Annotated in this window: 104 protein-coding genes, 2 pseudogenes and 1 riboswitch (1 of these 107 running past the window's edge); of the genes and pseudogenes, 51 read left to right on the top strand and 55 right to left on the bottom strand. The window is 65.5% G+C overall.

Going from position 1 to position 115,343, the window contains the following annotated elements:
* Positions 1-3,950: the 5' portion of a non-ribosomal peptide synthetase gene (locus tag NA11_RS19670; RefSeq protein ID WP_069163393.1), read on the bottom strand. The gene continues 5,305 nt to the left of window position 1, outside the view; the window shows 3,950 of its 9,255 coding nt (coding positions 1-3,950); the start codon lies at positions 3,948-3,950; its stop codon lies off the left edge, out of view.
* A gap of 356 nt (positions 3,951-4,306) precedes the next feature.
* On the opposite strand from NA11_RS19670, the gene NA11_RS19665 reads away from it, so the two are divergent.
* From NA11_RS19665 to dpgD, 5 genes are all read left to right on the top strand, one after another.
* Positions 4,307-5,539 carry an aminotransferase-like domain-containing protein gene (locus NA11_RS19665; RefSeq protein ID WP_218023349.1) on the top strand — a complete coding sequence of 411 codons (1,233 nt, stop codon included), beginning with the start codon at positions 4,307-4,309 and terminating at the stop codon, positions 5,537-5,539.
* An 86-nt stretch (positions 5,540-5,625) separates the two neighbouring features.
* On the top strand, positions 5,626-6,753 hold the full coding sequence (gene dpgA / locus NA11_RS19660) for a 3,5-dihydroxyphenylacetyl-CoA synthase DpgA (RefSeq protein ID WP_141717710.1): 1,128 nt from the start codon (positions 5,626-5,628) through the stop codon (positions 6,751-6,753).
* Between the two features lie 31 nt (positions 6,754-6,784).
* Positions 6,785-7,480 carry an enoyl-CoA-hydratase DpgB gene (gene dpgB / locus NA11_RS19655; RefSeq protein WP_218023348.1) on the top strand — a complete coding sequence of 232 codons (696 nt, stop codon included), beginning with the start codon at positions 6,785-6,787 and terminating at the stop codon, positions 7,478-7,480.
* Entirely contained in the window at positions 7,477-8,793 is a 1,317-nt protein-coding gene (dpgC, locus tag NA11_RS19650) for a (3,5-dihydroxyphenyl)acetyl-CoA 1,2-dioxygenase DpgC (RefSeq protein WP_084654798.1), read from the top strand. The genes dpgB and dpgC overlap by 4 nt, the downstream gene beginning before the upstream one ends.
* 29 nt (positions 8,794-8,822) lie before the next feature.
* Entirely contained in the window at positions 8,823-9,626 is an 804-nt protein-coding gene (dpgD, locus tag NA11_RS19645) for an enoyl-CoA-hydratase DpgD (protein WP_069163390.1), read from the top strand.
* 43 nt (positions 9,627-9,669) lie between these two features.
* Here dpgD and NA11_RS19640 read toward each other — a convergent pair whose 3' ends face one another.
* The 5 genes from NA11_RS19640 to NA11_RS19620 form a co-directional block, all read right to left on the bottom strand.
* Positions 9,670-9,885, bottom strand: a complete 216-nt coding sequence (locus tag NA11_RS19640; RefSeq protein WP_218023347.1) for a response regulator transcription factor — start codon at positions 9,883-9,885, stop codon at positions 9,670-9,672.
* Between the two features lie 20 nt (positions 9,886-9,905).
* Entirely contained in the window at positions 9,906-11,429 is a 1,524-nt protein-coding gene (locus NA11_RS19635) for an MDR family MFS transporter (RefSeq protein ID WP_141717709.1), read from the bottom strand.
* A 75-nt stretch (positions 11,430-11,504) separates the two neighbouring features.
* A complete protein-coding gene (locus NA11_RS19630) occupies positions 11,505-12,425 on the bottom strand; it encodes an MBL fold metallo-hydrolase (RefSeq protein ID WP_069163387.1) in 921 nt (306 codons plus the stop codon).
* On the bottom strand, positions 12,422-13,417 hold the full coding sequence (locus NA11_RS19625; protein WP_069163386.1) for an ornithine cyclodeaminase family protein: 996 nt from the start codon (positions 13,415-13,417) through the stop codon (positions 12,422-12,424). The genes NA11_RS19630 and NA11_RS19625 overlap by 4 nt, the downstream gene beginning before the upstream one ends.
* 42 nt (positions 13,418-13,459) lie before the next feature.
* A complete protein-coding gene (locus tag NA11_RS19620) occupies positions 13,460-14,449 on the bottom strand; it encodes a 3-methyl-L-tyrosine peroxygenase-related protein (protein WP_069163385.1) in 990 nt (329 codons plus the stop codon).
* A 253-nt stretch (positions 14,450-14,702) separates the two neighbouring features.
* Here NA11_RS19620 and NA11_RS19615 point away from each other — a divergent pair, with 253 nt between their 5' ends.
* The 6 genes from NA11_RS19615 to NA11_RS19590 all read left to right on the top strand — a co-directional run bounded on the left by NA11_RS19615 (position 14,703) and on the right by NA11_RS19590 (position 23,885).
* Positions 14,703-15,569 carry an aspartyl/asparaginyl beta-hydroxylase domain-containing protein gene (locus tag NA11_RS19615; protein ID WP_218023346.1) on the top strand — a complete coding sequence of 289 codons (867 nt, stop codon included), beginning with the start codon at positions 14,703-14,705 and terminating at the stop codon, positions 15,567-15,569.
* A 7-nt stretch (positions 15,570-15,576) separates the two neighbouring features.
* A complete protein-coding gene (locus NA11_RS19610) occupies positions 15,577-16,023 on the top strand; it encodes a VOC family protein (protein ID WP_069163384.1) in 447 nt (148 codons plus the stop codon).
* Between the two features lie 44 nt (positions 16,024-16,067).
* Positions 16,068-16,946, top strand: coding sequence for an LLM class flavin-dependent oxidoreductase (locus NA11_RS19605; RefSeq protein ID WP_069163383.1), 879 nt, complete (start codon positions 16,068-16,070; stop codon positions 16,944-16,946).
* 76 nt (positions 16,947-17,022) lie between these two features.
* Positions 17,023-20,523: a carboxylic acid reductase gene (car, locus tag NA11_RS19600; protein WP_069163411.1), complete on the top strand. Its 3,501-nt coding sequence runs from the start codon at positions 17,023-17,025 to the stop codon at positions 20,521-20,523.
* A 339-nt stretch (positions 20,524-20,862) separates the two neighbouring features.
* The gene (locus NA11_RS19595) at positions 20,863-22,659 is read left to right on the top strand and encodes a non-ribosomal peptide synthetase (RefSeq protein ID WP_167837681.1); all 1,797 of its coding nucleotides are present in this window, start codon (positions 20,863-20,865) and stop codon (positions 22,657-22,659) included.
* A gap of 2 nt (positions 22,660-22,661) precedes the next feature.
* Positions 22,662-23,885, top strand: a complete 1,224-nt coding sequence (locus NA11_RS19590; RefSeq protein ID WP_069163381.1) for a cytochrome P450 — start codon at positions 22,662-22,664, stop codon at positions 23,883-23,885.
* A 155-nt stretch (positions 23,886-24,040) separates the two neighbouring features.
* On the opposite strand, the gene NA11_RS19585 is transcribed toward NA11_RS19590, so the two are convergent.
* From NA11_RS19585 to NA11_RS47205, 5 genes and pseudogenes are all read right to left on the bottom strand, one after another.
* A complete protein-coding gene (locus NA11_RS19585; RefSeq protein ID WP_141717708.1) occupies positions 24,041-24,391 on the bottom strand; it encodes a hypothetical protein in 351 nt (116 codons plus the stop codon).
* A 70-nt stretch (positions 24,392-24,461) separates the two neighbouring features.
* Positions 24,462-25,367 (bottom strand): cyclopropane mycolic acid synthase family methyltransferase, encoded by a 906-nt coding sequence (locus NA11_RS19580; protein ID WP_069163379.1) that lies wholly within the window; start codon positions 25,365-25,367, stop codon positions 24,462-24,464.
* A gap of 323 nt (positions 25,368-25,690) precedes the next feature.
* Positions 25,691-26,254: an O-antigen ligase family protein gene (locus NA11_RS19575; RefSeq protein ID WP_069163378.1), complete on the bottom strand. Its 564-nt coding sequence runs from the start codon at positions 26,252-26,254 to the stop codon at positions 25,691-25,693.
* Between the two features lie 288 nt (positions 26,255-26,542).
* Positions 26,543-26,995, bottom strand: coding sequence for a hypothetical protein (locus tag NA11_RS47210; protein WP_369691140.1), 453 nt, complete (start codon positions 26,993-26,995; stop codon positions 26,543-26,545).
* A gap of 64 nt (positions 26,996-27,059) precedes the next feature.
* A pseudogene (locus NA11_RS47205) lies at positions 27,060-27,740 on the bottom strand (beta-ketoacyl [acyl carrier protein] synthase domain-containing protein); the annotation flags it as partial.
* A 1,057-nt stretch (positions 27,741-28,797) separates the two neighbouring features.
* Between NA11_RS47205 and NA11_RS19565 the strand changes: the two are divergent.
* From NA11_RS19565 to arfB, 6 genes are all read left to right on the top strand, one after another.
* Entirely contained in the window at positions 28,798-29,217 is a 420-nt protein-coding gene (locus NA11_RS19565; RefSeq protein WP_174567701.1) for a TIGR03618 family F420-dependent PPOX class oxidoreductase, read from the top strand.
* 893 nt (positions 29,218-30,110) lie between these two features.
* Entirely contained in the window at positions 30,111-30,947 is an 837-nt protein-coding gene (locus NA11_RS19560) for an SDR family oxidoreductase (RefSeq protein ID WP_069163376.1), read from the top strand.
* A 93-nt stretch (positions 30,948-31,040) separates the two neighbouring features.
* On the top strand, positions 31,041-32,090 hold the full coding sequence (locus NA11_RS19555) for a 3-oxoacyl-ACP synthase III family protein (RefSeq protein WP_069163375.1): 1,050 nt from the start codon (positions 31,041-31,043) through the stop codon (positions 32,088-32,090).
* A 3-nt stretch (positions 32,091-32,093) separates the two neighbouring features.
* The gene (locus NA11_RS19550; protein WP_069163374.1) at positions 32,094-33,014 is read left to right on the top strand and encodes a beta-ketoacyl-[acyl-carrier-protein] synthase family protein; all 921 of its coding nucleotides are present in this window, start codon (positions 32,094-32,096) and stop codon (positions 33,012-33,014) included.
* 242 nt (positions 33,015-33,256) lie between these two features.
* On the top strand, positions 33,257-35,248 hold the full coding sequence (locus tag NA11_RS19545; protein WP_069163373.1) for a LuxR family transcriptional regulator: 1,992 nt from the start codon (positions 33,257-33,259) through the stop codon (positions 35,246-35,248).
* A 191-nt stretch (positions 35,249-35,439) separates the two neighbouring features.
* Positions 35,440-35,868 (top strand): alternative ribosome rescue aminoacyl-tRNA hydrolase ArfB, encoded by a 429-nt coding sequence (arfB, locus tag NA11_RS19540; protein WP_069163372.1) that lies wholly within the window; start codon positions 35,440-35,442, stop codon positions 35,866-35,868.
* 70 nt (positions 35,869-35,938) lie between these two features.
* On the opposite strand, the gene NA11_RS19535 is transcribed toward arfB, so the two are convergent.
* Both NA11_RS19535 and NA11_RS19530 read right to left on the bottom strand, forming a co-directional pair.
* Positions 35,939-37,966 (bottom strand): WD40 repeat domain-containing serine/threonine protein kinase, encoded by a 2,028-nt coding sequence (locus NA11_RS19535; RefSeq protein ID WP_141717707.1) that lies wholly within the window; start codon positions 37,964-37,966, stop codon positions 35,939-35,941.
* A 220-nt stretch (positions 37,967-38,186) separates the two neighbouring features.
* Entirely contained in the window at positions 38,187-38,822 is a 636-nt protein-coding gene (locus NA11_RS19530; RefSeq protein WP_069163370.1) for a LysE family translocator, read from the bottom strand.
* A gap of 189 nt (positions 38,823-39,011) precedes the next feature.
* Here NA11_RS19530 and NA11_RS19525 point away from each other — a divergent pair, with 189 nt between their 5' ends.
* The 3 genes from NA11_RS19525 (at position 39,012) to NA11_RS19515 (ending at position 41,215) form a co-directional block, all read left to right on the top strand.
* Complete coding sequence (locus tag NA11_RS19525) at positions 39,012-40,052, top strand: hypothetical protein (RefSeq protein WP_069163409.1); 1,041 nt, start codon at positions 39,012-39,014, stop codon at positions 40,050-40,052.
* Between the two features lie 277 nt (positions 40,053-40,329).
* Positions 40,330-40,551 (top strand): hypothetical protein, encoded by a 222-nt coding sequence (locus NA11_RS19520; protein ID WP_069163369.1) that lies wholly within the window; start codon positions 40,330-40,332, stop codon positions 40,549-40,551.
* Between the two features lie 97 nt (positions 40,552-40,648).
* Positions 40,649-41,215 (top strand): DUF6790 family protein, encoded by a 567-nt coding sequence (locus tag NA11_RS19515; RefSeq protein ID WP_069163368.1) that lies wholly within the window; start codon positions 40,649-40,651, stop codon positions 41,213-41,215.
* Positions 41,216-41,330: 115 nt separating this feature from the next.
* Here NA11_RS19515 and NA11_RS19510 read toward each other — a convergent pair whose 3' ends face one another.
* Positions 41,331-42,035 (bottom strand): cupin domain-containing protein, encoded by a 705-nt coding sequence (locus NA11_RS19510; RefSeq protein WP_069163408.1) that lies wholly within the window; start codon positions 42,033-42,035, stop codon positions 41,331-41,333.
* 220 nt (positions 42,036-42,255) lie between these two features.
* Positions 42,256-42,687, bottom strand: a complete 432-nt coding sequence (locus tag NA11_RS19505; protein WP_069163367.1) for a VOC family protein — start codon at positions 42,685-42,687, stop codon at positions 42,256-42,258.
* A 271-nt stretch (positions 42,688-42,958) separates the two neighbouring features.
* Here NA11_RS19505 and NA11_RS43980 point away from each other — a divergent pair, with 271 nt between their 5' ends.
* On the top strand, positions 42,959-43,912 hold the full coding sequence (locus NA11_RS43980; RefSeq protein ID WP_084654789.1) for an HIT family protein: 954 nt from the start codon (positions 42,959-42,961) through the stop codon (positions 43,910-43,912).
* 19 nt (positions 43,913-43,931) lie between these two features.
* Here the strand turns inward: NA11_RS43980 and NA11_RS19495 are convergent, their stop codons facing one another.
* The 5 genes from NA11_RS19495 to NA11_RS19475 all read right to left on the bottom strand — a co-directional run bounded on the left by NA11_RS19495 (position 43,932) and on the right by NA11_RS19475 (position 48,969).
* Positions 43,932-45,089 carry an epoxide hydrolase family protein gene (locus NA11_RS19495; RefSeq protein ID WP_069163366.1) on the bottom strand — a complete coding sequence of 386 codons (1,158 nt, stop codon included), beginning with the start codon at positions 45,087-45,089 and terminating at the stop codon, positions 43,932-43,934.
* Positions 45,090-45,228: 139 nt separating this feature from the next.
* Positions 45,229-45,912 carry a GAP family protein gene (locus NA11_RS19490; protein WP_069163365.1) on the bottom strand — a complete coding sequence of 228 codons (684 nt, stop codon included), beginning with the start codon at positions 45,910-45,912 and terminating at the stop codon, positions 45,229-45,231.
* 76 nt (positions 45,913-45,988) lie between these two features.
* A complete protein-coding gene (locus NA11_RS19485; protein WP_069163364.1) occupies positions 45,989-46,651 on the bottom strand; it encodes a hypothetical protein in 663 nt (220 codons plus the stop codon).
* A gap of 454 nt (positions 46,652-47,105) precedes the next feature.
* Positions 47,106-47,972, bottom strand: coding sequence for a sugar phosphate nucleotidyltransferase (locus NA11_RS19480; protein ID WP_084654786.1), 867 nt, complete (start codon positions 47,970-47,972; stop codon positions 47,106-47,108).
* A 430-nt stretch (positions 47,973-48,402) separates the two neighbouring features.
* Positions 48,403-48,969, bottom strand: coding sequence for a CGNR zinc finger domain-containing protein (locus NA11_RS19475; protein WP_245745979.1), 567 nt, complete (start codon positions 48,967-48,969; stop codon positions 48,403-48,405).
* 132 nt (positions 48,970-49,101) lie between these two features.
* Here NA11_RS19475 and NA11_RS19470 point away from each other — a divergent pair, with 132 nt between their 5' ends.
* Positions 49,102-50,016 (top strand): alpha/beta fold hydrolase, encoded by a 915-nt coding sequence (locus NA11_RS19470; protein ID WP_069163361.1) that lies wholly within the window; start codon positions 49,102-49,104, stop codon positions 50,014-50,016.
* Positions 50,017-50,207: 191 nt separating this feature from the next.
* On the opposite strand, the gene rocD is transcribed toward NA11_RS19470, so the two are convergent.
* The 3 genes from rocD to NA11_RS19460 all read right to left on the bottom strand — a co-directional run bounded on the left by rocD (position 50,208) and on the right by NA11_RS19460 (position 52,559).
* Positions 50,208-51,407 (bottom strand): ornithine--oxo-acid transaminase, encoded by a 1,200-nt coding sequence (rocD, locus tag NA11_RS19465; protein WP_069163360.1) that lies wholly within the window; start codon positions 51,405-51,407, stop codon positions 50,208-50,210.
* Between the two features lie 87 nt (positions 51,408-51,494).
* Positions 51,495-51,671 (bottom strand): hypothetical protein, encoded by a 177-nt coding sequence (locus NA11_RS45695; RefSeq protein ID WP_167837679.1) that lies wholly within the window; start codon positions 51,669-51,671, stop codon positions 51,495-51,497.
* Between the two features lie 18 nt (positions 51,672-51,689).
* Complete coding sequence (locus NA11_RS19460) at positions 51,690-52,559, bottom strand: TetR/AcrR family transcriptional regulator (RefSeq protein WP_069163359.1); 870 nt, start codon at positions 52,557-52,559, stop codon at positions 51,690-51,692.
* A gap of 87 nt (positions 52,560-52,646) precedes the next feature.
* Between NA11_RS19460 and NA11_RS19455 the strand changes: the two genes are divergently transcribed.
* From NA11_RS19455 to NA11_RS46675, 3 genes and pseudogenes are all read left to right on the top strand, one after another.
* On the top strand, positions 52,647-54,434 hold the full coding sequence (locus NA11_RS19455; protein WP_069163358.1) for a right-handed parallel beta-helix repeat-containing protein: 1,788 nt from the start codon (positions 52,647-52,649) through the stop codon (positions 54,432-54,434).
* A gap of 86 nt (positions 54,435-54,520) precedes the next feature.
* Positions 54,521-54,622, top strand: a pseudogene (locus NA11_RS47200) (NUDIX hydrolase); the annotation flags it as partial.
* A gap of 46 nt (positions 54,623-54,668) precedes the next feature.
* Entirely contained in the window at positions 54,669-54,989 is a 321-nt protein-coding gene (locus NA11_RS46675) for an NUDIX hydrolase (RefSeq protein WP_245745977.1), read from the top strand.
* A 104-nt stretch (positions 54,990-55,093) separates the two neighbouring features.
* Here the strand turns inward: NA11_RS46675 and NA11_RS19445 are convergent, their stop codons facing one another.
* On the bottom strand, positions 55,094-56,143 hold the full coding sequence (locus tag NA11_RS19445; protein ID WP_084654785.1) for a crotonase/enoyl-CoA hydratase family protein: 1,050 nt from the start codon (positions 56,141-56,143) through the stop codon (positions 55,094-55,096).
* Positions 56,144-56,272: 129 nt separating this feature from the next.
* On the opposite strand from NA11_RS19445, the gene NA11_RS19440 reads away from it, so the two are divergent.
* The 6 genes from NA11_RS19440 to hppD all read left to right on the top strand — a co-directional run bounded on the left by NA11_RS19440 (position 56,273) and on the right by hppD (position 63,749).
* Positions 56,273-56,875, top strand: a complete 603-nt coding sequence (locus tag NA11_RS19440; protein ID WP_069163357.1) for a TetR/AcrR family transcriptional regulator — start codon at positions 56,273-56,275, stop codon at positions 56,873-56,875.
* 280 nt (positions 56,876-57,155) lie between these two features.
* A complete protein-coding gene (locus tag NA11_RS19435) occupies positions 57,156-58,268 on the top strand; it encodes a GGDEF domain-containing protein (protein ID WP_167837678.1) in 1,113 nt (370 codons plus the stop codon).
* Positions 58,269-58,505: 237 nt separating this feature from the next.
* Complete coding sequence (shc, locus tag NA11_RS19430; protein WP_069163355.1) at positions 58,506-60,413, top strand: squalene--hopene cyclase; 1,908 nt, start codon at positions 58,506-58,508, stop codon at positions 60,411-60,413.
* Between the two features lie 6 nt (positions 60,414-60,419).
* Entirely contained in the window at positions 60,420-61,442 is a 1,023-nt protein-coding gene (locus NA11_RS19425; RefSeq protein ID WP_069163354.1) for a polyprenyl synthetase family protein, read from the top strand.
* 32 nt (positions 61,443-61,474) lie between these two features.
* Positions 61,475-62,566 carry a prenyltransferase gene (locus tag NA11_RS19420; RefSeq protein ID WP_069163353.1) on the top strand — a complete coding sequence of 364 codons (1,092 nt, stop codon included), beginning with the start codon at positions 61,475-61,477 and terminating at the stop codon, positions 62,564-62,566.
* Between the two features lie 31 nt (positions 62,567-62,597).
* Positions 62,598-63,749, top strand: coding sequence for a 4-hydroxyphenylpyruvate dioxygenase (hppD, locus tag NA11_RS19415; RefSeq protein ID WP_069163352.1), 1,152 nt, complete (start codon positions 62,598-62,600; stop codon positions 63,747-63,749).
* An 82-nt stretch (positions 63,750-63,831) separates the two neighbouring features.
* Here hppD and NA11_RS46155 read toward each other — a convergent pair whose 3' ends face one another.
* The gene (locus tag NA11_RS46155) at positions 63,832-64,284 is read right to left on the bottom strand and encodes a YceI family protein (protein WP_069163351.1); all 453 of its coding nucleotides are present in this window, start codon (positions 64,282-64,284) and stop codon (positions 63,832-63,834) included.
* A 187-nt stretch (positions 64,285-64,471) separates the two neighbouring features.
* Between NA11_RS46155 and NA11_RS46335 the strand changes: the two genes are divergently transcribed.
* From NA11_RS46335 to NA11_RS19395, 3 genes are all read left to right on the top strand, one after another.
* Positions 64,472-64,621, top strand: coding sequence for a hypothetical protein (locus NA11_RS46335; protein WP_218023344.1), 150 nt, complete (start codon positions 64,472-64,474; stop codon positions 64,619-64,621).
* A 766-nt stretch (positions 64,622-65,387) separates the two neighbouring features.
* Positions 65,388-66,359: a glycosyltransferase family 39 protein gene (locus NA11_RS19400; protein ID WP_141717705.1), complete on the top strand. Its 972-nt coding sequence runs from the start codon at positions 65,388-65,390 to the stop codon at positions 66,357-66,359.
* Positions 66,360-66,416: 57 nt separating this feature from the next.
* Positions 66,417-66,974, top strand: a complete 558-nt coding sequence (locus NA11_RS19395) for a hypothetical protein (protein ID WP_069163348.1) — start codon at positions 66,417-66,419, stop codon at positions 66,972-66,974.
* Positions 66,975-67,122: 148 nt separating this feature from the next.
* Here NA11_RS19395 and NA11_RS19390 read toward each other — a convergent pair whose 3' ends face one another.
* Together NA11_RS19390 and NA11_RS19385 are read right to left on the bottom strand one after the other, a co-directional pair.
* Positions 67,123-68,343 carry a cytochrome P450 family protein gene (locus NA11_RS19390; protein WP_218023343.1) on the bottom strand — a complete coding sequence of 407 codons (1,221 nt, stop codon included), beginning with the start codon at positions 68,341-68,343 and terminating at the stop codon, positions 67,123-67,125.
* Between the two features lie 268 nt (positions 68,344-68,611).
* Positions 68,612-69,481, bottom strand: a complete 870-nt coding sequence (locus NA11_RS19385; protein ID WP_069163347.1) for a nuclease — start codon at positions 69,479-69,481, stop codon at positions 68,612-68,614.
* Between the two features lie 327 nt (positions 69,482-69,808).
* On the opposite strand from NA11_RS19385, the gene NA11_RS19380 reads away from it, so the two are divergent.
* The 3 genes from NA11_RS19380 to NA11_RS19370 all read left to right on the top strand — a co-directional run bounded on the left by NA11_RS19380 (position 69,809) and on the right by NA11_RS19370 (position 73,138).
* Positions 69,809-70,942, top strand: coding sequence for a GGDEF domain-containing protein (locus NA11_RS19380; RefSeq protein WP_069163346.1), 1,134 nt, complete (start codon positions 69,809-69,811; stop codon positions 70,940-70,942).
* Between the two features lie 56 nt (positions 70,943-70,998).
* Positions 70,999-72,480 carry a xylulokinase gene (locus NA11_RS19375; protein WP_245745975.1) on the top strand — a complete coding sequence of 494 codons (1,482 nt, stop codon included), beginning with the start codon at positions 70,999-71,001 and terminating at the stop codon, positions 72,478-72,480.
* A gap of 271 nt (positions 72,481-72,751) precedes the next feature.
* The gene (locus tag NA11_RS19370) at positions 72,752-73,138 is read left to right on the top strand and encodes a hypothetical protein (protein WP_069163344.1); all 387 of its coding nucleotides are present in this window, start codon (positions 72,752-72,754) and stop codon (positions 73,136-73,138) included.
* Between the two features lie 17 nt (positions 73,139-73,155).
* Here the strand turns inward: NA11_RS19370 and NA11_RS44880 are convergent, their stop codons facing one another.
* The 4 genes from NA11_RS44880 to NA11_RS19355 form a co-directional block, all read right to left on the bottom strand.
* Positions 73,156-73,947 carry an alpha/beta hydrolase family protein gene (locus NA11_RS44880; protein WP_141717704.1) on the bottom strand — a complete coding sequence of 264 codons (792 nt, stop codon included), beginning with the start codon at positions 73,945-73,947 and terminating at the stop codon, positions 73,156-73,158.
* Between the two features lie 79 nt (positions 73,948-74,026).
* Complete coding sequence (locus NA11_RS47060) at positions 74,027-74,251, bottom strand: DinB family protein (protein ID WP_218023342.1); 225 nt, start codon at positions 74,249-74,251, stop codon at positions 74,027-74,029.
* A complete protein-coding gene (locus tag NA11_RS19360) occupies positions 74,245-74,802 on the bottom strand; it encodes a DinB family protein (RefSeq protein WP_218023341.1) in 558 nt (185 codons plus the stop codon). The genes NA11_RS47060 and NA11_RS19360 overlap by 7 nt, the downstream gene beginning before the upstream one ends.
* 87 nt (positions 74,803-74,889) lie before the next feature.
* A complete protein-coding gene (locus NA11_RS19355; RefSeq protein WP_218023340.1) occupies positions 74,890-75,894 on the bottom strand; it encodes a hypothetical protein in 1,005 nt (334 codons plus the stop codon).
* A 244-nt stretch (positions 75,895-76,138) separates the two neighbouring features.
* Here NA11_RS19355 and NA11_RS19350 point away from each other — a divergent pair, with 244 nt between their 5' ends.
* Together NA11_RS19350 and NA11_RS19345 are read left to right on the top strand one after the other, a co-directional pair.
* Positions 76,139-76,651 (top strand): hypothetical protein, encoded by a 513-nt coding sequence (locus NA11_RS19350; protein ID WP_141717703.1) that lies wholly within the window; start codon positions 76,139-76,141, stop codon positions 76,649-76,651.
* Between the two features lie 384 nt (positions 76,652-77,035).
* Positions 77,036-78,007 carry a magnesium and cobalt transport protein CorA gene (locus NA11_RS19345; RefSeq protein WP_167837677.1) on the top strand — a complete coding sequence of 324 codons (972 nt, stop codon included), beginning with the start codon at positions 77,036-77,038 and terminating at the stop codon, positions 78,005-78,007.
* Between the two features lie 286 nt (positions 78,008-78,293).
* On the opposite strand, the gene NA11_RS19340 is transcribed toward NA11_RS19345, so the two are convergent.
* Positions 78,294-79,358 (bottom strand): PQQ-dependent sugar dehydrogenase, encoded by a 1,065-nt coding sequence (locus tag NA11_RS19340; protein WP_245745973.1) that lies wholly within the window; start codon positions 79,356-79,358, stop codon positions 78,294-78,296.
* A gap of 263 nt (positions 79,359-79,621) precedes the next feature.
* On the opposite strand from NA11_RS19340, the gene pqqC reads away from it, so the two are divergent.
* The 9 genes from pqqC (at position 79,622) to NA11_RS19295 (ending at position 87,595) form a co-directional block, all read left to right on the top strand.
* Positions 79,622-80,347, top strand: a complete 726-nt coding sequence (gene pqqC / locus NA11_RS19335) for a pyrroloquinoline-quinone synthase PqqC (RefSeq protein WP_218023339.1) — start codon at positions 79,622-79,624, stop codon at positions 80,345-80,347.
* A complete protein-coding gene (gene pqqD, locus NA11_RS19330; protein WP_069163340.1) occupies positions 80,334-80,603 on the top strand; it encodes a pyrroloquinoline quinone biosynthesis peptide chaperone PqqD in 270 nt (89 codons plus the stop codon). Before pqqC ends, pqqD begins: the two co-directional genes overlap by 14 nt.
* Positions 80,596-81,684: a pyrroloquinoline quinone biosynthesis protein PqqE gene (pqqE, locus tag NA11_RS19325; protein ID WP_069163339.1), complete on the top strand. Its 1,089-nt coding sequence runs from the start codon at positions 80,596-80,598 to the stop codon at positions 81,682-81,684. The genes pqqD and pqqE overlap by 8 nt, the downstream gene beginning before the upstream one ends.
* A complete protein-coding gene (gene pqqB, locus NA11_RS19320) occupies positions 81,681-82,583 on the top strand; it encodes a pyrroloquinoline quinone biosynthesis protein PqqB (RefSeq protein WP_069163338.1) in 903 nt (300 codons plus the stop codon). Before pqqE ends, pqqB begins: the two co-directional genes overlap by 4 nt.
* 180 nt (positions 82,584-82,763) lie before the next feature.
* Positions 82,764-83,747 carry a LacI family DNA-binding transcriptional regulator gene (locus NA11_RS19315; RefSeq protein WP_069163337.1) on the top strand — a complete coding sequence of 328 codons (984 nt, stop codon included), beginning with the start codon at positions 82,764-82,766 and terminating at the stop codon, positions 83,745-83,747.
* A gap of 63 nt (positions 83,748-83,810) precedes the next feature.
* A complete protein-coding gene (locus NA11_RS19310; RefSeq protein WP_245745971.1) occupies positions 83,811-84,755 on the top strand; it encodes an ABC transporter substrate-binding protein in 945 nt (314 codons plus the stop codon).
* Positions 84,745-85,686 (top strand): amino acid ABC transporter permease, encoded by a 942-nt coding sequence (locus tag NA11_RS19305; protein ID WP_245745969.1) that lies wholly within the window; start codon positions 84,745-84,747, stop codon positions 85,684-85,686. Before NA11_RS19310 ends, NA11_RS19305 begins: the two co-directional genes overlap by 11 nt.
* Positions 85,683-86,462: an amino acid ABC transporter ATP-binding protein gene (locus NA11_RS19300; RefSeq protein ID WP_069163336.1), complete on the top strand. Its 780-nt coding sequence runs from the start codon at positions 85,683-85,685 to the stop codon at positions 86,460-86,462. Before NA11_RS19305 ends, NA11_RS19300 begins: the two co-directional genes overlap by 4 nt.
* Positions 86,459-87,595: an aminotransferase class V-fold PLP-dependent enzyme gene (locus NA11_RS19295; RefSeq protein WP_069163335.1), complete on the top strand. Its 1,137-nt coding sequence runs from the start codon at positions 86,459-86,461 to the stop codon at positions 87,593-87,595. Before NA11_RS19300 ends, NA11_RS19295 begins: the two co-directional genes overlap by 4 nt.
* 7 nt (positions 87,596-87,602) lie before the next feature.
* Here the strand turns inward: NA11_RS19295 and NA11_RS19290 are convergent, their stop codons facing one another.
* Entirely contained in the window at positions 87,603-88,004 is a 402-nt protein-coding gene (locus NA11_RS19290; RefSeq protein ID WP_069163334.1) for a glycine cleavage system protein H, read from the bottom strand.
* 179 nt (positions 88,005-88,183) lie between these two features.
* Positions 88,184-88,275, bottom strand: a riboswitch (glycine riboswitch).
* Positions 88,276-88,424: 149 nt separating this feature from the next.
* Positions 88,425-89,279 (bottom strand): arylamine N-acetyltransferase family protein, encoded by an 855-nt coding sequence (locus NA11_RS19285; protein ID WP_141717701.1) that lies wholly within the window; start codon positions 89,277-89,279, stop codon positions 88,425-88,427.
* Between the two features lie 248 nt (positions 89,280-89,527).
* Between NA11_RS19285 and NA11_RS19280 the strand changes: the two genes are divergently transcribed.
* A complete protein-coding gene (locus NA11_RS19280; RefSeq protein ID WP_069163332.1) occupies positions 89,528-89,920 on the top strand; it encodes a protealysin inhibitor emfourin in 393 nt (130 codons plus the stop codon).
* A gap of 34 nt (positions 89,921-89,954) precedes the next feature.
* On the opposite strand, the gene NA11_RS19275 is transcribed toward NA11_RS19280, so the two are convergent.
* The 9 genes from NA11_RS19275 to NA11_RS19235 form a co-directional block, all read right to left on the bottom strand.
* Positions 89,955-91,169, bottom strand: a complete 1,215-nt coding sequence (locus NA11_RS19275; protein WP_069163331.1) for a hypothetical protein — start codon at positions 91,167-91,169, stop codon at positions 89,955-89,957.
* 156 nt (positions 91,170-91,325) lie between these two features.
* A complete protein-coding gene (locus NA11_RS19270) occupies positions 91,326-92,849 on the bottom strand; it encodes an amino acid adenylation domain-containing protein (protein ID WP_167837676.1) in 1,524 nt (507 codons plus the stop codon).
* Positions 92,850-93,067: 218 nt separating this feature from the next.
* Positions 93,068-93,664, bottom strand: a complete 597-nt coding sequence (locus NA11_RS19265; RefSeq protein ID WP_069163329.1) for a DUF2867 domain-containing protein — start codon at positions 93,662-93,664, stop codon at positions 93,068-93,070.
* A 124-nt stretch (positions 93,665-93,788) separates the two neighbouring features.
* Positions 93,789-94,643 (bottom strand): class I SAM-dependent methyltransferase, encoded by an 855-nt coding sequence (locus NA11_RS19260; RefSeq protein WP_069163399.1) that lies wholly within the window; start codon positions 94,641-94,643, stop codon positions 93,789-93,791.
* Positions 94,644-94,669: 26 nt separating this feature from the next.
* Entirely contained in the window at positions 94,670-95,308 is a 639-nt protein-coding gene (gene phzG, locus NA11_RS19255; RefSeq protein WP_069163328.1) for a phenazine biosynthesis FMN-dependent oxidase PhzG, read from the bottom strand.
* A 29-nt stretch (positions 95,309-95,337) separates the two neighbouring features.
* Positions 95,338-96,174, bottom strand: coding sequence for a PhzF family phenazine biosynthesis protein (locus tag NA11_RS19250; RefSeq protein WP_069163327.1), 837 nt, complete (start codon positions 96,172-96,174; stop codon positions 95,338-95,340).
* Between the two features lie 72 nt (positions 96,175-96,246).
* A complete protein-coding gene (locus NA11_RS19245) occupies positions 96,247-98,109 on the bottom strand; it encodes an anthranilate synthase family protein (protein ID WP_069163326.1) in 1,863 nt (620 codons plus the stop codon).
* The gene (locus NA11_RS19240; protein WP_069163325.1) at positions 98,106-98,765 is read right to left on the bottom strand and encodes an isochorismatase family protein; all 660 of its coding nucleotides are present in this window, start codon (positions 98,763-98,765) and stop codon (positions 98,106-98,108) included. Before NA11_RS19240 ends, NA11_RS19245 begins: the two co-directional genes overlap by 4 nt.
* 38 nt (positions 98,766-98,803) lie before the next feature.
* The gene (locus tag NA11_RS19235) at positions 98,804-99,304 is read right to left on the bottom strand and encodes a PhzA/PhzB family protein (protein WP_084654777.1); all 501 of its coding nucleotides are present in this window, start codon (positions 99,302-99,304) and stop codon (positions 98,804-98,806) included.
* Between the two features lie 254 nt (positions 99,305-99,558).
* On the opposite strand from NA11_RS19235, the gene NA11_RS19230 reads away from it, so the two are divergent.
* Positions 99,559-100,803 (top strand): 3-deoxy-7-phosphoheptulonate synthase, encoded by a 1,245-nt coding sequence (locus tag NA11_RS19230; RefSeq protein WP_084654775.1) that lies wholly within the window; start codon positions 99,559-99,561, stop codon positions 100,801-100,803.
* 362 nt (positions 100,804-101,165) lie between these two features.
* The gene (locus NA11_RS19225) at positions 101,166-103,898 is read left to right on the top strand and encodes an ATP-binding protein (protein ID WP_069163324.1); all 2,733 of its coding nucleotides are present in this window, start codon (positions 101,166-101,168) and stop codon (positions 103,896-103,898) included.
* Here the strand turns inward: NA11_RS19225 and NA11_RS19220 are convergent.
* The 12 genes from NA11_RS19220 to NA11_RS19165 all read right to left on the bottom strand — a co-directional run.
* Complete coding sequence (locus NA11_RS19220; protein ID WP_069163323.1) at positions 103,882-104,835, bottom strand: ACP S-malonyltransferase; 954 nt, start codon at positions 104,833-104,835, stop codon at positions 103,882-103,884. The two genes, NA11_RS19225 and NA11_RS19220, sit on opposite strands and share 17 nt — an antisense overlap.
* Positions 104,832-106,052 (bottom strand): NAD(P)/FAD-dependent oxidoreductase, encoded by a 1,221-nt coding sequence (locus NA11_RS19215; RefSeq protein WP_069163322.1) that lies wholly within the window; start codon positions 106,050-106,052, stop codon positions 104,832-104,834. Before NA11_RS19215 ends, NA11_RS19220 begins: the two co-directional genes overlap by 4 nt.
* Positions 106,053-106,058: 6 nt before the next feature.
* Entirely contained in the window at positions 106,059-107,123 is a 1,065-nt protein-coding gene (locus tag NA11_RS19210) for an LLM class F420-dependent oxidoreductase (protein ID WP_141717700.1), read from the bottom strand.
* Complete coding sequence (gene fabG / locus NA11_RS19205; RefSeq protein WP_218023338.1) at positions 107,123-107,878, bottom strand: 3-oxoacyl-ACP reductase FabG; 756 nt, start codon at positions 107,876-107,878, stop codon at positions 107,123-107,125. Before fabG ends, NA11_RS19210 begins: the two co-directional genes overlap by 1 nt.
* Positions 107,875-108,141, bottom strand: a complete 267-nt coding sequence (locus NA11_RS19200) for an acyl carrier protein (RefSeq protein ID WP_069163321.1) — start codon at positions 108,139-108,141, stop codon at positions 107,875-107,877. Before NA11_RS19200 ends, fabG begins: the two co-directional genes overlap by 4 nt.
* Positions 108,142-108,161: 20 nt before the next feature.
* Positions 108,162-109,160: a beta-ketoacyl synthase N-terminal-like domain-containing protein gene (locus NA11_RS19195; protein WP_069163320.1), complete on the bottom strand. Its 999-nt coding sequence runs from the start codon at positions 109,158-109,160 to the stop codon at positions 108,162-108,164.
* Positions 109,157-110,359, bottom strand: coding sequence for a beta-ketoacyl synthase N-terminal-like domain-containing protein (locus tag NA11_RS19190; RefSeq protein WP_069163319.1), 1,203 nt, complete (start codon positions 110,357-110,359; stop codon positions 109,157-109,159). The genes NA11_RS19195 and NA11_RS19190 overlap by 4 nt, the downstream gene beginning before the upstream one ends.
* Positions 110,343-111,473 (bottom strand): beta-ketoacyl synthase N-terminal-like domain-containing protein, encoded by a 1,131-nt coding sequence (locus tag NA11_RS19185; RefSeq protein WP_069163318.1) that lies wholly within the window; start codon positions 111,471-111,473, stop codon positions 110,343-110,345. The genes NA11_RS19190 and NA11_RS19185 overlap by 17 nt, the downstream gene beginning before the upstream one ends.
* On the bottom strand, positions 111,470-112,600 hold the full coding sequence (locus NA11_RS19180; RefSeq protein WP_069163317.1) for a beta-ketoacyl synthase N-terminal-like domain-containing protein: 1,131 nt from the start codon (positions 112,598-112,600) through the stop codon (positions 111,470-111,472). The genes NA11_RS19185 and NA11_RS19180 overlap by 4 nt, the downstream gene beginning before the upstream one ends.
* 19 nt (positions 112,601-112,619) lie before the next feature.
* The gene (locus tag NA11_RS19175) at positions 112,620-114,176 is read right to left on the bottom strand and encodes an AMP-binding protein (protein ID WP_069163316.1); all 1,557 of its coding nucleotides are present in this window, start codon (positions 114,174-114,176) and stop codon (positions 112,620-112,622) included.
* Positions 114,173-114,418 carry an acyl carrier protein gene (locus NA11_RS46325; protein ID WP_218023336.1) on the bottom strand — a complete coding sequence of 82 codons (246 nt, stop codon included), beginning with the start codon at positions 114,416-114,418 and terminating at the stop codon, positions 114,173-114,175. Before NA11_RS46325 ends, NA11_RS19175 begins: the two co-directional genes overlap by 4 nt.
* A 147-nt stretch (positions 114,419-114,565) precedes the next feature.
* Positions 114,566-115,343, bottom strand: a 778-nt coding sequence (locus NA11_RS19165) for a MaoC/PaaZ C-terminal domain-containing protein (RefSeq protein ID WP_174567700.1), incomplete at its 5' end; no start/stop codon positions are given.

Below are 115,343 nucleotides of genomic sequence, written 5' to 3'. Positions count from 1 at the left end.
ATTACGTCGACGGAGCGCGGCATCATCAGGCCGACAACGGATTCGGGGCCGACACCGCGATCGATCAGATAACGGGCAAGTTGATTGGCCCGCGCGTTGAGCTGCGCGTACGTGAGCACCGTTTCGCCCATCTGCACGGCAGGCAGGTCCGGGGTGCGTCGCACCTGCGCCTCGAGCAGCTCGGGCAACGTCCGCTGCGGCACCCTCCGCTCAGTGTCGTTCCATTCCACCAGCATTCGGTGCCGTTCCGGCGCGGCGAGCACCTCGACGCCGCTGATCGGCACGCCGGAGTCGGCGGCGACTTGGGTGAGGTACCGCAGCAAGCGCTCACCGAGCACCCTGGCCCCATCAGAGGTGAACAGATCCGCTGCGTAGGTGAGGGTCAGATCCACACCGGCGGCGCGGCCGTCAGCGGTCCAACGCTGGATGAATCCGAAGAACAGATCGAATTTCGCCGCGTCGAGCGGGGTCTTCACCGGCGTGCACGGCAGACCGTCCAGGTGCAGAACCATCCCTTCGTCCACGACGAGTGCGATCTGGAACAGCGGGTGCCGGGACAGGGATCGGGTGGGCTGGAGGTGTTCGACGATCTTCTCGAACGGGAGGTCCTGGTGTTCGAAGGCCGCGAGGTCGGTGGTGCGCACCCGGGTGAGCAGCTCGTCGAACCCGGGGTCCCCGCTGGTGTCGGTGCGCAGGACCAGCGTGTTGACGAAGAACCCGACCAGGCCGGAGAGGGCATCGTCGGAGCGTCCAGCGACCAGCGTGCCCAACGGGATATCGGTGCCGCAGCCGAGCCGGGTGAGCAAGGCCGCCAGCGCGGCCTGAAAGACCATGAACAGCGTCACATTTCGGTGTTGCGCCAGCTTCAGCAGACTCTGGTGGACTTGCGCGTCCACGGTGAGGTCGACGCTGCCGCCCAGGTGGCTGACCTGTGCGGGGCGCGGGTGGTTGGTCGGCAAAGCCAGTTCGTCGGGCAAGCCGCGCAGGTGTTCTCGCCAGTAACCGAGCTGACGGGACAACACACTGTCCGGGTCGTGTTCGTCACCGAGCAGGTCTCGCTGCCAGAAGGTGTAGTCCACGTACTGCACGGGCAGCGGCGCCCAGTCCGGAGCGGCGCCGTCGAGCCTTGCCGCGTACGCCGACGACAGGTCCGCGCTCAGCGGATCCATCGACCAGCCGTCACCGGCGCTGTGGTGGACGACGAGCACGACCAGACTCTCGCCCGCAAAGCTCTGGATCACGTGCACGTACAACGGCGGATCGATGGCAAGGTCGAACAGGTGCGCGCAGGCGCGAACCACCACTGCGTCGGTCTCTTCGGGGGCGCACCGGGTGAACGAAACCGTTGCCGGTGTCTCCGCAGCGGGGATGATCCGTTGGAACGGTTCGCCGTCCAGCTCGACGTACACCGTCCGCAGTGCTTCGTGCCGCGCCATCACATCGGCGACCGCGGCTGTCAGGGCGTCTTCGTCCAGTTCGCCCGTAATCCGGGTGACCACTGGGATGTTGTACGTCGCACTGGGGCCCTCCAGCCGATCGAGGAACCACAACCGCCGCTGCGCAAAGGACACCGGGACCAGATCCGGGCGGGGCGAAACCGGGACCACCGCTGGACGTGCCAGACCGGTATCGCCGCTGAGGTGCCTGCTGAAACCGGCGACCGTGGGGTTGTCGAACAGCGCGCTGATACCGGCCTCGATGCCGAGCGAGGTGCGGACGCGGTTGAGCAACCGGATGGCGAGCAAGGAATCTCCGCCGAGCTCGAAAAAGCTGTCGTCGACACCGATTTCGGGCTCGCCGAGAACCTCGGCGAACAGGTCGCACAAGGTGTGTTCGCGGGCATTGCCGGGATCCCGGCGGTCCGCCCCTGCGGCGTACTCCGGCGCGGGCAGGGCCGCGCGGTCCAGTTTTCCGTTGGGGGTCAACGGAAAACGTTCCAGCACAACGAATGCGGAGGGCACCGAGTAATCCGGCAGCGTCTTCACCAGCCGCTCACGGACTTCCGCGATGTCGATGCTCGCCTTGTCGACGGCGGGCACCAGGTAGCCGACCAACCGCTTGTCGCCAGGCCGAGCCTCACGGACGATCACCGCGGCCTCGCGCACCGTGTCGACCGCCGCCAACGCCGCTTCGATCTCGGCGAGCTCGATGCGGAACCCGCGGATCTTGACCTGATCATCCACGCGCCCAAGGAAAGTCAGTGTGCCGTCGGACTCGCGTCGGACGAGATCGCCGGTGCGATACATCCGCGCACCAGGGCCGCCGAACGGATTCACGACGAACCGGGTGGCGGTGAGCTCAGGCCGGTTGACGTAACCCCGGGCCAGACCGGCTCCGGCGAGGTACAAGTCCCCCACCGTCCCGATCGGTACCGGTCGCAACCCATCGTCGAGCACGTATAGCCGCGTGTTGTCCAACGGCCTGCCCAGCGGCACACTGGTACCGATCTGATCGCCGTGCCGCCAAGGGGTTTGGGTGACGCACAACGTCATCTCGGTCGGACCGTAGGTGGTGCGCACCGTGATCTGCGGGCACTCCCGCAGGACTTCGACCACGGCATGCGGCGAGATGATGTCACCGCCGGTGGTCACCTCGGTGACCCCGCGCAAGCAGGTGACCAAGTCCTCGGCCACCACCCGGAACAGCCCCGCGGTCAAGCTGATTCGGGTGATCCCGTGGTTCTCGATGACTCTCGCCAATGCGCCCGCATCCATATCGGCGGGCGGCGCCAGCACGACCCGTCCACCGGCGAGCAGCGGTGCCCAGATCTCGTAGGTGGACGCGTCGAACGCGTGTGGTGAATGCAGCAACACCCGGTCGTCGGCATGCACCTCCCAGCACCGATCCCGCGCGAGGTCCACCACGTCTTGATGAGTCACGGCAATGCCTTTGGGCTCACCTGTCGATCCGGACGTGTACATGACGTAGGCGAGCTGACCGGGACGCAACACCGGCAGGTCCGTGCCGGTCTGCTCGGCCGCGGCCGACGGCGGGCCGGGTTCGACGACGATCACTCGTCGACCGACCGCCAGCTCATGGCTTCGCAGCGTCCGGTCCACCAGCAACACCGGACACGTGCTGTCGGCGAGCACGGCACGCATCCGCGCCACCGGATAGGCCGTCGGCAACGGCAGATAGGCACCGCCGGCCTTGAGCACCGCGACAATGGCAACGAGCAGTTCGACCGACCGCGGCATCAACAGCGGCACAGCCATTTCCGGTCGCACGCCCGCCGCAGTCAGGACGCAGGCGAGCCGGTGCGCACGGGCGTCCAACTCGGCATAGGTCAGACAGACCGTGCCGTACTCCACCGCGATCGCGTCCGGTGCGCACGCGACCCGCTCGCCGAAGGCAGTCATCAGATCGGCGGCCACCGCGGGCGTCGCGGAGTCGTTCCACTCCTCCAGTTGCTGCCGCTCTCGCGCGGAGAGCACGTCGACGCTGCCCAAGCCGATGCCAGGATCGATCACCACCTGTGCCAGCACCCGCTCCAGCCGTTCGCCGAGCGCGCGCACATCGGTGGCGGCGAACTCCTCCGGGCGGTAGTGCAGAGTGATCTCGGTGGGGGCGCCTGGCTGTACGACCACGATCAGCGGGTATCGCGACGGGTCCACCGACGATCCAGCTCGATGCCCGCGCAACGCGTCAACGACCTTGTCGAAGGACGACCAGGCCGACAGGTCCACCTCCACCGGCGTGACTTGGACCGTGTTCCCGCCGTGGCTCGAACCGGGTTCCACCGCGTCGTAGGCGATCCGACCCCGTCCCGTGACCTTGCCGAGCAGCATTCCCACGGCTGCTCGGATGACGAGATCCACCGAGGTGCCTGGCTGCTCGATCGTCAAATCTTGGGCACGGCGAATCGCAACCTTTTCCAGATCGGCGCACTCGATCTCGTCCGTGGAAAGCAGCAGCAGCGGAAGCAGTCGTTCGACTTGGGAATGGAACATATGTCAACCCGTCTGTTCTTCCGGCAATGACGACCAGGGACCCGCCAAAATAGCGCGCAGGTAAGGAGAGATGGATTCGACCTTAGGTCAGCGGTCCCACCCAGTGCATTGCCGTGTCCACAAGATGACAAATTCGGTGGCGCGCCCCAGGGGACACGACCCAACGAATGACATGTTCCTGCCATCCGGACACCCTCGTGGTTCTTGCGACCGCCCCCGCCCGGCCATAGCCTGGATCGGTACATCAGTGCACAAGACTGGCCGGGGGAAGGACCGCGATGGCAGCTATTCGGTCGAAGACGTCGTTGGAACTTCTCGCACTTCACGATTCCGCGAGTTTTCCAGGCGCGAATTCGATGAATTTCCTCAATGAGGTCGCGAATCATTTTCCGGACGCCATCTCGTTCGCCGCCGGACGACCCTTCGAGGGTTTCTTCGATATTCAGTCGGTGCACGGATATTTAGCGACCTATCGCGAGCACTTGCTGACAAATCCTGACTATGACGAGGCCACGGTACTTCGCACCTTGATGCAGTACGGGCGAACCAAGGGAATCATTCACGACCTCATCGCCGCGCATCTCGACATCGACGAGAACATCACGGTGGACCCGGAGTCGATCGTGGTCACGGTCGGCTGCCAGGAGGCCATGTTCCTCACCTTGCGCGCCCTCCGCAGAACTGCCGATGATGTCGTACTCGCCGTGCTGCCCGGTTACGTCGGGCTCGCCGGTGCCGCGCAACTCGCGGACATGACGGTCCTCGGGGTCAAGGACTCCACCGCCGGAATCGACCTCGACGACCTGCTACTCGTGCTCGATCGTGCCGAAGCCGCCGGGCAGAAACCCCGCGCCTGTTACGTGACGCCGGACTTCGCCAACCCGTCCGGAATCAGCTTCTCCCTGGAGACGCGCAACCAACTCTTACGCATTGCCGACGAACACGATTTTCTCATCCTGGAGGACAACCCGTACGGGATGTTCTATGGCGACAACGGCTATCTGCCCACCTTGAAGGCACTCGACCGCACCCAGCGAGTGGTGTATCTCGGCTCCTTCGCCAAGACGGGATTTCCCGGCGCCCGGGTCGGCTACGTCGTCGCCGACCAGCGGGTGCACACCGTCGGCGAGGCCACCGAGCTGCTCGCCGATCAACTCGCCAAAATCAAGAGCATGCTCACCGTGAACACCTCCCCGATCGCACAGGCCATTATCGGCGGAAAGCTGTTGCAGAACGGCGGCAGCCTGCGGCTGGCGAGCATCCGGGAAAGGCAGATCTATCAGAACAATCTCCACCAGATTCTCGCCGGTCTGGCGACCAGGTTTCCGCCAGGAACAGTCCCCTCGGTGTCGTGGAACACACCGACCGGCGGCTTCTTCTTGGTTCTGACGGTTCCGTTCGTAGTCGACGACGATCTGCTGACCATTTCCGCGCTCGAGCACGGCGTGTTGTGGACGCCCCTGCACTACTTCTACGGCGACGGCCAGGCCAGGAATCACCTCCGGCTTTCGTTCAGCCATCTCACCCCGGACGAGATCGAGACGGGATTGGACAGGCTCGCAGCCTTCGTCCGCAAGTACAGCGTCTGAGAAAGGAAGCCCATGTTCCCGGTAATTCGAGAAAAGCTGCCTCGACGAACCCGCAGCGCCCGCCGGTCTTGGGGATGGACCTACCGATGACGACGGGCCGACTGGCATATCGAGGGCTGCACACACGGTCGCCGGAACCAGTGGACGACAGCGCATTCGCGCGAATCGTCGGAGTCGGGACGGCGGTCCCCGACACCTCGTATTCGCAACAGAATATCCTCGATATTTTCCGGATATCGGACCCCAAGATCCGTTCGATATTCCTCAACAGCGCGATCGATCGGCGGTTTCTGACCCTGCCGCCGCAGCTCGAAGACGGCGCACGCGCAGCAGAGGCCCAAGGCGATCTGCTGAACAAGCACAAGGCCCATGGCATCGACATGGGCGCACGCGCCATACGCGCCTGCTTGAAAAGGGCCAATGCGGCGGTATCCGATATCGGATACCTGTGCTGCGTAACCTCCACGGGCTTCCTCACCCCGGGGTTCAGCGCACTGCTCATCCGCGAACTCGGGCTCGACCCCTACTGCGCCAGGCTCGACATCGTCGGCATGGGCTGCAACGCGGGACTCAACGGCCTCAACGCCGTCGCAGGCTGGGCACGGGCCCGTCCCGGACAACTCGCGGTCATGGTGTGCATCGAAACATGTTCGGCGGCCTATGTTTTCGACGGAACCCTGCGAACCTCGGTGGTCAACAGTCTGTTCGGGGACGGCGCGGCGGCCGCGGCCCTGGTGACGGACGACGACACCGGCCCGGTTCCCGCACACGACGTGCCCAAGGTCCTCGGGTTCGCCAGCGTCATCATCCCGGACTCGATCGACGCCATGCGCTACGACTGGGATCCCGCAGCGCACAAGTTCAGCTTCTTCCTCGACCCGGACGTGCCCTACGTGGTGGGCGCGCACTCCGAAGACGTCGTCGACCGGCTGCTGGCGGGAACCGGCTTGCGCCGCAGCGACATCGCCCACTGGCTGGTGCATTCGGGCGGCAAGAAGGTCATCGATTCGGTCCTGGTCAACCTGGGCCTGACTCGCCACGACCTGCGCCACACCACCGGTGTGCTGCGCGACTTCGGCAACCTGTCCAGCGGCTCGTTCCTGTTCTCCTATGAACGGTTGCTCGACGAGACGGTGGTGTGCCGCGGCGACTACGGGGTGCTGATGACCATGGGCCCGGGTTCGACGATCGAGACAGCCCTTGTTCGCTGGTAACGGCCAGGCCGAGCAGAAGAATGGAGACAAGGTGACCAGCACGGACACAGTTCCCGAGATCGACGCGGGACCGCGTCTGCGCATCGACGGCACTCGCCCCCTCTCCCCTGAGCTGGTGGCGGAGGTGCAGATGTTCACCGACCAAGCCGAGAGCTGGACCGGCGTCCCGGTCATTCATCTCTCCGGTGCGCCAAGTGCCGGCCCGGGCAAGATCGGAATCCAGCTGGTCAGCAAGTGGGAGCGCGTTCTGCGCCGCCTCGAACGGCTCGACACGCCCACCATCGCTGTCGCACAGGGCGATTGCGGCGGCGTGGCGCTGGAAACACTGCTGTGCACCGACTATCGGCTCGCGACCGGCGACCTGCGGCTGCTTGTCACGACCAGAACCGATGACGGCGCGACCTGGCCGGGAATGGGCCTGTATCGGCTGGCCAACCAGGTGGGCGTGGGACGAATACGTCGCGCGGTCTTGTTCGGCACCCCCATCTCGGTCGCCGAAGCCAAGGCGCTGAACCTGATCGACGAGATCGTCGAGGACCCCGCCGACGCGATCGCGGCAGCGGACACCCTGGTCGCCTCGCGCTCCGGAGCCGAACTCGCCATCGCACGCCAGTTGTTGTTCGACGCGACGACGACGAGTTTCGAGGAGGCCCTCGGCAGGCATCTCGCGGCCTGCGATCGCCGATTGCGTCGGGCGCGCAACGGCGACGGAATCGATCGACGATGAGGGCACCCGACGTGAACGCCGGCGCGGGCCTGAATTCGGCACGCCGGATGTTGACAGAGTTCACCGGCGAGGTCGACGAAGCCTTGGCAGTCCTGCCCGAGCCCGCGGACCGTTCGAACGAACAGCGCAGGCAGGCCGACGACGCCAAACGCGCTGCGGCGCTGGTGCGCAGGCAGTTCCTGCAGGCGCACGCGGACGCCGTGTACGACCAGCTCACCGACGGGCGGACGACCTCGCTGCGACTGGCGGAGTTGTCCGGCGCGACCGCGGTGGCGTTTCCCGGTCTGGTTCCCACCGAGGCGCAGCTGGCCGAAGAGCAAACCCGGACACAGGCCGGCAAGGAAGGCCGGGAGATCGACCAAGGGATCTTCTTCGGCCAGCTGCTGCGGAGCCCGACCGCCGGTGCGCATCTCATCGACGCCATGCTTCGGCCCACTCCCCGCGCCCGGCTCTTGCTCGACCGGTTCCGGCAGACGGGGGTCGCCGAGCTCGGATCGGTGCGGCTCGAACGTCGTTGCGGCGCGGCCTATGTGACGATGTGCCGCAACGACTGCCTCAACGCCGAGGACAACAGTCAGGTCGAGGACATGGAAACCGCGGTCGATCTCGCCTTGCTCGATCCAGCGGTGCGCGTAGGGGTGCTCCGGGGCGGCGAGATGAGTCATCCCCGCTACCGGGGCAGGCGGGTGTTCAGTTCCGGAATCAACCTGAAAAGCCTGCACGCCGGGCGCATTTCGTTCGTCGACTTCCTGCTGCGCCGCGAGCTGGGCTACCTCAGCAAGCTGTTGCGCGGTGTCCTGGCCGACGAGGCGCCGTGGCACGCGCCGATGATCGAGAAACCCTGGGTGGCCGCAGTGGACACCTTCGCCATCGGCGGCGGCGCCCAACTGCTGCTCGTGTTCGACCACGTCGTCGCGGGCGCAGGGAGCTATGTCAGCCTGCCTGCCGCGCAGGAGGGAATCATCCCCGGTGTCAGCGGTTTTCGGCTCACCCGGGCGGCCGGACCCCGAATTGCCCGCCAGGTCATTCTCAGCGGCCGCCGCATGTGGGCACAGGAACCGGACGCGCGGGTGTTCATCGACGAGGTCGTCGACGAGCGGGACATGGCGGCAGCCGTCGACCGCAGCATCGAACGTCTCGACGGCCCGGCCGTCGTCGCCAACCGGCGAATGCTGAACTTCGCCGAGGAGCCGCCGGACGCGTTTCGCCGCTATGTGGCGGAATTCGCTGTGCAGCAGGCCATTCGGCTCTACAGCGAGGACGTCATCAGCAAAGCCGACCGCTTCCGCGCACGCTCGCTGGCCGCAGGGTGACCCACGTTCCCGAAGGAGGTGCTCCGATCATGACGGACGGTACGCCCAGTGTCCGCTACGAGAAGAAGGATCGCGTCGCCTACATCACGCTCGACCGCCCTGCCGTGCTGAACGCGATGGACTTGCGGATGCACGACGAACTCGCCACCATCTGGGACGATTTCGAGCGCGACGACGACATCTGGGTCGGCGTCCTGACCGGTGCCGGCGACCGCGCCTTTTCCGCCGGGCAGGACCTGAAGGAACGGGCAGCGCTCGACCGAGCCGGGGCCCCGCCGACGAGCTTCGGCAGCCGCGGCCTGCCCGGCTGGCCCCGGCTCACCGAACGATTCGACCTGACCAAACCTCTGATCGCCCGCGTCAACGGCTACGCCATCGGCGGCGGCTTCGAGTTGGCTCTCGCCTGCGACATCATCGTCGCCGCCGAGCGTGCGATCTTCGCGCTGCCCGAGGCCAGGTTCGGCTTGATCCCCGGTGCGGGCGGCGCGTTCCGGTTGGCCCGGCAGTTACCGCTGAAGACGGCGCTGGGACATCTCCTGACCGGCCGCGAGCTGTCCGCCACCCGAGCACTGGAATTGGGCCTGGTCAACGAGGTCGTACCGGACCGCGAATTGGACGACTGCGTGCGGGGCTGGGTGGACGACATCCTGCGCTGTGCCCCGCTGTCGGTCCGAGCGATCAAAGAGGCCGTCATGCGATCGGCCGATGTTCCGCTCGAGCAAGCGTTCGGCGTCCAGTACCACTGGGAAGAGCGACGCACGCGAAGCCTCGACGCCGGCGAAGGCCCCCGCGCGTTCACCGAGAAACGCCGACCTGTCTGGTCAGGACGATGACACGCCCCGGATCCGATCGATGACGGTCAACGGTGTCGCCGGACTAACCGATGTCCACCAACCCCAGCTCCGCCGCCTTGATCCCGGCTTGGAAACGCGATTTGGCGTTCAGGGTTCGCAATATCCGGGCAACATAGCGCCGATAGGTGCGGACGGAGACATCCATCTCCCGCGCAGCGGTCTCGTCCTTGACCCCGCTGCACAATTGCGCCAACACCTGCGAGTCGACGCGATCCAAACTGATGCTGTCGACAGACACGAAAAGACCCTCCACTCTCATCACGCACTCCCGTTGTCCCGCCGCAGCGGTATCTCCCGCAACCGCAGCGCGATCACCACGCCGATGACCGCAACCATCGCCGCGGCGAGGAACACACCGTGCAGCGCCGTCCCTATCCCGTCGAGCAAGGTGTCACGCGAGCCCGGGGGCAGCGCGTCGATCTGGTCTCGGCTGATGCCGGTCCCGCTGTGGGCCAGCACGGACAACGGATCCGTGACCGGGGTGCGCAGCAGTGTCCGCGTCAGCACCGTGCTGAACACCGCCCCGAACACCGCCACCCCCAGCGCCTGCCCGACGGTCCGGCTGAACGCCCCGGTCGACACGGCAACCCCGGTGTCGGCCGGTTTCGCGGCGTTCAGCGCCGCGAGCTGCACCACCGAGCTCAGCATCGCGAGTCCTGTTCCGGCGACTGCCAATGCGGCGCCCTGCACCACATAGGGCAGGTCGGCATCCAGCACGGACAGACTGAAGGTGGCGACGGCGAGCAGGACCGTCCCGAGCACCGGGAACCGCCGGTAGCGCCCGGTGCGACTGATCGCCCGCCCGCACAGCGCCGATGTCACCGCCCAGGCGATCAAGAACGGTGTCATGTGCCATCCCGAGGTGGCGGGCGAGACACCGTCCACGGTCTGCTGGAACAGCGGCATGAACGTGGCGATGCCCTGCGTCGAGAAGCCGAGGACGAACGCCAAGAGGATCGAGACCCGGATCACGGGGTCGCCGAACAAGTGCGGCGGCACCAGCGGCTCGTCGACCCGCCGTTCGACGTACACCGCCGCGATCGCCAAAATCACCGTGGCGGCAATCGAACTCAGGACCGGGACGGACGTCCACGGGTACCTCGTCCCGCCCACGGTGACGAGGAGGATCAGCGAGCTGACCGCTCCCGACACCAGCACCGCACCCCACCAGTCGATGACCGGCGGCCGCTGGTCCTGATCGGGGACCCGCAGCTTCGCCGCGACCACCACCAAAGCGAATGCGCCGATCGGGATGTTGACATAGAAGACCCATCGCCAGTTCAGCGTCTCCGACAGCACACCACCGACCACCGGGCCCGACACCGAGGCCAGCGCGTACGCCGACTGCACGATTCCCTGATATCTGCCTTGGATCGCCGGCGGTACGACCGTGCCGATGACCGCCCACGAATTCACGATGATCCCGCCCGCGCCGATCCCCTGGAGCAGACGGAAGACCACGAGCTGCGGCATGGACTGGGCCAGCCCGCACAACATCGAACCCACCAGGAAAACTCCCAGCGCGATCAGGAACAGGCGCTTGCGTCCATAGAGATCACCGAGCTTTCCGTGCAGCGGCACCGAAACGCAGATCCCGAACATGTATGCCGTTGTCACCCAAGATAATTCGGTGAGTCCACCCAGTTCGACCACGATCGACGGCAAGGCCGTTTCGACGACGGTCTGGTCCATCGCCGCGACGAACATGGCCAGCGTCATACAGGAAAAGAGGAGGGCGACCTGCGGGTCCCAGCTCGGCCGTAGCCGTTCACGTTGACTCAATTACGTTCTCCTGCCGGCACATTCCTCGGGCGGGCCGCCCGCTGTCGAGTAGCCGGCGCCCCGGCCGCGCCACCCTCATGCATCGCAGGTGAGTCGCCGACCGTCGTTGTAGGCGACCATCTCCCGCAGCGCTGTCTCGCTGTCCAGACGGGCACCCCGTTCGACGCCGTTCAGCTCGGCGTAGGCGCGGTGCAGGTTGCCCACGATGCGCTCGGCATCCTGCAGCCCGGCGAACTCCCCCAGGTCGATCTCCCGAGCGGCTGCCAGCGGTGTCAGTCCCGCCTCTTGCCCCCGGCGCGCGGCCTCCTGCACGAACCGCAGGTATGCCAGGCTCTTCTCGATCGCCTCCGGCCCGCAGACAGCGCCGTGCCCGGCAACGATCGTTCGCGCGCCGAGCGGCCGGATGACCTGCTCGAGCACCTCGATCGTGCCGCTGATCGAACCCATCAGGGCGAACGGCGTGCCCCCGCTGAACACCAGATCCCCCACGAACAGCACGTCGCGCTCGGGGATGTGCACGATCGAGTCATTGCCGGTGTGCGCGGGTGTGCCGACATACCGCACGTCACAACGCAATTCATCGGACCAGAGGGTGATCCCGGTGGTGTAGGTCAGAAACGGCGGCGCCATCTCGAACCGGCCCCACTCCACATCGGTCCAGATGCCTCGATTTCTGGGGGCCCCGAAAGCGAGTACCCCGGCGCGGCAGTGCTCGTGGCCGACGATCGTCGCCCCGGGGAACAGGAAGTTGCCGAAGGTGTGGTCGCCGTGGTGATGGGTGTTGACCAGGGTATGGACCGCGTGCGGGGTCACCGCGGCGATCGCCGCGAGATAAGCCCGGGTGCGCCGCTCGGTGGCGCAGGAGTCGATGCTGATGACGCCGGAACCGCCGACGATGAACCCGGTGTTGTTGAGCATCCAGCCGCCGTCCGGCTGGATATACGCGTAGACGCCGTCCGCGACCTCGACGGTCTGCGGCGTGGACGCCGCGCTCATGCCGGTCGCCCGACCGGCACGGGCACCGATGACTTGACCGACACCACGTCCTCGATGCGCCGACCCAAGCCGAGCTCGGCCGCCTTCCGATAGGCGTAGGCGGCCACCGCGATGTCCTGCAGCGGCGAGCCCACCGACTTGTACATGGTGCGTTGCGGCGGCTCGTCGACCTGCCGACCGCACAGCTCGGCCAGGGTGATCACCTTGCCGGAGTCCAGGGTTCCCGCGTCGGCGGCGGCCATGGCGTCGCCGGACTCCTCCAGCGCCTGCATGCGATCCACCACGATCAGATCCGGGTACGCCCATACCGCAGCGTCCAGCTCGCGCTCCGCGGGCATCGTCGAACCGGTGGAGCTGATATGCGCGGTGGTGGCGGAGATCCAGTCCGCGAAGAAGGCAGGCCCGGCGCCCGCGGTGTTCGTCGCGACCATGATCAGGTCGGCCTCGTGCACCGCCGCCGCGCCCGAATCCACCGCGCGCACAGGGATACCCAACTCTCCGGCGAGGTCACGGGCCAGCAGTTGACGGCGCTCGGCGCGGGGACTGTAGATCGACATCCGGTCCACGGCGAGCAGCTGGCCGACGACCGCCGCCTGCATGCGCGCCTCGTGCCCGGAACCGATGATCCCGACCGCCGAAGCCTGCGGGACCAGCCGGACGGCGGCCAGCGCCGCGGTCGTAGCGGTGCGCAGCACGGTCAGGTAGTTGGCGTCTAGACAGGCCAGCGGCACGCCACTGTCGATGTCGAACAGATTGATCTGAAATCGCACCTCATTGCCGACGAAGTGAAACTCCTTGTACCCCACCACCCCGAACTCGGGCAGCGCCGCCGCCATCAGTCGCAACCATCCCGAGGCGAAGCAGAGATTCACCCGCTCGGTGATCGCCGCGGCACCCGTGTACTCGGCCCGGTGGGCCGTATCCAACGCCAGGAGCACCCCGGGCAGGTCCGCCGCGCGCCGCACGTCGTCAGCGGTCAGTAGCAACGTCATCGTGTTCCACCTTCAGATCGCGCAACGCATTTCGTCACGGTGTCATCCGCCATGGGCACGCAGTCCGCGGTGTTCGCCAGGCACCCGTGCTTGCGCCGTCAGCGAATCGAGGCGCGGCAGACGATTCCCCACGGCATGGCTCACGACCCGGAAGTTGATCTGCGGCAACCGCTCCGCACAGGCGACGACCTCAGCAGAGGACAGCTCTACCGTCCGTTGACCATCCACCAGGGACAGGCCGTTGCTCGCCACATCCTGCGAGATCGCGACAAGCCTGCGCGCCAACTGCGCCACGATGTCCTGGCGCGACACCTGCGCCCGCATGGTGAGGAAGTAGTTGTCGTAGAGCAGGCCGAGCAACCTCGTATCCTGCAGGCGGATGTCCCGTGCTCGTCCGGCCGATGCGGCGGCCCGCAGCAGCGACGGTCCATCAGGCACCAGCTTGGCCGCGACGCCTTCGTGTATCTCCTGGTAGAGCCGCACCGCGGTAGCCAGGTCGGCCGCCTCCCGCAGATACTCGGTTCCCGACGGCAGCCGTCCCCGGAAAACTTCCCGAACCGGCCGGTAGTCCGGCGCCCAGGCGCCGCTGAAACAACGATGCTGCAAATACATGCTCGGTCTGATCAGGCTCTGGTAGACCTGCCGCGGGCAAGAGCTGGTGTACAGCAGCATGGCGCAGTACCCGCGCACATAGTCCGTCAGCACTCGGCAGCCGATCGACGGCGGCGTCCGACCGGCGTCCATGTCGCGGAGCACCCCCGTCATCAGTCGCCAGATCACGAAGCTCACCTGGTGGCCCGTCAGCCAGCGGAACCAGAAGACCTCCTGCTCCGACTCGTCCCCGGCAACCATGTCCCCGTTGAGGATTCGCGCACCGACGTCCCGATAGTCGGCGTGCTCCCGCCCGGCAGGCAGATCATCGTCGGCCACCTCCGGGTTCGGCAGGGTCAACGGCTCGAGACCGTAGCGGACGCCGCCGAAGTACCACCCCGAGGTAGCGGGCAGATCGATCACTATCGCCTCGGTGGTCATCGATCACCACTCCGGAGTACGACGAGCGGGAACGGAGTTCGGTGTTTCCGCAGTCACATTCACGAGTACAGCGTGGGGCACCCGGATGCCTTGCCGACAGGGGTCGCATTCCCGGTGCGCCGGGAAGAATTCCCGATACCTCGAGGCACCACGTCCATTGTTTCCGGGTGACGCCCGGCGCTAGCGTCGACCGAGTCCCAGCGACGATCGATATCCGAGAATTCACGACCGGGATGAGTCAAAGGAGCAAGTGGTGCGTACGCAATTGATCGGAAAGATAGAATTCGACCAGGTGCGGCTCTCGGCGGACCTGGACCGCAGCCTCGAGGTCACCTACGCCGAACCGTACGACGAATTCGCCTGCGGTCGCCCGTGGAAGAGTGTCATGTTGATGGCGCCAGGCGGTGGGGCGGGCGGCGTGCTCGCCGACTTCGATCCGCGCAGGCCCAGCGCGTTCACGAAGGCCGGAGAGCATCTTCCGTACATCCAAGAGATCATCCGGGAAAATTTCGCAATGGAGCACGCGACCTTCGCCCGACTGGTCGCTCTCACCGACGGCGTCCTGGTCCCACATTGCGACTACGTCGAAATGTCCACGGACGTGGAGAAACAGCGCATCGCGCATCGCGTGCACATTGTGCTGTCGACCTCGGAGAGCGCCAAGTTCAACGAGACGGATTCCGTCTACCGGATGCGGGAGGGCGAGATCTGGGCCATCGACGTCACCCGCCCGCACAGCGCGGGCGTCATCGACAATACCCGCCGGGTACATCTGCTGGTTGACCTCGCCGATGTGGACGACGTGGCGGATCTCTTCAAGTTCGACGCCGACCTGTCGGGCAATTTCCCCGAGGCCAACATCTGTGATCGGCCCGCGCTGAGCGACGCCGAACGAGAGGGCATCCTCTCGATGTCCTCGATCATCGACGAAGAGAACTTCATGCAGGTCATGGGACTGGTTGTGCGAAAGCACTACCGCAACGACGGCGGCCCGGACTTCGTGTGGCGATCGATGAACGAGATCGCCGAGCGCAGCGGCAATTCTACGATCGTCAAGATGGTATCGGACCTCTACCGGCACACGAATATCGTGCGCATCGAAGGCGCACACCGGAAATGAGGCGAGGATGATCTCTTTTCATCACATCGCGATACAGACACGCGATCTGGACAATTGCCTGGCGTGGTACCGAGACTATTTCGGGGTCGAAGAGAAGTGGACCCTGGACAAGTTCTCGCCGCTGACGCTCAGCCGCCTGCCCGGGATAACCCGGCTGACCGAGGTGCGCATCGGCGATTTTCGCCTGCATTTGTTCGAGCGCGCCGACCTGGCTCCTGATCCGGTAGCCGAGAGGGCGGCACAGTTCCAACACGTTTGCGTAGCCACCGAATCGCCGCAAGAGCTGTCGGTTCGGCGTGACCGCTGGATCGAGGTCTTCGAATCGGAGAACTATGTCTTCGCCAGGCCGGACCACCCGACCGAGATCGTCATCGACGACGAGGGGATACAAAGCTTCTACCTGTTCGATGTGAACGGCTTGGAGTTCGAATTCACTTACACGCCGGTCGGTTGACGAACCCTCGGCTGTGAACCGGAACTATTCTGACAGGGGCCCGAATGCGCCACGGAGTTCTGATACTGCCCGATCGGCGTTGGTCCGAAGCGCAGGCGAAATGGGTACGTGCCGAGGAGCTCGGTTTCGCGCACGCCTGGGTATACGACCACCTCATGTGGCGGTGGCTCCGCGACAAGCCCTGGTTCGGCGCTGTTCCCACCTTGGCGGCGGCCGCCGCGGCCACCTCGAAGATCCGTCTCGGAACCATGGTCGCCAGCCCGACGTTTCGCCACCCGGTCACGTTCGCAAAAGATCTCATGGCGCTCGACGACATTTCCGACGGCCGCATCATCTGCGGATTCGGCGCGGGGAACGGCGCCTACGACGACATGGCGATGGGTGCCGACCCGTTCCCACCAGCTGAGAGAATGGCACGTTTCGCGGAGTTCGTTGAGCTCACCGACCTGTTGTTGAGTTCGACGGAGACGTCATATCGGGGTGCTCATTTTTCCGCACACGAGGTGTCCATGCACCCGGGCTGCGTCCAGCGGCCTCGCATCCCTTTCGCGCTGGCGGCAGCGGGGCAACGAAGCATGCGGTTGGCTGCGAAATATGCTGGTATCTGGGTGACTACGGGCACTGTCGGCAAACCCGAACCTCGGCCGTATGCGTTGTCACTTCCGCTGCTGCAAGCCCAGTCGTCGGCGCTGGACCAGGCCTGCGCCGACGCCGGGCGGGATCCGTCGACTCTGCGTCGCCTGGTGCTCGCCGGCGGGATGATCAGCGGCGTGCTGGAGTCGGCCGGCTCCTTCGCCGACGCGTCGGGAATGTTCGAGGAAATCGGCTTCACCGACCTCGTGATCCACTGGCCCCGTTCGGAATTCCCCTATCAGGGCAGCGAGAAGATCCTCGAGGAGATATCCCCGCATTTACAGAACTGAGTCAGGAAAGTCGTCCGACGGCCATCGGGGCTGGTACCTGGGTCTATCAGTGCTGCAACAAGGATGGGATGAAGCGGTGGGCAGCGATGCACGGAGACACAGAGTCGCACAACGGGTTTCACGGTTGTACGCGGACGATGTGCAGACCCGTCTGGCCCAGATCAGCGCAGCCGTGAGCGAGGCTGCGCAGCAGCCGGGCCTGACGGTCGGGCAAATCGTGGCGACGGTGTTTGCGGGCTACGCCGATCGACCCGCGCTCGGGGAGCGCGCGGTGGAGATCGTGATCGACGCCGTCACGGGCTGCCGCGCCGCGCGGATACTGCCGAGCTATCGCACCGTCACCTATGGCGAATTCGCCGCGCGGATCGCGGAAGTCGCGGCCGCCTGGCATTACGATCCGCTGCCGGTGCGCCCAGGCCACCGGGTGTGCGTGCTCGGCTTCGCCAGTATCGATTGCCTGACTCTCGACCTGGCCGCCACCCACCTCGGCGCTGTCGTGGTGCCGCTGCAGGCAGGGGCTCCGGCGAGCCAGCTGACGGCGATTCTCGCCGAGACCGAACCACGCGTCGTGGCAACGAGTCTGGCGCAACTACCGCTGGTGGTCGACGCGGTCCGCGCCGCCGACATGCCGGCGCCGCGCCTGGTGGTCTACGACTACCACTCCGACGATGACGCACAGCGCTGCACGTTCGAAGCGGCACGCGCGCGCCTGGCCGACGCGAACAGTCCCGTCACGACCGAATCGCTTGCGACACTGCGGGTCCGGGGCGCGGCGCTACCGGCCGTGCCCGCGTACACCGAGGCCGATGGCGATGATCTCGCGATGCTGATCTACACCTCCGGCAGCACCGGAACGCCCAAGGGCGCCATGCACACCCAACGTATACAGCGCGGAAAGTGGCTCAGCGGACTCGAAAACAGCGGCGACGCGGCGTTGGACGCGGCTGCGATAAGTCTGCATTACTTGCCGCTGAGCCACGTCTTCGGGCGAAGCACGCTGGTGGGCACGCTGGTCCGCGGCGGCACCGCCTATTTCGCTGCCCGCAGCGACATGTCGACACTGCTGGAGGATTTCGCGCTGGTCCGTCCCACGCGGGTGAACCTGGTGCCGCGCGTGTGCGACATGCTGTTCCAGCATTACCTCACCGAACTCGAACGCTCCGGAACCGACAGCGAAGCGGCGCGGGCGCACCTGCGCCGACGCGTCTTCGGCGGGCGTGTGGTCACTGCCTCCATCGCGGGCGCTCCGCTGACCTCCGAGATGCGCGAGTTCATGGAATCGCTGCTGGATGCCGAACTGCACGATTTGTACGGCTCGACCGAAGCCGGTCTGCTCACCGTTGACAACAAGGTGGAGCGGACCCAGGTCGCCGAATACAAGCTCGTCGACGTACCGGAGCTGGGCTACTTCACCAGCGACCGGCCCCACCCGCGCGGCGAGCTGCTGGTGAAGATGCGCAACCCCATGCCGGGGTACTTCCAGCGGCCCGAAGTCACCGCGGCGGTCTTCGACGACAGCTTCTACAAAACCGGCGACATCGTTGCCCGAATCGGGCCCGACGAACTGGTATACGTCGATCGTCGCAGTAACGTGCTCAAACTGTCGCAAGGCGAGTTCGTCACCGTGGCACGGCTGGAAGCGGTGTACGGCAAGGGCCCATGGATACGGCAGATATTCGTCTACGGCAACAGCGAGCGCGCATTCCTGCTCGCCGTCATCGTGCCCACCGCCGCAGCACTTACGACGTTCGACAGTGGCAACACACTGATGACGGCGCTGCGGAAGTCGCTGGCGCACACCGCCGCCGAAGCCGAGCTGAACCCCTACGAAATTCCGCGTGACTTCCTTGTCGAGACCGAGCCATTCAGCGTGGAGAACGGTCTGCTGTCCGGAGCAGGCAAGCTTCTCCGGCCGAAACTCCTTGCACGCTACCGAGATCGACTCGAAGAACGCTATGTCACGCTGACCGAGAGCCGGGCCGACGAGCTGCGTGCTCTGCGGGTGTCCGCCGCCGGACTGCCGGCGCTGGAGTCGGTCAGCCGGGCGGCCCGCGCGCTGCTCGGCGTAGCCGACTCCGAGCTGCGCCCGGACATGCGGTTCCTCGACCTGGGCGGCGACTCGCTGTCAGCACTGACCTTCGCCAACCTGCTCCGCGATGTGCTCGAAATCGAAGTCCCGGTTGGATTTATCACCAGCCCCACCACCGATCTGGCAGCCATCGCGCATTACATCGATTCCGCCCACACCCTGGATAGTGAGTGTCCGAGTTACGCAAGCGTGCACGGCGGCAGCGACCAAGTGCGGCCCGACGACCTCGCGCTGAATGTTTTCATCGACGCCAAGACCCTCACCACAGCAAAGGATTTGGCACGCGTCACGGGCGAACCTCGCACGGTTCTACTGACCGGCGCCAATGGGTATATAGGTCGTTTCCTCTGCCTGGAGTGGATGGAGCGTTTGCAGACCATAGGCGGCACCTTGATCTGCCTCCTTCGTGGTGTCGACTCCGAGCACGCGCGCCGCCGGCTCGACGAGGTCTTCGACACCGGCGACGCCGAGCTGCTACACCGTTACGGCGAACTCGCCGCCAGCACACTGGAAGTCATCACCGGCGATGTCAGCGCGCGCTACTTCGGTTTGGACGAATCGAAGTGGACCGACTTGGCACAGCGAGTCGACTTCGTCGTACATCCGGCTGCATTGGTCAACCACTTATTGCCTTACAGCCAACTATTCGGGCCGAACGTAGTCGGCACCGCGGAGATCATCCGGCTCGCCGTCACCGACCGGATCAAGCCCGTGGTCTACCTTTCCACCGTTGCCGTTGCCTCGGACATCGACCCCGAGCGGATGGCAGGGTCCGAAGGTGACGATATCCGTGACGTGAGCCCGGAGCGCACCTTATCCGACGCAGGCTATGCCAACGGCTATGGCAATAGTAAATGGGCGGGCGAGGTGTTGCTGCGGGAGGCACATGACCTTTGCGCACTGCCGGTCACTGTGTTCCGGTCGAACATGACCCTCGCGCACAGCCGGTACACCGGGCAGCTCAACCTGCCGGACGCGTTCACCAGACTCCTGTTCAGCCTGGTCGCAACCGGCATCGCCCCACGCTCGTTTTACGCCCCCGACGACGGGGGTCGCAGACCGCATTATGACGGCCTACCCGTCGACTTCACCGCCGCCGCGATCACCGCACTCGGTGGGACTGACGGCTTCCGCACCTACCACGTCGTGAACCCGCACGACGACGGTCGTTCGCTGGACCAATTCGTCGAGTGGCTGGTCGAGGCGGGCCATCCCATCCACCGAGTCGACGATTACCGCGAGTGGTTCGCCCGCTTCGGCACGGCCTTGCGCAGCCTGCCCGAGAAACAGCGGGCGCACTCGGTATTGCCTCTGCTGTCGTCCTACGGCCGTCCCGCCACGACGGTGTCCGGCAGCGCTCTACCCGCCACCGCTTTTCGGGACGCAGTTCACCGTGCCCGAGTCGACCCCAGTGGTGACATCCCGCACCTGGAACGTTCCTTGATCGACAAATATCTCTCCGACCTCCGACTACTCGGCCTGCTCTAGCCATGTTGTGGTGGTGGCGCCCTCTTCGGGCGGCTCGGCCGCCTGAAGCATCGTTGGTGGAACCTGTGCCCGAGCGACAGGGTTGTGTACCCGGTCCAGCCGGGAATTTTTCCCGGTATGGCTGGGGCGAGGTCCGATGTGCTCTCGACCCGGGTTCCCGACAATTGAAGACGTGCCGGACGACCTGCCCGGTACGACCGGGCAGGGATTGCAAGAGAACTATCTCGATCGGAGGCACGACAGCAGTGAAAGCTGTTCCCGCAAAAGGATCCATGCACTATCGGAAGCATGCCTCAACATTTCAGGCGGAGAGGTAGTGAATTGATTTCAGGAGATGATATGAATTATCGGGAACCAACCGAAGGCTCGAAGATCACCGAAAACAAGCCTGCCGCGATCGCACCTACAGATCTACTCACGTTGGTCAGCGGGACGGTAAACGATTACGGCGACAGGGTCGCCGTTTCGGACAGTCGGACAGCAATGACATATGCCGATCTCGATGCGAATGCGAAGCGTATCGCCACTCTCTTGACAGAAAACAGAGTCCGAACCGGAAGCAGGGTTGCAGTATCTGTCGGCCGACATCCGGAGATATTCCCGATCATTCTCGGAATATTGAAAGCCGGCTGCACATACGTGCCGATCGACCCGCTTCTCCCACGTAAACGCCGAGAGTACATGATCACACGTTCTGCTGCCGTCGCCGTGTTCACAGGCAGCGGAACCGGGGAGGATTACGTAGCGGATACGGTCGCAGTCTTGGACTACCGACAGGCGCTCGGGAAGCCCCTCCTGACACAAGATACCGACGTGCGACCCAATGATTTGGCTTGCATACTCTTCACCTCCGGTTCATCAGGCGAGCCGAAGCCCGTTATGCTTACTCACAATAACCTGGCGTCCTTCATCACAAACAGCGGACTGCCGAAAATTCGACCTGATGACACCATTGCCCACATTTCCAGCATTTCATTTGACGCATTTCAATACGAGATGTGGTCAGCGATGAAGTCGGGCGCCCAGATTGTCGTCATGGAGACGCTTTCGGAACTGCTGAATACGGATATCGCTCGCGAGTTGCGAACGCGAAACGTGTCCGTAATGCTTGTTCCGTCCATGGCTTTCAATCATATTATGAGCAGTGACGCAAGTACGTTTTCCAACCTGCGGATCCTATGCGTCGGTGGGGATGTAGTATCCCCCCGGGAATGTGGGAATCTCTTCGCGGGAGCCTTCGGCGGCGAGTTGTACAATCTGTACGGGCCAACTGAGGCTACGGTCGCATGCACATGTTACCGTGTCGAAATCTCAGACTCAGAGCTCAACGAAGTGCCGATCGGCTTTCCACTCAACGGCGTGACAATACGCATCCTTGACCATGAACTGAACGAGTGCACGACCGATGCCATCGGGCAGATCTATATCGGCGGCGATACCCTCTCTCCAGGATACTTTCGCGACGAGTCGCGCACAGCGGAGCGTTTCATCCGGGATCCATATGGATCAGGTGGACTTCTGTACGCGACGGGCGATCGAGGAAGTGTGGACAAGAGGGGTATCGTTCATTTTCGTGGGAGACTGGATAGTCAGGTGAAAATCCGAGGCTACCGAGTCGAACCCAGAGAGACTGAAACAGTCATCTTGCAGGTGCCGGGAGTGGACAGGTGTGCCACCATTGCGGTTGGTGAAGGTGCCGACAGACAACTTGTCGCATTTGTTGTCGGGCCGAATCGCCTGTCGATGGGTGATATCAGGCGCGAGGTGGAGAGCAGGCTTCCAGACTATATGGTGCCAGCGATGTTCGCGCGCCTGAGCGAATTTCCGATAACGCCGCACGGTAAACGAAATGATCACGCATTGAGCACCTTGGCGGCCGAGTACGTCGCTCGACGATCGAAGCAAGTTCCGCCAGTCAGCACTCTCGAAGTCGAGATCTTGCGCATATGGAAGGAGCTTCTGCCGGTAGAGCATATCGGCGTGACAGATGATTTCTATGACTTGGGCGGTAACTCACTTATCGCCTTCCGGGTCCAGCGTCGGGTGAACAAGGAGCTGGACGCCAAGATCGAACAGAGAGATGTCCTTACTTCACGCACCGTACGCGAACTCGCTACTATTGCGGCGAATTGCTGACGATGTCGAACACCGCAGATCTTATCGATCTCACTGATACTCGAATTTTCGAGAACAGGGCGCATTACGAAGTATTCAGCTATTTGCGGGAGAACTCGCCGATATTCTGGAACGAACCCAGACGCCATCAAGGGTTCTGGGCGGTAACTCGATATGACGACGTTTATGCGTGCTATGTCAACCATCAGGGACTCACGTCAACCGTCGGACCGATACTCGGCGGATCGTATGGGTCCGCCAATACGGACACGGCAGCAAACAAGATGCTCGTTGCGTCAGATCTGCCGCGACACCGAGTGCTTCGCAAACTAGTACGGATTACCACATCGGCCCCATATGTAGATCGTGCGCGGACGGAGACAAGAAATCTGTTGGCGGCGGCGCTTGACAAGGTCGAGCGCGAGGGAGGCGGTAGCGTCAGTGAAGATCTAAGCCTCTGCCTCCCGATGGGTGCACTGATGGCGATATTCGGAATCTCCTCTTCGCGAGCCAGGGAATTAATCGCCATGACGAGGTCGATGATCGGTATCGAGGACCCGTTCTATGGTGGATCGTTGAATGGTAATGAACTTCGATTGAGTTCAATTCACGCCGACATGCTCGGCTTCTTCGATGACGAGTTGGAGTATCGTCGTGATAATCCGAGTGATGATTTCATCACCTATCTACTGAACGCAAAGGTAGATGGGTACACTCTGACCGACGAGGAAATACTGTTCAATTGCATGAACCTTGCTGTAGGCGGTAACGAAACATCGTCGTATACCGCCAGTACGGGCGTGTTCTTGTTCTCGGAGCACAAGTCGGCGTATAACACGCTACTCGAGCGGCCGGAACTAATGGATGATGCAGTAAATGAAATTCTGCGATGGGCCTCCACGAATTGCTACGTACTTCGAAAATGTACCCGTGATTTCGAACTGAATGGTACCACCATCAAGAGGGGCGATCTGGTTACCTTGTGGAATGTGTCTGCCAATAGGGATCAGGAGGTGTTCCGCGACCCTGACGCATTCGACATCCTGCGTACGCCGAACAGGCATTTGGCGTACGGGCACGGAGTACATCGATGTGTCGGTGCGCCCCTAGCGGCGATGGAGCTTGATCTGTTCTTTCGTCAGCTAGTTGATCGAAAGTTGCGGCTCGAGGTCGATGGAGATGTGAGGTGGCTGCGTTCCAACTTCATCAACGGTCCGGCGATACTGAATGTTTCAGTGTGTCGGTGATGAAGCAAACACTGCGTGACGGAACCGATCACAGCCAAACCGGTCGCCCTCGAGATGGCGGCGATGCGCGACAGCGGGTATGGCGAGGCGACAAGCGCCCAGGGCAGGGAAATCGGAATGAGCACATCCTTGCCTCAGATGCCGTTCTCCAGGCGTCAGATCCAGGACTCGTCGAAGTCGGGATAGTATCGGTAAACCTCCAGGACAAGATCCAGCACTTCCCTGAACGCGCGCTCCCGGGCAACAACAGCCGGGTCGCCTTCTGCAAGACCCCCGCCTGCCGCGAAAGCGATGTTCACCTCGTCGCGAGCAGACCGGTAGATCGCGAGCAATGTCGCCTTGGCCTGCGCCTCCGCCGCCAGCCGTGTCCCGGCCGCGGCATCGTCCATTGCCACCTCGGCGGCCTGACGCAGCTCCGCACCGATTCGGGCGACCAGGAACGACTCGGCGGCGACGGTCAATGCCGCCGCTCGAGTCACGCCGGCTCGCCAATCCCGCGCAGTCATGGTCACGCTCCCTCTTCGCAAAGATTGGTTCCATCGGCTGTCCTCACCTGCTGTTCCGGATACCCGCTGCCTACGCGAATATTTGTGGACTGTTGCTCGGGGTATCGGCCGGAGTCTTTGAACAGGTGAACTGCATGACGTCTATGTGCCCAGCGCGGAAATGATGGGCACATCCGGTGAAATACCGAATGTAGGTATCGAACGTCTCCTCACCAACCAATGCAACGGCCTCACCTCTCTTCTCGTGCAGAGCGGCGGCCCATCGATCCAGCGTCTTCGCGTAGTGCAACCGCAGCGGATGGATGCGAGTGACATCGAAACCCGCCGACTCCGCATATTCACGAACGCCACGCGGAACAGGTCCCCACGGGAGCGGGAGCTGGCCACCAGGAAATATTGCCGTGCGGATGAAACGCATGAAGTCGATATCTTGTCTGGTAAGCGGTATGCCGTTCGCCCGCAGATGATTCAGCCCGTACCCAACGATCGTGTGCAGCAGCATGAGCCCATCCGCAGGCATCGCCCGATAGGCGAATTCGAAGAAATCTTCATAACGCTCCTGCCGGAAGTGCTCGAAGGCACCGATACTCACAATTCGATCGACTTGCCCGTTGAATTCTTCCCAGCCCTGTAGATACACCTCTCCATGCAGACCGTGCAACTTGCTTTGCACATAGTCGCACTGATTGCGGCTCAGCGTCAGACCGATAACGCGGATATCGTATTTTTGCAGCGCACGAAGCATTGTCGCGCCCCAGCCGCATCCGATGTCGAGCAACGTCATCCCTGGGCGCAGGTCGCATTTTTCCAGCGCGAGATCTATTTTTGCAAGTTGAGCCTGCTCCAGCGTATATCCGGTCTGCTTCCAATATGCGCAGCTATACGTACGAGTCGGGTCGAGAAACAACGCGAAGAACTCGTCGGAAAGGTCGTAGTGAGACTGAACTTCGGCATAGAACGGCGCGTGACGGCTCATCCAGGCAACCTCCAGGAAATTTCGACGCAGAACGTCTCGAATGTTGTGTAGTCGGGCCGGAACCCAGAACTCGCCCCGGCCGCCCTCGACAGCGGGCGGTCCGAGCGCATCAGGTTGAAGCAGGGCAAGCGTTGAGCCCACAGATGTCTTCACCACGGAGTCGCGACGGACAGCGCCCGAGATTGCCGACAACAAGTGTGATCTGAATCACATCGAGGCGGGGCAGCCGACCCGTCCATTGCCTGGGCGGCAACGACTACTACCCAGAAACGGTTACCTGGGTTTGGTCGCTCCGCCTACTTCGGCAGGAATCCGCGCGGGGCCTACTGACCGAAGTCGCGCTGCTCCGCACCGGCGGGGCGGCGCGGCAAACGCCACCTAGGATTCCTTTGACGCTCGCGCGGTGTGGGATACGAAGTGACAGTGACGCGGGGAAGTTCCATCGTCACGTCGAACATCGATGCCGCGCGCGGCCGCGGCGGAGGTTGCGGGCGGGTGCGCCGGACGATGAGGACGCCGAGGACTATCGCGGTCATGAAGGCAAGGCGCTGATTGTTGGAGGGGGTGTCGGCAAGGTTCATGATGACGAACCCGGCGAGGCCCGCCCCGGCGGCGGGAGCGGTGTGGGATCCGATTCGACTTGCCTCTACCGCGATCCAAGCTCCGATGATGGTTATGGCGACCGTCACGCACAGACCGGCCACCCCGGCCTCGATGGCGTAGTTCAGCCACAGGTTGTGGGCGTGCTGGTACGTTTCGGGTCCGGTGGTTCGCTCATTCAAATGCGCACCGGCCCGCCCTGGCCCTACGCCGAGCGGGTGCTCCCCCGCGATGCTGATGCCCGCGACCCACACGTCGGCGCGCGAGCCGACACCGCCGCGGGTCATGACGCCCACCGAGTGCGGGCCTGCGAATCGTTGCCGGTCGCGCGGTGGCTGTGCTGTGCCTCGCGCTCGTCGCATTGAACTGTGCGGTCAACATCCTGCCCGAACAGCCGATCGCCTGGCTGGTGACACCGACCCGGCTGGCGGTGGGGATCGGCCTGCTCGCGGTCTTGATTGCCGGAGAATCGAGATGGCGAACCGAGCTCGACCTCCCGCTGACCACCCTCCTCATCGCTTCGGCGGGTGCGAATTTCCTTGCGGGACAACAATGGGCGTCGTGGCGTGGCCTGGTCACGGTGGTGGCCGTCTATTACCTGGCGGTCGGGGTGAGTCGCGTGATCCCCGATCCGTGGCCCGCGACTGTGCTGCTCGCCATCGTCTGCGTGAGCATCGCGAGTGCGGTAGCCGTGGAGCAGATCGTGGAAGGCACCACGACGGGCTTCTGCCGCGGCGCGATCGACGCATCGAACGACACCTGTGGCGCAGGCCGAGCACGCCTGCTGCCGTGTCGGCGTGACCGATGTTCGACTTGACGGAGCCGAGCACGCACCGCTGGGGCAAGCCCGGCCCGAACGCCTCCGACAATGCGCGGACTTCGATCGCATCGCCGATCGTGGTGCCGGAGCCGTGCGCCTCGACATACCCGATCGTCCCGGGCTGACTCCGGCGAGCAGGTGTGCGGAGCGGATCGCGGCGACCTGTCCACGCTCGGTGCGGTGAAGCCCACCTTGTCGGAGCCGTCATTGCTGAGTGCCGACCCACGGATTACCGCATCGACGCGATCCCCGTCGGCGAGTGCGTCGGGCAGCCGCTTGAGCACGATGATTCCAGCCCCGTCGGCGCCGACCATTCCGTCCGCATCCGCGTCGAACGGCCGACAGCGACCGTCCGGTGACAGCAGGTCGTCGTCCTCCCCGGGACCTGCGGCGCCACGCAGCGTCACCCCGCCGGCCAGGGCCATCTCGCAGTCGCCAGCGAGCAACGCCTGGCATGCCAGATGAACAGCGACGAGCGAGGTGGAGCAGGCGGAATGCACAGTGACGGCTGGGCCGCGCAGGTTCAGTGTGTAGGCCAGTCGGCTGGTGAGGAAGTCCCGGCTGCCGGCGAGCCGGAGTTGTTCGTCCGTTGTCTCCGGGAACCGGTGCCGCTGCGAGCGCAGCACGGCGTAATGGTCCGTTTCACCACTCCCGGCATACACACCGATGGCACCCGGGTAGGTGTGGGGGTCGTAGCCAGCGTATTCCAGTGCCTCCCAAGCGCATTCGAGGAAAACTCGACTCTGCGGGTCGAGCAGCTCTGCATCCCGCGGCGCGATCCCGAAAAACGCGGCATCGAACCTTTCGGTGTCGGCGACTACCCCGTACGTGCGTCGGGAGTCGAGGCGGGTGGTCAAATCACGGCCGGCGACGAGCGCGGCCCGGAATTCGTCGAGGTTCGCGACGCCGGGTATCCGGGCAGCCATTCCGATGACCGCCACGGCGGTCTGCATGTCCTCGTCGGCCGTCGCAGCGGTCACTCTTTCCGCCCGACCGAACGTACGAATCCTCCGCCGCCCATTCTCCGCCAATCACTGTGGTGCATTCGGCAACGGCAAACCTCGGATCCATGAGATGTCAAGGCAGCGTTGTCTTTTCGAGAATTCTCATCGCGTCGAGTGAACAAGAGGTTAAAGCGTTGCAGACACAACAGATACGGCTGCTGTCCGACTGCTGGAGCCGAACTTTATTAACAAAAAGCGTTCACCACTTGCGCATTTCACCATCCGACTCCCAACCGCGATCAGCGTCCGCCGCACTTCACGCAACGATGATCTTTCAATGATGCTCCAATTACGTTCCACTTATGCTCCACCCAATTGTTCAGCCCGCAAAACAGCTGTGCTGCAACTGTTCCGACCGCCGAAGCCGGATCTCCATCACCAAAAGCGCTGACCTGACGCGCATTCGATTGCCCCGGGCCAATATCGTTGCCCTGACCGACCGCCGCCTCGAAGTACAGCGATACTCGCAACGACAACGCGCACCCAGTCACCCATTGCCCCACCTCACCCCGGACAGAGCAGGCGCCAACTCAGCCGACCAATGTCCAAGGCCACACGAGCGAAACCTGCTGGCGCCGAATCGGGTTCGGACTGACGGATCGGACTGACCGAGGCTGGCTGCGGCCACGGAGGCGCTATTTCCGGGTGCCGCACCCGCAACGGCGTAACCGCGGACGGAGGTGCGGTCACCGCCATCGTCAACGAGTTACGCGACGGCGTTCAGGGAAGACGCGCTCGATACCCCACCTGTCGTGCCGGTGACGCAGAGCCGTAGGGGCGCAGGCAAGTAGGCCGATCATGGTGAGAGTTGCCGGGAGAGCGGCGCGCGTTCCGGACCGGGCACGATGAGTTTCATGCTTTCGTCCTGATGGATTTCACAGCCGCCGCCGTTCAGCGAGCGCGAGGCTGTGCTTACTCGACGATAGCCGCCGTGACGATGGCGAAATACTTCTGCCCTGCGGATGGTTTGCCGGTATGACGTGTGTCACCGACCGGAAGGATTTCCATGGCGAAGATGACCAGCGACGAACGTGAGGCGTTTCTTGCTGACCTACATGTGGGGGTGATCGCGATCGAACGGGCGGATCGCGCGCCGCTCGCGGTGCCGATCTGGTACGGGTACGAGCCGGGTGGTGAGGTGCTGATCTGGACCGAGACCGGATCGGTCAAGGAAAAGCTGATCCGCGCGGCAGGGCGTTTCTCGCTGACCGCGCAGGCGGAGCAGCCGCCGTACAAGTACGTCACCGTCGAGGGCACGGTGACCAGCATCGAGCAGGCCACGGCGGACGTCGTGACAGCCATCGCCGTCCGATACCTGGGCGAAGCCGAGGGCAAAGCCTTCACCGATCAGAACCTCACCCCGACCTCGCTGCTCGTGCGTCTGCGCCCCGAGCGTTGGTTGAGCACCGACTACTCCAAGGAGTAGCGACCACTCGCTCGTAGCGGTCGGCAGCGGCCGCTACGAGCACTCATCGGACAGCCGCCCGCCGACTTGTGAAGTCACGCATGGCTGGTGATCGCAGACTCAGGTTTCACCACGCAAGTAGGACGAGGCCGTTGCGCTGACCGCCACAGATCAAGAATCGAACGACTCGCTGCGAGCCAATGTCTCGTATGCGGACGCCAGGCAAGGACAGTTCATCGGGGAGCAGTAGGCATGCCGAGGGTGGTACACAACGTCCTCCGCAGCGGCCACCGTGAACGGCGATTCGGGAGCGCTGTGCCAATCAGGCGTCCATAGCCTGTCACTCCCTGGCCGACCGAAAACGTTGTCTACCTGGAGTCGATCTGCACCGGGATCGTCTCTCAACCTGTTCCGGCCGCCGGTAACGAACAGGCAGAAGCCGACTAGTAGTGCGAAGACCGCCACAGCCGCGATGGCAACGAATACTGACAACGAACTCACTGTCGGCATGCTAAAGCGCGCTTCGGCGCCTTCTCAGCCGTGGTAACCGACCGGTCTCTACTGTTACGCGACTCCCGCATCGGTGTCCGACCGGCGAAACCGCTCCGCCGCGAAGGTCTTCGCGCCTCGAATGCGCCGTGCCAACGCGAAGGCGGACACGTGGAGGGAGGATGGGAACTCGGAGGGTGACACGGCGAGCGCATACCCCTGCCGCCTACACACGGGCGCACCCCCTATTACCCCCTACCCTCAGCCACGCAACTACGCGTCGGCTGATCTCGGGCGAGTCGAGCCGACCACGCCCGACCTGCGGAATTCTGCAAATGCTGTTCCCGTGCAGCATCTTTCAGGCCTGAGATGACCCCAGTTCGGTCCCCCCGACCAGCCGGAACCGTGTGGCAGGGTGGTCGGCTATGAAGACGATCCTGATCACGGGGGCGACATCGGGTATCGGCCTCGCGGCCGCACAACAGTGTGCCGCGAGCGGACATCGACTGGTGCTCGTCGGACGAAATCCGCGGAAGCTGGCCGATGCGGCGGCGGCGGTTCGGGCCGCCGGTGCGGGCGGCGTGGACACCCTCGAATGTGACTTCGCCTCACAGGCTTCGGTCCGTCAGCTAGCCAAAAGCGTGCTGGCGCAATATGACCGACTGGATGTGCTGGCCAACAATGCCGGCGGCTATCACAAGGATCGCGTCGAGACCGTGGACGGCATCGAGACCACGTTCGCCGTCAATCACCTCGGCGGCTTCCTGCTCACCGAACTGCTCACCGATCTGATGGTGCGCAGCGCCCCCTCGCGCATCCTGTTCACCTCGTCGGTACTGCATTTCGGCGTCACCCTGGATTTCGACGATCTCGGCCTCCAGCGAAAATACTCGGGCGAGCAGGCCTATAGCCGATCGAAGCTGGCAAATATCCTCTACGCCAAGGCTTTGGCGCGCCGCCTCGAGGGAACCGGGGTGACGGTCAACGCCTTTCATCCCGGCGCGGTGGCGACCGGGATCTGGGATTCGCTGCCGTGGTTCGGGCAGCCTTTGGTCGCGCTGGCCAAGCGCCTGTTCATGATCACCGTCGAGGAGGGTGGTCAGGCGCTCACCTATCTCGCGACCGATCCCGAGGTGGGCGGGGTGACCGGCGCCTATTTCCAGAAGAACCGCATCAAGATTCCGTCGCGTCGTGCGCAGGACGACGCGCTCGGACAGCAACTGTGCGAGGTGAGCGCGACCCTGGTCGAGCCAACCGGCTAGGCACAGTGGCTGTATGCAGTCCACGACAACGTTGTCGGAAGTCCAAGCGACACAACTTGTTTGTCATCGACTGATCTGCAGAAAGCAGGGGCAATGCAGCGTACGCGTTTCGAGTCGATCGGCTCGTACACTCCGGAAACCGTCCGTTCCACCGAGGAATTGATCGACAGCCTGGCCGTGCCGAGGTCACTGGATCTGGAGCGGATCACGGGGATCAAGAATCGGCGGGTCTACGACTCGCATCCGGACCGCTATGAATCGTCTTTCGAACTGGCGCTCCGGGCCATCGACGATTGTCTGCGACATTCCGACTACCAGGCGGATGACCTCGACATCATCATCTCGGCCTCCATCACCCGCACGCGCGGTAAGGAGATCTTCTGCTACGCACCGGCATTCGCGCTGATGCTTGGCAACGAGATCGGCGCGACGTCGGCCCGTCACTTCGACGTCTCGAACGCGTGCGCGGGCATGATGACCGGGGTGCTTGTGCTGGATCGGATGATCAAGGCGGGAGTGGTGCGCAACGGTCTGGTGGTCAGCGGCGAACAGATCACGCCGATCGCGGAAACCGCGGTGCGGGAGATCAGCAAGCCGTACGATCCGCAATTCGCGGCACTGACCGTCGGTGACGCGGCGGTGGCCGTCGTGCTCGACGATCGTGGCGACGACCACGACGAAATCCATTACGTCGAACTGATGACCGCCGCCGCCGGGGCCGAGCATTGCCTCGGCATGCCCAGCGATCGGTCCGCAGGCATCGCGCTCTACACCGACAACCGCGCCATGCAGAGCGACGGCAGGTACATGCAGGCCATCAACCGCATCGACACCTTCCTGAAGGAGACCGGGCGCACCTGGGAGAGCGAGAAATACGACTACTGGATCAATCACCAATTCAGCGGGCCGGCCATCGATTACATCGGGCACCTGACCGAGCAGCATTTCGGCACCCCGATGCCGCAGACCCTGAATGTGTTGCATGACTACGGCAATACCGCGTCGACCTCGCATTTTCTGGTGCTGCACGAATATCTCGGGCAGCAGAAGATTCCCAAAGGATCGAAGATCCTGATGCTTCCAGCGGCTTCCGGGACCGTCTCCGGCTATCTTGCCGCCACCGTCTCGCGTCTGGAGGCCTGAGCCATGGGTACCACGATTGTCGCGGCCACGACGAATACCGATCTCGACACCGGCAGCTACTTCGAGCTGGCCGCTCGCGCGTCCCGTGACTGCCTGGCAGGCTCGGATGTTTCCGTCGACGAGGTCGGCATGCTGATCAACGTCGGCGTCTTCCGGGACGACAACATTTCCGAGCCCGCGGTGTCGGCACTCATCCAGAAACGGATCGGCATGGGCCTGGAATACCAGCCTGGCCGGGTGCCCGCGTTCTCGTTCGACCTGATGCACGGCGCGACCGGCCTGCTGCACGCCATCGCCGCCGCGGAATGCTTCTTGGCCACCGGCGAAGTGGAGTACGCGTTGCTCGTCGCGGGCGATACCCACCCGTCCACCGAGCGCTACGTCGCTGGATTTCCTTACACCACCGGGGCCGCCGCGATCCTGCTCGGAAACTCCCCCACCGCAGGCGGTTTCGGTCGTCTGCATACCAAGGAGACCGACGGGAAAGCTGACCCATCGGCCTGGGTCGACCTCGGTACGGTCGGCGCGAACGGCCGCTCGGCCATGCGCGTTCGGCACGGCGTGGCGGATCCGATCGAGCTCGCGGCGTCGGCGGTGCGTGACAGTATGGACGACGAAGGTCTCGACAGCGATGATTTCGCCGAGGGACGAGCGGTGCTGCTCGCCCCGGCCCCAGCGCCCAGATTCCGGGCGCGCCTTGCCGAAACATTGGGGTTGCAAACGGAATCGGTGGTCGGTCTCGCCCCGGCGGTCGGCGATCCGTACACGGCGGCGCCCGTCCACGCTTATCTGAACGCCCGGAAATACGGTGTGCTCGGCGCGGCCGACACCGTGCTGTTCCTGGCCGCCGACGAAGCCGCGGCAGCCTGTCTCGCCTACCATCCGCAGCCGACGGCGGTGGCGAGCGCGGCACGGGTTCAGTAAGCGAAAGCCGTTGCTGTTACTTGGATTCCGACATTCGCGTCGGAATTGTTCCGGCGATCTTGTTGCCGGGATCAGATGACAGGTCGCGGTCGGCGACCTACGCTATTGGCACCGGCTGGATCAATGGGGCATCCGGAAACGCCCCTGCTGCGACGATGCCGCATCTTCAGTGCACCCGAGTTGCTCTCTTCGATGGTGCCCTTCCACAGTCGGGCAACCTTATCGACGAAGGGAGCTCGGGTATGCACCAGCAGATCTCGCAATCAGAGGTCGGCCAGGCCATGGCCGTGCTTGGCAACGCAAGCACGGTCGGCTTGGTCGCCGAACTGCTCGCCGCCGACGAGACAGCGGTGCGAACGGCCGTGCGGCGCCTGGCTGTCGGATCGTCCACGCGGGCGCTGTTCGATCTCGACATCGCTGATCGAATCCTGCGTGACACCCCGGCGCCGGTCCGCCGGGAACTGCACTGTCGTGCCGCGAAGCTGTTGCACGACAAAGGGTTTCCAGCAGCAAACATAGCCGAGCAGCTGGTCACGGCCGGTGCCGCTGATTACCCGTGGGCGGCCGAGGTGCTGCTCACCGCTGCGGCGGAGGCGTTGGCCAACGACCAGATCGACCGCGCGGTGGATCTATTGGAGCTGGCCTACCGGGCGACGCGTGACCCCGCCGACCGTGCCGCGATCGCCATCCGCCTGGTGCGCGCCGAATGGCGGATCAGTCCGTCGAATCGAACTCGGAACTACACCCGGGTGCGCGCGGCCGTTCGCGCGGGCCGGGTGCCTACCGCGCGACTACCCTCCGCCGTCATGTTCCTGCTCTGGCACGGCCAGGTGCAGCATGCGGATCAGGCTCTCGGCCAACTGGATTGTGATCGGCTCGACGAGGCGACGCCCAAGGTCGACTTCCTGTGTGCGTGGCTGCGATCCTCGCATCCGCCGCATGCACAGCGACATCAGCGGCTGCTGGCGGCGCAGGCGCGGCGGCGGCCGGCGATCGCGGCGCAACCGTCACCGCACGTACTCGGCGCGCAACTGCTGACCGGCCTGTTCACCGGGCGGCCGCTCGACGAAACCGTCACCCTCGCCCAGCGTTTGCTCACCGGCCATCGGCTCGCCTCGAGCACCGTGGAAACCCTTGCGGCAGCCGTTCATTGCCTGATCTACACTGACCGGTTGGATACCGCGGCAGCCTGGTGCGACTCGCTGCTGGCCGAGGCCGAGGCACGTCAGGCTCCGACCTGGCAGTCGATCTTCGCCGGCCTACGCGCGGAAACCATGCTGCGCAAAGGCAATGTGCGGGCCGCGGCCGACGACGCGGTGCTCGCGCTGAATCATGTTCCCGCCGAACATCTCGGCGTCTGGATCGGGACCCCGATCGCGGCGCTCGTGCGCGCACTCACCCTGGCAGGCAGGCATGCCGAGGCTGCGGCACAACTCCAAAGACCCGTGCCCCGAGCCATGTTCGAATCCCGGTTCGGCCTGGCCTACCTGCACGCACAAGGCCACCACCACCTTGCCATCGGCCGTGCCGACGAGGCGCTGCGCACCTTCCGCCGCTGCGGATACCTGATGCGGCGCTGGCACATGGACTTTGCCTGGCTGGTGCCGTGGCGCAACGACATCGCCGCCGCCCACCTCGCGCTGGGCGACCCCCGGCATGCCCGCTCCGTCGCGACCCGTCATCTCGATCTGCTCGGCGCCGCGAGCCAGCATCGCACCGGCGGCGTATCGCTGCGCTTGCTCGCCGCGACCGCCGACCGGTACCAACGCGTTCGCCTGCTCCGCGACGCCGCGGCAATCGCCCGCTCCGGCGGCTGCGACCTCGAATTAGCCACGGTCCTAGGCGAACTCGGCGCCGCACACCGCGCCGTCGGCGACCACGACAAATCACGCATGCTGATCCGCGAGGCCACCCGCCTCGCCGATTCCTGCGGCGCCGACACCCTGCTCCACGAGCTACTCGGCCACCGCCCGCACCACCTCCGACAACCCATCCCACGACTACGCACCCACACCAACGGCCTCGGCACCCTCAGCCCCGCCGAACGCCGAGTCGCCGAACTCGCCGCCAACGGCAAACGCAACCGCGACATCGCCGCCGCCCTCGACATCACCACCAGCACCGTCGAACAACACCTCACCCGCGTCTACCGCAAACTGGAGATCGCCCGCCGCACCGAACTGACCTTCGTCTTCGGCACCCACCCGAGAAGCTCCGTCACCGCAACCAGCTAGTGCGATGAGCATCTGTTCACTCCGGGCACCTCAGCAGCGATCGGCCGGCCTCCAAGCGCTCATGCACGGACGGCCCGCTTGTTACACGTCGAGAAGGTCGTCGCTATCGTGAACGGCGAGGTCACCATTCAGTCGCAACTAGACCAACATGGCCTGGTCGACTTGTGGATCGGAAAGAGCGGCGTCGGATCATGGCAGCGGACCTGACAGTGACTCAGGTGCTGGCGATACCCGCGTCCGAGTTACACGAGCGGTTCTCACGATCTTCCGGTCCTGGAGGACAGCACGTCAACACCACCGACAGCCGGGTAGAGCTGTCGTTCGACCTCGCCAACTCGCCCTCCGTGCCGGAGTGGCTGCGCACCAGGATGCTCGACCGCCTGGCCACCCGCCTGGTCAACGGGGTACTCACGATCGCCGCATCGGAGCAACGCGCACAACTGCAGAACCGCGCGATCGCCCGCGAACGCCTGGCCTCGTTACTGCGTGACGCCGCTGCCGCCCCGCCGGCCGTTCGCCGCGCCACCAAGCCCTCGCGCGGGGCAAAGGAACGTCGCATCGCCGCGAAGAAGCGGCGCGGCCTCACCAAACGCAATCGCCGCGCCTCCCCCGACGACTAGCCGACGGGCAGCGCTACCGATCTGCGCATCGACCCGAGATCGACTGTCGCCCAACGGATCCGGCTGCCGACTACCATGTCTCGCCGAGTTTCCAAAGACGCACCGTGGTGTCCTTGCTACCGGTGGCAAGCACGGTGCTGTCGGGGCTGAATGCTACCGACGACACCTCGTCCATGTGGCCGGTGAGGGGTTGGCCGCTGGGTTGACGGATGTCCACGTTCCACCATGACCTGTGCATGTTCCGCAGCGACACGGTGTTGCCCGAAGCCGCAGCCAACAGGGTTCCGTCGGGGCTGAAGGCAATCGACGACACCTTGCCATCGACAGAGAAGGCCGGTCGGTCTGTTTTACGGGTCCGTACGTTCCACAACTGCACCGTGGAATCGTGGCCACCGGAGGCCAACAGTGTGCCGTCCGGACTGAACGCCACCGAGTAGACGGGTCCGGTGTGGCCGGTGAGGGGCCGCGGGTCGAGTTGGCGGGTGGGCACGTTCCACAATCGCACCGCTCCGTCGAGATGAGCAGCGGCCAGCAGGGTCCCGTCCGGACTGAATGCCACCGACTGGACATCGGGGGAATCGGGATCAGTCAGTTGTACGTCGGGTTGGCGGGTGTCCGTATTCCAGAGCCCCACGCTGCCGAACAGACCGCCTGCGACCATCAACGCGTCCGTCGGACTGAATGCCACCGAGCTGACAGCTACCGATCGTCCATCGAACATGCGCAGTCTGTCGAGTTGGCGCGTGCGCACGTTCCATAACAGCGCATTGACGTGCTCGACGCTGGGGCTGTGCTGGCTACCGACACCGGCAGCCAGCAGGGATCCGTCCGAACTGAACGCGACCGATCGTCCTGCCTCGGCATTATCGGTAAAGGGTTGTCCGTCGGGTTGGCGAGTGCGCCAGTTCCACAACCGCACCGTACGGTCGAGGCTCCCGGAGGCCAACAGCGTGCCGTCCGGACTGAACGCCACGGAGTAGACGGGGCCGGTGTGGCCGGCAAGGACGCCATCCAAGGTCACCGTAGTGCGATGGGCGACGACTCCGGCAGCCACCCCGGCGGCAACGGGGACAGCGACGATCCCACCGATCAGCAGCCGACGTCGGCTGAACCGGCTCGACGAATCCGGCAGTGTCGGAACAGGTGTCGACGCGGCTGTGTCTGCACCGGAGTGAGTCGTTGCGTGCGGATACACCTTTGCGTCGGTCAGTGGTGTGGCGTGTTCTGCTCCCAGCCGATGACGACCAGCCCCGCGCGGCATGGTGGAGGTGAGGGCGCAGACTGCGGCATCGGCCAGATCGGCACAGGTGGTGTACCGGTCGTCGGGTTCTTTGGCCATTGCAGTCGCGATCACCGCGTCCAGCGCGGTAGGCAAGTGGGGCCGCAAATTGCTTGGCACCGGCGGGCGTTCGGTGATGTGGGCAGCCATGACCGCGGCCTGGTTAGCGCGCGGAAAGGGGGGCTGTCCGGTCAACAGTTGGTACAGGGTGCAGCCGAGAGAATAGATATCGGCGCGGTGATCGGCGGGCTGGTTGCTGAAGCGTTCGGGGGCGGCGTAGGCGAGGGTGGCGGCAACACTGGACAGGGTGGCCGTGTCGTCGAGGGTGCGGGCGATGCCGAAGTCGGCGAGCAGAACGCGTTCCCCGTCACCGGGTTCGCGTTCGATCAGGAGGTTGGCGGGTTTGACGTCGCGGTGCAGCACGCCCTTGGCGTGGGCGAAATCCAGGGCGCGTGCGGCATCGGCGATCAACCGCACCGCCCGATCGGCCGCCAGCCCGTCGGGTGCCGCGGCAAGCAGCGCGTTCGCATCACCGCCGGTGATATAGCGCATCGACAACCACAACACTGGGTCGTCGGATCCGCTGCGATCGTAGACGGGAACGATATTCGGGTGATCCAGCTGCGCCGCAAGATCTGCCTCGCGGTCGAATGCCGCGTGCGCCTTGGCGTCGGCTGCGAAGGCGTCGTAGAGAACCTTCAGCGCCACCAGGCGTTTCAGCCGCGGATGCCCCGCGAGGTAGACCGCACCCATTCCCCCGGTACCGAGGAGACGTTCGATGGTGTATCCGGCGAAAACCGCCCTCGCCTGCAAAACCACCCTCGACTCCCACTCCTGCCCCAACACACCACGCAACAACGAAAGCGATGCAGATCCACGGAAATGTAACGCAGTAGCAGCCCAAGCGCGACCGAACGGCGGTGCGGCAGAGACGCTGCTTCACCGAATCTCACATCGCTGTGCTGCAACTCACCTCATGAGATCGACAGAGGTGTGGGGCGAGGGCTACTGCGGACTCGGCGGTTCAGGCGGCGACCGGTCAAGCATTTCCGCTCAACGCGACGCTCGCGCCGACACCGATGATCATCACTCCACCGGCGCTGCCGACGGCCTCGAGGCGGCGCGGTGAGCGGGCGAACCAGGAGCGGGCGGTGCCCGCGAGCAAAGCCCAGCTGGTGTCGGAAATGACCTGAATGGTCAGGCAGATCGCGCCGAGCAACAGCAATTGCACTGGTAGTGCACCGGTTTCCGGCGTCGCGAACTGCGGAAGGACTGCGCCGAAGAACACGATCGTCTTCGGATTGGTGGCGCCGACCACGAAACCCTGCCGCACCATGCGGCCGGTATCTGATTCGCCGGGCGCGGACTCGAGTGCACCGACCAATTGTTTGCGGTGGCGAATCGCCATGACGCCCAGATACATCAGATAGGCGGCACCGGCGATCTTGACTGCGGTGAACAAGAGGGCTGACGCGGCGAGGACCGCGCCGAGCCCGAGCACAACGGCCACCAACGGCACAGTCGACCCCAGTGTGGCACCGAGCACCGACAGCAATGCCTGTCGGCGACCGTGTGCCAGCGCTCTTCCGATCGCGAACAACACATTCGGACCGGGAATCACGATGATGACGAACGCGGCCACGATGCAGGCCACAAGATTGGAAACGGGCACCATCCACGCAGCCTAGGCCGACCATGGGCGGTGCGCAGTGAAGTCACTGCGTCACACCGGATTCCGGGCGATCAGGCCAGCTGGTCGCGGCGGTGGACCGTGAACTCGCGTGGTGGATCGATCAGGGGTTCGGCGCATTGTCGGTGGCCGCTGACAAGGGGATAGAGGACGGGTGTGGCCTATGTTGATCTCGTGGACACTGCTGAGCTGATCATCAGCTGCCCCCGCGGACGCCGTGTGTGCGCCGAATTGGTGGCGGAATGCGATGGCGGGTTTCTGGGCAGGGTTTGGGAAGCGGCGGGGAGGATAGCGGGGCGAGACGGGAGTAGCGGCGACCCTGCGGCAGGGGTGGCTGCTGCCATCCAGGCGTTCGGGGCGGACGCGATCGAGAGGTTGTCAGAGGAAATCGTGGTGGGGGCGGTCGCAGAGGCGACCGACTTTGCGAGGTATTGGCAGGAGCCCGACGAGTTTGATCGGGTGTATGCGCAGCCGTCTGTGGTGACAGCTCTGCGCTCCGTTGCCGACGCGTTGGTCCGATCACCACCGTTCGAGCTACTGAACAGCCCGGTTGATCGGGCGGGTCAGCGGTGGGTCCAGTGGTGGCACGACGGCGGTTGGTATCCAGAGCAGCCGTCGGCAACGGGCGACGCGGACATGCGGCAGTGGCGGAATCAGGTTGTCGCTGCTGAGGAACGGGCGCGGCGGGAGCTGGGGGTTGATCCGAACGACAACTGGAGCGGTGAGTGGTGGTCCACGCCGAGCCTAGAGTGCCCAGCCACTTCGCGAGCACTCCCCTGGCTGGGCGCGCTGCGGTTGGCGGCGATGGAGGATTCGATGGGCTGGGAGCGCGCACGAGTATGGCCAGTGGCTTTGAATGAGCCCGTTCGGGTTCTCGAGATCGATGGTCCCACTGCATGGAGGGCACTGGTCGACGCTTATCCGTTGCGGGTGACGGCTTCACGGCGGCACGACTGGTATCGGGCGGTTGGCCGGAATGGGGAGTGGTTCATTCCCGACTGGGCAGCAGTTGGCGCGGAATACGACGCGGTTCATCTGAGTGCGGTCGGATATCTGACAACCCCGGGTCGCGCGATCGACGTCGCCGGAGGCGCGACAGTGCTGGCGGGATGGGACCCGGACCTGACCTACTGGTTGCGCCGCGATCGTTTCGTCTTGGTCGACGATCCGGTGGAGTGGCGGCGCATCGATGGACAGTGGCGGCGGGCAATCTGAGCTCTACCGGCCAACCGGCAGGACGGCAACGGAGCACTCGGGGAAGGTGTTGTTCCAGCCCAACTCAGTCTCATTGAAGGCCACGTGCAGGGCCTGAAAGCTTGGGGCCAGAGTGATAGAACGGTGCCGAACGGCAAGCGCCCCACCGACGGAGGCTTTATGAGACCGCAAGCTACTGCCTTATGCGACAGCGGTATTCGGCCATGCCCCGGACAACCGGCTCGCCATCTGCCTGTTCGCGACAACGGCCGCTTTGCTTTTCGCAAGTGAGGCGGTTGTGAAGGGGCTGGCCGCCCGCGGCTCAGTCCTCACCGAAGCCACGACCCCCGCCGACCTGCGTTCGGGTGCTGACGCGTCCTCTGCGGTCGCCGCGGTCTTCGCCGCTACCGCGGTATTCGCCTGGCTGACGTCCTACGTCTGGATTCTGTGGTTCCTGGCACCGCTGTGCGCAACCTTCGGCGGGCGCCTGATCACCAAGGTCCGCTCGATAGGCGGGTGAGCCGAACTCGCAGCGCACCAGGCGATTCGGGAGTCCTTCGTCTCATCCGACAACGTTAGTCTTGCATGGTTAATATTAACCATGCAAGACTCGAGGCATGAACTCGATCTCGTACCTTGCCCAAACCGCTTTCCCGCTGATCTGGCCGCTGATTGCGGTCGTCGGCGCACTGATCCGCACCCGGCACAGCCCCTCCCGTGCAGCCGCGCTGGAAACCTGGCAGCGGTGGTGGGCCGGCGCCGCACTCGGGTGCGGCAGCCTGTGGATGACCATCGCATTCCTCACCGCCCCGGACGTGATGGCCACCGCGATCGGCTTCAACTCGACCCCGTTCCAGTTCGAAATCGCTTTCGCCAACCTCGGACTCGCCGTCATGGGCTTCCGCGCCGTCTCGGCCTCTGCCCGCGAGCGCATCACCATCGGCCTCGGCGCAGGCATGTTCCTGTGGGGCGCACTGATCGGCCACGTCTACCAGTGGTTCGCCAACGGCGACCATGCTCCCGGCAACACCGGCGGAGTTCTGGTGTGCGACTTGCTCTTTCCGGCGGTCATGATCATTCTCGCCCGTTACTCGCAGCGACTGTCCGCTACCGAGCAGCCCGTGACCCTGCTACCCGGCGGCGTGGAGGTTTCGGCGCAAAAGAGCGGGAGCAGGCAGGCCTGAGCACGTGGTAGTAGGTGGCGGAATCGACAGCGCCAGTCCGCGGGTAGTTGTCCGCGGACCGGTGCGTGTGCCGAAGTCGCCTGCGCGACACCGAACGTCGGCTGACGTGGTGCGGTCAGCGAGGACGTTTGGTGATGACTACGGGCTTGATATCAGTGGGGACCTGGCCGAACGCGGTTTCGGGGACACCGAAGCAGACAGCCAGGACATCGCGCGGGATGGAGTTGAGCGTGCCGACGATGCCGATATCGTCGTTGGGCTCCTGGGCACTGGTGTTGAAAATGACCAGCACCTCCAATGTGGTGTCGGTGGTGTGGTTTTCGAAGTAGTGGAAGTAGCCCTGCGGCGCGAAGACGAGATCGCCCTTGCTGGCTTCGAAAACGTCTCTGCGGTAGGTGCCGTCGGGATGGGTGCCGAGGATGGACCACCGCGTGGTGCCGGAGATGACGTAGTTCAGCTCCCAAGCGGTGGGGTGCCAATGCGGTTCACGAATCCCACCCGGCTCCAACCGGACCAGATACACCGAGCCCTGCTGACCGGCCAAGACCGGAAAGTTGCCTTCGTGCGCGCCCTGCAGCGTGCCTCCGTCGAAACGCAGAGGTTCCTCCGCATCGAGATGGAACAGATGCGACGCCGCGCCGAGGTTGTTGTCCAGCTCCCCGGCATTGGGCAGCGCCGAGGCATTGGTTTGCCGTGCCCTGGCGGCGGCGAAGCCGAGACCGGAACCCACGGCGGCGCCGCCGAGCGCGGCCACACCGGCACCGATCGCGACCCTCCGGTTGGGCTGGGCGGAATCCTCGTGGTTCGGGGTTTCTGTCATCGGGCACGACTCCTTTCCGAGATACCGCGCGGACCGTATTTCGACCTTGCCCTGGACAATATCCATCGACCTGGTGTGCTCGGCCCGCTGCGCGTAGTACCGGCGCGTCCGATGGAGCTGCCGCTGTTCGCGGATGTAGCTGCGGCCGAAATCCGATTCGGCGTGCAACTGGCGGAGTGAGGTGCCCTACTACTCGGCACACTCGGTGTGGTGATCGCCGTCAGACGGCGAATACCTGGGAGTCGTCGGTGAATGCCTTGAACTCCAACGCATTACCCGCAGGATCGAGCAGGAACATGGTCCACTGCTCGCCGGCCTGACCCGCGAACCGCACATACGGCTCGATCACGAACTCCGTGCCCGCGGCCCGCAGCCGCTCGGCGAGCTCATGAAAGTGCGGGATCGTCAGGATCAGGCCGAAATGCGGGACCGGGACGTCATGGCCGTCGATCGGATTGTGGATTCCCTGCGGTCGGGCCGGCGCCAGATGGGTGACGAACTGGTGGCCGTGCAGATTCCAATCCACCCAGGTCTCCGCGCTGCGCCCCTGAGGCAGGCCGAGCACCTTGCCGTAGAAATGACGTGCGGCGTCCAGGTCGTCGACCGGCATGGCCAAATGGAATCGCGGAATCGGGGAGTCGAGGACAGTCATGGTGACAACCCTATTCGTCCGGCGACAGCAGATGGCCGACCATCGCGACCCGGCAGCGCGCGTCCACGCTGACGGCTCGCATCGCTAGCATTCTCGTTGTACTCCGCGAATGACCCTGCACGGAGCCTGGATTCACCAACTATGGCGATACCGCTGTGGCAGAGTTGATTTCGGCTGTCGAAGGTATCTGTGCGGTACTGCCCGTGGCAGCGACGCCGTTGCCGATGCGCCGGTAACGGTGATCGAACTGTGGTGCGGAGGGTGTTTCAGGGTGAGCGGTGAGCTCGGTCAGGTGTGCAACTACATGGTCGGCATGATCGGCAGAGAGATCGAAGCATTCGCCAGGGCACTGGTTCGGCCCGTGAACGACGCGAGCAGCCACGTGCGCAAGGTCGGGCCGCATATGACGGATAGCGACAAACTCTCGGCCCTGTCGTTCAAGGAGCAGCTGACCGCAGGCGGTGCCGGGGCCGGCCCACGCTTCTCTCGGATCGCCGAACGCACCTGGATATGGGGCCCCGAAGATGTGGTTCAGAGGTGGCCGGGCGCGATCGCGGTTCGGCCCAAAAATGGTGTGACCGAAGGTCATCTGATCGTCGTGTCCGATGGGCCGCGGGGCGCGTCGGTGGAGCAGCGGATGACCTATGCCGCGGAGCTCGCCGGAGGAATGGAATCCTGCAACGTGATCGCCACCCGCCGCGGGCTCGGTGCGGATTTCGGGCCGGTCAGCGTCGTGCCACGCAGGTTCGGCGACGGGCTGATACTGCCGTGGACCAAGCAACATGAGGGACGACCGTTCCATCCGCTGAAGATCTTCCCTTGCGGCTTCTGCAAGGTGATCGCAGGCACACCGCTGACGAAGTTGCTGCGACATTGGTCCGACGGCATAGCGCTCGAGCCACTGGACCCGGTGCGTCCCGGCGGGCACCGGCTGGTCATCCCGAACGGGTATGTGCGGGGCGCCGATGGCGAGGACATCCATGTGCAGGACGTCTCGGTCGATCCGGCGACCTCCGGCGCGATGATGGCGCACATGGTCGAACTCACCCGCGACACACCCAACGTCGACATCATCACCTCACGCGGCGACCCCGCGACACAAACCGCTGGCCACCTGCACATCCACGCCGTCACGCGCGACGAAAACGACGGCCTGGAAATGATGTTGGACAGGTCACCGCTGCACCTGCTGGAGTGGTTGGCGGACCATCTGTCCCCGGTATGATCGCCCGCCGACCCGGCTGCTAGCGAAGCTTGCGGAAGAACTCCCGGATATCTCCGACCAAGAGCTCGGGCTCCTCCAACGCGGCGAAATGACCGCCACGATCGGCGACGTCCACCCAGTGGGTGATCGTGTTCTCCTGTTCGGCGTAGCGTCGCACCCCGACATCGTGGGCGAACACGATCGCACCGGTCGGCACGCCGGAATCCGCCGGTTTCGCACCCCAGCCCGACGCCTGGGCGTAGCCGACATAGGCAGCGCTGCCCGCGGTGCCGGTGAACCAGTAGATCGATGCGTTGGTGAGCAACACATCTCGATCCAGCACGGCATCGGGCAGCGCCGTGCGCGGGTGGGTCCATTCGCGGAACTTGTCCATGATCCACGCGAGTTGACCGACCGGAGAGTCGTTGAGCCCGTAAGCGATCGTCTGCGGGCGGGTCGCCTGAATCACGATGTAGCCGTGTTCCACCTGCATGAACGTTTCGACGCGGGCAACCCGGTCCCGCTCGAGTTCACTGAGTTCGGCGAGTTCCTCTTGGCTCAGCGGCAGCGGTGGCAGCACCGCGGGACCGCCGTTGACGTGCACACCGGCGACCTGATCGGGTGCAGCCCTGCCAACCGCGGGACTCACAGTGGCGCCGATATCGCCGCCCTGCGCGCCGAAGCGGGTGTAGCCGAGTCGTCGCATCAACTCGACCCACGCGCGGGCGATGCGCGGTCCGTCCCAGCCCGGATCGCTTGTGGGCCCGGAGAATCCGAAGCCCGGCAGGGCCGGGATGACGACGTCGAACGCGTCGGCAGGATCGCCGCCGTGCGCGGCAGGATCGGTCAGCGGGCCGATCACATCGAGGAACTCGACAATCGAACCGGGCCAGCCATGCGTCAGGATCAGAGGGAACGCGCCGGGCTCCGGGGAGCGGACGTGCAGAAAATAGATGTTCTGGCCGTCGATCTCGGTCATGAACTGCGGGAACTGGTTGATCCGTTCCTCGGCCGCCCGCCAGTCGTAGCCGTCGCGCCAGTACTCGGCCAGGTCCTTCAACCAGGCTGTCGGCACGCCGGTGTCCCAGTCGTCACCCGGCAGCGGCTCCGGCCAGCGCGTGCGCGTCAGTCGCTCACGCAGATCGTCGAGCTGCGCCTGCGGAATATCGATGCGAAACGGGACTATTTCCTCGGACATCGACGCAGCATGGCACTCTCGTCGGTTCGGTCCTTCCCACCGGCGGGAAGAAAGCTGCGTGCTGCCCGGCGCACCGATGAGGTCCCGCCGTGCCATCCACTCTCCTAGCCTGGTCTCCCGTGGTGAGGCCCCAATGTCACTACAGCGACGAGTAATTTCGGAGTCCGTCCGCAATGAGCACGGCTCCGAAAATCAGGAACAGGACGCGAATCGACATCGGACCGAAACGGCCCAGCATCCGAACAAGGGCGCGGTAGAACCGCTGGGCACGGGCAGAGCGCCGTGTCGAGGTGAGCAGCACCAGGATTGGCGGCAGTAATGCGATCAGGCAGTACGCGCTGACGATCAACGGCCACAGCGCCGGTCGCGGTTCTCGCACCGAAAGCATCGCCAACGCCGCAAGATACGGCACTGCGGTCGGCGCCTGTCCGAGGCCGACGCCGGCACCGACCAACCCTAGAAGCAACGGTCGTCGACGTGCCTCAACCGCCCAAGGCGGTATCGCCCCGACTGCACTGCCCGGCAACCGAATACCGCCGAGAACCAGTAGAACCGCACCGACCACGAGCTCTGCCCAGTACCGAACAGTCGGCGTGATGTCGAAGTCGACAAGATCTGTCAAGAAGCTCAACCCGAGCACAGTGCAGATCCCGAAAGCGGTTGTGACAACAAAGATTCCCGCGATGAAGCTCAACGCTCCAGGAATGGGCGAGCGCCGACTCAGTCGGCTGTCGACGACCACCGCAGCCGTGATCCCTACGTTCAGGACGTGAAGGGAATCAAGGATTGCGAACCCCGCAAGTGCCAGTAAGAAGATCAGCATGACGTCACCGACCCTACGTCAGAAAACGACCGCCACCAGATTCCGAACGCCCAGACCCTCGAAGCTCGGGTGTTGGCTACGAGCCGTCGAAGCGGTAGGTGTACGGGTAGTAAGGGCACGCGCGGCAGTCGAAGATGTAGATACCGCCGCCGTCGCCGAGACTCAGGCCGTGCGGGCTGCACTTGCCTGCGAAACCGGGGTGCCTGAAGTCCATCTCGCCATCAGTGGCGGGGCGGTCTTCCCACGGTAACCAGACGCGCCATCCGCTGCCGTTGAACTCCATGCTGTTGATGGTGAGCAGGTGCTCCATCGGCGCTCCGCATCCGGAACAGTTCGGCCAGTCCGGTTCCTGGGTCCAGGTCGGGTAGCCACCGGCTTTCACGCCACTGGACACCGCCAGATCCTGCTCGTAGTCCCAACCCGTTGTCTCCCGCAGCTGCTCGAAGCGATCTTCCAGGGAATCCGAAAGTTCCCGAGGCATATCACCTCTGGGATAGTCGACGACCCGCTCTGGATGCACCACGCAAGGGTTCGGCAGAAATTCGGGCTGCGCGTCGCGCGGGCGCGGCGGCTGAGGATGGTCATCGCCGCATCGAGAGCTGTTGCGCCAGTACAACTGCGGCCGCGGCGCAAAGCTCCGCAGGTGAATGTAGGGGCACCACAACACTTGCAGCAGATCCGCATCGGCAGGGAACGGCAATTCCGGGACATCGTCAGCGAACAACTGCAGCACCGGCACGAAGGGTGCACCGTCGGGTATGACCTTCCCCCAAGAATAGCTCTCCCTGTCCGGCCGGTCCTCATGCAAGTCAAAGCACCGAGGCCATGGCTCCCACCGCGGCCACAACAACGGCCCACCCAACGAACTATCTCGCAGACCAGGTCGACCCGGTCGCGGATGCAGCCGCACCGCCTCTCGCCGAAACGCGACAAGTTCAGGAAACAGCGCCTCCACATCGACCGGCCTCGGCGGAGTCCTACGTACCATCCCCGAAGCCTACGAACCCACGACCGGCATCGTCCACCCAAACCCACAGCAGCACAACATCACCGAGCATCCACCAGGATGCGCACAGGGCGTAGCCAATACCAGATTGGCCCTTGCTCACCAGGCGGAGCCTGGGGTCCTGTTGATACTGCTCACGGTGGTGTGGCCGCCAGCATGGGGGCCAGACTCATTGCGCAGCAGTCTTTTAGACGACGCTGAGAATCGAGGAATCGTCGGACAGATCCTCGATCGACGAGAAGTGGTTGATTGCGGAAACGAGCCCATCGACACTTCCCAGGTCGAAGTAGATGCCTAGCGACGGTTGGACTCGTACCGCGTCCGGGCTGGCGTTGAGCACAGCGGAAAGGCCATCTGTGAGATAGATTTCGCCGGATCCTGGGTCGGTGCCGACCATCGCCAACGTATCGAAGAACGTGGGCGGGAAGACGTATCGACTGATGTTGACGAGCGCCCCTCGACTGTCAGGGGACGGCGCCTCCTTCTCCGCTATGCCGCGCAAGTACAGCGAGGAGTCGACCTCCTGGATGCTCAGTACACCGTAGCGGCTGTGGTCTTCGACCACCATCGGCTGGCCAACGATCCCGTAGCCATCGCCGGCTGTTTGGGCGAGTGAGGCGAGCGTTGAACTGCCGGGCTCGTCAGACAGCAGATCATCGCTCGAGATGTAGAAGAAGCTGTCCTCGCCAACGAACTCACGGGCCAGCTGCACCGGAATCGCTGTGCCATAACCTTGTTCCAACGACTGCTCGATAAAGGTGAGCTCAGGGACACTGGCGATCTCGTCCAAGGCCGCGGCCTTTTGTTCCCATCCACGCGTCGCCAGCAACGCTCGAAGATCGCTGTCGCACCCATAGTAGTGCTGCACCTGGGTACTCCCCTCCCGCACCACGATCGCAATCTGGTCGACGCCGGCGCGTGCACATTCACGAATCGTGTAATCGATTGCGGGGCGGCGCCCCAGCGGCAACATCGCCTTGTCGATCGTCTTCGTGATCGGGTACATACGTGTACCCAGTCCAGCAGCAGCGATTACGGCCTTGCGTATCGTCATGGGGAGCTACTCCTCGATGAACTCAGTACTCAGGTTGTCGATATCGGTACGCCAAGCCTGACCGTAGCTGGTCGGGCCAACTGTTGGCGCGGCAAGTGCCGATGCCGCGAGCCGTGCAGTACGTCGGACGTCCTCGATCAGCAGAACTGATGGAGAGCGCACAGCGCCGTCGCGAGCGTAGACCATTGCTTCAACGTATTTCCATCGGTACTGAGCGTTTGGTGTTGCACCACAGCATGTTTGGCCTGATAGCACGAGCGCGGGAGAGCGATTCTCTCGTCGGGCGGGACTTGGCAAGAGATCCGATTGCGAGGTAGTCATCGTCGGTCAGCGGGATGCTGACGAGCGTGTGTTGCAGATTCGATTCGCTTGGAGTCACCCCGGGCTCGAGTGCGTCGGCGTGACATCGCAAGTCGCACAACTTGTCGATCTAGGCGAGTTCTCGGTGACGTGAGACCTTCTCGCGGTTTCCGCAGACCCGCATGCTGCACCAGCGGCGTTTTCCGCCGCGGGAGGTGTCCAGGAACAACCAGTGGCAGCGGGGGCAGGAACGTAGGCGTTCGCGTGGCAGGGTGTAGAAGGCTTCGATCGAGAGCATGGCAAGGACGGCTGTGACGGCGTCGGGGTCTCGCCACTGGGCGGGGGCCATGGCGGGTCTCGTGTCGTTCAGTCGGGCTGCACCGTCAGCGAGTCCGCTTGCGGCGGAACCGAATAGGGAGCCCAAAGCCTCCGCCGGGGGCGCATTGCGCGTGGCGATCGCTCCGAAGATCTTGGCCGATGCCTCCCTGACCGCGTGGACCCGTTCTACGAATGGTTCGTCAGCTATCTCGGCGACAGCCGCGGCCTCGCGAGGGTCGGCCAGCTCCGACGCCATGAACCAGTTCCCGATGTCGCGGGCGGATTTGAGCAACTCGTTGTCGGGTCCTGGCGCCCGCCGGTCGAATACGGCGTTCGCGAGGTCGAGGGCAGGATGCCCGCCGATGAAGTGCTCTGGCACCCATCTCGTCGCTGCGTACTCCACGGCCTGTAACTCCATTTTGGATGTTTAGTGGTTACTCCACCGGTAACCCCTATAACCATGGTATCCGGTAGGGAGAGGTGCCGGCTCAGCACGAGGAGTGATCACCCGATGCACGACTATCGCCACAAGACCCGGCACGAGACGGTCAATGTCCAAGGCTTGGACATCTTCTACCGACACGCCGGAGACCCGGAAACGCCAGCGATCCTGCTGCTGCACGGCTACCCGAATTCGTCGTACGCGTTCCGCGACATCATCGAACCACTGGCCCGAACCGCCCATGTCGTTGCGCCGGATCTGCCCGCTTTCGGGTTCTCCGCGGCACCATCCGCCGATGCTTACGACTACACGTTCGAGAACATCGCCGACACGATCGAGGCGTTCCTCGATGCGCTGGACATCGACAGGTTCTTCCTATTCGTCACCGATTTCGGCACGCCAGTGGGCTACCACCTCGCCACGCGCCGACCGGACCGGATCCGCGGCCTGATCGTGCAGAACGGCAATGCCCATGACGAGGGGCTCGGGCCGGACTGGGACGGCCCGAAGGCGTTCTTCGCCGAACCCACCGCAACGAACAGGGCCAAGCTCCCCCAGTGGATGGATTTCGAGACAACTCGCTACCAGTACATCGGAAATCAGCCGGAGCACCAGGCGTGTCTCTATCCACCCGAGGGCTGGCATCTGGACTGGGCACGCCTGTCGCGGCCCGGGATCATCGACATCCAGTTCAAGATTTTCTCGGACTACGGGTCGCATATCGCGCGCTTCCCAACCATTCGCGCCTACCACCGCGAACACCAGCCGCCGTGTCTGCTGCTGTGGGGCAGGCACGATCCCTTCTTCCAGCTCGACGAGATCATGGCATACAGTCGCACGCTTGATTCACTCGAAATCCACGTCTTCGAAAGCGGACACCAACTCTTGGAAACCCACTCCAGAGAATGCGCGGCTCTCATGACCCGCTTCATGCTCGAGGTGGAAGCGCTGTCACGTCCGGCCCCCGGTCGCTACACGAAATGACGAGTCCACAGCTCGCACAGCACAACTGAGGACTCACCAAGACTGACCTCGACTCATGGGTCCAGGCACTTCGGGGCTCGTGGCCAAGCGGGCGGAACTGAACGGCATGTTGATACTTGGTGTGCAGACTCAGCCGAACCGATGTGGTCGAAGGTCTCTGTGATACCGGCTCAGCAGATCTGTCCGCCCTGTTATCCGGTGCGGAGCTCGGTCAGTACCGTGGCGAGTTCGCCTACTGCCCAAGTCAATTCGCTCTCCTCGATGACCAAGGGGGGCGACAGGCGGATGGTTGAGCCGTGTGTGTCCTTGGCAAGGACGCCGCGTTCGGCCAGGCGTTCGCAGATCTCGCGGCCGGTCGCCAGCGCGGGATCGACGTCGACGCCTGCCCACAGGCCGACGACGCGAACCTGGTCTACGCCGTGCCCGCGCAGCGGCGCAAGGTGTTCGGCCAGTACGCTTCCCAGCCGTTCGGCTCGTCGTTGGAAATGGCCGTCTGCGAGAAGGTCGACCACGGCAAGGCCGACCGCGCAGGCCAGTGGGTTGCCGCCGAACGTCGAACCGTGTTGACCGGGTCGCAGTACGCCGAGCACCTCGCGGCTGCCCACCACGGCGGACACCGGGACGATGCCACCACCGAGGGCCTTACCGAGGACGACGAGGTCCGGGGTGACACCGACGCGGTCGACCGCGAGCGTCGCTCCGGTGCGACCGAGGCCGGACTGGACCTCGTCGGCGACGAACAGGGTGTTGCGCTCAGTGCACAGCGCGCGCACCCGCGGCAGGTAGTCGTCGGGCGGAATGATGACTCCGGCTTCGCCCTGGATCGGTTCCAGCAGAACGGCCGCGGTGTTGTCCGACAGGGCACGCTCGATGGCGTCGGCGTCACCATAGGGGACGAGGATGAAACCCGGTGCGTACGGCCCGAATCCGTCGTGCGCGCCCGGATCGTCGGAGAAGCCGACGATGGTGGTGGTCCGGCCGTGGAAGTTGCCTGCCGCCACAATGATTTCCGCACGGTCGCGCGGAACACCTTTGACCTCGTACGCCCATTTGCGCGCGACCTTGATCGCGGTCTCGACCGCCTCTGCACCGGTGTTCATCGGAATCATCATCTCGGCCCCGACCAGCTCGGTGAGGCGCTCGGCGAAGAGTTCGAGGAGGTTGTGGTCGAAGGCCCGGCTGACGAGCGTCATGCGCTGCAGCTGGTCCTGCGCCGCCGCGACAAGCGCCGGGTGGCCGTGGCCGAAGTTCATGGCGGAGTAGGCGCTGAGCATGTCGAGATGGCGGCGACCGTCCGTGTCGGTGATCCACACGCCGTTGGCATGTTCAGCGATGATGGGCAGCGGGTTGTAGTTGCGCGCGACTCGTCCGGTGGGGATGGCCGTCGTCATCGGTGGTCCTCCAAGGTGCAGCACTTTGATGTTCTTCGCGATGTGATTTGACGTGCCGTAACGACAGTATGTTGCGTAAGGAAAACATCAAAGAGCAATTCGTTGCACAGACGGCGCGTAGAACGTCGATTCATTAACCGCTCGGCCGTTGCCGTGCGCCGGCGCGGCCTGACGGAACAGCACTCTCCGGCGATCGCCGCGGACACGCAACCCGCCGACGAGCTGCGCCTCGGGCAGGCGGCGGAACGACGGGTCGGAGACCATCTCGGGCAGACTTCCGAATCACGACGGAGTCGACCGACGCTGGCGATAGGCACGTTGCTGACAGGCCCTCGAGCAGTAGTCCCGTGGTCGTCCCCGTCCTCCCTCGTCCAACGACTTCCCGCACATCACGCACGTCGCTCCCTCAATTTCGTCACGCATTACATCACGATCCCGGCTTTCGACGAGCACCTGGACACCGTCGAGCGTGCGCTGCAGCCCGAACTCGAACGGGTCGAGCGGCTCATCCATCCCTCCGCTCTCCCATAGCCTCGCCAAGGCCGGATAGACGTCCAATCGCTCGAACAGGGACTCACGTTCGCTCCACCAGCGCTCATGGGAGATCCCGGTGCGCCGCTGAACGTCCGCGGTCTCCCCCGCCTGCCGCGCGACCGACTCGACGAACCCACCCACGAGATTCACGACCGCGAACACCTGAGCCGGCGCCAAACCGCCGCGTGCAGCGACGTCGAGCGCGTGGTCGTACCCGGCCATGATGTTCGGCCCCGGCAGGCGGCGGCTTCCCGTGCTGTCAACCAGCCACGGATGCCGTTGGTAGATCTCCCACACTCGTCGCGCCCAACGTTCGAGGCCGGCGCGCCAGTCCAGTCCGTCCGCGGGCTCCAGCGGCGCCTCTCCATAGACGGCGTCTCGCATGAGCTCCACCAGTTCCGCCCTGCCAGGAACGTAGCGGTAGAGCGACATCGTCGTGGTGCCGAACCGTTCCGCGACCTTGCGCATGGACAGTGCGCGGAGCCCCTCGGCGTCCGCGACCTCGATCGCCGCCGCGACGATCCGGCCGAGGCTCAACCCTGGCCGGTCCGGTTCGCGCGCGCCCCACAGCAGCTCGATCGCCCGTTCCGGATCCGCCTGCGCGTCGTCTTCAGTCACCCGCTACTCCCTTGACGCTTGTCGCTCAATCGTGTTTAACTGATAAACATCAGTATATCCCATACACCACCTCGTAGGAGCATCGCCATGCCCGAAAACAGGTTGTACGTGTCCCCCGACGGCCAGGACGACTGGCCGGGCACCCTCGACCAGCCGTTCGCCACCCCGCACGCGGCTCAGCAAGCCGTCCGCGCGCGCACCGCCGAGATGACCGGCGATATCGTCGTCGCCTTCCGAGCCGGTGTCTACCACCTCGAAGAACCGCTCACTTTCGACAACACGCATGCCGACTCCGGAACGAACGGGTTCCGGGTGGTCTACCAGGCCAACGGCTACGGAACGGCCGATCAGGAGAAGGTCGTGCTCAGCGGCGGCCGCGAGGTCACCGGCTGGTCCGCGGGCGGCGTGTGGACCGCCCCGATCGGCGAACTGGAACCACGACGGCTCGCCGTCGACGGCCGCCCCGCAGCCCGGGCGGCCCGCACCACCGGACTTCCGGGAACCGTGACGAAAACGGCGACTGGTTACGTCACGGACAGCGTGGAGCCGCAGTCGTGGCCGGATCCCCCAGGACTGGAGTTCGTCTACCCAGGCGTCTATCCGTGGTCCGAAGCTCGCCTGGCGGTCGCCGCGATCTCCGGAGACAGCTCCTCGACCACCATCACCATGGCCCAGCCCACCTTCGACAACGCTAAGTCCCTCTACGACTCGAAGTGGTACGGCGCAGGGGATGCCGACGGGACCTGGGACGGCCTCGCCGCACCGTCTGTGCTCGAAAACAACGTGGCCTTCCTCGGCGAGCCGGGCACCTTCGCCGTCGACCGCTCCGAACCGGGCGGACACGTCCTGCACTACCGCCCGCGCCCCGGCGAGGAGATCGGCAAGACCACCGCGATCGTGCCCGTTCTCGAGACGCTCGTCAGCGCGAAGAACGTGCACGACATCGTGCTGCGCGGTCTCACCTTCGCCGAGACGAACTGGTCGAGCCCCAACCGCACCGGTGGTTACCTGCACTACCACGGCAACAGCCGCCACGAGCACGGCGAATTCCAGAAGATCGACCTGGGTGCCGATATGGGCTATGCCCACGTTCCGGCGACACCGACCCAGCTACCCGCCAACGTCCTCCTCGACTCGGTCAGCCGGATAGTGCTGGAGGGCAACCACTTCACCCGCCTCGGCGCCGGCGGGCTGGCGATCGACGGCAGTACCGCCGTCGAGGTCAGGGGGAACGTTTTCGATGAGATCTCGGGCAGCGGGATCGCCGTCCATGGCTCCACTCGCGTCACTGTCGAGGACAACCTCGTCCACCACATCGGCACCGAGTACCGCGGTTCGCCCGCCATCCTCGTCTTCATCTCCGAAGAAACCACCGTGGCGCACAACGAGATCCACGATGTGCCGCACAACGGCATCGTGATCACCGGCGGCGAGCGAGCCAAGGGCACCCAGGTGATCGGGAACCTCGTCGAACGGAGCATGAGCGCGTTGATGGACGGCGGCGGGATCTACCTGTCCGCACCGCAGGGCTCGTCGTTCGCCGGCGGGGCGGTGGTCAGGGGCAACGTGATCCGAGATGTCCTGACGTCGTACAACTTCGGGCTCTATGCCGACTATGGCGCCGCGTGGATCACCGCCATCGGGAATATCGTGTGCCGGGCCGACACGCCGATCGTGCTGCAGGTCGGTCCGCCGCTGGAGAACGTCGCCTTCATCGGCAACTTCTGGGACGTCCTGCCCGCCGGTTACGACGACCCGCCCAAGACAGTGACCGTGGCCGGGAACACCGTGCTGCCCAAGGAAACCTTCGACGAAGCGATCAAGGCCGACCCGGCAGCGGCCGACATCCTCGCGCGGGCGGGACGGCGCCTCTGAAACGATGATCGGGATTCCTGCCGGGCGTAAAACTCGTACGCCCGGCAGACTCCTGGTGATTCACGCGTAGAGATAGGGTCCGGTGGGTGAGTTTCAGGATCGCGGCGTACGGCGTTTGCTTGGAACTGGGCCGGGTGTTGCTTGCTCGGCATGTGGCCGAAACCGGCGAAACGACTTGGACGTTGCCGGGTGGCGGGGTCGAGCACACCGAAGATCCCTTCGACGCGGTGACTCGTGAGCTGCGCGAGGGAAACCGGCTACGAAGGGGTCGTCGAACGGCTTCTCGGCGTGGATTCGAGGGTGATTCCCGCGGCTGTTGCCTTGGCAGGCGTCGAGCATCAGAACGTTGGAGCCTTCTACCGTGTCCGCGTCGTCGGTGGTCGGCTCAGAGGCGAAATGAACGGCGCCACTGTCGAACCGACCTGGACTCCGCTCGCCGAGGTGCCCTCTTTGCGCCGATCATCGCTCGTCGATACCGGCCTGGCTCTGGCACAGACCCTCCCGGCAACCGGCCACGTCGACTCGACTCCGGTCGGCGGGCTGATCCAGCACTGATGGCGACACGAGAAGCGTTCGGCCGACGCAGAGTTGGAGTTCTGCAAGTCCTTCGCACACCCCCTGCAGGAGGTCGGGCGGTCTTCCACCAAGGAGGGCCGAGCTCAGCGTTCGAACTGCGCGCGCTTGTAATCGCCGTAGGGTTCGTCGCGTTCGCGCACGGCTTCACGGAAACCGACAGTGGCGGAACGTAATTGGAAGGCATACCCCTCGCGGGTGTGGCGGGAGATGCCGTCGAAGACGGTGCTGATCATGCCCGAGTTGGCCACTCCTTGCGCCAGCAGTGCCGAGTTGAGCGCCAGCTTGGCCATCATCAGCTGGTTGACCGGCATTCTGGCTATCCGGTGCACCAGGTCTTCGGTGCGTGCGTCGAGTTCCTCGGCGGGGCAGGACTCCACCGCCAGACCCCATTCCTCGGCTTGTTTGCCGCTGAGGCTGTCACCGGTGAACAGCAGTCGTTTGGCGCGGGCATCACCGAGGCGGTGGGCCCACATTCCGGCCGCGGGGATGCCCCAGGTCCGGGTGGGTGGATAGCCGATCTTGGTGTCGTCGGCGCAGATGATCTGGTCGGCGTACAACGCGATGTCGGTGCCGCCGGCGATCGCGAACCCGTGCAGTTTCGCGACGGTGGGCTTGTTGGCGTGCAGCAAGCTGGCGAACCCGCGGTTGCAGCGGCTCATCATCGCGTAGTCGATCATCGGATCCCATGTGCCCCAAGGATTGTGGTTCACGGCGTTGACCACCGGATCGAGCACGGTGCCGGTGACTTCGTCGGGGTTGCCCTCGGTAGCGAAGGCGCGCTCGGCGAACATGTCCAGATCGTAGCCGCCACAGAACCCTTTGCCTCGCCCGCTGACCAGGATCACATGCACCCGCGGGTCCAGATCTGCGCGCTCGACGGCATGGGCGAGATCCAGCGGGGTCGCCGGGGTGATCGAGTTGCCCTTCTCCGGCCTGTTGAATGTGATCCGGGCGATCCGGCCGTCTCGTTCGTAGGTCAGTGTCGAGTATTGACGCTCCCCGTTGGGCTCAGGGCGGTCCTGCCACGGCGAATCGGGCGCCTCAGTCCAGTTCTCATACCAGGCTGCCGGGCGAGTGCCGGAATGAGATTGATTGTCAGACAATGGCTTTCCCTTCGAACAAGTGAGCAGCATGGCCGGTCGTCGAGGTCCTTCGCCGCTCGAGGCATCGAATGGAGCTTGACTCGAGCACCCGTTGACAGTCAAGAGTGACTGTGAAATTCTCGATCCGACGCCGAGCCGACGAAACGGAGAGCCCCCGCGGTGACCACACGCGCCGAACAGAAACAGGCGACCCGCGCACGCATCTTGGACGTGGCAACGAACCTGCTGGTAGAGCGTGGATACTCGGCCCTGACGACGGTGGCCGTCCAGCGCGCGGCCGACCTGAGCCGGGGCGCCCTGCTCCATCACTTCCCGACGATGCGTGAGCTCACCGAGGCACTCGTCGCCAACCTCGTCGAGCTGAACGAGGCCACGACACAAGCGACCGCCGAGCGGATCGGCGACACCGCCGACCCGATCCACCGCGCCCTGACCGCGCTGTACGAGAGCATGACCCGCCCGCCTGCTCAGGCCGAGTTCGAACTATGGGCCGCCGCGCGCACCGATCCCGAGCTCGCAGCCGTACTCCGGGTCGCCGAACGTCGAGCAGGCCGCGACCTGCACCGCGTCATCGACACCCTCTTCGGTCCGACCTTGGTCGAGCACTCGCGATATCCAGCAGCCAGGGAACTCGTCGTCGTCGCGCTCCGCGGCATAGCGATGTCTCGACCGCTGCGTTCCTCCGAACGCGCCGATCGAGCGACTCTCGAGTATTTGGCCGACGCCATCCGAACGATGTTGTCCGCCGACACTGACGACTGAACGCGCCTCCACTCGGCGCATTCACCGTCGAGCTCGACCGATTCGACTGCGCTGCTGCGTTTTTGGACAAATCGCGGTGCCAGCACACGCGACGCCCGCAGATCAGTTGCCAGCGTCGAGGACGCCGCCCGGGGCGGCAACGCATCGACGATGCAGCACCACATCGCGCGACGCACAGCTAATAGACCGTTATCATTGGTTGCTCGCATCATCGATCGGCTCAGTACGGATTTGGCACTCGTCGGGTGATACCAGGAGGCCGTTCATGGACAACCGAGAGATGGCTGACTCTTGGTGGCACGATCGTGACCACTACCCGATGCTGATGAAAGCCCTGGTCGACCATTCCGCGGTCGGCTGGATGAAAGCTGTCGCCGGGGCAGCGGGGGCAGTCCTGAGCGTTGTCCTGGTCTTCGCCGCACTGTCATCGGCCGGTCCGACCAATACGGTGGACCGCACCCTGGTGATCGTCGGCGCTGCCGCGGCGGCGCTGTGGGCACTGCGCTGGTGGGCACTGCCGCTACCAACGGCCACGCAGTCGTTGGCACTGTTCGCCGTCGCGGACGTAGCCATTACCGCAGTGTGCGTGCAGGGCGACTATTTCCTCGGAAGGTCGGCAGGGATCATCCTCCTGCTCGCCATCGGCCTCTACTTCATGATCTTCCATACCGCCAGAGCTCTTGTCGCACACGCATTCTGGACCGTGGCGACCGTTCTGATGCTGTGGCTTCCCTTACTGAAAGGAGATACCGCCGTCGCTGCCTTCGCGACCATCGCGGCAGCGGTGTCGATCAATATCGGCGCATTGCCTGCGCTCCACTTCGGTCTATGGCTGGTGTGGGAGGACAAACTGTCGGATGCCCTCACCGGCCTGTTGAGCAGGCGAGGACTGGAATTCCGCGCACCACACGTGATCGAACAGGACAGTCCGTCAACGCTCTGCGCGATCGTGATCGACCTCGATCGCTTCAAGAGCATCAACGACAAATTCGGCCACCACGTCGGCGACACTGTGCTGGCGCATACGGCTGGGCTGCTCCGCACCATCGCCCCGCCGAGCGCACTTGTGGCCCGCACCGGTGGTGAAGAGTTCGCCATCCTCACCCGAGTGCCCATGACGGCCGCGTGCGCCACCGCCGCCAGACTGCGCGACGCCATCGCCCAACCAACCGGCCCCGCCCCCGTCACCGCCAGCATCGGCGTCGCCGTCCTCGACACCGACAACGCTGGCCACGATCCGGCCGACGAGTCGGTCACCGACCTTCTCCACCGCGCCGACACCGCGATGTACCGGGCTAAACAACAGGGCGGCAATGCTGTCGTGCTGGATGATCGCACCGCGACGCCCGCAGCCGAGATCGCCCCACCGAACCCCAACCACCATCTCCTCTAACACAATTGCCGTACCCTGGCCTCCGCCGAACGCACCGACGTTTCCGCATCACCGACTCATCTGTGCGCCGTAACATATTGGGACCCAACAATTTAAGCACTTCGACAACTGTATCAATCGCTGTAGCATCCCGAATCTCGTTGACCCGCATGGCCTATCACCATTCATCTCAAAAATACATCGGGTACGAGGCAATACCGGGTGCCCTACACCGCGGTCCGGTATCGTCTTAGAGCTATGAGCCCCGACAAGATCGAGTGGGAATCGGCAGTCGCCGATGCTCTTCGCCGGAGCCTCGATCACCTACTTGGGTTGCAGTCGCCAGAAGGATGGTGGTGCCAGCCGCTCGCGACCTGCGCCATCAACGAATCCGGGGACCTGTTCTTACGAGAATTTCTGGGAATCCGGGACGAGACCAAGGCCGCCGAATTGGCACGGTGGCTGCGCTCGCAGCAGCGATCCGACGGCACCTGGGCGAAATACCACGCCGGGCCCGGCGACCTGTCCACGACCGTGACAGTTTATGTCGCGCTGCGAATCTGCGGTGACAGCGCGGACGAACCCCATCTCCTTCGGACGGCCAGTTGGATTCGGGACAACGGCGGCGTGGCGCAGGCCAGTGTTATCACCCGATTCTGGCTGGCCATGTTGGGCCTGTGGTCCTGGGATGACATTCCGGTCCTGCCGCCCGAACTGACCTTGTTGCCGACGTGGGCACCGCTGAACATCTATTCCTGGGCCAATTGGACGCGACACATCGTCGTACCGCTCGCCGTGATCGGCCATTTCCGGCCGGTGCATTCGGTGGGATTCACCCTCACCGACCTGGCAGGCGACGTCTCGACGCGGCAACGCCCCACCGACTTGGTGAGCCGCGCGTTCTACGGCGCGGACTACCTGTTGCAGGCCTATCAGCGACTGCCGCTGAAACCCTTGCGGCAGACGGCATTACGACGTGCGGAACAGTGGATCATCGAGCGGCAGGACTCCGATGGAAGCTGGGCAGGCGTACAGCAACTGAACCTGTACTCGATTGCCGCGCTGTCGGTGCTCGGCCTGCCCGTGGATCATCCGGTGATGGCCGCCGGGCTGCGCAACCTCGACACTTACGTGGTTCACGAAGAAACCCCGCATGGCCCTGCGCAGTGGATCCAGATGATGCAGGGGCCGGTGTGGGACACGGGACTGTCTGTGCTCGCGCTCACCGATGCGGGCATGGACACTGATCACCCCGCCCTCAAACGGGCCGGTGAGTGGTTGTTGACCCAGGAGGTCAGAACTGTAGGTGATTGGGCCAAGCGCCGTCCCGGGCTGACTCCCGGTGGCTGGTCTTTCGAGTTCGTCAATAGCTACTATCCCGACCTCGATGACACGTCCGTGGTAGTCCGGGCACTGACCCGGCTCCACGGTTCCGATTCGGCGGTGCAGCGCGGTGTGGCGTGGGGCGCGGGCATGCAGTCGCGCGACGGCGGCTGGGCCGCTTTCGACGCCGACAACACCGAGACGCTGGTCAAGCGGCTGCCGTTCAACGAATTCGCCGACGTGACCGATCCTCCCTCGGCCGATGTGACCGCGCACATGGTCGAGATGCTGGCCGAGCACGGCGAACGGCACGCCGATCGGGTCGACCACGGGGTGCGCTGGCTGCTGGATCATCAGGAGGCCGACGGATCGTGGTTCGGCCGGTGGGGTGTCAATTATGTGTACGGCACGGGCGCCGTGGTGCCCGCGTTGGTCGCCGCGGGCCTGCCCGCGAAGCACAACGCCATCCAGCGAGCCGTGCACTGGCTGGAGGAGCACCAGAACTCCGACGGAGGCTGGGGCGAGGATCCGCTGTCCTATGTCGACCCGAAGTGGATCGGTTCCGGGACCTCCACCGCATCGCAGACCGCGTGGGCGCTGCTCGCCCTGATCGCCGCATCAGGCCGATCCCCGGCTGTGGACCGTGGCATCGACTGGCTGATCCAGACGCAACGCGCCGACGGAGGGTGGGACGAACCTCAGTTCACCGGAACCGGACTCCCCGATGGCGTCTACATCCACTACAGCTCCTACAGCATCGTCTTCCCGCTGAGCGCACTCGGCCGGTATCAGGCACTGGGCGCCGCAACCGAATCTGGCGACTCCGCAGAACGAGAGAGGTAGTGAGCCGTGGTCTCACAACAGGACGGCACCGATGCGGTCGGTCCGCCGCCCTGGGTACCGATGATCGACGAGCTATGGCAGGAGTACACCGATCAGCTGATCATCGAATTGCGGCTGTGCTCAGCGGGTTTGGATGACCGGCTGAGCGAGGTGTGCAGCTATGCGCTGCTCCCTGCCGGGAAACTCCTTCGACCGCTGCTCTGCATGGAGTCCGCAACGGCCCTGGGCGGCCACCCCAGAATCGTGGTTCGCGCCGCAGCAGGCCTCGAGCTGGCGCACGTGGGCAGTCTCGTCCAGGACGACGTGATCGACGGCGACTTGATGCGCCGCGGGCGCGCTTCGGTGTTCGACAAGTACGGAGTCAACGCGGCCATCGTTTCCGGCGACGCCATGATCAGCTCGCTGTTCGACGCGTTGACCTACAGCAGCCAGCTCGGTGTTCCCGAGACGAACGTGATCCGCGCGATTCAGCATGCCTCCCAAGCGATCTGCGCCATGTGCCTCGGACAGCTCCTGGAAGACCGACTGAGTGGACGTAGCGAGTGTGATCTCGACAGCTACCTGGAGATGGTCCGCAACAAGACCGCCGCGGCGTTTCGGGGATCCTGTGAGATCGGCGCGATTCTGGCCGGGGGAACCGCGGACGAGGTGGCCGTGCTCGGAGATTACGGTGAGCAACTCGGGATAGCGTTCCAAATCAGGGACGATCTCCTGCCTTTCACGGAAACCGAACACGATGTGGGCAAGCCGATCACCAGCGATCTGGAGAACAGCCGACCCACCTTGCCGATCATCCTGGCGAGCCGTGCGTTGGATGTCCCGCGCTCCGTTGTCGTCGAGCGCTACCGGAACGAATCGTTCGAGTCCGTGGTGACTCTCCTCGAAAGCGCTGGCGCACTGGAGTGTTCGTGGGAGATGGCGCGAGAGCACGTGTCGTCTGCGGTGCAGCGGTTGTTCTCGTTACCCGATTCGCCCAGTCGTGGCCGGCTCATGAAAGTCGCGCACTACGCCACGGAGCGAACGCTGTAGCTCTGTCGTTCCAGCCGAACAGTGAGGTACCGATGGAAGCCGAGATCGAAAGTGGTGACACACTCACCAGTACCGAGGCTCCACGCTCGGTACGGCTGAAGGCATTCGTCCGGCTAGGCCGCCCCAGGTTCCTCCTGCAAAGCGCGGCGGCGCTCGGCTTGGGCATGCTCGCGGCCGACCACGACGGTCATCCACTCAGTTTGGGGTGGTACGCCGTAGGTATCGCGCTCGCGTGGACCAGCCATCTCATGGTGCACTACTGCAACGAGTACTTCGATCTGCCTGCGGATCGCGCCAATTCATCGCATACCCAGTGGACCGGCGGAAGTCGTGTTCTCGTCGAGGGTCTCGTGAAACCGGAAACCAGCCTGAGCTCAGCTTTCGTCCTGGTATTCGCGGCGTTCTTCATCATTTCCGCGGTTCCCGATGTTGTTGTCCGCGAGTTCGTTGTGCTGCTGCTTGCGCTGGCCTGGTTCTACACCGCCCCGCCATTCCGGCTCAACTACCACGGACTCGGCGAGCTGACATCCGGAATCTGCCTCTACGGACTGGTTCCCATACTCAGCTACTACTTCTACGCGGGATCCGTCTCCGGACTCCTGCTGAGTATCGTCATACCCATTTTGTGCGTCCAGGTGCTGCGCCAGTTCATCATGAACTTGTCCGATATCGAAGGCGACCGGAAGACCAACAAGCGGACGGCAGCAGTTGTGTTGGGGCCCAACATGATCGTGCGGCTCTATACGGGCGGACAAGTGCTGTGTTATCTCGCCCTCGCGGTGCTCGGGATCGTCGGCGCCCTCCCCCTACCGGTCACCGTGGCAATGCTCCTCACCGCGGCACTACCGGCGTGGGTGGGCTGGAAGCTGCTCACCGGCGGCATGGAAAAGCCAAGCGTCGCAAACCGAATCACCTTCCTGGCCTCGATCCAGCTACCGAGCATGGTGTGCGCGGCCATGACCGGACTGGTGATCCATACACTGCTCGACCAGGACCAACCAGCCTGGAACAACGGACTGACCGTCTATGCCATCACCATGGCGATCTACCTGATCTGGGTTTTCGGGCTGATCGTCGGCGTCCGCCCGGCCACCGGAGCAACACAGGATGAGCAGGCATCGTGACGACACTCGAACTCGGATAGCAGGCAGGCGAATGAGCTCGAGCACCGCAACGGACGCGACAGATGCTGGGGCGCACGATGATTCGGCCGACCCGTTCCCCGTGATCGGCATCGACCATGTGCGATTCCACGTCGGCAATGCCAAGCAGGCCGCCTACTACTATTCGGCGGCGTTCGGCATGACCCTCGTCGCCTACCGGGGGCCGGAGACCGGCTGCCCGGACATCGCCGAGTATGTCCTGACTTCCGGTGAGACCCGATTTGTCATGGCCGGCGAGGTGCGGGCCGGAACGGTGGTTGGTGAATCGGTGGCACGGCACGGTGACGGCATCGCCGACCTGGCGATCCAGGTACCCGACGCAGACAAGGCGATCGATTACGCGCGGACTCGCGGCGCCACCGTGTTGCGCCCACCGGAGGAACTCCACGACGGACACGGCACCGTCCGCGTCGCCACGCTCGCGACCTACGGCGATACGCAGCACACGTTGGTGGACCGGTCCCGCTACGACGGCCCGTTTCTGCCCGGCTTCGTCGAGGCGAAACCGCTCTTTCCCGCCAAACCCGCGCATCATCCGGATCGGTACTTCCAGTCGATCGACCACTGCGTCGGCAACGTCGAGCGGATGGACGAATGGGTCGAGTTCTACCGTCGCGTCATGGGATTCACCAACATGGCCGAGTTCATCGGCGACGACATCGCCACCGAGTACTCGGCGCTGATGTCCAAGGTGGTGGCCAGCGGCAACCGCCGGGTCAAGTTCCCGATCAACGAACCCGCTTCGGGCACAAGGAAATCCCAGATCGAGGAGTACCTCGAGTACTACGGCGGACCTGGTGTGCAGCACGTGGCCCTTGCTACCGATGACATCGTCGCGAGTGTGCGGGCGATGCGTGAGATGGGCGTGGAGTTTTTGGCTACGCCGGATTCGTACTATGACACCCTCGCCGAACGGGTCGGGTCGATCCGGGCGCCGATTCAACAACTGCGCGACCTGCAGATCCTGGCTGATCGGGACGAGAACGGTTACCTCTTGCAGATCTTTACCAAGCCGGTGCAGGACCGCCCGACCGTGTTTTTCGAGCTGATCGAGCGACGCGGCTCGCTCGGCTTCGGCAAGGGTAATTTCAAGGCGCTGTTCGAGGCGATAGAACGCGAGCAAGCCAAGCGCGGCACCTGGTAAGGGACGGTCCGCCGAAGTGGCGGGCCGTCCCAACTGCGTTGCGCTACACCATGATCAATCGTCCTGCCGGACGCAATTCAGGTCAGGACCTTTCGAAAGCGATCAGCAAGTCGATGGTGGTGTTGGAGATGCTGCCCAACGGGTTACTGCTGATCGGGGGCTGGATGCTGAAATCGGCCGGTTCGACCGGGATGCTGGTCTTGAACGCGAGACGCTGACCGACCTCGGTGGTTTCGAAATTGAAGGTCACCGTGCGAGTGACGCCATGGACGGTGAACCGGCCGGTGGCGGGGACGCTGACCGTCGCGCCTGCGGTCGGAACCGACGGGAAGACAATAGGACTCGTCAGCACGAACGACGACGTCGGGAACTTGCCCGTCTCCAGCATTTGATGGTAGGCCGGATCATGCATGCAGTCGCAGTTCGCGGTTTGCATATTGACCGTCATGTTCGCTGACGTGATAGTCAGGCCATCGACCTGGATCGATCCCGAAACATCGTAGGTCCGGCCGATCACCCGGGTCGTCTGTCCCATGATCGTGTCGTCGGTGGCCCAACGGGCCTCCGTGCCGGAACCGACGGTCCATGTTCCCGCGATCGGACTACTCGGTGCGGGAGGGGGCGGCGGCGGAGCCAGCGCGACGGGCGGTGGCGGTGGTGCCGGAGCTGGTGGTGGTGGCGGTGCCGGGGCCTCGGGTGGCGGTGGAACCGGGGATTCCGCCGTGGGCAGTGCGGCGATGGACGGCGTCACACTCGCTGCATCGGTCGTCGGCACCGGCGGCATCGTCGTCGTCCGCGGTGGGCCGCTCGAGGTCGCCAGATCATTGAAGCTCAATGGGTCCGGGTTGTTCGCGCTGACCATTCGAAGGTAGATAAAGGGGCCGCCGACAGCGAGTGCGACCACTACGACCACTACCACGATCCAGGTAATTGGATTGCGTAGCGCGGATCGAATCCGCCCGGAGCTTCTCTGATTTGTCATGTGATATTTCCTCATTCCATCATCGGACGTCTTGATGGACGCAGGCGGCAGACAGCACCGGCACATATGCGGCAACCGGCACCGGGGAAGGGCAAGGGACACCAGATTCCCGCAGGCTCGCTCGTTTCGGTGGGACTACGCACTCAGCCATTCCCAAGCCTGCTCTCGGTCGCCCCCCGTGAGAGATACGAGGCACGCAGCCGTTCGGTTCAATCCAATTAATAGTAGAGGACTCGGCGTCGAAAAGGAGGGCTCTGGCTGGTGCCCGCACCATGCACCGCATCGCCCCTACCAGCACCAACACTGCGGCTTCGCCGCAACATGCCCCGACCCCTACTGAACTGACACCAAACGAACCGTGCGGTAACCAATGACTTGCGCCCGCAAAATGCACGCCCTCTTTCGGCTATTTGTCAATATGTTTGCGCAATACGGACGGACTTGTGCAGCGAACCAAACACAATCGAGGCGCCCCCCGCGCGGGATGATCATGTGGCCGTGGTTGATTCACTGTCCGCGGTCAACCCATGCGCGCACGCCAGACTGTCGCCAACGTGGATGCGATCCGCTGGCGACCCTCTTGTTAGCTGATCATTTGCCCGCTACTCTGCGCTAGTCCTCACATACTCCTGGACCGGAAGGAGGACGAATTCCCTGTGACAGAAAAGAGTTCCGTCTCCGCGCCGCCGTCGGCACGAGTATGTCCGCCGAGGTCGGCCGCGGTGCTCGAGCAGGCAGGATGGGTCTCGTCCGGCCTCCTCATGCTGCTGGTTGGCATGGTGGGGATCGGCGTACCCGAGTTGTGGCGCGACGAGTTGGCGACGTGGAGCGCGGCGACGCGCTCGGTGCCCCAGATCCTCTCGCTGGCGAGCAACGTCGACGGTGTCCACGCCCCGTACTACCTGGTCATGCACGGTTGGATTGCAGTGTTCGGCGATTCCGCCGTAAGCATGCGGGCGCCATCGTTGCTTGCCGCAGCCGCGGCGGCAGGCATGGTGTCACTGATCGGTGCTCGGCTGTTCGGCCGATGGGCAGGATTCCTGGCAGGGCTGATATTCGTTCTGGTGCCAGAGGTTTCCAGGATGGCCCAGGAGGCGCGCCCATACGCCCTGCTGATGTTCGCCTGTGCGCTGGCGACCTTCCTGCTGCTCGCCGCGCTGGACGACCCAGGATGGTGGCGGTGGCTGCGCTACGGTGCGGCGATCGTCCTCGTCGGGCTCACCAATATGGTGGCGCTGGCCATCCTTGCCGGGCATCTCGCGGTGGTGTTCGTCGTATGGTGGCGATCTCGGGAACAACGGCTCATGCGCGCAGGGGTGGTCACCGCAGCCGCGCTGCTCGCCCTGCTCCCGCTGCTGATCCTCGGTCTGGGGCAGCAGGCCAGGCAGATCACGTGGATTCCACGGCCGTCGCTGCTTGCCTTGCTGGGTGTCGACCATCCTTTCGCGCAAGGCGGCGGGCTGTGGACGCAGGTCTTCCGATCCGCGCCGGTGGCCTATGCCGTGTTGGTGCTAGCGGCGCTCGCGTGGTTGCGACGCGACCGGGCAAAGGTCGCAGCTGTCACCGCGGTCGCAGTTCTTCCCGTGCTCGCCATCTGGGTCATGTCTCGGGTCGGGACGTCGTACTAGCTGCCGCGGTATCTGCTCTTCACCCTGCCGACGTGGTCCGTCCTGGCCGGCGCCGCATTGGCCGCTGTCCGCTGGCGGATCGCCGCCGCATGCGGACTTGCGGCACTGGCGCTGGTCGGTCTGTCCGACCAGGTGGCGGCACGGACGCTCGGATCCCACGACCATGAGCTGTATCCCGCGGTCAACCTGCTCGCCAACCAACCTGCCAACCACACCGGCTACGCCGAGGCAGCGAAACTGATCGCCACTCGGCAACGGCCGAACGACGGCCTCGTCTACGGCGGCCGCGACTTCTGGCTTCTCGACACCGGACTCGCCTACTACACGCGCGCTAACCCACTGCCACGCGATGTCTTCCTGGCGCAGACCGCAACCGAGCGTAATGACCTGTTCGCCACCGAATGTGCCGACTACGCAGCCTGTCTCACGCCGCAGCCACCCGCGCGGCTCTGGATGGTCATGGCCGGCGACCAAGCGGGGCCGTACACCGTGGATCCCGTCACCCGAGCCAAGCCGATGCCACCTGACAAAGTATCCGCCCTGCGCGACACCTACGACGTCGCCGAGACGATCCGATCGCCGGGAATGACCATCATCCTGCTGCTTGTCCGTTGAACGACTGACTGATCAAGTTTCGGATCGGCTCGTAACATGTTGTCGGAAGCTGAGATTCGGGGGTGGGGACGGCGGGTTCACCTGCCTCAACAGCACCTACACCGCAACGATCAAGGGCTGAAAGCCTCTGAACGTGTCCTGATACCGCTCACGCCGGTATCGGCGGAAATGTCACCGACAGTGCTGCCAACGCCCGGTGGAACGGTCCGGGGCGCCAGACCAAATCGGTTGCGGGGATTGCCAATTGGAGATCGGGCAGCACGTCGAGCAGGTGGTCGACTGCTTCCTGGGCGACCAAGTAGGCTGCGGAGCGCGCGGGGCATGCGTGCGGTCCGGCGCTCCACGCCAGATGCGATCGGTTGCCGGTGCGGTCCTCGGTGCGGATCGCCGGGTCGTTGTTGCAGGCGGCCATGCTGATCACCACCGGCTGGTGCGCGGGCAACCACACGTCGTCGACGAGCACCGGCTGACGCGGATAGCTGATGCAGAAGTTCGCCATGGGCGGATCGGTGAACAGCACCTCGTCGAGCGCGTCCCTGGTCGACAGGCTGCCGCCGAGCAGGTCACCACCGAATCGCTCGTCTTCGAGGATCAGGAGCAACGTGTTGAGGACGAGGTTCTGCAGCGGTTCGATCCCCGCCCCGTAGAGCACGACGAGCTGGTGGACCAGCTCCAGGTCGCTCAAGCCGAGTTGATGGGTCAGTAGTCGCGTGGCGATGTCCTCCCCCGGTGTGGCGCGCTTGTGGGCGACGAGGTCCATCAGCGCCTGCGTGAGCAGCTCGTTGCCCGCCGCGGCATCCGCGCCTTCGAAGATCGCGGCCATACCCCGCGCGATCCGCTCGCCGATCTCCGGCGGGCAGCCGAGCATGTCGTTGACGACGCCGAACGCCAGCGGTCCCGCGTACTCTCGCACCAGATCCGCGCTGCCGGTCCGACCGAACCGCTCGATCAACGTGTCCGCCAAAGTCCCTACCGTGGCACGCAATTCGCGCAGATCGGTGGCGCCGATCGCCGCGGTGTTCACCAATCGGTATCGTGCGTGCTCGAATCCGGCGCTGCGCAAGGCATTCGGCCGCCACTCCAGCATGGGCAGCACCGGACTGTCGGCGGGCACCGAGTGCTGCCAGCCGCGTGGATCGGCCGGAAACCGCTCGGGGTCATGCAGAATCCGCAACGCGATGCGATAGTCGATCACCAGCGTCGCAGGCACCTCCGGCGCCAGCTCCACCGGAACCAGCCCGCCGTACTCGGCGCGCATCGTGGCGTAGGCCCGATGTGGATCGGCGGCGAACTCCGGGCGATACAGCGCAACCCGATCGGGGGCGGGACCGACCGGCGAGCCATGGTGCGGCAGCGTGCTCGTTGACACGGCAGGATTCGGCGACGAGATGGGCACTGGCGGAGCCTTCCGGCATGGGACGTTGGCAGCAGCGGCGCCTCGGCTCGCGCCGATCGGCACCGCAGCCCCTGCGACCTTGCCTCGAACCGCGCACGACGGCATCGGCATGGCATCGGTATATGCCTATGCTCACCATAGGAGGGTGTAATCCGGTGCGCGCGAGCTACTTACCGACCGGACGCCGAGCCGCACTACCGGCGAAGCAGACCGAGCGCTGAGGTCTCGGGAATCCTCGAGTTCATTTTTCGTCGAACACGAGATCCGTTGCGGCGTGCGTCATTCGAACCGTGTTCCCGTCGACCTCGGTGATGGCGTCGAGGCCGGTGGTGGAGTGTCCGGTGGACAGGATGAAGAACCGGTCCTTCGCTTGAGCCAGGAAGTCCGGGAAACCCGCCAAGGACAGGTCTCCCGCGCCGAGCTGCAGATAGTCGGCCATGCGCCGGAACAACTTCGGGAGGACGACCAGGTCGTCGGTGAGCGAGGTTTCGGTCGCGACGATCGCGCCCGAGGTTGTCACATCGACCGCCCAGACGCCGAGCTTGGCGGCGATCGCGGTGGCGACAGCGGCGCTGAGTTCGTTGCGGAGTTCGGGAAACAGGTTGCGGTAGTAGGTCGGGTAGGCCAGACCGATGCTCAGCTGGTGTTGATTGAGGGTGGTACGCAAGAGCTCGGGATCGACGAAGACCTGACTGCCCGAGGCTGCGGGTGCTTCGCCACGTCCGGCGATGGCGATGCAGCGACCGTACAGGTCGGCGCTTCGGGTCAGGATGAAGCCGGGTACTTCGTCCTGATCGCACGCGGTGACCGTTTCCTGGGCATCCCGCTCGACGCCCGTGAATCCGAGCCAGTCCAGCAGTTCGTCGGCCGCCGCCCGCGCCAATGGCAGCGGCTGGTGCATGCGGGTGCCGTGTAGGGGCGTGTAGTGAGTTTCCAGCGAGTCGATCCCGTCCAGACGCAACTGTGCCGCACCCGAGGCGTTGCGCTTGACCGGCGTTTCCCCGCCGACCAAGTCCCAATCAGCCACCGTGTCGGGCTTGAATCGCACCGAATCACCATCGGGCTGTGCGCCCTTGGCGCGGAACACGCCTTTGATCAGCAGAAACGGCATCGGAGCTCTCCCAGTTCACTGGCCGCAGTTCGACTCGACCAAGGGTTCCACACCACCCGCGCGAGCACATGCGTACTGCACCACTCGATCTCGCATACCCGCATTCCACCACTACTCACCCTGAGCGGGACTCTCCCGGTCGGGTCTCATGGAGCCGGTATCGCGCGGCCCCCGGCAACCAGGTCAGCGTGATGCAGGACACAGTGTCCGCATAGAATGCTCAGAGTATCGTCGCCCTACCTCTCTTCTGCTCCATGTGTGCATGCAGTTGGCGTCTCCTGTCCTGCGGTTGAAGGTGCTCGTTGTCCACTTGAAAGTGGTGACTCGATGGCCGATACCCGATTTCTGCTGTTTGCCTGGTGGCGCGACCGGGTCGACTACCGCGCGATAGTCGCCGCATTCGAATCCCACGCCGCCCTCGGCCTGACGAGGTTCATGATCGGCATCGGCGGTGCGGTGCTGCTGGCGATGAGCCTGTGCATGTCGGCATCGCCCGGCGGCTTCCACGGACCGGTCGGGAAGACGGTGGCCGTGGTCACCGCGGTCGTTGCGGTGTATTGGACGTTGCGCTGGTGGTTGTTGCCCTGGCCGAGCGAAACCGAATCGCTGGTGATGATCGCGTGCGCCGATCTGGTCATCACCGTCTCCGCGCTGACCGTGCACAACCATGTGTACGGAGCGATCGCGACGGCAACGCTGATCATCCCCGGCGGATACCTGCTCTTCCTCGGCCCACGCGCGCTGATCCTGCACGTCTGCTGGTCGGTGGCGTCGGTGTTGGCGGTGACCGCATTGATGGTGACCGACGATTCGGCCCGATCCGGCGGCGCCGCAGGCGATTACGCCTTCGGCGCCGCATTGATCCTCGGCATGGTCGCCGCCACCGTTGTCGCGCTGCCGGTCTCGCATTTCGGCCACTGGCTGCTGCGCCGCGACTCCCTGTCCGATCCCCTGACCAAACTCTGGAACCGGAGGGCCCTCGACACCTTCCTCCCCCGATACTTCGACGCGCACCACCGCGGCCCGGTGTATGTGGCGACCCTGGACATGGACCGGTTCAAACACATCAACGACGAGTTCGGTCACGCGGCAGGCGACGAGGTCCTGATCCGGATCGCGAACCGGGTCCGCGCCGCCGCCGACCCCGATGCTCTCGTCGCGCGCGCGGGTGGCGAGGAATTCGTCGTCGCAGGCTATCTCCGTGACGACCCGGCATCGGTGCTGGCGGAACGGCTGCGCCAGGCCGTGGAAACCACACCCGACCTGCCCGTCCCGGTCACCGCCAGCGTCGGGATCACGGTATTCCTGATTCCCCCACCGGCCGACCCGCACCCGAGCCACTACGCGTTGCGGTGCTCCGATATCGCGATGTACGAAGCCAAACGCCGCGGCGGCAACACCGTAGCGGTCACCCAGCCAGACACCGCACCGCACCTGCCCCGCCTGACCACCGACGCATGAAGTGATCACCCGCTCCGGCAGGTTCCGACGGGCGCTTAGATGCGAGGATGCGACTCGTGGATGGATCCGACATCGGTAGGGACGCTGCGGGATCGGGCACGTTGTTGCTTGGTATCGACATCGGCACTACGGCGGTCAAGGTCGCCGTGTTCACGGCGGACGGGCAGCCGCTCGCCGAGCACTCCACGCCGTATCCGATCAGCAGGCCGCGGCCCGGCTGGGCAGAGCAGGATGCGTGGGACTGGTGGCGCGGCTGTGTCGACGGTATGCGCGCGGTCCTGTCCGCGGTGCCTGCGGGGTCGGTGCGGGCGATCGGGCTGACGAGCCAGGTGAATACCCACATGTTCACCGACGACCAGCTGCAGCCGCTCGGGCCCGCCATCGTCTGGCAGGACCAGCGCTGCGCCGACATCGCCGCCGAGCTCGATGCCCGTTTCACCGCCGAGGACAAGGTTCGTATCTGGGGTTCCCCCATCACCCTCGACGCCTCGTTCGTCGGAGCTCGTGCGCAATGGTTTGCCACGGCGAATCCGTCCGCCTGGGCGAAGACGCGGTGGGTGCTCGGCCCCAAAGACTTCGTCGCTGCGCAACTGACGGGCCGGGTCGCGACCGATCTGCTCTCCGGCGTCCGCGTGGCAGGCCCGCAGGGCTACCTTCCCGACGCGGTAGGCCTCGTCGACGGTCTCGCGGGCAGACTGCCGGAGATCCTGGAACCAGAAACGCGACTCGGCCGAGCCGACTCGGCCGACGTCGTGGTCGGCACCATGGACGCCTACAGCGCCGTATTCGGCAGCCACGCCACCGAACCCGGTCGCGGGATGGTCTCATGCGGGACATCGCTGGTCGTCGCAGGCGCCTCGGAGCAAGCGCACCCCGCGCCCGGCATCGTGACTTTTCCACTGCGGCACGGCTATTACGTGCACGCCGGGCCGACCCAGGCCGGCGGCGATGCGGTGCGCTGGTGGAGCCGGGTCGCCGGGTTGCGCATCGAGGACGTTTTCGACTCGGCGGCGGCAGGCACGCCAGGCGTGATCTTCACTCCCCACCTCTCCGGCGAGCGAGCGCCGCTGTGGGACGCCGACATTCGGGCAAGCTTCCTCGGGATGAGCTCGGCGACCACCACGGCGGACCTGTCGCTGGCGGTGCTGCAGGGCGTTGCGATGTCGGGCAGGCACGTGCTCGGCGGTGTCGAGATTGCCTGCGGGCGTTCGGTGCCCAGTGTGACGTTCTCGGGCGGCGGGGCGCGCAGCGCGTTGTGGGCGCAAATCCATGCCGACGTGCTGGAGCGTCCGGTCGAGAGCCTGCGGGTGCGCGACAGCGCCGTGTTGGGCGCGGCGTTGCTCGGCGCGGTGGGCATCGGGATCTATCCCGACATCGAATCCGCTGCTGCCGCAACGGTTCACGTCGCGCGCACGTTCGTGCCGTCGGAGCAAGCCGATCGGCTGCGTCCGCTCTATGGGATGTACCGCTCCAGCCACAGCGCCTTGGCCGCGCTCCACGCGGATCTCGCCGCGTGGCGTCGGTCCGACCATTCATGAGGCGTGATCGCACCGGCCGCATGACCCGAACCTCGCCAACCACAGCGAATTCCGCGGAAGCCCCCTCGACAGAATTATTGCTTTTGCGCCGTAAAGTGATATTTTACCTTCTAGGGCCGACTCGACCTGTTACTTGTCGCGCATCTAGGGAGATTCCGTGTTCAGGGGTGTGAAAGTTGCCGTCGCGCGAGTTTGCGGAGGAATTCTCGCGATTGTTCTGTGCGTAAGCTGGTTCGGCGTCGCACACGCGCAGGAGGCGCCGGGACCGGCAATGGTCAACGGCAGCGCATATTTCGCCCTTGGCGGGTGGAACTGCTCGATCGGCGCGAACGGCGCTGTCGGCTGCGACCTCACGACTCCCGCCGCGTCCATGAATGTGCTTTACGCCGGAATGCAGGTGTCGCTGCCGAATGTGCCTGCCATCGTCATCGATTCGGCGATGACGCCCGCACACCCCCAATGGAACTCCAACGGCAGTCACACACTGCCCGGTGGAAACCCGCCGTTGGCACGCATCAACCCGGTGAGCTATCACGACCCGCAGTACTCGGTCACCTACGCCGGAGCGAACTGCCAAATCACCTTCAACGGCACTGCGGTATGCACGTCGATGGGTCACGGGTTCAGCCAATGGGGACCAGTGCCATACGGCTACTGATCCCCATCAATCATCGGCTACCGGTACCAGACACCGGAATCCCAAGCGCCGTAATCCCATACGTTGAAATCGTAGCGACCATGCGCTCCCCCGAACAGGTATCCCCACCAACCAGCTGAAGTGTCACAGATCTGGTCGTCGCGGTTGCATACCGTCAGCACCGGGAAGGGGCCGAACCAATCGTCGACACCTGCCAGTGGATAACCGAGAATCCCGCTACCGGGAGTGGACGACAATCCGCCCCAGCCGGGCCCTGGCGCCCGCTTGGGATCCGACAGGAGAATGGCATTCGCGTTACCGACGCCCTGGTGCGCAGTGACCCAGGCGTGGACGATCGCCGCGCCCTCACTGTGCCCGATCAACCTGATGTGATCGCCTGGACACTGGTTGCGATGCCACCAGAACAGCCGGTCGATCTCGTTCAACCCCGACATCGCATCGGCGGAGTTGTAACCAACAGGTTGATTCACGAACGGAACGAACACCGACGACGTGTTGTCACCTAGTCCGCCGACACCGATGGCCCAGTCACCTAGGCAATCATCGGCCTGCGCCCGCGGACTCGTCGGGTATGCAAAGGATAAGAGAACAGCCAACAATAATGTGGCGAAGAGCGCCGTTGCTCTACGCATGATCGTACTTTCTGGATGTGTGTTGCCTCCGGGTCCGGCCCGGCTTGCGCAAGATATACCCAGCAATTGCTGGCGTTCTTGATTGGTGGCGAAACAGTTACCTCGACCACGAACCCGTCGACCATAATGCAATGTCGGAGCCCATCTTCGGCGATATCCCATCGGCTTGCCGACCATTCACCCGGCGGGCGCGTGCCACCGGATCACGAAATGCTGTGCACCGGTGCAGTATTCACCGCTCATGTCGCAATCAGCGTCACGAGACCGGATTTCGCTCGAGCACGGACAGGTCACGTTCTGCATACAGGCGATGCTCCCACTCCTCGTTGAGAACGATGCGAAGACATTCCTGCACCGGAAACCCTTCCAGCTGAGGCCAGCCCGGTTCGGTGCGCGTCACTTTGGCGCCGAGCTGCTCGTCGGTGAGCGACGCCATGACACCGCGCACCATCGCCTGGCGCTCGCCGCGCACGGTCAGCACTTCGTCGAGGGACGGTCGCGCCGCACGGTCCCACGGAATGCCCTCCCACCCGGGGGCGTCGTCCCAGGGCAGGTCCAGTCGATGCAAGGCGAGGGGTCGCCGAGGACCATACGACCAACCCACGCCGCAGCGGCAAAGTTGAGGTGCCGCAACGTCTGTACGAAAGACCACTCGTCGTCGACGCTGCGGTGCAACTCGCTCTCCGGTAGCGCACGCGCGTGCGCCACCGTGCCCTCCCACAGCCGTTCCAGGATCTCCCAGGCCGCACGGAATCCTGCGCTGTCGTGTGGCCGCATCTTCGCCCGCTCGGGCATTCGACGGTTCAGTTCGGCGTCGACGAGCGGCGCAATGTCGACACCGTTCACCACAACGTTCTGTAGCTCACCATTGATCTCGACGTCGACCAGTTCTACGCCGCGCATCCGACTTCCCTTCAGCATCACTCCGCGGAATTGCGCTCCGGTCAAATCCACATCGTGAAACCCGGCGTCTCGAAGCGTGACGCGTTCGAACTGGGCTCCGGTCAGATCACGCTCGCGGAACTGAGTCATGGCCAGCACGCTAGCCGATGGAGTCGCAGGCATGGGGCGAAGTCAGCCGAGATCGCCACGGCGACAACGACTCACCGGTGCCGCGGTCTAGCCGGCACCCGATTGCGTTGGCACGTCCGAGTTTGCGCGGTCGATCGCCTTGGTCAGCGACGTGATGCGCTGGGCCGAGACGTCCCACGGCGTTCCCTTTGGTTCGAGGGTCAGCACCACGACGATCTTGGCGTCGTCGACGCCGGCGGTCCCGGTCGTGTGCATGGCTCGTTTCGTGAGATCGATCGGCGGCGCATCGGCCGGTGCGGATCGTTGCCTGGACGGCGCCGTCTCGCGGATTCCGTCTGGGCCCAAGACGATTGGGCCGTCAGCGGCAGCCCTGATCAGTTCGCGAGGGATGTGCGGTTTCGCGTTCCCCGGCACGCACTCCTTGCCGGGCTCGGGCGCGGCGCCGAACCCGGACCACCCCTGCTTGACGGACCATGGCCGGACGAGTGCGCGCGGAATCCCGAAGGACGACTGATCGAACCCGTCCTGCGCGCATTTCGTCGACGCGTGCAGATTGCTCATCATGAATTGCCGCACCGCCGGACTCGCGGTTTCGAGGATATGCCGGTAGATGGTCACCACATCGGCCGCACTGATCGCGGTATAACCCCACATCCCACGATCCGCAGGCGGCGCAGTGTCGGTCAGTTCGAGCTTCGCGACCATTCGCTCGACGATCTTCTCCCACCCGCTCTGCACCCACAGGTAGCTCGCGGCGTCGTCGTCGCTGGACCGCAACATCGCCTGGAGCCGAGCCGCATCGTCGGCGGGGATGGACCGCGGATCGTGCGAATCCAGATAGTCCAGCGCAATCAGCAATTTGACCACCGACGCAGACCGGTACTGCTTGTGCGCATTGAGTTGCACACGCGAGTCGCCGGTGGTGCGATCAAAGACCACGAAACTCGCCTCCGCGCCGGCAGGCACAGCAATCGAGGCAGGATCGGCAGCGGCGGGCTGCGCGGCAATTCCCGTCAGCGCGGCGACCGCGAACACCGCCGTGGCAAGCCTCGTCAGCGGCGCTGTTCGTTGCGTGGATCGAGCAGATCCCAAGTAGCGCATCATATTACCCCCTAGGTCGGATCGACTGCCCATTTAACGATGCAGGACGCTAACGACGTGCGATCACCTGCGCCAGATCAGTTGTGCAACTGGGAATCACGATCGGCGATGCCTTTGCACGTTTGCGAAGCGGCTCCGAGCACCGGAGCAGCGGCGACTGATCGAGCCGCTCGCAGCTACCTCGTTCGACTGGGTAGCGGTTGCCTCGGCCGCGGTTCGCTCATCGGACCGGGGAATGACCGGCGGCCCCGAGTACCGATACCGTCCCTCTGGCAACAAAAACAGGGAGGGCGAATCTATGTATCGCCAAATTGTCGCGGTCGCAACGTTTCTGGTGGGCTGCGCCTTCGCTGTTCCCTCTTCGGCATCCGCAGACACCGCGTCGGCGCTGACGCTCAGTGCGATCAGCGCAGGGTCAAATGAGCAAGTGATTCTGCAGTTCACCGGACCGCTACCGACGCAAGGTCTGGACGTCGCCGACGACAACACCGTTCCGGTCGATATCGGCGCCGACAAGCCGCGCCCGATCGGCGACAGCAAGCACTACATTCATCTCGGATGTCGGCAAGTCTGCTGGTCCGGCCGCATCACCAACAATGTGCCGCCCAAGCAACTGCCCCTTGTACGGGGTGCGTTCGCCCAAACCTACGAAGGCGAGCTGGCACTACACATCGGCCTGGCAACTCCTGCCGCCTATACGGTTTCAGGTCAGGGCACCAGCCGCATCATCATCACCGTCCAGCACTAGCCAACAGCGCGGAGTCAGGGCAACTCCACCAAAGCGGGAATCCACAAACGTTCCCTACGGTTCACAAAGGCTCTTGGCTCTGTGAACAGTACGGAAGCTGTGTGGAATCCACAGCAGCGGTGCGGATTTCGGCTTCGAGGCGGAGCTGGGCGCGATTGATGGTCCACGGAATGCCGACGGTCTCGGTATGTGGGATCCAAGAGGCGGCTTCGTGCTGAGGGGGCACTGGTGGCGGGGGCTTCTCGGGCGATGCCGCCACCAGAGCCCCGTGATCAATCGACCAACTCCAGAGGGCGTGGGATTCGGCGGTTGCTGGAGCGAATTCGTACCTGATCGCGAATCCCCCGGCAGATGATGCTCCCGGTCCACGGGCACAATGTCGCAATGATCACCGATGATGCCGTCTACCTCGACGGACAGCTGTGCCCCGGTGTGCGGGGGACGAGTTCCGATGGCAACAAGGCGCCGGGGGCATTCGCTTGGATCGGTGTGCGGGATCTCGACGATGACGATCTCAGCAGGCTGCAGCAGGCGGTGGGCGTGGACCCGGTCTTTCTGTCCAAGGCACATCGAAGCCTGCAACGGCCGGGACTGGATGTCTGCGGCGACACCGTGGCCATCGCGATGACGACCGGCCACTACAACGCCGAAGACACCTCCATCGATGTGGAGGAGGTATTGCTCGTGCTCGGAAGGGATTTCATCGTCACCGTCGGCGCACGGGTCACGCCACCCACCGAACCGGGCGCCGACGCCGACCTCGCCGGCGGACCGCTCGCTGCATTCCGCCTCGTCCTCGACCTCGTCATCGACGACTACCTGACCCTGCTCGATCACCTCGACCGCGAGATCAAACAGGTCGAGCGTGCAGTCTTCTCCAGCGATCGCGCGAACCCGGTCGAGCAGATCTACCGACTACGGCGCCTGCTGATGGACTTCGAACAAGCGACGGCCCCACTCGTCGACGAACCCCTCGAACGCCTGGTCCGTCGCCGTCTCCCCGCATGGATCGCCGACGACCCGTACAGCGCCAACATCGGCGAGCAGGCACTACGCGAAATAGATCGCCACTTCCGCCACATCGACAACCGCGTCCGTGGCCGCCGCGAACTACTCGACGGAATCCTCAACGCCAACCTGACCCAGGTCGGCATCCGTCAGAACGAAGACATGCGCAAGATCTCCGCCTGGGTCGCCACCGCCGCGGCTCCCACCCTGGTCGCCGGAATCTACGGGATGAACTTCGAAGGCATGCCCGAGCTGTCCTGGACCTACGGCTACCCGGCCGCTCTCGGGCTCATGGTTACCCTCGCGACGTCGGTACACGTCCTCTTCCGTCGCAAAGGATGGCTCTGAGAGCGCGCCTAGCGCCCGGGTAGTGCACACCGCACACGGAGGCGCGCACCGCTTTCTCGATACGCACGGGCTTCGCGGATCTCCCGTCCCCGGAAGTCGTCCGACTCGCCATCGTGCAGGAGCGTAACCACAGCCAGCACCGCAGATCCGAAGATCACCCAACTGATCATGAGTCACCCTTTCCTTGAGGCAGTGAGACAAACAACGTCATTATGGCCCATAGCATAGCAAGGTGTGAAGCACACGATGCCCCACACCAATCGCCGAGCGCTGGTTCCCGCGTACCTCAGCGTGCGGGGAAACGGACGATCCGGTCGTCGCCGGTGCGCACAGTCCCGCGACCGTCGGTGTTGGAGGTGCTGACCCACAGCGAGCCGTCGGCCGCTACCGCGGCGGTGCGCAGCCTGCCGTACTGGTTACGCAGTTGCGCGACAGGAGTGCCTAGCGTGCCGTCGCTGCGCTGCGGGACCGTCCACAGCCGCTGGCCACGCAGAGCCGCGACGTACAACGTATTCGCGGTGATCGCGAGCCCGGAGGGCGACGCTTCGCCGGTGGTCCAGGTGACCAGCGGGTTGGTGAAGCGGCCGTTCTGGGTGTCACCCTTGCCTTCGACAGTCGGCCAGCCGTAGTTGCGTTTCGGTTCGATCAGATTGACCTCGTCGAATCGGTCCTGACCGAATTCGGTCGCGTACATCCGCCCGGTCTGATCCCACGCCAGGCCTTGCACATTGCGGTGACCGAGGGTGTAGACGGGGGAATTGGGAGTGGGGTTGCCCGGAGCCGGGCGACCGTCGGGGGCGAGCCGGAGAATCTTGCCGTTGGGGCTCGCCGGATCCTGCGCCCGGCTCTTCTGCCCCGCGTCGCCGGTTCCGGCATACAGCATGCCGTCGGGCCCGAATGCGATGCGGCCACCATTGTGGATGCTGGCCTTCGCGATTCCCCTGAAGATCACTTCAGACTGCCCGTCGAGGCGGAAACGCACGATTCGATTGTCGGCGCTACTGGTGAAATATGCATAGACATAACGATCTTCGGCATAATTCGGCGACACCGCTACGCCGAGCAGCCCGCCCTCACCACTTGCCACCACGCCGGGTACCCGATACACCTGCTGGGGTTTGGTGCCCGGCGCGACCCGCACGATGGTGCCGGTATTGCGCTGCGCGACCAGCGCCGCACCGTCCGGCAGGAATGCCAGACCCCACGGCGTCCCGATGTCGCGACCGACCTCCTCGGGAGCATTGAGATCCGGCGTACCGGCTGCGGTGATTTGTTCTGCAAATGAATTCGGTATGGCGACTAAAACCGTTGCTGCTAAAGCGATCACGGCGGTTCCGGTGTAACGTGCCATACCTCGAAGTGTCGTAGCCATGTCCAAGTAGAACATCAACGTGACGTGTTCGACTGGAGACAACTGGGAACGCGAAAGGCGTACCGCGCCTTATGATTAGGTAGCACTTCCCTTTCCCGAGCAGCGATCGGAGACACTCGCATGCAAACAATCAAGAAGACTTGGCAGCGACCGGATTTCGACTTCTTCGACACCGCATTGGAAATCACCGCTTACGCGGGCCGCGGCTGACCTGACGGCAGCGCGAAGGACGGACGATATCGGTGCTGCACGACACCGAAACACCGTGGAGCGCGGACACTTTCCGGGACGCGCTCTACGCACTCGAGTCCTCGTATTGGGCCCGCCACCCCTTTCACGAACGGCTGCACAGCGGACGGCTCGACAAGCACGAGTTGCGGCTGTGGGTGGCCAATCGCTGGTATTACCAGCGCTGCCTGCCGCAGAAGGATGCCGCGATCATCGCCAATTGCCCACTGCCGCAGGTGCGCCGCCAATGGCTCTCGCGGATCGTCTACCACGACGGCACCGAGGATCGGGCGGGCGGCGCGGAGAAGTGGCTGCGCCTGGCCGAGGCGGTCGGCCTGGATCGGGCCGAGGTGGTCTCGGAGCGCCACGTTCTGCCCGGAGTGCGTTTCGCCGTTGACGCCTACGTCGACTTCGCCCGTCGCCGCCCGTGGCTGGAGGCGGCGGCATCCGGGCTCACCGAGCTCTTCTCCCCCGGCCTGCTCGCCTATCGGCTCGGCCGGATGCGTGAGCACTATCCGTGGATCGCCGAGGACGGTTTCGCGTATTTCACCGCGCGGATCGATGTCGTTGCGGCAGAGGGACGTTCGCTGCTCGAGCTGGTGGTCGAACACGCCACCACGCACGCGCAACAGCAGGCTTGCGTCGCAGCGCTCGCCTTCAAATGCGAAGTGCTGCACGGCGTGCTCGACGCCATCGACTATCACTCGGCTGCGAGAGGACCCACTGATGCGCCCCGATGACCGGCAACGGCCGCGCCTGCGCCACGGAGTCCGGCTGACCAACGACCCGGCGCGTGGCGACCTGGCCCTGCTGCCCGAGGGCGTGGTCGTTCTCAACGACACCGCCGCTGCGATACTCGCACTGTGTGACGGCACCTCGAGCATCGACCACATAGTCCGACAGCTCGGTGCGGAATACGAGGGCGTGCGCGCCGAGGACGTCGCCGAGCTCCTCGACCGGCTCGCGCAGCGGCGAGTGGTGGTCCTCGATGACTGAACCGCAGGCGCCACTCGGCATGCTGATCGAGCTGACCCATCGTTGCCCGCTGCACTGTCCCTACTGCTCCAACCCCGTGGAGCTCGTCCAGCGTGCCGGCGAGCTGACCTATGACCAGTGGGCCGACGTGCTCACTCAGGCGCGTGAGCTCGGCGTGGTGCAGATGCACTTTTCCGGCGGTGAGCCATTGGCCCGTGCCGATCTGCCCGCGCTGGTGACGCATGCCAGGCAACTCGGCGCCTACGTCAACCTGGTCACCAGCGGTGTCGGGTTGACCGCCGCGCGGGCCAGTCAGCTCGCGCAGTGCGGCGTCGACCACGTTCAGCTCTCCATCCAGGACGCGGATCCGCGGACCGCCGACCTGATCGCAGGCGCCCGCGTGCACGCCGTCAAACTCCGTGCGGCCGAGGCGATCACGTCCGCGGGGCTGCCGCTCACCGTCAACGTTGTGCTGCACAGGGCGAATATCGACAGGGTGGAGCAGCTCGTCGATCTCGCCGTCGGTCTCGGCGCGGAGCGGATCGAGCTGGCCAACACCCAGTACTACGGCTGGGGGCTGCGCAACCGCGCCGCGCTGCTGCCCACTGCGGCACAGCTCGACGCCGCGCAGCACGCCATGCAGCGGGCACGGGCGAAGCATGCGGGCGGCCCCGAGCTGATCTACGTGCTTGCCGACTATTTCGCGGATCGGCCCAAGCCGTGCATGGACGGTTGGGGCCGGATCCAGCTGACCGTGACCCCCGGCGGCGATGTGCTGCCCTGTCCGGCGGCATCGGCCATCACCACCCTTCCTGTGGAGAACGTGCTGCGCCGCCCGTTGGCCGAGATCTGGTACTCCTCAACAGCATTCAATGCCTTCCGGGGCACCGACTGGATGCGCGAACCGTGCCGTTCCTGCCCGGAGCGGTTCCGCGACTTCGGCGGATGCCGGTGCCAGGCTTTCCAATTCACTGGCGACGCCGCCGCCACCGACCCGGTCTGCGGGCTCTCCCCGCACCGGCCGCTGGTGGACGCGGTGCTGCGCGAATCCGCCGAACCCGTGGCGCGCGGATTCACCATGCGAATGAATACCGTGCCGTGAAGGTGATTCTGCTCGGCACCGCCGCGGGTGGTGGCTTCCCGCAATGGAATTGCGCCTGCGCACTGTGTCAGGCCGCGCAGAGTGGCCTTTTGATGTCGCGAACCCAGGAATGCGTTGCCGTGAGCGGCAATTCGCGAGACTGGTGGTTGCTCAACGCCTCCCCGGATATCCGCACGCAACTGCTCGCCACCGCCGACCTCCACCCCGGGCCTGGCCCGCGGGACACGCCCGTGCGCGGTGTGCTGCTCACCGATGCCGAACTGGACCACACACTGGGACTGACCATCCTGCGTGGGGCCAGCGATCTCACGCTGTATGCCGCGGCGCCCGTGCTCGACGCCCTCACCACAAGCCTGCCGCTACACGGCTTGCTCGACCGCTACGAACCGTGGTCATGGCAGCTCAGCACCCGTCCTGGCGGGTTCGACCTCACTGGTGGACTCCGCGTCAGCACGCACCCGATCAGCGCGAAGGCACCGAAGTACGTCACCGCCGCATCGACCGACGCGCATTGGGTGACCGCCCTGCGCATCGAGGACCAAAACACCGGCGGCACACTGATATACGCCCCATGCCTGGCGGACTGGCCGCCCGGCTTCGATGAACTGCTCGCCACGGCCACCCATGCGATTGTCGACGGCACCTTCTTCAGCGCACGCGAACTCGGCGCGGCCGTCGTCTCGACGAATTCGGATGCGGGTCAATCCCGGATGGGCCATCTGCCGGTCGACGGACCCACCGGCACCCTGGTCGCTCTCGCCCGCCACCCGTCGCTACGCCGGATCTATACGCACCTCAACAACACCAACCCGCTACTGGATCCCGCTTCCACCCCCAGCACGCTGATTGCCCGGGCAGGCATCGAGGTCATGCCCGACGGCGCCGAATTCACGGTCTGACACGCGTCATGCGCCACCCGATCGTCCACCACCACGAACGGACCCGCGCTGATCGGCGAGTTATAGCCATTCTGAGGGGTTGACAAAGCGCTTGCGACAGGCCACCTTTGGCCGATGGTAACGTTACCAGACGGCGAGCGGGACGCTCCGGCATCGGCTGAGCGGCGTCGGTGGCCGACGATGGCGGACGTGGCTCGCCGCTCCGGCGCCTCGCTGATGACCGTGTCGCGGGTGGTGAACGGTGAGCCAGGCGTCCGGGAGGAGACCGCGCAGCGGGTCCGGGCGGCCATCGATGACCTGGGCTTTCGCCGTAACGACGGCGCGCGAATCCTCCGGCAGGGCAACGTCACCGCGAGCATCGGCCTGGTGATGGAGGACCTGACCGGCCCTCTCTACAGCACCATCATGGCCGCCGTCGAGCAGGTGGCGAGGGACCGAGGCTATTTGCTGCTGGCCGGCTCGGCGCAGGGTGATTCCGCGCGTGCGGCGAAACTGACCAGCGCCTTCCTCGCCCGCCGGGTGGACGGACTGATCGTCGCAGCCAGTCTGGCCGGCGAGGTGCAGCTCGAATCCGAGCTGGCGCCGGAAACCAAGTGCGTCTTCGTCGACCGACCGAGTTCGAGTGCGACGTTCGACTCGGTCGTCTCCGACAACGAAGGCGGCGTCCGTCAGGCCGTCGACCATCTCGTCGCCTTGGGCCACCGCAAGATCGGCTACCTCGGCGACGACGAGCATTTCTGGACGGCGGGCCGTCGTCGAGACGGTTTTCTCGACGCGATCAGAGGACACGGTCTCGACGCGACGGACCTCGTCGGGATGGGTTTACACGAGCCGAGCAGTCAGGCCGAGATCTGGCAGCGGTGGACCAGTGGACCCGAGCCGGTCACCGCGGTGGTCACCGGAAACATCCGTGCCACCCTCGCGCTCCTCCGGCATCTGCGTTCCGCTCCCGAATTGTCCGTCGCCTACGTCGGTTTCGACGATTTCGACCTCGCCGATCTGCTGAGCCCGGCCGTCACCACGGTCGCCCAGGACGCCGAGCAGATGGGCGCGCGCGCCGCCGAGATGCTCTTCGACCGGATCGGCGGGCGGACAGACAGTCCGCGACATGTCGTCGTCCCGACTCGTCTGATCGTCAGGGAGTCCGGGCCTATCAAGCGATGAGTCGCCCGGCTCGGCGCGAAATCCCCCCACAGACATCGTCGAACACAGATCAAAGGAGATCCCGTGACCCACTCAACGGCGCGTTTGCGCCGCTACGCAACCCTTCTCGTGCTGGCAGGCACCCTCCTGGCCACCGGATGCGGCGGTGGTGAATCGACTGCAGGCTCAGAGCGCCCCGGATCGGCGATCCCCGACACCGCCGCGATCGTGAACGCCGTGCAGAGCGATCCGGCGCTGGCCGGCGAGGTGCCCGCGCCGATCAAGGGCAAGGGCGCCCTGTCGGTCGGCTCGAATGTGCAATCGCCGCCGAACAACTTCTACGGCGCGGACGGCAAGAAGGCCGTCGGGTTCGAGGTCGATCTCATCACGGCCGCCGCGAAGAAGCTCGGCCTCGGGATCGCCTACAGCGACATGTCTTTCGACTCGCTCATCACCAGTCTGCAGACCGGACGCATCGACGCGACCATCGCGGGCATGAACGATACGAAGGAACGCCAGCAGAAGATCGACTTCGTCGACTACTTCACCTCGGGCATCACCATGATGGTGGCAAAAGGCAACCCCGAGAAGATCCACACCGTCAATGACTTGTGCGGCAAGGCCATTGCGGTGGTGACCGGCACCAGTCAACAGGAATTCGCCAAGTCACAGAGCGCGCAGTGTGCGGCAGCGGGCAAACCGGCCCTCGCCATCACCGACACGAGCAGCGATTCGCAGAACCAGCAACAGTTGCGTTCCGGCCGGATCGCGGTGATCCTCAACGACCTGCCTTCGGCGGTGTACATCTCCCGGACTGCCGGTGACGGAAAGTTTTTCGAGACTGTCGATCAACCACCGCTCAACGGCGGTCCGTACGGCATCGGTCTGTCCAAGGACAACAAGGCGCTGACCCAGGCACTGCAGAAGGCGCTGCAGTCCCTCATCGATGACGGGACGTACACCAAGATCCTCGATGCCTGGCAGATCACCTCGGGCGCGCTGCAGAAGGTCACCGTCAATGCCGGCTGAGATCCATCCGGTTCAGGACGAAATGTCCACTGCCGCTTTGTTACCCAAGGTTCCGCTGCGGCACTGGGGTCGATGGATATCGGGCGTGCTGATCCTGGTGCTGCTCGGCGCACTCGGATATGCGATGTCGCAAGGTCAGATCGACTACGCGTCCATACCCGAGCTGCTGACCGCGCCGATCATCCTCGAGGGCCTGGTCAACACGATCCTCCTGGCCGTTGCCGCGCAGGCGGGGGCCATCGTGCTCGGCGTGCTCATCGCGCTGATGCGCGCCTCGCGCAATCCGGTCGCGCGCTGGTTTGCCAGCGGCTACATCTGGCTGTTCCGCGGCTTGCCTGTCCTGCTGCAGATCCTGCTCTGGTTCAATCTCGCGTTCATCTTTCCGCGCATCACGATCATCATCCCGTTCGTCGACGTCACTGTGCTCGACCAGTCGTCCAATGTGCTGATGACGGTGTTCGTCGCCGCGCTGCTCGGGCTCGGGCTGAACGAAAGCGCCTACATGGCCGAGATCGTGCGCGCCGGGCTGAACAGTGTCGACAAGGGACAGGTCGAGGCCGCCCAGTCGATCGGCATGCCGCCAACCACGGTGCTGCGCAGGGTGATTCTGCCGCAGGCGATGCGCGTGATCATCCCGCCGACCGGCAACGACTTCATCAACATGCTCAAGGGAACCTCGATGGCGTCGGTGATCGGCTACGTGGAGTTGATCAAGGCCTCGCAAAACCTGACCTCGCACAGTTTGAATCCGATGGAGACGCTGTTCACGGTCGCGATCTGGTACATGGTCGTGGTCAGCGTGGCAAGCGTCGGGCAGTACTTCCTCGAACGCAAGTACTCCGCGTCGGATCGAACGAGCGGAATGGGAACACCGTGGCGGCGGATCGGGCGATCTCTCGGCACCCCTCCGATGGTCAGGAGTACTCCATGAGCACCAACGATCCCGATGTTTTGGTCAGAGCCGTTGCGGTGCACAAGCGGTTCGGCGCCACCGACGTGCTCAAGGGGATCGACCTCACCGTCCGTCGCGGTCAGGTTGTCGTGCTGCTCGGTCCCTCGGGCGCAGGCAAGAGCACGTTTCTGCGCTGCATCAACCATCTGGAATCGGTGGATTCCGGGGAGATCTGGGTCGACGGCGATCCGATCGGGTTCCGGTTGCGCGGCGGCAAGCTGCACCAGCTACGTGAACGCGAGATCGCCAAGCAACGCGCGCAGATCGCCATGGTGTTCCAGCGATTCAACCTGTTCCCGAACCGCACGGCACTGGAGAACGTGATCGAGGGGCCCGTCAAGGTGAAGGGCACGTCGCAGGCGCAGGCACGGCAGCAGGGGAAAGAGCTGCTCGACCGAGTGGGACTCGCCGACAAGGTCGACGAATACCCGGGCCGCTTGTCCGGCGGACAGCAACAGCGGGTGGCGATCGCCAGAGCATTGGCCATGCAGCCCAAGCTGATTCTCTTCGACGAGCCGACGAGCGCACTCGATCCGGAACTCGTCGGCGAGGTGCTCAGCGTGATGACCGAGCTCGCCCGTGCGGGCATGACCATGATCGTCGTGACTCATGAGATGTCCTTCGCCAAGGAGGTGGCGGACGAGGTGGTGTTCATCGACCAAGGCGTCGTTGTCGAGCAGGGCCCGCCGGAGCAGGTCATCGGCAATCCGACCCACAGCCGTACCCGTCAATTCTTGGCGCGGGTGCACGCATGACCCAGCCTCAGTCCGACCCACAGGCCGCGTATCTGGCCCAATTCTCCGAGACGACAGGCTATCTCGACTTCGCGCGGTACGGTCCGCCGTCGCAGGCGGTGGTTGCCGCGAGCGCCGCGGCGATGCAGTCGGGTGCGACGGCAGGGCCGGGAACGGTCGACGACCTCATGGACGCGACCGACCGGGCAACCCGTGCGGCGGCGCGACTGTCCGGCTTCGCGACCTCGTCGGTGACGCTGATCCCGAACACCTCGACCGGGTTGTTCCAGGCCGCCTTCGCCATCCCGCCTGGACCTGCGGCCGGCGAGGTCCTGGTGAGCGGAGGCGATTTCCCGGCCAACCACTATCCGTTGGCGCGCGCCGCCCAGTCCGGCCGGATCCGGCTGCGCGTGCTCGCCCCGCCCGGCGGGCGGATGACGCCGGACGTGATCGCCGCGGAATTGCGGCCCGACACCACGGCGGTGTCGGTGTGCGCCGTCGACTTCGCCACCGGCTATCGAGCCGACCTCGCTGGTATCCGGGACGTCATCGGTGAGCGGCTGCTGATCGTCGACGGCATCCAGGGGTTCGGGGTGACGACCCAACCGTGGGAGGTGTGCGACATTCTCGTGGTCGGTGGACAGAAGTGGCTGCGCGCCGGATGGGGGACCGGATTTCTCGCGCTGTCGGATCGCGCACTGGAACAAGTCGATCCACTGCTCTCGGGATGGACCGGCGCGGTCGATCCCACCCACTATGACGGCCTGATCCATCCGCAGGCGTGTGGTGCCGCGCGATTTTCGCTCACCAATCTCAGTCCGATCGATCATGCCGCGTTCGCCGCCGCGCTCGAGTTGGTCGAGTCCGTCGGCCCGGCCTGGATCGAACAGCGGATCGGCGAACGGCTCGACGCGCTGCACGAAGCGCTACTCCCCCTTGGCCCGACGATCCGCTCCTCGCTCGACCCCGCGCACCGTGCCGGGATTCTCTCCTTCGCGCTGCCCGATCACCAGCCGGCACAGTTGGGCAAGCGCCTGGCCGCTGGTGGCGTCACCGCGACGGTGCATGCCAGTGCGGTACGCCTGTCCGTCCATGCGACCACCACCGAAGCTGCCATCGACGCGGTCGCCTCGACGATCCAGGGGGCGTGGTAACCGAAATTTACTGCGGTGCAACGCCGTTCAGTTGCCCATACTGAGCGGCGGTCAGCAGTTCGCCTGCGGCGGACGGCAGCACGGCGAACAGCCATCCTTGGTCGTAGGGATCCGACGTGATCAGCGCGGGGTCGTCGACCACCGCCTGGTTCACCAGCGTGACCCGCCCGCTGACCGGCGGGAAGAGCTCGGAAACGGCCTTGGTGGATTCCACTTCGCCACAGGCCGATCCGACGGTGATGGTGGATCCGACCGCGGGCAGGTCGACGAAAACGAGGTCGCCCAGGGAATCGACGGCGATCGCGGTGATGCCGACCCGCACCGGTGCGTCGGGGAGGTCGGCGCCGGGGGCGAGCACCACCCATTCGTGGTCGCGGGTGTAGCTACGGTCGACGGGGATGGCAGGCATGGCAGCTTCAGCAAGCACGAGGTGTCTCCGGTTTCGCGCGCGTCCGGATCGCCCGGACGTCGAACAAGGGCACCTCCCCGCTCTGTCCTGAAACCTGAGAGTTTGGGCGTGCCACTGCGAGCGCGCTGTTCACCTTCGGTAAGCACCGGCTCGACACCGGTCCTGTTCTCCAGAGTTGCCTCGGCGCTGCGGTACTGGTGCCTGAGAGATTCCCGGGGAGGATGTTGCTCCTACGGCGCCTCCCGAACGGAGGTTCTCCCGCTGCGCGTCAACGGCGTCTTCAGTTGTGTCGGCTGACAGTACACCGCGGCCGCACGTTTGTCGCCCGCGGCAGGCGCACGCACCGTCCGGCAGTAGGTGGGTGACAGTCGGTCATCAGCCCAATCAAGGTCTGTAGTCCGGTCACTGAACCGAGCGGCGTCAGGATCGGCGGGACAGGTGGGCCTCGTGCTGTTCGGTGACTTGATGCCACAGCCGGTCTCGTTCTGCGGGAGTGAACAGGGCCGACGAGATGCCGAAGACCTCGTCGAGTGCGTCGAACCATTCGTCGACAGTGGTGAAAACCCTTGTGCTGGAGCGTGTGCCGTCCACTCTGGTCAGCGTGCGGGCCCGCAGGGAGTCGCAGCCGCCTGCGTGGCGGCGCTGCACGACACACACTCGGACGAAGCCGGATGCCGGATCGGTGGAGAGGTATTCGTGCCGGGACGCGAAGTCGGACATGGTTGCCGGGGCCGGATCGAAATCCATGCCGAGGAAGCTGCCGCGCGGGTCGTGGTCGAAATGCCAGCCGCCGGGCGCGATCGCGGACGGCCGCAGACCGAAAGTGAACGGCCCCTGCGCATAACGTCCGGTGCGTAGGGGAAGCGGGGAGAACAGTGCGTCACCGAGGCCGACATCGACCAACCAGGTCGTGCCGGGATCGTCGGGCAGTCCGGACACCGTCAGCGCCAGATGGTTTCGGCTGATCTCGGCTGGCGCACCTAGGTTCTGGACACCGGCGCGATGAAGCGTGACCCGGTAGCCGAGTGCGCGCAGCAAGCCCGCGAACGCCCCGTTGAGGTGGTAGCAGTATCCGCCGCGTCGCTGCCCGATGATGCGATCGGCGGAATCGAACGGGTCGAGCGTGGTCCGCCGACCAAGCTGAATCTCCAAGGCCTCGTATGGCACTCGCTCCACGAACGCCTCGTGCAACCTGGTCAAAGCCGCCACACTCGGCTCCTCGGCACCTGGCACAGCCAACCGTCGCAGAAACCCGGGCACATCGATCGCACGCACTTCAGGAACATTAGCCATCACCCCCGCGTCGGTGAGCGACCTTTTTCCCGCATCGACAGCACGGAACACGCGGACAGCGCCTACTTCTCACGGCCGTACCGCGCGACATGAACGAGCGTCACCGGCGTTCAACTGGGGATCGATCGCACCGGATCGACATTGTCCAGGACTGTCCGCGGCGATACGCTGCGGCTATGGACGAATGTCGGTTCCGCCGTAGCCGCTTACGACTGTTTGCGCTCTCCATCATGGCAATCGGCGCACTGCTACTGGCGTCGACAGCGTGCCGCATCGGCGAAACGGGTTCCGCCGCAGCGCCTCCAGAGGCAACCAGCATCGAGGTGAACCAGACGGGTGGCTTCGCTGGGGCCGAAGTGCGGTACACCGTTGACAGCACCACCGACAACCAGCGCCGCACCGAACTCCTGAACACGGTCAGCAGCCCGCAGTTCCAGGCATTGCAGGACAGCTACACCGAACCGAACGGGTGCCGTGACACCTACTCCTACGCCGTGACCGCGACCTACCGCGATGGCACCAGCAAGCACATCGTCGCCGACGAATGCGGCGAACTCCCCCAACTCCTGACCGATGTCATCGCAGGCACCAAGGAGATCGGCCACCGGCAAAACGGCTCGTAACCTGCACCCGAAACAACATGATCGAACCCTAACTTCAGCTTTCCTGCGGGTCTGTGTCTCGGCTCGAGGGACGTAGTCGACGGGCCAGCAGCGCAAGCAGGGCCGCCGCGACGACGCAGACGATCACGTCGAGCACGATCACTTCGAATGCGATCACGTCTAACACCGGCCGACCATCGGTCGGCAGGCTGGTCAGGAATCCGCCGATGGCATAGGCGGCCAATGCACCCGCATAGCAGGCGAGGCGATGCCGATCGTCGAATCCGGGTCGGCTCAACCATGTCCGGATGAGCCACACAGCGCCGACGAGTAGCAGGAGGTACCAGAGCAACACACCTTCGGTCGACAGTGTGTAGTCGGAGGCGTAACCGGTACCCAACCATGTTCCGGCACCGGCCAACGCGACCAGGCCCGCAATCGCCGCGCCTGGCGCAGGAACGTCGACCGGCTCGGCGCGCCCGCGCAATGCCGTTGTGCTCCACCACCCCGCCGCGATCAGCCCCGCCGCCACGACTGCCACGGCGAGGACAGACACACGCCGGACTTCCTGGTCACAGGACAGGGGCGAATATTCGGCCCACGCGAATCCCGACGCCCCAAGGGAACCCAGCGACTTGAATCCCGACGCCCCGAGGGAACCGAGCGCCAGTGCCGTTCCTCGGCCCCGGTCACTGTACGGGGACGACCAATCGGCCCACATGAATCCCCACATCCCGAGGGAACCCAGCGCCAGTACCGTTCCCCAGGTCACTATTCCGGTGCACCGCAACCACGGTTGATCACGTCGATCACGGAACACCAACTCGGTCAGCAGAATTGGCAAGGCAATTGTCCATGCTGCGGTAAACACCACATTGATGGCTGTCGGCCAGAGCACACCGAGTACCTCGAAGGAGTGATCCTCGCCGAGGTAGCGCTGCTCGAAGCGGAACATGTGGAAGGAGAACTGCGACGGGTTCAGCCAATCTTGCCTGAGCAGCCCGTACTCGAATGCCGCGTAACCGGCCCCGAACAACATCAAGGATGGCCAGCCGCCGCCACGACGGCGCACGACCTCCCGAATCAGCACCGGAGCGGAACCGCACAACGCCAGCCCCATGAGCAGTTCTGGAAGCGACGTTCCCTGCTGCAGCGCCAAGGGCACTGTCTGTGAAACAACAATCGCGACCACCGCCAGCACAACCGCAGGCCACCGGCCTGCATTGTCGGCCTGCGGCTTCTCATCGGGGGCGGAGGGTTCCTCGGTCATCACGGCCTAACGTTGGCGAACACGTGTCGATCCGCTCGTACGGACCGATAGGTCTGATCGAGAGCGGGCATCGCTCGTTACGTGCTCCACATAATTTTTCGATCATTCGCCACCGCCGCGCCGCGGTCCGATGAACCGGCGCTACCGCCCTGCCGACTACCGAGCGCCGCCGGCCGACACCATCTCCGCCGATACCGCTGGGCGCGCGTGGACCTGCTCAACGGCCCGGCGGCGCAGTTGTTCACGGTCTTGTTTTCCGTTGCGGGTCAACGGCATTCGTCGGGTGCGGACGAAGCGGCTGGGGACCGCCGCCGTGGGCAGCTGGGCACAGAGACCGGCGCGCAGCCGACGGAACAAACCCTCGGGCTCGCAGTCGGGGTTCGCGGGCTGGATCCAGGCGACCACGGTGGTGTCGTCGTCGACGTCGACCGCGACGACCACCGCGGCCGCGACTTCGGGATCTGCGAGCAGTCGACACTCGATATCCGCGGGCTCGATCCGCTGGCCACGGATCGTCACCTGGTCGTCGATGCGACCGAGATACGCCAGCTCGCCGTCGACCAGCCGCACCCGGTCCCCGGTTCGGTACAGCGTGCGCACCGACGACCCTTCCGGTGCGGTGACGAACGCCCGCTCGGTCAGATCGGGCCGGTTCAGATATCCCGCCGCCACCGAGATGCCGCCGATGTGCAGCTCACCCTCGTGCCCCGGCGGCACCGGCGTGCCGTCCGCGCCGAGCACGCACAGCACACAGTTGTCGATCGGGCGGCCGATGAACACCTGGCCGATGTCGGACGGGCTACTCGGACAGGTCCACGCCGTCACGTCGATCCCGGCCTCGGCCGGGCCGTACAGATTGTGCAGGGCGGCGGGCAATGTCGCCACGAACTCCCGCGCCACCGGCACCGGAAGCGGCTCACCACTACAGAACACGTGCCGCAGCGACGTGCACTGCGCCGCGTCCGGCCAGCGCAGGAACTCCCGCAGCATGGAAGGAACGAAATGACAGAGGGTGATCTGCTGCCGCACGATCGCCTGGGCGATCGCCACCGGATCACGATGCTCCCCCGGCGCCAGGAAGACGCAACGCGCCCCGGAGATCAACGGCAGCAACAGTTCCCAGCCGGACACGTCGACGTTCACCGGATTCTTCTGCAAGATCCGGTCATCGGCGCCGACCCCGTAGGTGTCCCGCATCCACTCCAGGCGATTGCCCAGCGCGAGACCACCCACCGCGACTCCCTTGGGGATGCCGGTCGATCCGGAGGTGAACAGCACACACGCCGGTTGATCGGCAGGCACTTCCCGCAGCGGGTCGAGCTCATCGCTGTCGTACTCGCGGGGCATGTCCACCGCCCGCAACCCGCACTCGACGACCAACTGCCGACCGGGCCCGGCCACCAACGCCACGGCACAATCGGCGATCTCGGTGACCTGCCGCATCCGTGCCGAGGATTCACCGGGATCGACCAGCAGATAGGGCAGGCCCGCCTTCAGCACCCCGAGCATCGCGACGGGCAGGGCGAGCCCGCGCGGCACCGCGACGGCGACCGTGCGACCGCGCGGCGCGGTGGCACGCAACAGCCGCGCGACGCGATCCGAGCGCAACTCCAGCTCCCGATAGGTCAGCTCGCCGCAGCCGTCGGATACCGCGATCGCTTCCGGTGTTCCCCTGGTCACCGCCCGGATCAGACCTGGAACACCCTGTCCGAAGCTCCGCGATACGGTTCGGCCACGCAACTCCAGGTCCGCGATCGAGTTTTGCTGGTGCACCAGACCTCCACACTCCAACTCATCCCTGCTAGCCACGCTAGAAGGCGATGACGTGCACAGGAACGGCCCTAACGCAACATTTACGACAGGGAGACGTGGCTCACGTTCGTGGGTCGGCCGAACAGTTACTGCGCGTTGGCGCGGTGGCGCTGCCAGTTGCGGGCGACCATACGGAAGAACGCCGGGTTGATGACGAAACGGCGGAAGGGGCGGATGGCCGCCATGTAGAGGCGGCCGATCAGGCCTGCGGGGCGGACGAGGATCGTCATTTCGCCGCGGCAGTCGTCGGCTTTGCCGGGGACCGGAACCCAGCCGACGTGCATGAGTGCGTGCACGGTCCGGCCCGCGTATTCGCCGACCCATTCGCGGTCGGTGCGGTAGACGGAGATCCACGGCGCCGCGCGCTGGTCAGGGCCGCGCTCGCTGAAGATCGCGTCTTTCGGCAGCCGATCACGCAGGGATGTCACCCGCGCGCCGAGCCCGGCTTCCGGGCGGTCCCAGCCGAACAACTTGCCGAGCATCTGGCGGACAACGAACAGCAGGATGACCAGTCGCTCCCCTTCGTACGCCCCCTCTCCTTCGGCGATCTGGTGTACCAGGTCCGGGAACTCCTGGCGGGCGCCCTCGGCGGGCAACACCCACACGTCTTCGACGGCGAAGTCGGGCGCGATCTCGGCCAACCGCCATGACCGTGCGTCGTACGTGGAATTGGGCAGCCTCATGGGCCCTGACCTCCGTCGTGTCCTTGCGGGAGACCGGACTCCCGACGTGTGCTCGATCCGGCCTGCGTCGAATATCGTTGCCGGACAACAGGACAGACCACGCGAACCGGGTTACGGATACAGCTCAGTCCGGGGTGGCGGTGGCGAGCCAGCAGGCGGGCAGTGGTCCGACGGCGCGGCCGAGCCCGATGGCGGGATCGTCGCCCGCGTGCACGTCGCCGACCCAGCCGTGCCGAGCGAGCCACTGCGGCACATCGTCACGAGCCGACAACCACTGCGCGCCTTGTGATTCCACGCGCTCCCTGGCGTAGCGGCCGAACTCGCCGAGCATCGACGCCTGCAACTGCTCGAGCAGCAGCAGGCTCCCCGGCGCGGTCACCTGCCGCACCCCGGCGAGCAGCGCAGCGCCGTCCGCATCGGACAGGTACATCAGCAGGCCCTCGATCAGCCACACGGTCGGCCGGGTCGGGTCGAACCCGGCCTCGGCCAGCGTCTGCTGCCATGCGCCGGTGAGGTCGGCCGCGACCGGCTGCCACCGGCAGCGCGGGCGCAAGCCGGACAGCTGCGCGACGGACTGCTTGAACCGGCGCATGGTCGGCAGATCGATCTCGTACCAGTCGGCGTCCGGCGGGCAGTTCAGCCGGAACGGCCTGCCGTCCAATCCCCCTGCCAGGGTGACGATCTGACGCACCCCGCCGCGCAGCGCGGCCTCGATGCGATCATCGAAGTACCGGGTCCGCACCGAGAAGTAGTCCGAGTAGGTCGGCTCGTCGCTGGACACCTCCCGCACCAGCTGGGTGCACGCCCGCATGTCGGGATGGTCGGCGAGGGTGCCGGTCAACCAGGTGGCGAGCGGATCGTGGAACAGCGCGTCGGGACGGACGCTCTCGCGCTGCCGCTGCCAGGCGATGAACAGGGCGGTCTGGCCGACGCCGACGGGGACGTCGAGGTCGGCGAGGGACTGCGGGGTTGTGCTCATGGCGACTCCGAAGATGGTGGGGGCGTTCAGGGTTGGAGCCGAGTCCACTGCCACTGGCCGTGGGCGCGGCGATAGACGAGCCTGCGGTGCAAGCGATCCGGGTCCGAGCACCAGAATTCGATCTCGTCCATGGCGCACCGGTATCCGACGAAGCGCGCCGGACGCGGCAGCAGCGCACCATGATCGGCCAGCGCGGCGGCCCGCCGGGCGAGCTGCGCGGGTTCCGGCAGCTCGTGGCTCTGCTCGGAGGCCACCGACATCGGGTGCAGCGCCCGCGGTCTGGCACGCCACAAGACGTCGGACTCGTCGGGGCGCATCGGGGCGACGGTGCCGGACAGCACGATCTGCTGGCCGGTCTCCCGCCAGTACAGCACCCCGCTGGCCTGCCGGTTGACGGCGAGGTCCCGGCCTTTGCGGCTGGTCGTGTGGCTGGCGAAGACGAGCACGTTGGGTTCCACGCCGATGATCGACACCATCCTGGTCGACGGGCGACCTGCCGCGTCGGCCGTCGCCAAGGCCAGCGCCAGTGGCTCGCGCACCCCGTACTTGCGCGCCGCCGCCAGCCACGCGTGCAGGATCGGCGCAGGGTCGGCCGGCGGATCGAAATACTCCGGAAAGGCGTGTTCGACTGCGGCAGTGAGTGTTTCATGGTCAGCCGGGCGCATCACTGAATTCCCTTCGGTCGCAGCACGGGTCACACCAGCAGCGTGCCGCGCGCAACGGTCACCGCGTCACCACTGACGGCCACCGATTCGACGCCGGTGCCGGAGCCCTGCGCGGTCGCGATCATGTCCGACGGACGGCCGAGCTCGACACCCTGACGGATCCGGACCTGATCACCGAAGCCTGCTCGCCCGTGGCTGGCCAGGTGGATCGCGAGCGGCCCGGCCGCCGAGCCGGTCGCCGCGTCCTCGACGACGCCGTAGGCGGGCGAGAACATCCGCATGCGCCAATGGTCGCCTGCCTCGGCGAAACAGATCGCCGCCATGTCCTCGTGCTCGGCCAGCCTGCGGTGGTCGGGACTGAGCGCGGACAGTTCCGCCAGCGTGCCGAGCCCGACGAGCACGTGCCGAGGACCGTTGCGGTACTCCGACACCGGTAAAGCGGGCGCTTCGACACCGAGCGCGGCGAGCAGTTCGACGGAACGCCGATACGGCGCGGAGACCGGGACGGGCTGCGACATGCGGACCCGGCCGCGCAGGTCGCCGCGCGGCTCGACCTCGATGTGCACGATCCCCATCGCCGTTTCCAGCTCGAGCGCCCAGGCATTGTTGCGCTGAGCCAAGGCCAATGCGGTGCCGAGAATCGGATGGCCTGCGAACGGCAACTCGTTCACCGGGGTGAAGATCCGCACCCGTGCGTCACCGCCCGCGCTCGGGCGCAGCACGAATGTTGTTTCGGACAGATGCATTTCATTGGCGATGCGCTGCATCGTGCTGGCGTCGAGGTGGTCGGCGTCGAAACAGACCGCGACCGGATTTCCCGACAACGGCTCGCTGGTGAACGCGTCGACGACGGTGTAAGGCAGCATGCGAGGTACCTCTCTGAACAGGTCGTGCCTGCGGCAGCGACGGGTAAGCGAACCTGGTGCGAAGCGAAACACTCAGCGCCGCATCACCTCATCGATCAATGTCGCGGTGATCCTCGGCCCGTCGACGGTGAGCAGCGACTCCGGATGGAACTGCAGGGACGCGAAGCGGTCCGCGCGGGTCGCGTGCACCTGTCCGCTCTCGGGGTCGCGGCAGAGTTCGACGATGCCGACGCCGTCGATCTCGATCTTGTCGTCGTCGTTGCGCGCGGCGAAGGTGTTGTAGAACCCGACCGTCTCCGGCCTGCCGAACAGGTCGATCCGGCGCTGCACACCCTGATTGGGCACCGTACGCCGCTCGACCGGCAAACCCAGACGGCGGCAAAGGATCTGGTGACTTAGGCAGATGGCCAGGAACGGGCGCCGCGCGGCGAGCAGCTCGTCGACGCCGGCACGCAACCGGTCGATCCTTGCGTCGGCGCGCGAGCGCGGATCGCCGGGCCCAGGCCCGAACACGACCAGATCCTGCCGATCGGCGCGCCATTCCTGGTCGGTGCGCCGCACCTGCACCGTCGCGCCGATGGCGCGCAATTGATGCGCGAGCATCGCGGTGAAGGTGTCTTCGGCGTCGATGATCAGCACGCGCGTGCCGTCGAGCCGCGTGCCAGCACCGCTCGCCGTCTCGCCGAGCCAGAAGCCGGAGATCGAATCATTGCGCCTGGCAAGCATTTCCACGACCTGCGGATGGTCCTGCCAGGACGTCGCCGGACTGCGCGTCATCGCGTCGAGCAGCCCGGCCGCCTTGGCCCTGGTCTCGCGCGCCTCCGCCAGCGGATCGGAATGCCGGACGATGGTGGCGCCCACATCGATACGCACCGTGCCTGCCGCATCGATGTCGGCGGCTCGGATGGTGATCGCGGAGTCCAGGGTGACACCAGAATCGTCGTGGCCGATCCGGCCGACCACACCGCTGTAGTACCCGCGCCCTTCCGGCTCATGACGGTGGATCACCTCGGTGGCCCGCTGCACCGGGCTGCCGGTCACCGTCGGCGCGAACATCGTCTCGCGCAACAGATCCGGCACCGCGCCCGCCGTGCGACCCTCGACGACGTACTCGGTGTGCGCCAGGTGCGACATCAGCTTCAGGTAGGGACCGCGCACCCGGATGTCGGCGTCGCAGATGCCCGCCATCATCTTCAGTTCCTCGTCCACGACCATGAACAGTTCGTCGGTCTCCTTGCGGTCGTGCAGGAAGTCGGTGATCCCGGCCAGCGTCGGACCGCCTTCCGGGTAGCGGTAGGTGCCGCTGATCGGGTTCATCACCGCCCATCCGCCCTGCACGCTGAGATGCCGCTCCGGCGAGGCGCCGACCAGGGTTCGCTCGCCGGTGTGCAGCACGAAGGTCCAGTACGAGGACGGCTCTGCGGCGAGCAGCCGCGCGAACACCACCAGCGCGTCCAGCGGCCGGTAGTCGGGGACGGTGGCGCGAAAGGTGCGCTTGAGCACGAAGTTCGCGCCGTCGCCCGCGCCGATGGCTTCGTGAATGATCCTGGCCGCGCGTGCCGCATAGGCCTCGTCGTCGAGGTCGAAACCCGCGTTCTGCAGCCGGGTGTTCCGGTCGGGGACGAGGGCGGTGAACTCGTCGACCCGCACGGTCTCCTCCCGGTGCACCCGCAGCGCAAGCAACGGCGCGCCGTCGTCGTGGCAGGGGTACCCGCGTTCGGCCAGCTGCCGATACGGCACGGCGACAACGAGATCCGCGCCGGTCACAGCGGGCCCACGCAGGTGCGCACCCAGCTCGGCGAGCCGGTCCAGCTGCACGATGTCGCCGGTGAGCACCTCGACCACGCCTGCGCCGCCCGGACCGCTGCGCCGGTACAGCAGCGCGAACGGCGGCGGATCGTCCTGCAGAATCTCCTGCAGGACAGTGCCGTTCATCGCGGCACCTCGGCGCTGACCAGGACGACACCGCAGCGCCGCGCTACGTAGCGCAGTGCATCGGCATGCTCGGCCGCGGTGAAATCGGCTGTCGCGTCGGCGACTACGAAGGGCTGGACATCGTGGCTGAACGCGTCGATCGCCGTCGCGAGTATCCCGACATGGGCGTAGACACCGCAGATGAGCAGCTGATCCCGCCCGGCGGCGCGCAACCTGGCCAGCAGGTCGGTGTGGTGGAACGCGCTGTAGCGCCACTTGGTGATCGACCAATCCGCCTCGCCGGGAGCGAGTTCCGGCACGATCCGCCGATCCGCCGGGGTGGTCCGCATCCCCGGTCCCCAGAAGTCGGCGAGCAGGCCGCGCTGCGTCGGGGTCATCCGGCCTGGCTGTGCGGTGAACGCGACGGGAGCGTGCACGCTGTCACACCATTCCCGGACGGCGACGGTGTTGCCGACCAGCCGATCGCGCATCGCGTCCGGGAGCGCCCGCAGAAAGTACTCCTGCATGTCGTGCACGAGCAGTGCGACGCGCGCGGGGTCGAGTGCCCATGTGGTGCTGCTCGCCGGAAACGGCGGGGGCAGAACATAGTTCTCGATAGTGGGCAGCCCCGGTGGGGCGGCCGCCGGTTCGTGCAGGTCCGTGGCGTCGACCGCCATCGGCTACTCCTTCCAAAGAGGCCTCGACCGGTGCAGGGCTAAGTGGGGATGCCCTCGCGGCGGATCGCAGGCACATCGATGCCGAGCGCCCGAAACTGCATGCACGGGTTCATGAATTCGCGCTGCGCCTTGATCAGGCCGTTCTCGAACTGGAAGGAATGGATGAAATGGTTCACGTAGTGCCCGCGCTCGTAACCGGGGAAAATGATCGCGCCTTCGCCACGGCATTCGACCCAGAACCGGTTCGGGTCTTGGGTATCGAAGATCTCCACCTCGGTCCACGCCCAATCGGGAAAGCATTGCAGCGACCAGACGGCGTGGTCGCCGAGGCGATCGCGTCCGGTGATGACGATCGGCTCGCCGGTCTCGGTGGTCCACAACCCCCCGATGCCGTCCTCGGTGAAGAGCAGATGCCTGCGCAGCCGGTCTTGCCCGCGGCAGGCCATGTAGGTCGCCACGATCTCGCGATTGGCGGCGCGGGTGGTGTCGTCGGTGCCGAGGTCGGACGAGGGAGAACCGGATTCCGTTGTGGTCGTCATGGTTTCGCTCCACTGAGTCAGGCGGCCGAGCCACCGGTCTGGCGGCTGCGGCGGTGCAGGCTGGACGTGAGAAAGAGTCGATCTCCGCGCCGGTGGATACAGCGCGCACGCCAGGCGTCGAATCCGGGTCGTATCTGTTTCGCGTTCCGGAAGATCTTGCCCGGGAGCCCCATTCCGGGCTGGAAGGACATCTGTCCCGCCCACGGGCCGCGGTCGGATGCCGTTCGACAAACCTGATGAGAAGGGTGCCGACGATGGCGATCGTTGCCGACCTCCTGCCGCAGCCCTGCTATGCCGACCCCGCCGACCTGGCCGAACAGCGCACGACGAGCACGTCACCGTTGGTCTCACCCGCCGAGGTGCGGCGCGCGCATCCGATCGACGACTCGCACGCCGCCATCATCCGTGCCGGACGCCGGGCGACGGTGGACGTGCTGAACCGCGCCGACGATCGCCTCATGGTGGTGGTCGGCCCCTGTTCGATCCACGATCCCGCGGCGGCTCTCGACTACGCCCGCCGCCTGGCCGCCGCGGCCGACGAGCTGTCCGAGCACCTGCATCTGGTGATGCGTGTCTATTTCGAGAAGCCGCGCACCGCACTCGGCTGGAAGGGCCTGATCAACGATCCGCGACTGGACGGCAGCTGCGATATCGACGCGGGCCTGCGGTTGGGTCGCGCGTTGCTGGTCGACATCACCGCACTCGGCTTGCCGATCGCCTGCGAATTCCTCGACCCGTTCACCACGAACTACCTCGCGGATCTGGTGTCCTACGGTGCAATTGGCGCCCGTACCGCCGCGAGCCAGGTGCACAGGCAACTCGCCAGTGCGCTGCCGATGCCGGTCGGCATCAAGAACGGCACCGACGGCGACGTACAGGTGGCCGTCGACGGTGTGCGCGCGGCCGGTGCCGGCCATGTCTTCCCCGGGACCGACCTAGACGGTCGCGCCGTCCTGGTCCGAAGCACCGGCAACACCGACTGTCACGTGATCTTGCGCGGCGGCGCCGCAGGCCCCAACTACGACGCGGCGTCCGTCGCGGAAACCCGCATCCGACTGGAGAAGTCGGCGCTCCCGCAGCGGGTGGTGATCGACGCGAGCCACGGCAACTCGAACAAAACTCATACCCGTCAGGTGGACGTGGTCGCCGATGTCGCCGACCGCATCGCCAGGGGTGATCGCGGCGTGGTCGGGGTCATGTTGGAGAGCTTCCTCGTCGCGGGCCGCCAGGATCTCGTGCTGGGCCGGGCCGCCGATCTCACATACGGTCAGTCCATCACTGACGGGTGCCTCGATTGGGAAACGACCGCTTACCAGCTCGAACATCTGGCAGACGCGGTTGCCGAGTCGCGCGCGCGAATACCTGCGGCCGAGATTCGACCGCATTACAAACCAAATAGTCGCTTTGGCGAACCGCTTGCGGCGACACCCAACCAAGTGAAGAATTCAACTAAAGGCAATGCGCACGGCCTATCGATGACACATCGAGTGTCTCAGTGACTCAGCTGATACATCGATGATCACGCCGTGAACCACGAATGATCCATCGTGCACTTCTGAAATCTACGAAGTTTTTTTACGCCGACTAGGCATTCAAGATCCCCTTGAACTAACGTCTTGTCCAGACCGTGATAGAAATTATCATGGGGAAAGCTTCGAGTTGCTCCAGGGGGTCGGATCCGGTGGGACAGCCCAACGATGACGCGCCGCAGATCGAAGCGGAAGGGCGGCGCATCGTCCGATTGCTGGGCTCGGTACAGGTAGACGGACCACACGGGCCGATCAGCCTGCAGGGCAGCGTCCCTCGAACATTGATGGCGCGCTTAGGAATTCAACCGGGCGAACCTATCACTCGACAGGCTATGATCCGAGCGCTGTGGGACGACAGCCCACCGCGCACCGCGCCGAACACCTTGCGCAGCCACCTCACCAGGCTGCGCGCACAACTGTCGAGCGCGGGATTCGGCGGACTGGTCGCGACCGATGGCGCAGGCTTTGCGCTGCCCGAGAATATCGACTCCGATGCGCGCCTCTTCGAGAGCACAGCGCGGTCGGCGCGCAATATCCTTACGTCGGGAAATCCGGCGGCCGCGGTCAACGCCATCGCGGGCGGATTGGAAATGTGGCGCGGTGATCCGCTGTCCGACGTACGCCCCAGTGAATGGGCAAGGGCCGAATTCGCCCGCCTCACCGAGATCAGAACCGGAATGCTGGAAACGAAGTTCCAGGCGAAGATACTGCTCGGCGATCACGAAGCCATCGTGAGCGAGTTGGAGCAATTCGTCGCCGACTCCCCTTTTCAGGAACGTTTCTGGGGTCTGCTCGTCACCACCCTCGCCTGTGCGGGCAGACGGGCCGAAGCGCTGTCCGCCTATCAACGCGCGCGCACGATTCTCACCGAGGAACTCGGGATAGAACCCGGCTACGAGTTGCAACGCCTGCAGACCGCCATCCTCAACGGTGAGTCCGTCGGGCCCCGCGAGTTACTCCCGACCATCCACCCTCAGGAAGCACCGCCGACCGCCGGACCGGCACGCCCGCTCGGCAACATCGTGCCCGTCCCTCCGACGAACTTCATCGGGCGCGACAGCGAGGTGTCGACCTTGGTCGGCCTGCTCGGCGCGTCCCATCTGGTCACGCTCACCGGCGTCGGCGGCGTCGGAAAGAGCAGGCTGGCCATCGAATCGACCCGTCAGGTCGCCGACAGCTTCCCCGGCGGCATCTGGTATCTCGACCTGTCCCTGCTCGATCAGCCGGACCTGCTCATCCATCAGGTGCTGGAGATCTTCGACATTCGAGATCGCACGGCGCCGACCCTGCTCGAACAGTTGATCAGCAGGCTGGTCGGCGCCGATGCCCTACTGCTCCTTGACAACTGCGAGCGCATGGTCGACGCCTGCGCCGACCTAGTCGACACCCTGCTGCGCAGCCTGCCGCACCTGCGAATCCTGGTGACCAGCCGACAGGCGTTGACCCTGCAGGGCGAACGCATTCTGGCAGTACCGCCGCTCGCGTGTCCGCCGGCGACCGAGCACAACCCCGCGGTCGAATTGTTCTGGGACCGTGCGGCGGCCACGGTGGGTGAGCTGGCGTCGCCGGAACTGCGCGACCCCGAACTCGCCGTCCAGATCTGTCGCAGGCTGGAGGGTATTCCGCTGGCCATCGAGCTGGCCGCGGTCCAACTGCGGGTGCTGTCGCTCGATGATCTACTACGCAGGCTCACCGATCGCTTCCAGGCCCTTGCCTCCGGACATCGCAGCGCACCCAAGCGGCACCACACCCTGCGCGCCACCATCGACTGGAGTTTCGACCTGTGTTCGCCCGAGGAACAGACTCTGTGGGCGCGGCTGTCGATATTCCGCGGCACCTTCGACCTGTCCGCCGCCGAAACCGTCTGCCGCGACGAGACTCTCGGCGGCGCCGACTTCACCGCGCTGATGGCGAACCTGGTCGACAAGTCCATTTTCGCCAGGGAGACGCATCCGATCGGCGTCCGCTTCCGCATGCTGGAGAGCGTCAGCGATTACGGCAGACAGCACTTGCGGAAATCCGGCCAAGACATCCGATTCCTGAACCGGCACCGCGACTATTACCTGCAGGTGGTCGAGACCACCCAGCGATCCTGGTTCGGGCCAGGACAGCTGGACCGGCTGAACCGAATCCGCACCGAGCTGGCCAATCTTCGTGCAGCCTTCGATCACTGCATCACCTCCCCCGGCCAGACCGAGGCCGCGCAGCGACTGGCCGCCGGACTCCATCTGCTCTGGGCGGGTTGCGATTACACCGCTGAGGGCCAGCATTGGCTCAATGTCGCGCTGGCCGCGTCCGACGAGCCATCGCCCGCGCGGGCCACCGCGCTATGGGTCAGTGCCAGAATCGATTTCCTGCAGGGCGACCAGATCCAGGCGCGCGACAAGCTGGACGAGGCCTGGCAGCTCGCCACCAACCTCGATGACCAGCTGACGCTGACCCACATCCTGCACATCCGCGGCTCCGGCGACCTGATCGGCAACGAGGTCACCACCGCGAAAGCCACACTGGTGCAGGCCTTCACCCGCTACCGGGAATACGGCGGCGACCCGAGCCTTTCGGCACTGTGCGGCATCCAGTTGGCGATGGCGTGCGTCATGACCGACGACCCGCACACCGCCATCGAGCACCTGCGGCATGCGCTGCAACTGTGCGCCGCCGTCGAGGACGAGTGGATCCACTCCTACGGGCTGTACGTACTGTCCTGGGCCACCTACACACTCGGCAATCTGGAGCAGGCCCTGGCCCTCGTCCTCGAGACGCTGATCTTCAAACACCGGTTCCGCGACATGGTCGGCCTGGCCGCCGGTTTCGAACAACTCGCGCGGACGCTGGTCGACCTCGGCCAATCACGCAGTGCCGCGCGCGCTCTCGGCGCCGCCCATCAGTGCTGGGACGCCATGGGCCGCGGCTGGTTCGGCGGCTCACGGGAGTGGCGGGCGGTATACGACTACGCAGAAGCCAAATGCCGCGACGACCTGCCGGAGCCGGTGTTCCAGAAGGAATTCGACCGCGGCTACGCCAGTCCGCTCGCCGACCTGGTGCCGTTCATCCTCGTCCGGTGACCGGCTCCGGCGTGATCGGTCCGTCCGGGAGCACCGCGCGCGGCGCCCGTTCGGGCTGATGGTCGGCCAGCGCCGCCATCGGCACGATCGGATCGCGCTTGGCCAGCGTGAGCAGCGTCTGCCCCGGCCCGGCATCCAGCAATCCGGCGACGCCGAATTCGCGTGCCGTCGCCACGGTTTCGCTCCAACGCACCGGCATCAGCATCGCCCGGATCAGTAGCTCGCGGATCTCGTCCGGATCGGTGTGCGGGCGGGCATCGACCGTGGACAGGAACGGCGAATGGCCGGTCCGGAACTCCGCGGCCTGCACTGCCCGCCGCCAGGCAGGCAGTACCACAACCATCCGTGGGCTGTGGAACGCGCCGTCGATCGGCAGCGGCTCGGTGCGCAGACCTTCCTCGTCGGCCAGCTCGACGAACCTCGCCACCAGCGGGGCATCACCCGACACCACGGCTTGGCGCCTGCTGTTGAAGCCCGCGATTTCCAAGACTCCTGGGTGTTGCGCCAGCACCCATCTGCGCAGCCACTCGATCTCGTGGAACGAGGTCGCCACCACCGCCACCATCGCCCCCTCCGCACGACCGTTGCGGTCACGGCACAGCCTGCCCCGTTTGAGGGCGAGCTGAAAGCCCATGTGCACGTCGATGATTCCAGCGCAGGCGGCCGCGGTGAGCTCACCGAGACTGTGCCCGAACACCAGCGGTAACCGGGTTCCCACACCGAACTGCGTTTCCACCGCGGCGATGCCGAGTGCATAGGTCACCGGCTGCGCGACCGCGGTGTCGAAGAGGTCGAGGTCGTCCACCTCCAGCGCGCCGAAGGTCGCGAACAACTGCTGCACCAGCGGGTGGGTGCGGTGGCGCAACAGCGCCTCTTCCACCAGTTCGTGCTTGTTTCCCTGACCGGGAAACACAACGCCGAAATCAGAGGTGGTCACGTGGGTACTTCCTTCCCGACAGTCGCGAGGACATCGCTGTCGCTCGGACTCAGAGGATTGACGAGGGATTCGATGGCATGGTCGACACCGGCGACGCCGGTGAAGTATCGGGTGGTGCGCACGGGATCGGCGGCGATCATGGCGAGCGCGCCGAGGCGGCGGTGCGGTGCGAGGCGGGTGCTGACCATCGTCGCCTGGAAGCGCGGCAGCAGCAAGGATTGCTGCGCGACCGCGTAGCGGTGTAGCGCGGCGTCGAGTGCGGCCGGGTCCGCGAGCCCGCGCGGACCGAGGCCGTCGAGACTGTCGGCCAGCAGCTGCGCCTGACAGAAGGCGTCGGTGATGCCGTCGCCGCTGATCGAATCCTTGTGGTGCGCAGCATCACCCAGGAGTACCCACCCAGGACCGGTCGGCTGTCGGAAGAAATTCCGTTGCGTCCCATGGCCGTACAGCTTGCCGACCTGCCGACCGGACAGCAATCGTCGATGGAGATCGGGTGCGGTGGCGGCGATCGCCTCCCGGTACGCCCGCTCGGCGCGGCCGCGGATCTGCGGGAACTCGTCCTGCGGAAAGTAGACGCCGACCAGGGTGCGGCCGTCGTGGGTCGGCGCGCAGCACACCCAGCGCCCTGCCGCACCGTATGCCTCGAACCGGGCAGGCACGCCTGCCCAGAAACCGTAGTAGATACAGGTCTTTCGCGGCTGTTCCAGCACCGTCGGCGCGCAGGCCGCGGCGGCGACCAGCGAGCGCATGCCGTCCGCGCCGACGACCAGTGGCGCGCGGACCACCGTGGCGTCCCGGCCGAGTCGGACGCCTGCCACCCGGCCGTGCTCGGTGACCAGCCCGGACACCGAGCACCCGTCCCGGAATGTGGCGCCTGCCGATGCGGCGGCATCGGCGAGCAACGGATCGAGCACGGTGCGACGCGGCGCGTAGGCGACGTCGATGCCCGCCACCGGCAGGCCCCAGCCCTCGATGCGGATATCACCGACCTGGTGCAGCGCGGAGTTGATCGGCGGACAGCCGGTCGCGGCCAGCGGCTCGCGCAGACCCCATCGATCCAGCAGCGCGACACCGGGCTGATGGATGTAGAGGGTGGAGACCGTGTCGGCGGGGAAGCGCGCGCGTTCGAGCAGCAGCACCCGGTAACCCTTGCGCGCCAACAGCATTGCCGCAGGCGCGCCTGCGCACCTGGCCCCGACCACGATGACGTCGTACATGCGCGGCTACCTCCCGAGACCGGATTTGTTCAGCGCCTGCGCCACGGCGCGCACCGTCGCGGTCGCTGCGGCGAGGTCACGGGTCGACATGATCACCGACACCGTGCTGACCCCGGCCGCGGCGTAGGCGGACAGCCGGTCGGCGATCCGGTCCACCGAGCCGAGCAGCGCGGTGCGGTCCACCAGCCGATCCGGAACGGCGGCGACCGCCGACCGCAGCCGCCCGGCGAGGTAGTGCTGCTGCACCTCGTCCGCGGCCGCGCCGTAGCCCATCCGCACGGCCAGCTGGTTGTAGAAGTTGTGGGTGCGACTGCCCATGCCGCCCAACAGATGCGCGGTGTACACGCGCGCCGAGTCACGACAGGCCGCGAGATCGTCACCTGCCAACGCAGGCACGCTCACCGCCACGTCGAAGCCGGTCAGGTCGCCGCGGCGGCCCGCGCGCAGCCTGGCCAGCGACACGTCCGCCGATTCCGGTTCGAACAGCACCGACAACCAGCCGTCGGCGATCTCGCCGGCCAGCTCCAGATTGCGGGGGCCGACGGCGGCCAGGTAGATCGGCACCTGCTCGCGCACCGGCCGCATGCCGAGCCCGAGCGGCTTCCCCGGCCCGCCCTGGATCGGCAGTTGATGGTATTTCCCTTGGTAAACAAGATGTTTGCCGCTCGAGCGCAGCGCGGCACGGACCACATCGACGTATTCGCGGGTGCGTGCGAGCGGGTCGGTGAACGGCTGCCCGTGCCAGCCCTCGACGACCTGTGGACCCGACATGCCGAGACCGAGCCGGAGGCGGCCGCCGGACACCGCGTCCAGCGTTGCCGCGGTCATCGCGGTCAGCGCCGGAGTGCGGCCGGGCATCTGCATTGCGGCGGTGCCCAATTCGATCGTGCTGGTCTGCGCGGCCAGCCAGGCCAGCAGGGTCGCCGCATCCGAACCGGTCTCCTCCGCGGTCCACAGCACCGAATACCCCAGGTGTTCGGCGAGTCTGGCCAGCGCGGCCTGGCGCACATGATCGGGGCGGCCACGAAGGCCGAACGGGCGCAGGGTCAAGCCGAGACGGATACCGGCCATCAGAGCACCAGCCCGCCGTCGATACCGATGACCTGCCCGGTGATGTAGCGGGCGCGCGCCGACACCAGGAACGAGACGAGGTCCGCGACCTCGGCCGGAGTGCCGGTGCGGCGCAGAGTGATTCGCTCCAGCAGTCCGGCGCGGGCCCGCGCGGCCACCTCCGCGGTCATGTCGGTGTCGATCAAGCCGGGCGCGACCACATTCGCGCGGACGCCGAACCGGCCGAGCTCCCTGGCCAGCGACAAGGTGAACCCGATGATGCCTGCCTTGGACGCGGCGTAATTGGCCTGCGTCGCATGGCCGTACACGCCGGCGATCGAGGACATCGTGACGATCGCCGCGTCATCGTTGCGCATCAACGCCATGGCCGCGGCCCGGCACAGCTGGAACGTGCCGTCCAGATTCGTGTGCAGCACGTCGGTCCAGTCCGCGTCGCTCATCCGGGTCAGCGGTCGATCCCGCACGATGCCCGCGCAAGCGACCACGGCGGAGACGTCGCCGAGTTCTTCCTCGGCGGCGGCGACCAGCGCCCGCGCCTCGCCCGGCTCCGCGATATCGGCTTTGTAGGCAAGCACTCTGGCCCCCGCCTGCTCTGCGGCGGCCACCGCCTCAGCCGCAGCGTCCGGCCGCGTGCGATAGCAGAAGGCAACATCGAATCCGTCGGCGGCGAGGCGCTCGACGACCGCGCGGCCGATGCCGCGCGAGCCGCCGCTGACCACGGCCACCGGCCGCGCCTCGGTGTCGGTCACGGTCACCGCACCGCCGCGCGTAGCTTGTCCGCGATGAGGTCGTAGAGCACGCCGAGACTCAGCACCTCAGGCAGTTCATCCTCACGCAGCTTCACCCGATACTTCTTCTGCAGCACCACGATCAGCTCCATCGCCGAGAGCGAGTCGACGCCGAGGTCGGCGGCGAACTCGGCGGTGTCGGTGATCTCGTCGGCGGAGAACTCGAGCTCGTCGGCGACGAAGGCCCTGAGCTCGGCGCGGTCGAGTTCGTTGTCGAGATGGTCCAGCATGGGTGTTGCCCTTTCGAGAATTACTGCGTGATAACTGTTTTCGGATCGTTGTGGTCGGGTTCAGTGGTGAGATCTGCCAGCGCGAGGTTGCCGTGCACGGCAGCGGTGAGGACCAGCCGCCGTCGCGGCGCGGTCGGGGTGGCGAGGCGGCCGACGAGCAGCCGAATCGGGGTGAGACAGCCCGCATCCGGGACAGTGCGAGTCAGCGTGAGCAGGTCGGCGCCGACATGCGCGGACAGCCACTGCGCGACCGCGACGCCGACCGGGGAGTCGTCCAGGATCGCGTCCACCGCGACCGCTTCTGGCCCGGAAAAGGCTTCGCCGAGCAGCTGTTCGAGCACCGGCGCGGCGTCGGGTGCGGCCGGATCCAGGAAGGCCGAGCGGGCCGAGCAGTAGCCGTGCACGCGTGCGCCGCGCGCGGCCGCCGCGTCGACGGACTCGCAGAACAGCAGCGCCGCACCGCAATCGGCGGGCCCGGCGAACCGGTGCTGCGGCGGAGCCGCTTCCACCGCGCCGACCAAGAGCACCGCAGCCCGCCCGACGGCCAACGCGCGCGCCGCGACCCCGATGGCGTCGATCCCTGCGGTGGCAGGCGAGTTGACGGTCAAGCTCAGCCCGGTGATCCGATGCTCCATCGAGAGCCTGCTGACGAACAGGCTCATCGCCATGTACGGCGTGCGTGCGGGCGAGAGCTCGTCGGCCGCGCCGTCGATGATGGTGCGGTCCATGGCCTCCAGCGTTTCGGCGCCTGCATTGTTGGTGCCGACCACGATGCCGACCCGATCCGGGTCCGTTGCCGTCACCGCAGCACCCGCGTCGGCGGCGAGCGCGGCCCGCGCGGCGGCCAGCAGGTACTGCCCGGCCTCGGGGACCTTCTTGTAGCCGCGCCCCGGCAGCGCGGTCGCCAAGTCGAACCAGTCCGCGCACGGCTCGGGCGCAGGCCGCAGCGAGGCGGCGGGGCTCGCCACTCCCGGTGCGACGATGCCGAGCGCGGTGACAGCGAGGGTGGCGGTGTTCATCGGCGCCCCGCCACGCAGAGCACGAACGAGGCGTTTGTGCCGCCGAACGCGTAGGTGTTGATCAAGACCGCGTCGCCGGCCAGTGGCACCGGATCGATGCTCGGCAGCCAGACATCGCAGTCGGGGTCCTGATCGATGGGCGCGTTGGCGGGCATGCGGGCGTGCCGCAGGATCAATGCCGCAGTCAGGCAACCGAAAACGCCTGCCGCCGCCGAGGTATGGCCGATCATCGCCTTCAACGAGAGCAGCGGCAGCCGGTCGGTCTTCGCACCGAACGTCCGACGCAGTGCCCGGCTCTCCAGCACGTCGTTGACCGGGGTGCCGGTGCCGTGCGGGATGACGCAGGAGATGTCGTCTGCTTTCCGACCGGCCGCTGTCAGCGCGTCCGTCATCGCGCGCACTGTCTGCCGTCCGTCCGGATCCGGCGCGGTCAGGTGGTGGCCGTCGCAACTCCATGCGGCGCCTGCCAATTCCGCATAGGGTTCGGCGCCGCGGCGGCGCGCGGACGCGGCCGACTCCAGCAGCACCATAGCCGCGCCGTCACCGAACATGGTGCCGGCCCGCTGTTTGTCGAAGGGCCTGCAGCGCACCGGATCCGCAGCGCCGAGCCGATCGAAGCCGGCCATCCCGATTCTGGTGAAGCTTTCGCCGCCGCCGACCAGGACCCGCTCGGTCTCGCCTGCGCGGATCATGTCCAGCGCGGTCGTGAGCGCGTAGCCACCGGCGGCGCAGGCGTTGCCGACGCTGAGATTGCCCGCGCGCGAACCGATTGCGGCGCCGACCGCGGCCGCGATGACAGACAGCGGACTCCAGGCGATGCCGCCCGCACCGTCCGCTCCCCTGGCCACCTCGTGGGCATCGGCATTACCCATCTCGACCGCCATGACCACGGGCAGCTCCCGGCACTGCGCCGCAGTGATCCGCGCGTCGGCCAGCGCCTCTCGCGCGGCGGCGACCGCCATCCGCGGCCCTCGACCGAGCGGCACCGCGCCGAGCCGATCAGGCGCGGTGGGCACCGCGTCGTCCGGGGTCAGATACATCCGGGTGGCGCGCATGTTCAGATGCGGCAGCGGCACCTCGCGCGGCACCGCACCGCCGGCAAGCAAGCCCTGCCAGTAGGCGGCCTGTCCACTGCCCAGGCTGGAAATCGCGCCGAGGCCGGTGACCACGACGCTGCTCGGTTCAGCACGCTCGGTCATCACCGGACTCCGTTGCCACACCAGGCTTTTCCAACAACACTGCGGCCGTCGCGCCCGCCTCGCCCTCGTCGTCAGGACCACCGGCGACGGCAAGCACGCCGAGCTCGCTCTGCGGCTGTCCGGCCAGGTACTCCGCGCCGACCGCACACTGCAGCACCCCGAGCGCGCCCGAGCAGCGTCCGAGCAGCGCGGTCAGATCGAGCGTGCGCAGGTTGGCGGCCGTTGTTCCAGCCCCGAACCGCGGGCCGCCTCCGGTCCCGACACGAGACGGCGCAGCCGACCCGGCACCGAGCTTCGGGCCATCCTCAGATCCGGCAGGAGACAGCGCAGCCGATCCAGCGCAGAGTTGCGGGCCATCCTCGGATCCGGCACGAGACGGCGCAGCCGATCCGGTGCCGAGTCGCAGGCCGATCTCGGTGCTGCTGCCCGCGAGTGCGGCGGCTATGGCCGAATCCGGGTCCGTCGAACGGCCGTATCCACGGATCGCGGCCTGTACGACGGCGCCCCTGGCTTCGGCGTGATCGGCGGATTCCACCACCAGTGCCACCGCGCCGTCGAGCCAGCGGTCGGCGCCGGTTTCCTTGTGCAGCCGGGCAACCGGTGCGGTGTCCGGCTCGACACCGACGACGACGACGATGTCGGTGCGTCCGGCCGCGATCAGGGTGCGCGCCCAGGCGACCGCGTCGAGGCCGCTCGGCGTTCCGCTGCAGAGTGTGAGGTTGGGGCCGCGCAGGCCGTGGGCGAGCGCCACCCAGCAGGCGGTGACGTTGCTCGACATGTGCGGCACCCGGATCGGGCTGATCTCGGTGACCGTGCCGACACCGATCGTGTCGACGAAGTCGCACACCGTGTCCAAGTTGCCGAAGTTACTGCTCACGACGACCGCCGCGGCGCCGAGATCCGCCCCGAGCAGACCCGACGCGCGCAATGCCCGCTCGGCGGCGCCCAATGCCAGGCGCGAGGCGCGATCCTTGTGCCGCAGCCCGCGCCCGGTGATGTCGCGGTCCGGATCGAACGCTACGCCCGCCGCCGAACCCGGTGTGAGCAGGTCGGCGACACCCGTGAATCCGGTGACGGCCCAGCCTGTTCCGGTGATCACCGCGCCGGTCCTCATGCCGCCACCACCGCGACGGCGTTGATGCCACCGAGCCCGATCGCGTTGATCTGTGCGATGCGCAGCGGGCCGTTGGCGGGCGAGCCTGCGACCAAGCGCAGGCCGTCCGCCTCCGGCATGGGCCGGTTCAGCCCGTGCATCGGCGGCACCGCGCCGTGCCGCAAGGCCTGCACGGCGGTCACCAGGCTCAGCAATCCGGAGCCGCCGCAGGTGTGCCCTGCACCGCCTTTGATCGAAGTGATCCACGGCCCCGGCGAGGTCTCGGCGAACACGTCGCGCAACGCCTGCGATTCGGCGAGATCGTTGTGGGTGGTGCCGCTGCCGTGCACGATCACGAAGTCCACGTCTGCGGCGCGGATCCCACTGCGGTCGTGTGCGTTCCGGATCGCCCGCGCCACCGACGCGGGCTCGGGCACGGTCGGATGGGCGGCGTCGCAGTTCATTTCGACGCCGCGCAGCACACCGTGCACCGGACCGGCGTGCACGCCTCGTGCGCGCAGCACGAGCGCGACCGCTCCCTCCCCCATCACCATGCCGCGCCGGTCCACGTCGAACGGCCGGATCTCCTGCGGCGCAGGAGATTGCACCCGATCCAGCCCGCCGAACGAACTCTCGGTGATGGCATCGGTCGCCGCGACGACGACCGTGTCGGTGGTTCCCGACTCGATCAGGTCGGTGGCCATCCCCAGTGCATACAGGGCAGCGGCGCACGCGCTTGCCACGGTTTCGGTCCTGCGCACGCCGAGGCGCTCGTGCAGCGCCCTGGCGAAGTGCAGATCCGCCAGGGCGAGCGAAGTGCCGTCGCGCCACCACAATTCGCTGGAGCGCAACTCACGCAGCGTCGTGCCGACCAGCACCGGGATCTCGGCGGCCTGTGCACTCAGCCCGGCCTCGCGCAGCGCCTCGTCGACCACGCGCACCAGCCACCGGGTAGCGCGGAACGGTTCGTCGCGGCCCGGCTCGGCGCGGTCATCGATCTCATAGGCGTGCCGTACCCGGTATTTGGTCGTGTCGAAGGCACGCAACGGCGCGACACCGGTGCGGCCCGCGCAGAGGGCACGGTAGATCTCGGGCGGGTTCGTTCCCACGCAGGCGACCGCGCTCATGGCGGCGATGTCCCAGCTCACGGCCTTGCCTCGCGGCCGATCATGCCGATTCCTTGCGGTCGGCCGAGTCGTCATGCGGTGCATGGCCATTCGACGCCACGGCACCGGAGCCGCGCAGCCGGAAGCGAGCCAGCTTGCCCACCGACGTGGTCGGCAGCACATCGTGCAGCTCGATCCGGGACGGACGCTTGTACGGAGCCAGGTCATGCTTGAACGCGGTCCTGACCGCTTTGCGGATCGCCTCGGCGTCCCGGCCTTGCGCCGCAACGACATGTGCGACGGCCTCTTCGAGGGCATGTCCGTCCCGGCTTGCGACCACGGCGCAGTCCGCGACGCCGGGCACCGTGCGGATGACCGCCTCGATCTCCTGCGGCGCCACCTTGAAGCCGCCGAGGTTGAGCAGATCGTCGGCGCGGCACAGATAGTGCAGATCGCCTGCGGCATCGCGGTATCCGACATCGCCGGTGTACACCCCGCCGTCGGCGAACATCGGCTTGGTTGCCCGCTTGTCCACGTAGCCGAGGGCGACCGAGTCGCCTGCGACATGCAAGCGGCCCTGCAGACCGTCGGGCAGCACCGCACCCGATTCGTCGCGAACGGTGATCCGGGCGCCGGGCACCGACCGGCCGAGGGAACCATTCGGCGCTGCCGCCGGATCGGTGGCCACCACGATGTGCAGAATCTCGGTGGCGCCCAAGCCGTTGATCAGTGCGATGCCGAAGGTCTCGGTCAGCTGATCGGCCAGGTCGACGGGCAGATGCTCACCCGCCGACACCGCGAGCCGGACGAAGGACAGGTCGACCGGCCTACCGGCCCTCGCGAGTTCGAGCAGATTCGCGTATGCGCGCGGCACCGCGCACAGCACTGTCGGCCGATGCCGCTGCACCGCGGCCGCCACCGCGAACGGATCGGCGGGGCCCGCGAGCAGCACGGCACTCGCGCCTGCCGCCAACGGGAACAGCAATGAGTTGCCGAAGCCATATCCGAAAGACAGTTTCGCCGTGGACAACACGACATCGTCGGGGGTCAGCCCGAGCACGCTGCCGAAGCCGGCGAGGACCGCGCGGATCCCGGTCAGCGTGTGCCGTACCCCGCGGGCATGGCCGGTGCTGCCAGAGGTGTACTGCACCAACAGCTCTGCGTCAGGAGCGAATTGCCTGGGGCGGGCTGGATCTGGCGCCTCGCCGAGATCCAGGACGACGGCGGGCGTTTCGGCGAGGCCGAGCACCGCGGCGAGCGTGTCCGCACGGTCGGGCGCGACCGCGAGCCGGACCGCGGCCGCCCCGCTGTTCGCGGCGACCGCGGCGATATCGCTGTCGTGCAACGTGGGATGCACCGGCACCGGAACGCAACCGTGCCACCACAGCCCGAGGATCGTCACGACCATGGCCACCGAATCGTCGGACACCACCAGCACCCGGCTGCCCGGTGCGATCCCGGCGGCGGCCAGCGCGCCCGCATACCGCGCGGCGGCCCGCTCCAGCTCGGCGTAGGTCATCGCACCGTGTTCGGCGTCCGCACAGGCGATTCGATCACCGCGCCCGGCCCGCACATGCCGCGACACCAACAGATCATTCGGGTTCGCCGCGCCGCTCATCGGGCGTCCCTGAGCAGCGGGACGAGTTCGGCGAGCGTGTCCGCCTCGGCAACCTGGTACAGGTCGAGCGTGCGCCCGAACGAGCGCTCGGCCCTTGCGATGAATTCGATTTTCTCCAGCGAGTCCATTTTCAGGTCATCGCGAAAAGAGCTGTGCGATCCGACCTCGGCGTCATTGACATCGAGGACCAGAATCAATATTTCGCGGGCCTTGTCGAGCACGGTGACGTCTTCCCTCATCATGTGCGCGACCTCCTTCCGTACAGCAAATGTGAAAAGGCTCAGAATTTTCGCCGTCGGCAGCAACGACGTGTCTCGCGGCGAGCCGGACCGCGCACAGGTCTTCCCTTCGGCCGCAACAACTGCCGATCGGTTGCGCAAGAAATGCATTCAGCAGCCCGCGCGATCTCCGGCGCTGTGCGGCCGCCGCTCCGCCCTGACCCCCGCCACGGCGGGCCGCACCGCGGGGACCGTCTGAACCAGGGCGGGCCTGCCCGGTCGCGGCGCGCGGGCCATCAAGGTCAGCACGTCGTACCGCGCGACGGTCACCTGCTGCTGGTTGTGCACCTCGACGTCCCAGCGCACCTCGCTTTGGCTGGTATTCGGCCGCGGAATGATCTGCTTGGCGGTCAGATGCACGGTCAGCTCGTCGCCGGGGCGGACCGGCCCGAGGAAGCGCAGATTCTCCAGGCCGTAATTGGCGAGCACCGGGCCGGGCTCGGTCGTCGTGAAAAGCCCTGTCGCCAGCGACACCACGAGATATCCGTGCGCAACGATGCCACGGAACAGGGGATCGCGGCGGGCAGCGTCCTCGTCGGTGTGCAGGTAGTAGTGGTCGCCGGTGAGCGCGGCGAACTCGTCGATATCGGACCTGGTCACTGTGCGTGGTCCGGCGGTGAGGGAGTCGCCAGGCCGCAACTCGTCGGCCCACATGTGCAGCGGATGCCTGGTCGCGGGGACGCGGGCCGCGCCGCGCACCCAGGTCCCCGTCGCCGTGGCCAGCGTCTGCGGTGCGGCACGGATGGTGGTGACACACAGCTGGGCGTGCACGCGGTCCAGGCATTCGGCGTCGCTGCGGTCCAGGGGCGCGACCACCGAATCCGGGAACGTGACGACCTCGGCGTAGGGCGCGACGGCCGCCGCCAGCCTGCGGCTGGCCGCCGGGCAC

It is taken from the genome of Nocardia altamirensis NBRC 108246 (assembly GCF_001612685.1).
GTDB lineage: Bacteria > Actinomycetota > Actinomycetes > Mycobacteriales > Mycobacteriaceae > Nocardia > Nocardia altamirensis.
This window is presented reverse-complemented; position numbering and strand designations above follow the sequence as displayed.

What these genes read in the sequence shown, in the direction of transcription:
- NA11_RS19665 (WP_218023349.1), top strand. Translation starts at nt 4,307, where the DNA reads ATGAATTTCCTCAATGAGGTCGCGAATCATTTTCCGGACGCCATCTCG.
- dpgA (WP_141717710.1), top strand. Translation starts at nt 5,626, where the DNA reads ATGACGACGGGCCGACTGGCATATCGAGGGCTGCACACACGGTCGCCG.
- dpgC (WP_084654798.1), top strand. Translation starts at nt 7,477, where the DNA reads ATGAGGGCACCCGACGTGAACGCCGGCGCGGGCCTGAATTCGGCACGC.
- dpgD (WP_069163390.1), top strand. Translation starts at nt 8,823, where the DNA reads ATGACGGACGGTACGCCCAGTGTCCGCTACGAGAAGAAGGATCGCGTC.
- NA11_RS19630 (WP_069163387.1), bottom strand. Translation starts at nt 12,425, where the DNA reads ATGAGCGCGGCGTCCACGCCGCAGACCGTCGAGGTCGCGGACGGCGTC.
- NA11_RS19625 (WP_069163386.1), bottom strand. Translation starts at nt 13,417, where the DNA reads ATGACGTTGCTACTGACCGCTGACGACGTGCGGCGCGCGGCGGACCTG.
- NA11_RS19620 (WP_069163385.1), bottom strand. Translation starts at nt 14,449, where the DNA reads ATGACCACCGAGGCGATAGTGATCGATCTGCCCGCTACCTCGGGGTGG.
- NA11_RS19610 (WP_069163384.1), top strand. Translation starts at nt 15,577, where the DNA reads ATGATCTCTTTTCATCACATCGCGATACAGACACGCGATCTGGACAAT.
- NA11_RS19605 (WP_069163383.1), top strand. Translation starts at nt 16,068, where the DNA reads ATGCGCCACGGAGTTCTGATACTGCCCGATCGGCGTTGGTCCGAAGCG.
- NA11_RS19595 (WP_167837681.1), top strand. Translation starts at nt 20,863, where the DNA reads ATGAATTATCGGGAACCAACCGAAGGCTCGAAGATCACCGAAAACAAG.
- NA11_RS19590 (WP_069163381.1), top strand. Translation starts at nt 22,662, where the DNA reads ATGTCGAACACCGCAGATCTTATCGATCTCACTGATACTCGAATTTTC.
- NA11_RS19585 (WP_141717708.1), bottom strand. Translation starts at nt 24,391, where the DNA reads ATGACTGCGCGGGATTGGCGAGCCGGCGTGACTCGAGCGGCGGCATTG.
- NA11_RS19580 (WP_069163379.1), bottom strand. Translation starts at nt 25,367, where the DNA reads ATGAGCCGTCACGCGCCGTTCTATGCCGAAGTTCAGTCTCACTACGAC.
- NA11_RS19575 (WP_069163378.1), bottom strand. Translation starts at nt 26,254, where the DNA reads ATGACCCGCGGCGGTGTCGGCTCGCGCGCCGACGTGTGGGTCGCGGGC.
- NA11_RS47210 (WP_369691140.1), bottom strand. Translation starts at nt 26,995, where the DNA reads ATGACGGCTCCGACAAGGTGGGCTTCACCGCACCGAGCGTGGACAGGT.
- NA11_RS19565 (WP_174567701.1), top strand. Translation starts at nt 28,798, where the DNA reads ATGGCGAAGATGACCAGCGACGAACGTGAGGCGTTTCTTGCTGACCTA.
- NA11_RS19560 (WP_069163376.1), top strand. Translation starts at nt 30,111, where the DNA reads ATGAAGACGATCCTGATCACGGGGGCGACATCGGGTATCGGCCTCGCG.
- NA11_RS19555 (WP_069163375.1), top strand. Translation starts at nt 31,041, where the DNA reads ATGCAGCGTACGCGTTTCGAGTCGATCGGCTCGTACACTCCGGAAACC.
- NA11_RS19550 (WP_069163374.1), top strand. Translation starts at nt 32,094, where the DNA reads ATGGGTACCACGATTGTCGCGGCCACGACGAATACCGATCTCGACACC.
- NA11_RS19545 (WP_069163373.1), top strand. Translation starts at nt 33,257, where the DNA reads ATGCACCAGCAGATCTCGCAATCAGAGGTCGGCCAGGCCATGGCCGTG.
- arfB (WP_069163372.1), top strand. Translation starts at nt 35,440, where the DNA reads ATGGCAGCGGACCTGACAGTGACTCAGGTGCTGGCGATACCCGCGTCC.
- NA11_RS19530 (WP_069163370.1), bottom strand. Translation starts at nt 38,822, where the DNA reads ATGGTGCCCGTTTCCAATCTTGTGGCCTGCATCGTGGCCGCGTTCGTC.
- NA11_RS19515 (WP_069163368.1), top strand. Translation starts at nt 40,649, where the DNA reads ATGAACTCGATCTCGTACCTTGCCCAAACCGCTTTCCCGCTGATCTGG.
- NA11_RS19510 (WP_069163408.1), bottom strand. Translation starts at nt 42,035, where the DNA reads ATGACAGAAACCCCGAACCACGAGGATTCCGCCCAGCCCAACCGGAGG.
- NA11_RS19505 (WP_069163367.1), bottom strand. Translation starts at nt 42,687, where the DNA reads ATGACTGTCCTCGACTCCCCGATTCCGCGATTCCATTTGGCCATGCCG.
- NA11_RS19495 (WP_069163366.1), bottom strand. Translation starts at nt 45,089, where the DNA reads ATGTCCGAGGAAATAGTCCCGTTTCGCATCGATATTCCGCAGGCGCAG.
- NA11_RS19490 (WP_069163365.1), bottom strand. Translation starts at nt 45,912, where the DNA reads ATGCTGATCTTCTTACTGGCACTTGCGGGGTTCGCAATCCTTGATTCC.
- NA11_RS19480 (WP_084654786.1), bottom strand. Translation starts at nt 47,972, where the DNA reads ATGACGATACGCAAGGCCGTAATCGCTGCTGCTGGACTGGGTACACGT.
- NA11_RS19470 (WP_069163361.1), top strand. Translation starts at nt 49,102, where the DNA reads ATGCACGACTATCGCCACAAGACCCGGCACGAGACGGTCAATGTCCAA.
- rocD (WP_069163360.1), bottom strand. Translation starts at nt 51,407, where the DNA reads ATGACGACGGCCATCCCCACCGGACGAGTCGCGCGCAACTACAACCCG.
- NA11_RS45695 (WP_167837679.1), bottom strand. Translation starts at nt 51,671, where the DNA reads ATGGTCTCCGACCCGTCGTTCCGCCGCCTGCCCGAGGCGCAGCTCGTC.
- NA11_RS19455 (WP_069163358.1), top strand. Translation starts at nt 52,647, where the DNA reads ATGCCCGAAAACAGGTTGTACGTGTCCCCCGACGGCCAGGACGACTGG.
- NA11_RS19445 (WP_084654785.1), bottom strand. Translation starts at nt 56,143, where the DNA reads ATGCTGCTCACTTGTTCGAAGGGAAAGCCATTGTCTGACAATCAATCT.
- NA11_RS19435 (WP_167837678.1), top strand. Translation starts at nt 57,156, where the DNA reads ATGGCTGACTCTTGGTGGCACGATCGTGACCACTACCCGATGCTGATG.
- shc (WP_069163355.1), top strand. Translation starts at nt 58,506, where the DNA reads ATGAGCCCCGACAAGATCGAGTGGGAATCGGCAGTCGCCGATGCTCTT.
- NA11_RS19420 (WP_069163353.1), top strand. Translation starts at nt 61,475, where the DNA reads ATGGAAGCCGAGATCGAAAGTGGTGACACACTCACCAGTACCGAGGCT.
- hppD (WP_069163352.1), top strand. Translation starts at nt 62,598, where the DNA reads ATGAGCTCGAGCACCGCAACGGACGCGACAGATGCTGGGGCGCACGAT.
- NA11_RS46155 (WP_069163351.1), bottom strand. Translation starts at nt 64,284, where the DNA reads ATGGGACAGACGACCCGGGTGATCGGCCGGACCTACGATGTTTCGGGA.
- NA11_RS19385 (WP_069163347.1), bottom strand. Translation starts at nt 69,481, where the DNA reads ATGCCGTTTCTGCTGATCAAAGGCGTGTTCCGCGCCAAGGGCGCACAG.
- NA11_RS19380 (WP_069163346.1), top strand. Translation starts at nt 69,809, where the DNA reads ATGGCCGATACCCGATTTCTGCTGTTTGCCTGGTGGCGCGACCGGGTC.
- NA11_RS19370 (WP_069163344.1), top strand. Translation starts at nt 72,752, where the DNA reads ATGGTCAACGGCAGCGCATATTTCGCCCTTGGCGGGTGGAACTGCTCG.
- NA11_RS44880 (WP_141717704.1), bottom strand. Translation starts at nt 73,947, where the DNA reads ATGGTCGGCAAGCCGATGGGATATCGCCGAAGATGGGCTCCGACATTG.
- NA11_RS19360 (WP_218023341.1), bottom strand. Translation starts at nt 74,802, where the DNA reads ATGACTCAGTTCCGCGAGCGTGATCTGACCGGAGCCCAGTTCGAACGC.
- NA11_RS19350 (WP_141717703.1), top strand. Translation starts at nt 76,139, where the DNA reads ATGACCGGCGGCCCCGAGTACCGATACCGTCCCTCTGGCAACAAAAAC.
- NA11_RS19345 (WP_167837677.1), top strand. Translation starts at nt 77,036, where the DNA reads ATGATCACCGATGATGCCGTCTACCTCGACGGACAGCTGTGCCCCGGT.
- NA11_RS19340 (WP_245745973.1), bottom strand. Translation starts at nt 79,358, where the DNA reads ATGGCACGTTACACCGGAACCGCCGTGATCGCTTTAGCAGCAACGGTT.
- pqqD (WP_069163340.1), top strand. Translation starts at nt 80,334, where the DNA reads ATGCGCCCCGATGACCGGCAACGGCCGCGCCTGCGCCACGGAGTCCGG.
- pqqE (WP_069163339.1), top strand. Translation starts at nt 80,596, where the DNA reads ATGACTGAACCGCAGGCGCCACTCGGCATGCTGATCGAGCTGACCCAT.
- NA11_RS19315 (WP_069163337.1), top strand. Translation starts at nt 82,764, where the DNA reads ATGGCGGACGTGGCTCGCCGCTCCGGCGCCTCGCTGATGACCGTGTCG.
- NA11_RS19305 (WP_245745969.1), top strand. Translation starts at nt 84,745, where the DNA reads ATGCCGGCTGAGATCCATCCGGTTCAGGACGAAATGTCCACTGCCGCT.
- NA11_RS19300 (WP_069163336.1), top strand. Translation starts at nt 85,683, where the DNA reads ATGAGCACCAACGATCCCGATGTTTTGGTCAGAGCCGTTGCGGTGCAC.
- NA11_RS19295 (WP_069163335.1), top strand. Translation starts at nt 86,459, where the DNA reads ATGACCCAGCCTCAGTCCGACCCACAGGCCGCGTATCTGGCCCAATTC.
- NA11_RS19290 (WP_069163334.1), bottom strand. Translation starts at nt 88,004, where the DNA reads ATGCCTGCCATCCCCGTCGACCGTAGCTACACCCGCGACCACGAATGG.
- NA11_RS19280 (WP_069163332.1), top strand. Translation starts at nt 89,528, where the DNA reads ATGGCAATCGGCGCACTGCTACTGGCGTCGACAGCGTGCCGCATCGGC.
- NA11_RS19275 (WP_069163331.1), bottom strand. Translation starts at nt 91,169, where the DNA reads ATGACCGAGGAACCCTCCGCCCCCGATGAGAAGCCGCAGGCCGACAAT.
- NA11_RS19265 (WP_069163329.1), bottom strand. Translation starts at nt 93,664, where the DNA reads ATGAGGCTGCCCAATTCCACGTACGACGCACGGTCATGGCGGTTGGCC.
- NA11_RS19260 (WP_069163399.1), bottom strand. Translation starts at nt 94,643, where the DNA reads ATGAGCACAACCCCGCAGTCCCTCGCCGACCTCGACGTCCCCGTCGGC.
- phzG (WP_069163328.1), bottom strand. Translation starts at nt 95,308, where the DNA reads ATGCGCCCGGCTGACCATGAAACACTCACTGCCGCAGTCGAACACGCC.
- NA11_RS19250 (WP_069163327.1), bottom strand. Translation starts at nt 96,174, where the DNA reads ATGCTGCCTTACACCGTCGTCGACGCGTTCACCAGCGAGCCGTTGTCG.
- NA11_RS19245 (WP_069163326.1), bottom strand. Translation starts at nt 98,109, where the DNA reads ATGAACGGCACTGTCCTGCAGGAGATTCTGCAGGACGATCCGCCGCCG.
- NA11_RS19240 (WP_069163325.1), bottom strand. Translation starts at nt 98,765, where the DNA reads ATGGCGGTCGACGCCACGGACCTGCACGAACCGGCGGCCGCCCCACCG.
- NA11_RS19235 (WP_084654777.1), bottom strand. Translation starts at nt 99,304, where the DNA reads ATGACGACCACAACGGAATCCGGTTCTCCCTCGTCCGACCTCGGCACC.
- NA11_RS19230 (WP_084654775.1), top strand. Translation starts at nt 99,559, where the DNA reads ATGGCGATCGTTGCCGACCTCCTGCCGCAGCCCTGCTATGCCGACCCC.
- NA11_RS19225 (WP_069163324.1), top strand. Translation starts at nt 101,166, where the DNA reads ATGATCCGAGCGCTGTGGGACGACAGCCCACCGCGCACCGCGCCGAAC.
- NA11_RS19215 (WP_069163322.1), bottom strand. Translation starts at nt 106,052, where the DNA reads ATGTACGACGTCATCGTGGTCGGGGCCAGGTGCGCAGGCGCGCCTGCG.
- NA11_RS19210 (WP_141717700.1), bottom strand. Translation starts at nt 107,123, where the DNA reads ATGGCCGGTATCCGTCTCGGCTTGACCCTGCGCCCGTTCGGCCTTCGT.
- NA11_RS19200 (WP_069163321.1), bottom strand. Translation starts at nt 108,141, where the DNA reads ATGCTGGACCATCTCGACAACGAACTCGACCGCGCCGAGCTCAGGGCC.
- NA11_RS19195 (WP_069163320.1), bottom strand. Translation starts at nt 109,160, where the DNA reads ATGAACACCGCCACCCTCGCTGTCACCGCGCTCGGCATCGTCGCACCG.
- NA11_RS19190 (WP_069163319.1), bottom strand. Translation starts at nt 110,359, where the DNA reads ATGACCGAGCGTGCTGAACCGAGCAGCGTCGTGGTCACCGGCCTCGGC.
- NA11_RS19185 (WP_069163318.1), bottom strand. Translation starts at nt 111,473, where the DNA reads ATGAGGACCGGCGCGGTGATCACCGGAACAGGCTGGGCCGTCACCGGA.
- NA11_RS19175 (WP_069163316.1), bottom strand. Translation starts at nt 114,176, where the DNA reads ATGAGCGGCGCGGCGAACCCGAATGATCTGTTGGTGTCGCGGCATGTG.
- NA11_RS46325 (WP_218023336.1), bottom strand. Translation starts at nt 114,418, where the DNA reads ATGATGAGGGAAGACGTCACCGTGCTCGACAAGGCCCGCGAAATATTG.